We start from the raw sequence: 115,343 nt of genomic DNA on the forward strand, positions 1-115,343 counted from the left end.
TCAAGATGGCATAACTTTTTACCTATGCAAAAGAAAGTTGCTCCTCAATTAAAAAATATTATTTGCGTTAGTCAGCCTTCTAAGGAGGATGTTATTTCTGAATTTAAGGTAGATGAAAAAAAAATAACAGTGATACCGAATGGTATAGATATAGGGATTTTTAAACCTTCCTCAATTAAAAAGTCTTTTAGCTTCAGGATTGTGACTACAGCTAGTGCTGATATACCTCTTAAAGGTTTGAGGCACCTAATATTGGCTTTACCTAGAGTTATGAGACAATTTCCTCTTACCTCTCTAACTGTAATTGGTAAATCTCCTGATAAGAGTAATCTCAACAACTTGATAGACGATCTTGATTTAGAAGATAAAATTACTTTCAGATCTGGTATCTCTGAAAAAGAGATTGTTAAAACTTACCATGATTCGGATATCGCAGTTATACCATCTCTATACGAAGGTTTTGGGTTTGGTGCAGGTGAAGCTATGGCTTGCGGAGTACCATTAATTAGTACAGATTCAGGAGGACTTAAACAAGTTATTGGCGATGCAGCACTCAAGATAAAACCAGGTTCTGTGAGTGAAATTGAAGAGGGTATTTTGAAACTATTCACTGAGGAAAAAATAAGGCAAGAGTTAGCCGAAAAAGGTAGAGAAAGAATGGAAGAGTTTTTCGATTGGAAAATAGCTGCATCAGCTTATATAGAAGTATTCAAGAAGATAATCTAGTTATCAAAATATGCAAACTATAAGATTCAAAAGCTTAAATTTATCTAATGATGATTTTCTTCTTGATATGGGTTGTGGTGAAGGCAGGCATTCAATTGGAGCTTACATAGAAACAAAAGTGAATGTCTTAGGTTTTGATCTCTCGATTAATGATCTGAAAATAGCCAGAGGCAGACTAGATGATTTCGATACTTCTAATATTCAATCCTTATGTCAGTTTGGAAGAGCAGATATCATCTCTTTGCCATTTGCAGATTGTTCCCTTGATTCTGTAATTTGCAGTGAAGTTTTAGAGCATGTTGATTCACCGCAAAAATCTATAGAGGAATTAATTAGAGTTTTAAAGCCAGGGGGAATCTTGGCCCTAAGCGTACCTAGATATTTACCTGAATTAATTTGTTGGAAACTTAGCAAAGAGTATCCAAAAACTCCTGGTGGTCACGTAAGAATATTTAGGCATAATCAACTTAAAACCTTAGGAACTGAAAACGGATTAGAGTATCAAAATTTCCATTGGGCTCATGGACTACATTCTCCGTACTGGTGGTTACAGTGTTTGTTTTGGAAAACAAAAGAAAAGTCTTATATCGTTAAGCAATATCATAAATTATTGGTATGGGATTTAATGCAACAACCCCTTATAACAAGAATTTTGGAGAAATTCCTTCAGCCCTTAATAGGAAAAAGTCTTGTTATGTATTTTAGGAAACCCATTTAAATGGATAGCTCAAAAATCGAATTTTACAAAAGATCAGTAGAATATATCTTAAAAGTCCAAAACCAGGACGGATCTATTCCTTGGGAAGTAAATAAAAAACTTGATCCATGGGATCATATAGAGGCTGCCATGGGGCTCTCAATCGCAGGAAAGAAAGAAGAGGCTGAAAGTGCTTTTTTATGGTTAAAGGCAAATCAGCTGTCCGATGGCTCATGGTATTCTGAATATTTGATGTCTTCTCCTGTCACCAAAAGAAAGGAAACCAACTTTTCGGCCTACATAGCAACAGGTCTGTGGCATTATTATTTAATTTTTGAAGATAAAAATTTCTTAAAATTTATGCTTCCTACAATCACTAAATCTGTAAACTTTGTAACCTCAATGCAAGCAGAACAGGGAGATATTTATTGGGCTTCAGAAGAAGATAAGGAAATATTAGATGATTCACTAATAACAGGCAGTAGCTCAATTTATAAAAGTTTAGAGTGCGCTTCAGCCATATTTAATCTTCTGGGTGAGTCTAGCTTACAGAGCGATATTTCAAAAAAAAATTTAAAAAATTCAATTCTAAATAATCCTGAAAGATATGATAGAAACTGGGATAGTAAGTCTAGATATAGTATGGACTGGTATTACCCCATCTTATGTGGTCTTTATGATGATAAAAAAAGTATAAAAGATATTGAGACAAAGTGGTCAAAATTCATAGTCGATGACATGGGTTGCAAGTGTGTTGAAGAAGAGCCTTGGGTTACTGTTGCAGAAAGTTCGGAACTCGTTGTGGCTCTGGTGAAGATTGGCTTGAGGGAAGAGGCACTTAAAATTTTTAATTCTTTACATCAATGGAGAGATAAGAAAGATGGACTCTATTGGACTGGCTATGTATATAAAGATAAAAAGTTTTGGCCAGTAGAAAAGCCTACTTGGACTGCTGGTGCAGTTTTACTGGCAGCTGATGCTCTTTATGAATTTACTCCTGGCTCTGAGCTGTTTCTGAGATCTTGGTCTTAGAGATATTACTTTATCTTTCTTAATATTCTTAAAGATCCTACAGAATCTATTTCTTCGAAGTTACCACTTTCAAGAGCTTTTATATATATATTATAGGGAGGTCTACCTCCATCTTCTGGGTTAGGAAAAACATCATGAATTGCCAATACTCCCTCATCGTTCAACCTTACTGACCACAGTCTATAATCATTTTGAGCTGCCTCTTCACTATGTCCACCGTCTATAAAAATAAAACTAAACTGTAAGTTAATATTTGCATAAGCTTCTTCGGATGTTGAAACCACAGGTATTACAACACCTTCTAAGTCAGATTTACGAATGGTGTCTAGAAAGAAAGGCAAAGTATCTATTCCCTGTCTTGTTTTATCAATCAGATCAGGGTCATAGTATTCCTCTCCTGGTTGTTGCTCTTCCGACCCTTTGTGATGATCTACGGAATAGAGTTTTTCATCATTCTCTTTTGCAGCTAAACCTATATAGACAGCTGATTTTCCGCAATAACTTCCAATTTCAAGTGCGGGACCTCCCTCAGTTGCTGTTTTTGAGTGAGTGTATAGAGCTTCTCCTTCTAATGGATCAAGAAAGCCTTTCACTTTTTCTATATCAATAGGAAGATTTAATTTCATTAATTTATGAGATCATTTTGAATTCGACATAACTTACTAAAATAGTTAAATCAATAATATAGAACAGCATATTGATCTCAAGGTATATAATTAACTCATATGGTTCTTAAGATGTTAAATAAAGGACACGTCCTTGTTTTTGGAGATATCATTTTAGATAGATATATTTCTGGAAGTGCAGACAGAGTTTCTCCCGAAGCACCTGTGCCTGTTCTCAAACCATCTGCTGAAGAGATCAGATTAGGCGGGGCAGCAAATGTTGCTTTGAATCTATCAAGTCTCGGTTCTAATGCAACATTAATAGGAGTGACTGGAAAAGATTCTCCTTCGACAGAGATTATTGATCTACTTAAGAAGAATAATATTAAAAAAGCTTTAAGCAAATCTGATCATCCTACAATCTCAAAGATAAGAATCCTGGCATCCCAGCAACAATTAATAAGAATAGATAACGAAGAAGAATTTTCTGAAACAGACTGGCAATCAAGTTTATCTCATTATAAGAAGCACATAAGTTTAAAAAAAAATAAGGTTCTTATAATTTCTGACTACGGCAAGGGTACCTTAAAGAATATCCCGCTAATCATTAGAGAAGCAAAAAAAACAAAAAAAATTATCTTAGTTGATCCCAAAGGAGATGATTTTGAGAAATACAAGTCAGCTGACATTATCACCCCAAATCTTTATGAATTTGAAAGGGTAGTTGGAAAGATAAGTAGCGAATCTGAAATTACGAAGAAAGGTAAAGATCTGATAAATTCTCTAAGACTAAATTCACTTTTAATAACTAGAGGTTCAGATGGGATGACACTCTTAGACAAAAGAAATGGAAAAGTAATTAGAGAGGATTTTCCTACAGAAGCAAGAGATGTATTTGATGTTTCTGGAGCTGGCGATACAGTTATTGCTAGCATAGCAGCTGGGCTAGCAGGAGGTTTTAATCTTTCAGATTCAATTCGATTGGCTAACATAGCTGCAGGGATAGTCGTTGGTAAATCTGGCACAGCTACAGTCAACCAGGCTGAGTTAGTTCCTTACTTAGGACTTTCTGAATCTTATGTTACCTCTAGTGAAATAAAGGTTTATTCACAAGACCTTCATAAAAGAGACAAAAAAATAGTCTTTACTAATGGATGTTTTGATATTTTGCATGCTGGTCATGTTGAGTATCTTGCAGCTGCAAAAGAAATGGGAGACAAACTTATAGTTGCTATAAATACCGATAGATCAGTTCGTAAATTAAAAGGTTCCAGAAGACCAATTAATACACTGGCTCATAGAGCTAAAGTTTTAGCTTCTTTACAATGCGTAGATAAGGTAGTTTTTTTTGATGAAGAAACCCCAATCAAGCTAATTAAAACTATTAAACCAGACGTACTTGTTAAAGGAGGGGATTACAAAATTAAAGATATCGTCGGCTATAAAGAGGTTACCAAGTCTGGAGGTTCTGTAGTCACAATTCCTTTATTTGATGGATTATCAACTTCAAAGATAATTGCTAAGACACTTTAATCTTTTTTTCGATTAAGTCTTCTCCTTTCTCTTCTTCTTTCTCTGCTTGTCCACTGAGGATAAAGGGATTCAACTTGTCCAGACTTAAATCGTCTATGCATCCAGAGATAACCACTTGGATCTTTTTTAATGAACTCTTCATAAGTTTTGTTCATTTCAAATAAGAACTCCTCTTCGCTGGAAGAGGAATCAATATTTTTGATTTCAATTTCATATGTATCATCTATTTTAGAAACATTAGCAAAAACTATTTTTATCTCTTTTTTGAGAAATAGAGCAGGAAAAGTAACTGTTGCTGCAGTTTGTCCAAAGAAAGGAACCATTTTGGATACTTTTAGGCCATAATCTTGATCCGCTGCATATAAGAAATTCTTACCAGATCTGATCCATCTAACAGCCTTCAACGCTTCTCTATTTGTTAAGGAGCTCTGAATATAATTGTTTCTTGCTCGCACCATCACATAATTAATGACTTCATTTGTCTGAGATTTATACATGCCAGTAAGGTCAAAATGCTGACTCAATAAACGAAGATCTAATTCAAGATGGGTGGAGTGTTTTATAAGAACTAGTGCGCCAGTTTGTGTATCTTCCAATAACCTTTTGTTTAATACTCTGGTATTAAGTTTTTTAATTCTCTCATCAGAAGACCACCAGGCTATAGCCATCTCAAAAATACCTCTGCCAACGGCTCGGAAGTTTTCTTTAACTAATTTATCTAATTCATTATCTTTAATATCAAGACAAAGTTTTATATTTATTTCACTTATCTCTCTTCGGTGGGGACTGACTGTATATATTAAGTTACCAATTCCAACACCTAAATTCATTAGAATTGAATAAGGCAGATAGGATGTAAGTCTTAGTAAGCCAATACCTAGCCAAGTAAGTAAACTTTTTAAGGATGAGAGAGCTCTTATCAGGTTTGGCTCTGTCTCCTCTGGTAAGGATTTAAGATGGTTCATTTTTTGGCCAACTTTCAAGTCTGTCTAAATATTTCTTTACACCTTCCTGAACGTTCAAGAACTCATCCTTATAGCCAGCTTCTCTCAATTTTGAGATATTAGCTTGAGTGTAGCTTTGATATACACCTTTTAGCTTCTCAGGAAAAGGAACGTAACTTATCTTGCCTCTTTTATTCCAATTTATTACTGAGTGAGCTACTTCATTGAAAGTCTGGCTCTTACCTGTTCCTATATTGAATATACCTGATACTTTTTGATTTTTTAGAAACCATAGATTCACTTTAACTACATCCTCAACATAAATAAAATCTCTTCTTTGTTCTCCATCGTCATAACCTTCAGAACCCTCAAATAATTTAATCTCCTCATTTTCTTTAAGTTGATTATGCAAATGGAAAGCAACGCTTGCCATAGTTCCTTTATGTTGTTCTTGAGGACCATACACATTGAAGTATCTCAAGCCAACTATTTGTGATTCGCTTTTGATTAATTCTTGTCTTACCAACTGATCAAATTTAAATTTAGAGTATGCGTAAAGGTTTATTGGATCTTCGTATTCAACAGATTCTTTAAAAATTTTCCCCGCTCCATAGACAGAAGCAGAAGATGCATAAATCAGAGGCGTTTTAGTTTTTTGTGAAAAATTCAAGAGCTCTTTAGAATATAACAAGTTGTTTTTGTATAAAAAATCAGCATCCCATTCCATTGTATTAGAGCAAGCTCCTTCATGAAAAACAGCCCTAATTTTTGTCCCATCAATCTCATTATTCATAATCAAATTAATAAATTCATCTATATTTAGGAAGTCCTGAACATCACAATGGGCAATATTTTCTTTAAGCTCTGGATCGTCTTGATCATCGACTGCAATAATATCCTTATACCCAATTTCATTGAGACCTTTTATTAAGTTGGATCCAATAAATCCATTACTTCCAGTTACAACTATCACAATTTAAATTTTAATTTAGGACTATCTGCTATGGTAGCATACGCTTATGCCAAGAAACCTTTATACGGCTTTATTTTGCTTATTGTTGCCTGTTTATTTTGCTAGGTTATGCTGGAAGGGCTTGTCCAATAAAGACTATTTTTTAAGATGGCCTGAAAGGCTTGGGTATAGTTCAGCACTTCCTTCTAAAGATAAATCAATCATCTGGATTCATGCTGTGTCCGTAGGAGAAGTAAATGCGTCCATGTCATTATTGAGAAGTTTAATTACTGATTACCCTTATTCTGAAATACTTGTAACAACTACCACACCTACTGGATCAAAACTTTTAATTGAGAGACTTGGAAATAAAATAAAACATCAATATTTACCAGTAGATATACCTTTTTTTATAAATTCCTTTTTGAATAAATGGAATCCCAAAATTTTGATACTTTTAGAAACCGAGATTTGGCCAAATCTAATAAACATATGTAAGAGTAGGGGAATCTATTCAGCTTTAGTGAACGCCAGACTTTCTGAGAAGTCAAAAAAAAATTATCTTAATTACAGTGCTTTAATTAAACCAGTAATTGAAAAAATAGACCTAATACTTGCGCAGTATGAATCTGATAAGAGACGTTTCCAAGAAATAGTAGAAAGAAAAGATATTAATACCTGCGGAAATTTGAAGTTTGATCAAGATGTCCCGCCAGAACTTGAAGATATATCAAAATCAATCAAACAAGATTGGTCGATTGATGGAAAATATAGACCAACATTAATTGCAGCAAGTACTCATGAAACAGAAGAGGAGGAGGTCTTAAAAGCTTTTCAGCAAATCCTCAAGAGCTATCCAAATGCTCTACTTATTATCGTGCCAAGACATCTTGAAAGATTTGATAAAGTAAAAAAATTAATCAATACCTCTGGTTTAACTTTAGCTTCGCGTTCAAAGAAAGACGAAGTGAATAGGAGTACTCAGGTGTTACTTGGAGACACCATTGGAGAATTAAATTTTTTGTATTCCTTATCAGATGTAGCCTTTGTGGGTGGTAGTTTAATCGATCACGGTGGTCAAAATCTTCTAGAACCAGCAGCTCAAAGCTTAGCACTTCTATCTGGTCCGAGTTTGAGAAACTTTTCAGATATTTCAGAACAACTTAAACAAAATGAAGGTCTCAAAATAGTAAATGATTCAAGAGAACTTTCAGATAGATTCATTGAATACATTGCAGACTACAAAGCGAGGGAAAGGGCAGGAAATAACGCATTAGAAGTATTTATTAAAAATAGAGGAGCTCTAAAGAATATTAGCTATCATTTAGATCTTTTATTGAAGGAAAGGATATAATTTGCCCAATTCTAGAACTTTTCTCTCCAATTTAGCACTCTCTTAGAACATCAAAATAGAAATTGCACTAAATTCTGCTTAAATTCACTAGTTTTTTCTGGCATTTGGATTGCATAAAAAGTTATGTATTATTTTTAATATAAAGGAGAATTAGTATGAAATTAATAACTGCGGTTATTAAGCCTTTTAAACTCGATGAAGTTAGAGAGGCCCTCTTAGCAGTGGGTGTATCTGGTCTCACCGTCACGGAGGTAAAAGGTTACGGCAGGCAAAAAGGTCATACAGAACTTTACAGAGGTTCAGAATACGAAGTTGACTTACTTCCTAAAACGAAGATAGAGATAGCTGTTTCTGATAACAATGCTGATGATGTCGTTGAAGCCATAAGTACTTCTGCTAATTCAAACAAAATAGGTGATGGAAAAATTTTTGTTGTTGATCTAAATCAGCTAATACGTATTAGGACTGGAGATCTCAACGAAGACGCGTTGTAAAAATTTAAGGAGAAAAAATGACAGAATTAGAATTCGCGCTCAATACCTTCTACCTTCTAATGAGTGGAGCATTTGTCATGTGGATGGCAGCAGGGTTCACAATGCTAGAAGCTGGATTGGTAAGATCAAAGAATGCTGCTGAGATAGTAACTAAGAACTTAGGATTATTCTCAATAGCTTGTGTTATGTACTTAGTATGTGGTTTCTTTATCATGTACCCTGGCGATTCAGCTGTATCGGCTTGGGTCCCTGGATTTAGCTTGTCCTATTTAGGACTGGGAATGGGTGATCAAGATATGTCCTATGGATCATATTCAGAAGCTTCTGACTTCTTTTTCCAAGTCGTATTCGTAGCTACAGCTATGTCTATTGTCTCGGGAGCAGTTGCAGAAAGAATGAAATTATTACCATTTTTCGCATTTGCTGTAATCTTGACTGGTTTTATATACCCAGTCCAAGGATACTGGAAATGGGGCGGCGGTGGCCTTGATGCTCTTGGCTATACTGACTTTGCAGGTTCAGGGGTAGTTCACCTTTGCGGTGCGGCAGCAGCACTTGCTGCGGTAAGCATTTTAGGAGCTAGGAAAGGAAAATATGGAGCTGACGGTTCTGTATATGCTATTCCTGGTTCAAATATACCCATTGCAGCTTTGGGTGCATTAATTCTATGGCTTGGATGGTTCGGGTTCAACGGTGGCTCTCAACTAGCAGTCAATACTGCGGCTGATGCTATTGCTGTTGGCCAAGTATTCATGAATACAAATATGGCAGCAGCTGGAGGAGTTTTAGGCGGACTTTTTGCTAGTAAAATATTTAGTGGAAAAGCAGACGTTACTATGGCAATAAATGGAGCCATTGCGGGTTTAGTTGCTATTACTGCAGCACCAGACACACCAACAGGCGGTTTAGCAACATTGATAGGTTTAATTGGTGGCGTAATAGTCTATTTCTCTGTAGTCATATTAGACACTAAACTAAAAATCGATGATCCAGTAGGTGCTATATCTGCACACGGAACAGTAGGAATTTGGGGAATCATGGCAACACCATTATCTGGTGCAGGTGCTTTTGGAACTCAATTCATCGGTGTGATAGTTATTTTTGCTTGGGTCTTTATAACAAGCTTTATAGTTCTCAAAGTCATTGACAGTATTGTTGGAATTAGAGCGACTGATAATGATGAAGAGATCGGCTTAGATAAATCTGAAATTGGTGTAGAAGCCTACCCTGATTTCAAATAATGCTGCGTACCTTTATGCCTAAATTGGCATAGTAAAGATGGGCAATCCTTAAGTGGATTGCCCCTTTTTTTTGAGTTTAAAAGGAATTAAATATTAACAAGGATGTTAACTCAGGAATAAAAATGGATATGAATATAAAATTAATTAAACCAAAAGACGCTGCAGAAATTTTAATGTGTAGCGAGAGAACATTGGAAGCTTGGAGAAGAGAGGAGAAAGGTCCTAACTATTACAAGATTGAAGGTAAAATTTTATATGAACTAGAAGAACTTTATCAATTCATTAAGGTTTCAAAGGTTTCTGTTTCTTAGTAATAGAACAACAATTAACAATATTTATTTAGGAGAGGTAATATGTTTAAAAACAAAATTTTAGGGTTCTTTTTAGTACCTTTTTTAGCTTACTCTTGTTCAGAAAGTATAAAAGAAGTTAACTTAAGTGACTCAGCAATTAATACTGGATATGTTGAATACTTGTTTTGCGACTTTGGCCCCGATATGAGCCAAGAGTCTTTTTCTGAGATGCTTGTTGAGTGGAATGAGATACTTGATGGGCTTGAGACTGCTGTACCTATGTCTGTAGGGCTTGTTCCACGAACAGAAACGGATCTATATGATGGTATGTGGACTCTTGTTTGGCAATCTGAAGAACAAGCAAAAGCTGGTTGGGAAGAATGGATAGCAGGACCTGCAGCATCTTGGACTGATAAAACGAGCAGTATCATATCTTGTGGAGCTTCCGATAATGGTGAAGAAGCCAACTATGGTTTTGATGTAAATGTTTATAGAGCTGCCACTGAGCCTGATTCTGAACCAGGTGGAGTCGTAGGTTTCATGTTTTGTAGTTTCACAGATAGCTTTGGAAAGGCTGATTTACTTGCAGGTTTAGATACTTTCAACAGCTGGATTGAAACTGGGCAAGAAAATGCTGGAACAGGATCTCCTTATTTCTACACAATTCATGTGCCAGATTTTGAAACTCCTATCCCGGGATCGTCAATAGGTTCTTACGATTATGCTTTTCATCAATTTTGGGATTCAGAGGAATCAAGAGAATTAGGTGCACAGCTCTTTGAAGAAACTGCTCCAGAAGTAGAAGGGCCTGAACCTGACTGCAGTGAAATGCTTCTATTTGATTCAGTACCATTTAGAACACCACAAGTTTAGTAAATAAAAATATAAGTAAAAAAGGTGCAACCAATGCACCTTTTTTTTTAATTCTTAAAAATTACTTCAAAATACTATAAAACACTATTAAATATGTTTTTGAACTATAATCCACAATTTAATACGTTGGATTCTTATTTTAATAGTAAGTATTTAGTCTATAGTGAAAGGAATAAATAATAGGAGTTTTTAATGAAATTAATAACAGCAGTTATCAAACCTTATAAGCTTGATGAAGTCAGAGAGGCTTTATCTGAAGTAGGTGTCACAGGCCTCACTATTACTGATGTTAAGGGTTTCGGAAGACAAAAGGGTCATACCGAACTTTACAGAGGTTCTGAATACGTCGTAGATTTTTTACCAAAAACTAAGATAGAAGTTGCAGTTAGTGATGATAACACTGAGAAAGTAATAGATGCGATATCGCAAATTGCGAATACTGGAAAGATAGGAGATGGAAAAATATTTGTATCTTCTCTTGAGCAAGTTGTAAGAATTAGAACTGGAGAGCTTAATGAAGATGCCTTATAAACTGCAGGTGGTCTCATGATAAAAAAACTTTTTCTTTTTAGTACTTTAATTTTTTCTTTTAATATTTCAGCAGATGAATTGAATTCAGGAGATACTGCCTGGATACTAACTTCAACTGCATTAGTATTGTTTATGACCCTACCAGGGCTTTCCCTTTTTTATGCGGGGCTTGTAAGAAGTAAAAATGCTATATCAGTTTTGATGCAATGTTTTGCTATAGCTTGTATAGTCTCCGTAGCTTGGGTTGTCTACGGGTATAGTCTTGCCTTTACTGAGGGTAATGCTTTTATTGGAGGTACCAGTGCATTTTTCTTAAGTGGCATTGGTAGAGATACTTTGGCTCCTGGGACAACCATGCCCCATTCTCTGTTTGTTATATTTCAAATGACCTTTGCCATCATTACTCCAGCTTTGGTTGTTGGAGCATTTGCAGAAAGAATGAAATTCGGTGCAATGTGCTTATTTTCTTTACTTTGGTTTACAGCAGTTTATCTGCCTGCTTGTCATATGATTTGGGGAGGAGGTTACTTAGCTGATGTTAAGGATTTTGCTGGCGGTCTTGTTGTGCACTTAACTTGCGGAGTCGGAGCTTTAGTTATAGCTATCGTATTAGGTCCAAGAAAGGGCTTTCCTTCGACAGCTATGCCACCTCATAATAGAACAATGGTAGTAACTGGAGCTGCCATGCTTTGGGTTGGCTGGTTTGGGTTTAATGCTGGAAGTTCTTGGGCTGCTGATGGCCTTGCAGGAATGGCTATGCTTGTAACGCATATAAGTGCAGCTACGGGAGCCTTAACTTGGATGGTTATTGAATGGATTAAAGGAGGTAAGCCTACAATAGTTGGTATAGCAACTGGTATGGTTGCAGGCTTAGCTACTATTACACCTGCATCAGGTAGCGTTGGACCAGAAGGTGCATTACTAATCGGTCTAATGGCAGGTTCAGTTTGCTTCTATGCCACTCAAGCTGTGAAGGGTGTATTTGGAATAGATGATTCCTTAGATGTATTCCCTGTTCATGGTGTAGGAGGAATAATCGGTATTATTATGGTAAGTTTTCTTGGTGTCCAGGGAGGTTTTCTTGGTTCTAGTGCTGGTGAAGAATGGATTCCTATAGAACAGTTTGTTATTCAATTAAAAGGGATTGCTGTTATTGGCTTATGGACAGCTTTTGCCTCGTGGGTCATTCTAAGATTAATCGGTTCTTTTACTTCTCTAAGAGTTAGTGAAGAAGAGGAATATGAAGGTTTAGATGTTACTGAACATGAAGAAAGAAGTTATGACCTAATTTGAGTTTTTACTTATCAAAAAAAACCGGCTAATCAGCCGGTTTTTTTCTCTTAATCAACTATCATATATTAGTGGAAAAGAGATTAATTGTTTCGCTGATGGGACCAACAGGAGTAGGTAAAACCGATTTAGCAATAGAGTTGTACAAGAATTTAGGTATCAATATTATTAGTGTTGATTCTGTTCAGATATATAAACATTTGAATATTGGGAGCGGAAAACCCTCATCAAAAGTTCTTGATAAATATCCTCATGACTTAATTGATATCTTAAGTCCAAATGAAAGTTATTCCACTTCTCAATTTCAAGGTGATGCTATCGACTCTATAAGAAAAGCATTTGAAACTAAGAGAATCCCTTTACTCGTTGGAGGCACAATGATGTATTTTCACCACTTAGTTACTGGTATTTCAAAATTACCTTCGGTAGATAGTCAAATAAGACTTAAAGTTAAAGAGGAGTTTGAGGATAAAGGTGTGCATGCAATGTATAAATACTTAGAAAAAATAGATAAAGATTCCTCAATAAAAATTCATCAAAATGATACTCAACGAATTAAAAGAGCAATCGAAGTTTTTTTAGCAACGGGCAAAGAGCTTTCTAAATGGCAGGCTGAAAATAAAAAAGAAACGAATCAAATAATAAGTGAATCTAATTTGATTCAGATTGCCATTAAGCCTCATGATAAAGATTTACATCGAGAAAATATTGCAAAAAGATTTAAAGGAATGATTGATGCTGGATTGATTGAAGAGGTGGAAGGCATTCTTGAACGCAAAGGAATGAGTTCAAATTCTCAATCAATGAAAAGTGTAGGATATCGCCAAGTATGTGAATATTTAAAAGGAGATTACAGTCTTGATGATATGATTGATAAAGGTATTAACTCAACAAGACAACTTGCAAAAAGGCAAATGACTTGGATGAGAAATTGGAAAAATTTAATTTTTGTAGAGAATAACTCTTCTCTCTTTAGTTCGGTAAAGGATTTAATCTTAAAAAATTCATGAATTTAGAAAAAACATCACCACAATCCATACTTGTACACATCGAAAGGTTTTCTTTAAACAAAGATTTACAATTAGAAGCCAAAGAAGAGTTTAAAGAACTGTGTATCTCTTCGGGTGCCAATGTTTGTGCTGAGGTGTCATGTAAGATTGATAGACCTTCTCCTAATTATTTTGTGAAAATAGGCAAGCTTAATGAAATTAAGGAGCTTATAAAAGTAAGCAAATGCAGTTTAGTTATTTTTAATAATGATCTATCTCCTTCTCAAGAAAGAAATTTAGAAAAATATCTTGGAACTCGAGTTTTGGATCGTACATCATTAATTCTTGATATCTTTGCAACAAGAGCATCAAGCCATGTTGGAAAGCTTCAAGTTGAATTAGCTCAATTAACTCATCTTTCTACAAGACTGGTTAGAGGATGGAGCCACCTTGAAAGGCAAAAGGGCGGCATAGGGTTAAGGGGTCCAGGTGAAACACAATTAGAAACAGATAGAAGACTCATTGGCCATAGAATCAAAAGTTTAAAGAAGAGGTTAAACAAGGCACATAATCAGAAAGAGATAAACCGTTATGCTAGAAGTAAAGGTAAAGAAATGGTTGTTGCACTTGTGGGGTATACAAATGCGGGTAAAACTACTTTATTTAATCATCTTACTCAAAATAATCTGTATGCTGCAGATAAACCTTTTGCAACCCTAGACTCTGTCACCAGAAAGAATAGTAAACAAGAGCTGCAACACATTCTGTTCTCAGATACTGTTGGATTTATTTCAAATCTTCCAACACAACTCATTGAATCGTTTAAAGCAACTTTAGATGATTTAGGTTCAGCAGATCTTCTACTTCATGTTGTTGATATTTCAGATAAGGATCACAGATTTAAAGTGAAAGAAGTAGAGAGAATTTTAAAAGATCTGGGCTTATCGGATAAGCTTTTGATTAGAGTGAATAATAAGACTGACAAACTTGATGTATCCTCTCAGGATGAGATATCACAAGAAACTTCCGATCAGGTTTGGATATCATCTACAGAGCAAAAAGGGTTTGCAAGTCTATACGATGCAATCAACGCCAAGCTTAGAGGTAAGATAACTACCAATTGGGTGAGCTTAACAAGTGACTTAGGTTGGTTGAGATCTGAGCTTTATTCATCTGGAAGTGTCCTTGAAGAGAGAATATCTAGTGAAGGTCTGATAGAATTGCATCTTGAAAATTTTCAAAATGACCTCATTAAGTTATTAGAAGTCGATGGCTTCGACTTAATCAAAGAAAAACAAACACAGGAAGCAATATAAATGTCGTGGAATGGAAATGATAACAAAGATCCTTGGGGAAGGAATGATACTCCTCCGGAGATCGACGAAGTAATTAAAAAAGTAAGACAAAGAATAGAATCTATTTTTGGAGGTGGATCTTCTGGTGACTCCTCAGGAGGTGGATTTAGTCTTAAAAGTTTACCTTTAATACTAGGCGTATTAGTCTTGTTATGGGTTGGGGCTGGAATATATCAGGTCGAGCAGGCTGAAAGATCAGTAGTGCTCAGGCTTGGCAAATTCCAGGAAATTAAAGGGCCCGGCTTAAGATGGAATCCTCCGATTATTGACGCTTGGGAGATTGTCGACGTAGTCAGGGTTAGACCACATAGACATGACGCTTTAATGCTCACTAAAGATGAAAATATAGTTGATGTGACAGTGTCCATTCAGTACCAAATTGCAGATCCACAAAAATACGTTTTAGATATCAGAGATGCTGATGCTAGCTTAGTTCAAGCTACTGAAAGTGCTCTAAGGCATGTCGTAGGTGGCTCAATTATGGATGATGTGCTTACAACGGGTCGTGAGCTGATTGCCCAAGAAGTTAAAACCAGGTTACAACGATACTTGAATAAATATAACACTGGTCTGGAAGTTGTGATTGTAAACATCGAGGATTCTTCTCCTCCAAACCAAGTGCAAGAAGCTTTTGATGATGTTATTAAAGCAAGAGAGGACGAAGTTAGAGCGAGAAATGAAGCTGAAACTTACGCTAATGGCTTGGTACCAGAAGCTAGAGGACAAGCACAGAGAATGTTACAAGATGCTGAGGCTTACAAGGAGCAAGTTATATCCGAGGCCGAAGGTGATGCGACACGTTTTAATCTTCTTCTATCTGAATATCAAAAAGCTCCAGATGTAACTCGTAACCGTCTATATTTGGATTCGATTCAAGGAGTAATGTCAAATAGTTCAAAGGTCATGATAGACGTAGAAGGTGGAAACAATATACTTTACCTGCCTCTAGATAAGATTGCTGAGTCAGCTAGAGGAGTTGAGAGCTTAAATATACCAACCACTTCAGGGAATACATCTATAAGTGACTTAACAAATCAGGTTATTGAAGAAATAAGACGAAGAAATAGACAAGAGGAACGAAGATAATGAAAACATTAAGACTTTTACTTATACCTATATTGGTAGCTTTTATAGCTTTAATCTCGGCCTCAATTTTTGTAGTGAAAGAAACTGAGAGGGCTGTTAAATTAAGATTTGGAGAAGTCGTAGAAGCAGATGTACCTCCAGGGCTACATTTCAAACTTCCAATCATCAATACAGTTAGAAAATTTGATGCAAGAATACTTACACTAGATGCTGCACCTCAAAGCTATCTAACATCTGAAAAGAAAGCTTTGACCGTTGATTCATTTGTAAAATGGAGAGTAAGCGATGTAGAAAAGTATTTTACTACTACAGGTGGTGACGAAGAAAGATTGAGAAGACTTTTAATCCAAAGGGTCGATGCCGGTTTAAGAAATGAATTTGGTACAAGGACAGTTAATGAAGTTGTTTCTGGAGAAAGAGATGAACTCATGGATAAACTTACACTTCAACTAGATGACATTGCTGTTGAAGAGCTAGGTGTCGAGGTAATAGATCTGAGGGTAAAAAAGATAGATCTGCCTCCAGAAGTCAGTGAGTCAGTATATAACCGAATGAGAACTGAGAGAGAAAGGCTTGCTAAAGAACTTAGAGCTCAAGGTAATGAGGTCGCTGAAAAAATTAGAGCAACAGCTGATAAAGAAAAAACTATCATTCTTGCTGATGCATATAGACAAGCAGAAGAAACAAAAGGTAACGGAGATGCAACAGCAGCAGCAACATATGCTAATGCTTATTCAAAAGACCCTGAATTCTATGATTTCACGAGGAGTTTAAAAGCATATCAATCAACTTTTGAAAGCAAGTCAGATATACTTTTAATTAATCCTGACAGTGATTTCTTCAAATATCTAGACAATTCTAAAGCTTCAAATTAGTAGATGAGTTCAAAAATACGCTGGAGCTTACCCGATGGCGTAGATGAACTTCTTCCACCTAAAGCAATTGAAGTGGAGATGTTGAGAAGGAAATTAATTGATGAATATATTTCCTCTGGCTTCGAATTTATTACTCCTCCTTTATTGGAGTTATCTGAATCAATAGGTGGTGAAGCTCATGATGAGATTAAGTCACATGCATTTAGTTTCAAAGATAGCTTAACTGGCAAAAATTTATCTATAAGGCCAGATATTTCAGAACAAGCCTCTAGGATAGATGCTTATCGAATACAATCCAATGATATTGTAAAACTCTGTTATGCAGGAGAGGTTGTGAAGAGTAAGGTATCAAAGTCTTTAAGATCAAGAACGACTATACAAGTAGGCGCCGAAATATTTGGAGATTCTTCTAAAGATGCTGAATTAGATAGTATAAATTTAATGTTAAAGAGCCTCGAAATTGCAGGTATAAAAAATATAACCCTTAGTATTGGTCATGCTGCATTTACTTCTTCAGTCCTCGAACCTTTCAAGAAATTAGGTAGAGAAATTTTTGTAGACTTAGAAATAGCGCTTTCTAAAAAATCTAAATCTGACTTAGATAAAATAATCCCAGATTCTAATCAAAATAAACAATCTTTAATTTCTCTATGTGATATGTATGGTGGTATTGACATAATCCAGTCCGCAAAAGAAAGTTTTTCTTACTTGGAGTTAACTCAAAATTTTATGGATCATCTTGAAGCCTTGGCAGGCAAGCTAATAGAAAATTCGGGAATAACTTTACATGTTGATTTGGGTGAGGTTCAAGGTTTCAAATATCATAATGGAGTTGTGTTTTCCGCATATGCCGACTCAGCGGGTTATGTGCTTGCGAAAGGTGGAAGATATGATGGCCTAAGAAAACAATCAGATACTGATAGACCGGCAGTAGGATTTGATCTAGATTTAGTTTCAGTTTCTAATTTATAGGAATGAAACTATGAATTTAAATATTTCTTTACTTGGTCTTCAGTGGGGTGACGAAGGAAAAGGTAAGGTAGTGGATTATCTTGCAAATGATCTAGATGCTGCTGTTAGGTATCAGGGCGGCCATAATGCAGGTCACACGTTAATAGTGAACGGAAAAAAAATTGTTTTTCATTTATTACCTTCAGCAATATGTCACAAAAATATAAAATGCTTTATCGCAAGAGGAGTTGTTGTAAGCCTAGATGCTTTATTCTCAGAGTTAGCCGAAGCGAATGAAGTTTTAGGAGATATTGAAGACAGACTCATAATAAGTTCAGCTTGCAGTCTTATTCAGCCTTATCATATAAAGTTAGATCAGCTTAGAGAGCAGTCTGCCAATTTAACAAAAATAGGAACAACAGGAAGAGGAATAGGAACAACTTATGAAGACAAAGTCGGAAGAAGATCAGTGCGAATTTCGGACCTATATGATGAAAGTAAATTAAATGATAAGTTGACGCAAGCTTTGGATTTTTACAATTCAATTTTTGAACATTCATTTGGTACCTCTAAAATCGATCTAAATGAATTGGTAGATTTAAATTTGAAACAAGCTGAACAATTGAAGCCTTATATTGGAAATGTGATAGAAGAAATAAGAGAATTGCAAAAATCTAAAAAGAAAATCCTTTATGAAGGTGCTCAAGGTGCTTTATTAGATGTAAGCTTAGGAACTTATCCTTTTGTCACATCAAGTAACCTAATTGGGGGTGTTCCAGCTGGCGCAGGAATTAGTCCATCTGATATTGATTATACGATAGGAATTACCAAGGCTTACACTACAAGAGTTGGCGAAGGACCTTTTCCTACAGAGTTGTTTGATGAGATGGGAACTTACTTAGCTGAAACGGGTGGAGAGGTTGGAGCTACTACTGGAAGACCGAGAAGATGTGGATGGCTAGATGGTTTCCTTCTAAAGAATATGGTTAAAGTCAGTGGAGTAGACGGACTGTGCTTAACTAAGATCGATGTTTTGGATGGAATAGAAAAAATAAAGATTTGTAATGCCTATTCTAGTGATCTTACTGAAGCTGAAATGATAGAAACTATGGATCTAGAGCTTGCTCAGCCTGAATATCTAGAGATGCCAGGCTGGTCTAAACTTACAGCAGGACAAACTTCATATGAAGAACTCGATGATAATGCTAAATCTTTTGTTGAGAAAATAGAAGAAATTTCAGGAGTTCCTGTTATTATGATTTCAACTGGTCCTAAGCGCGAAGATACAATTATTAGAAAAGATATATAAGAAATGCGATACTTTTTTTTAATTATTTTAACCTTTTCACTGTCAATAGAATCTACTGATTTGGAGTTTAAAGAAGGCGACCTATTTCTTGCAAATAAATTCGAAACCATTGCCTTATTTTTCTATAAGTCAGATGCCACTAGAGTAGACATCGCAAGAGATTTATCCTTCTCTATTCACGACTTCATGACTTATGGCGCTGTAGATCAGAGAGATATTTATAAGATCAAACGAGGTGAAACTTTTATTCTCATAGATAGTTATAGAGACGGTGATATCTTTGAGGTTAATCTGAAAAGTTCGCGTACATCCAGAGAAAAATTTTTCGTTCTTTCTGAAGATTTAAAGAATTCATCCATCACTCTGATCACAGAAGAGTCTTAATTTTCATGAAAAGCTATTTCAAAATAGCCGCTAAGGGTATTTTGCTGATAGTTTCACTTATCTTGGCTCTATATTTTGCTGTTTTTTTTGATTTTTTCGGTAAGCCCCAAGATCAGGGCCAAATTGAAGAATTTAATGCCCCATTCTTGAGTCCAATAGATAAAAAATTAAGTGAAAAAACAATCTTATTTGGCGATTTACATGTTCATACGACCTATTCACTCGATGCTTTTATAGGGAATTTACCTATTCTAGAAGGAGAGGGAACTCATCCAGCTGCAGATGCATGCAACTATGCAAGGTTTTGTGCAAATCTAGATTTCTTTTCTATAAATGATCATGCTGAATTTTTAACAAGAAGGGAGTGGACAGACACAATACAGTCTTTAAGAGACTGCTCAAGAATATCTAATGAGTCAGATGAAAGTTCTATCGTTCCCTTTCTTGGTTGGGAATGGACTCAGACAAGCTTAGATATAGAGAAACATTATGGACATAAGAACGTAATATTAAAATCTCTTCAAGACAATATCCCTGAAAGGCCTATTGGAGCACCTGATCATAAGTTTTTTAAGAGCATAGTAGATGCTCCAGCTTATACATTATTCGGAGCCATGCTTTATGACTATAAAAATATTTCTTATTATTTGAACTATAGGCAAAGACAGTTACTTATAAAAAGCCTTGAATATTGTGATAATTCGACTCATGTAAAAGACCTTCCACTTGACTGTCTTGAGAGAGCAGAAACACCATCTGATTTATATAGAAAATTAGATGAGTGGGGGGCAGACTCTTTAGTTATTCCTCATGGGTCTGCTTGGGGAAATACTTCTCCGCCCATGGCAACATGGAAAAATCAATTAAATATCGCAGACCATAATCCTAGATATCAAAAATTGATAGAAGTTTTTTCAGGTCATGGAAATACAGAAGAATATCGATCTTGGGAAGCTTTCAAGATATTAGATGGAGAATATGTTTGTCCAGCCCCCACAGAAAACTATGTTCCAGATTGTTTTCAGGCCGGCGAAATAATCAAAGAAAGATGCAGGATTTCAGCTGGAAGTGAAGAACTATGTAATCAAAGGGCAAAAGAGGCAAGAGATAACTTCACCAAAGCCAATCCTTATGGGCTATTGACCATACCTAATCCAAAGCCAGAAGAGTGGTTAGACAGTGGTCAATGCATAGATTGTTACTTACCAGCTTTTGACTATAGACCAAAATCATCAGTGCAATATGCATTAGCTTTAAGAAATTTCACTGAAGGAAAAACTGAACCTTATAGGTTTGGTTTTATTGGGTCTAGTGACAATCACTCTTCAAGACCTGGAACGGGTTATAAGGAAATTGATAGGATTAGAAATACCGACTCTAAGTATAAGTCCTCGAATCAAGTCATGAGTTTGAATCAACTTTCCCAAGACTATGCCATCCCAAGATCACAAGAAATTAACTTGGAGCAAATGGTTGATAGGATGAAACCAAGTCAAGGAGAAAGAATAGCCTCATTTCTTTACACAGGCGGATTGATAGCAAGTCATGTATCAGAAAAGAGTAGAGAATCTATATGGAATGCTTTAAATAATAGAGAAGTATATGCAACGAGCGGAGAAAGAATTTTATTATGGTTTGATGTGACTAACCACCCATCCGGAAAGTTAATGCCTATGGGCAGTGAGTTTTCTATGCAAGAAAATCCAAAGTTCAAAGTAAGAGTATTAGGTTCTCAAAAACAGGCACCTGGGTGTAGTTCGGAGAATGAGATAACTAAAACTTACCTAGATAAGCTTTGTAATGGAGAATGTTTCAATCCTACTGATGAGAGGAATAATATTTCCAGAATAGAAATTATAAGAATAAGACCCCAAACTTATCCTGACGAACCTATAGAAACTTTAATTGAAGACAGTTGGAGGATTTTTGAATGCAAACCATCTCAGGAAGGTTGCGTAGTAGAGTTTGAAGATCCTAATTTTTTGGATGCTAATAGAGAGGTCATCTACTATGTCAGAGCAATTCAAGAACCCTCGCTAGCAATCGGGGCGGCAAATTTAGCTTGTGAATTTGATGATGACGGTAAGTGTGTAGAAGTTAAGCTTTGTGGAGATGCAAAAGGGCAGGGAGAAGGTGATTGCTTATCCGAAAACGAAGAGAGAGCTTGGTCATCTCCTATATTTATTAACTATTCTCAGAATTAGATTTATACATCTTATCTAATATTGCATTTACATACTTATACCCATCTACAGCGCCATACTTTTTGGTTAATCTTATGCTCTCTTTAATAATGATCGGGGCATCTGTATTTGTGTATAACATCTCATAGGCAGCTAATCTCAAAGTATTCCGTTCTATTGGATCAAGGGAAGAAAGTTTTCTTTCCATAAAGGTTGATAGAGAGGTATCTATCTTCTCTTTAAATTTCATAACACCTTCAAGAAGGTCCTTGTAATGTGGATATTTACTCTGAAGAGATAAATCTGTTAATAGCTCTTTAATATCTGAGCCAGAGAGTTCAATTTCATACAGACTTTGTATTACTTTATCTCTCGATCTAACGGGCGAGGTATCTTTTTTGGATTTCATGAATCAAGATAGGGAATCGACCATATTTAATGCGGTAAGAGCAAATTCTTTTCCCTTATTCATTTTGTTTGGGTTAGACCTTTCTTCAGCTTGCTCAATTGTATTAGTAGTTAGGACTCCGCATATGACAGGAATACGGGTCTTAAGCGAAACTTCTTGAAGACCTTCAAGACATGAACTAGATATAAAATCAAAATGAGGAGTATCACCTCTTATAATTGCACCTAGCGAAATAACTGACAATATACCTTCTTTTTCAGCCATAAATTGGGTCGCTAGTGGCAACTCAAATGCTCCTGGAACTTCTTTAAGGTATATATTAGCTTCATCTACTCCTTGGCTTACAAGTTCTTTTTTAGTTTCTTTTAATAAATCTTGAACTATAGATGGATTCCATGAAGTGAAGACAATCCCGTACTGTCCTTGTTTAGCTTTTACTGATACTTCTTTAATCTTAAGGTCTTTCATTATATTAATTTATAAATTCAGTTATCTCTAAATCAAAGCCTGCGAGAGGATATTTTAAGGAGGCGCCCAATAGTCTAATCTTAGTTATACCAAGATCTTTTAATATCTGAGCTCCTACACCAATAATTCTGGTATCTGGACCGTCATTTTTTGTTTTGGGTTTTCTACCTTTTAGAAATGAAATATTAGATAGAAGTTCATCGGAGCTCTCTGAGTGAGATAGAAGAAGTATTACGCCTTTTCCTTCTTCATCAATCTTTTTCATTGCATGAGAAAAAGACAATCTACTGCCAAATTTATTAATACCCATAATATCCTGAAGCGTATTATTCTGTTGAACTCTGACTAGCACTTCATCAGTACTTTTAATCTTATTTTTCACCAAGGCGAGGTGTATATCTCCATTGATGGTATCTTCGTAAGCACGTAAAGAAAATTTACCGTACTCAGATTCAATATCAGTTTTATCAACTAGCTTGATACTCTTTTCGCTGATATTTCTATAATGAATGAGATCGGCGATTGTTCCAATTTTTAGGCTATGTTTTTTTGCAAACACCTCTAGATCGGCCCTCCTTGCCATGGTCCCATCATCATTCATAATCTCTACAATTACAGCAGATGGATCTAACCCCGCCATTTTAGCGAGATCTGTGCCGGCTTCTGTGTGGCCAGCCCTGTTCAGGACACCACCTTCCTGAGCTTTTATTGGAAAAACATGTCCAGGCTGAACTATATCATCCGCTTTAGCTTTTTTACTTACAGCAGCCTGTATTGTTGTTGCTCTATCTGAAGCTGATATACCAGTTGTTACACCTTCAGCTGCTTCAATAGAAGTAGTAAAGGCCGTCCCTAATTCAGTACCATTATTTTTTACCATTTGTTCTAGACCTAGTCTTTTACATCTGTCCTCATTGATTGCTAGACAGATTAAGCCCCTTGCATGGGTTGCCATGAAGTTGATGGCATCTGCATTAACTTTTTCCGCGGCAAGTATCAGATCGCCTTCATTTTCTCTGTCTTCGTCATCCATAAGGATGACCATCTTCCCCAGAGAGATGTCTTCAATAATTTCTTGTATGCTATTAAGCTTCATTATCTTTAATTTGGGGTAAGAATAACCTTTAGATCTTCGCCTAAATTTTCCGTACCCCTAATTTTGAAGCCTATTGTACTCAGTTTTTGATTCTTCTGACCGAATTTAGAAAAGGTATTTCTGTCTTTCCCTAGTAGTTTTGGTGCTTTATAAAGGATTAATTCATCAATCAATTCTTGAGCCAGAAGTGCATCTAAAAGTATTGATCCCGATTCAACCATAAGAGTGTTGATAGATTTTTCTTCTGCCAAATAACTCATTATATTATTTAAATCCGCCAAATCATTTTTGGACATAATACAAATTTCACTATTTTTGGATTTAATCTTTGAATTTTTGGTCGTAAACAAAAGCGTCTTTGCTTCCGAAGAAAAAATATTCTCCTTTCCATTTAAGTAATTATTTCTATCAATCACCACTCTCAATGGATGTTTTACATCATTGATTTCATATCCCGAGTCTCTGGAAGTAAGAGAAGGGTTATCTTTCAAAATAGTTCCTGTTCCTGTCAAGATGGCTTCATTAGTGGCTCTAAGTTTATGGACATCCTTTCGAGATATCTCAGAAGTAATCCATTTACTATCACCAGAATCTAAAGCTATCCCTCCATCAAGACCTACTGCCATCTTAGCTGTTATAAATGGTCTATTTTTTTCTAACCTAGAAAAGAACCCTCTATTGAGTTCTCGAGCCTCATCCCTTAGAAGACCTTCAATAATTTCTATATCTTTTTCTTTTTTTGCAAAACCATCCTGTGAAATATCTTCAGACGCAATATAAACTTTCTTAATACCATGTCGTTTTATAGATTCAGAGCAGGGCGGAGTTCTTCCTGTTGTAGAGCAAGGCTCTAATGTCACGAACATTTCAGAGTTCCTCAGAGCTGATTCTGCGTTTGAGCCTAGATTTTCAAAAACATTCCGAATAGCATTGACTTCCGCATGTTCTTCTCCAGCTTTTTTATGCCATCCTCTGCCGATAATTTTGTTATCAAGAGTAATTACACAACCTACCATTGGATTAGGTCTCGTAGTTAAAAGACCTTTTTTAGCGAGAGATAGAGCTTCGCGCATGTGCTCTGATGGGGACGTCATAATTAATCGCTAGTTAATTTCTCAACCTCTTCTGAAAATTCGTTGATATCTTCGAATCTTCTGTATACAGAAGCAAACCTTATGAAGGCAACTTCATCTATTTTTCTAAGGTTCTGCATTACAACTTCTCCGATTAGTCTCGAGGGTATTTCTCTTTCACCAGAAGATCGAATATCTTTCTTTATATCTTCTATAAGAGTTTCTATCTCTTCTTCTCCAACAGGCCTTTTCTCTAAAGACCTATAAAGACCTTCCCTCAATTTATGCTCATCAAAGGGCTCTCTTGAATTATTTTTTTGTTTGATCACTCGTGGCATTAAAAGTTCTGCAGTTTCAAATGTTGTGAATCTTTCATTACATGAAGGACACTCTCGTCTTCTTCTGATTTGCTGACCTTCAGCTATCAGTCTAGAGTCGATTACTTTTGTATCAGAGAAGCCACAGTAGGGGCAGTGCATAATTCATCGGAGTAAACTGGATAACTAGAACAAAGTTCGATAACCTTGCCCTTAACATCATTAATTAAAATTTGGTTATTAATATCTTCCAAAATATCACAAATCCAGTTTGCAACTAATGTCACCTCGGGCTCTTTGAAGCCTCTTGTTGTTGCAGCTGGTGTTCCTATTCTTAGACCACTTGTTACAAATGGTGATTGTGGATCATTGGGAACAGCATTTTTATTAACTGTTATATTAGCTTTTCCAAGAGCTGCATCGGCAGCTTTTCCAGTCAAACCCTTTTCAACTAGATCAACAAGGAACATATGATTTTCTGTCCCATTAGAGACAATATTTATACCTCTTTTCATGAACGTAGCGGCCATTTGTTTTGCATTTGCTTTCACTTGCTTCTGATAATCTTTAAAAGTAGGATCTAGTGCTTCCTTAAAACATAATGCTTTGGCAGCAATTACATGCATCAAAGGTCCACCCTGTGTACCAGGGAAAATGGCAGAGTTTAGTTTTTTATGTATTTCTTCATTATCTTTAGCAAGAATTAATCCTCCTCTTGGACCTCTTAATGTCTTATGTGTTGTAGTTGTCACAACGTCTGCGTGAGGTATAGGAGAGGGATATTCTTTTGCCGCTACTAAACCTGAGACATGTGCCATATCAACCAAAAGGTAAGCATTAACTGAATCAGCAATCTCTCTAAATTTTGCCCAATCAACAATTCCAGAATAGGCAGAGAAGCCAGCTATAATTAGCTTCGGATTATGCTCTTTAGCAAGATCTTCCACTTCTTGGTAATTAAGTTCACCAGTTTTTGGATCCAGTCCATATTGAAATGAGTTATATGTCTTCCCAGAAAAATTTACTTTTGCGCCATGAGTAAGGTGTCCACCATGATCTAAGCTCATTCCAAGGATAGTATCTCCAGCATTACATAGAGCTAGAAAGACAGCGGAATTAGCACTCGCACCAGAATGAGGTTGAACATTTGCATAAGCAGCTCCATAAAGTTTCTTAGCTCTCTCTATTGCGAGGGACTCTGCTACATCAACATTTTCGCAGCCACCATAATATCTTTTTCCAGGATATCCCTCTGCATACTTGTTTGTCAGTACAGAGCCTTGGATTTCTAGAATTCCTTTTGAAGTGTAGTTTTCTGATGCAATTAATTCTATGTGCTCTTCTTGACGAACAGACTCTTTAGATATGGATTGCCATAACTCTGGATCAAATTCTTCTAAACCTTTATCTGTAATAAACATATATTGTTAAATAGTTAAGGGCACAGATTGATTATACAGAATAACACTTAACATCTCTTCATTAAGTTCATGCTTTATTAGTCTTTACGGGTGATTTTCTTCCTTTATTGACCTCAGAACAAATTTTGCAAACCCTTCCATCACAACCTCTTGCGGTACAATACTCTCTTCCATAAAAAATAATTTGCAAATGGAGTTTATTCCAATCCTCAACAGGAAATCCTTTTTTAAGATCTTTTTCTGTTTGCTTTACATTTTTGCCTCTTGAAAGCCTCCATCTTTGCGCTAATCTATGGATATGCGTATCCACAGGAAATGCTGGGTGATTGAATCCCTGACTCATAATAACAGAAGCAGTTTTATGACCCACGCCAGGTAAAGCTTCCAAAGCCTCAAAGCTTTCAGGGACTTGCCCCTCGTATTTTTCGCACAAAATTTTACTCAATTCTGCTATTGCTTTAGATTTTTTAGGAGATAAACCGCAAGGTCTAATTATGTTTCTTATTTCATTTGGATCAACCAAGGCCATGTCAAACGGATTATTGGCTAATGCGAAGAGTTCAGGCGTCACTTGGTTAACTCTTACATCAGTACATTGTGCCGATAATAAAACAGCAATTAAGAGTGTATAGATTGAATCGTGATCAAGCGGAATAGGAGTTTCAGGATAAAGCCTTTGAAGCTCCTTACGGATATAAATAAATCTTTCTTCTTTATTCAAAACTTATTTCTTATTTAATTTACTTAGTATACTTGTTTAATGTTTGAAGGAAGAATCAAAAAGATTGTAGATCTTTTAAGAGAAAAGTTCACCGAGGAAACTGAATCTACTAGAACCATGCTCAAAATTTACTCTGATTATGTTAAGGGTGAAGCCAACGATGAAGATGTAGAAAAGGCTAATAAACAACTAAATGAAATACTTAAAGACTTAAGTTTTGGTTTAATGGCAGTCGTTCCTTTTGCACCTATAACAATTCCTATGATTGCTAAATTTGCGAAGAAGCATAATATTGACCTTCTTCCTGAATGGTTCAAGGATTCTATTAAGTAGAATTCGTTTTATCTTTTGTTTGTGCCAAAGAAGAGATAGATACCAGATAAAGCACTTATTAATGCCAGAATTGAAAATATTTTTAAGAAAATATTTCCTACATCATCTCTCTCATTCCAGTCCATGATGTGGACACCCCACATAAAGTCCCAAATTCTCCATTGATTAGACCTTATTGCGACAATTTTTTCTGTGTATGGATCCAAATATACGTTTATTTCTTCTTGTGCATCATTGAGTGCTTCAATTTTATATAGAGGCAATGATCTACCTCTATATTCTGAACCAGGTTTATCTTCGGTTATTTCTGTAACTGAACTAGGTTTTAAATATGTTTTATCTTCGACCAAAGAAAGAGCTTGTTGTGGCTCAATCTTTTGGGTCTTGGGCACCTCTTTTACAGCTATAGTTTTTAAGTATTGACTTCCTCTTACTTCTTCGATTTTGTTAAAAGAAAAATAAATACCTGATATGGTCCATAAAAGAAGTTGAACCGATATAGCTAAGCTCAGATATTTATGTATCTTTCTGGAAGAACCTTTCAAACTAACTTTTATATAGCCTTTTGTAGTTTGGAAGCGACAATTTCTTCAGCCTCAGCCATTATTCTATCTATCAATTCTTCTACTGTTGGTATATCAGAGACCAATCCAGCAACCATGCCACAAGACCAAGCCCCAGCTTCTGGCTCCCCATCCATCATAACTTTTGGATAAACTCCAGCTACTTCATCGATGATATCTTCAAATTTAAGTTCATCTCCATAAGCTTTTTCTTTTGCCATAAGACTTTCTACAGCTGGATTATTTAATACTCTTTCTGTGTTTGTAAGAGATCTCATGATAAGTCTTGTATCTAACTCACTGGCATTAACTATAGCTTCTTTAACATTTTGATGAACAGGAGCATCTTTAGTAGCAATGAAACGTGTCCCCATGTTCATGCCTTCAGCACCCAATGCCATTGCTGCTATGAGACTCCTTGCATCAGCCATTCCACCTGAGGCAACAAAGGGAATATCAAGTTCGTCAGCTGCCCTTGGCAGTAGTATAAAATTCGGAATATCATCTTCGCCAGGATGACCTCCACATTCAAAACCGTCAACCGAAACAGCATCACAGCCTATATCTTGGGCTTTAATAGAATGTCTTACAGATGTGCACTTGTGGATAACCTTAATATCTGCGTCTTTCATAGCTGGCATATATACCGCAGGATTTCTACCTGCTGTTTCAACGACCTTTACACCATTATTAATGATAACTTCAATTAGCCCTGGATAATCTGGAGGAGTCAAAGAAGGTAAGAAAGTTAAATTCACTCCAAAAGGTTTATCTGTAAGTTCTTGGCATTTTTTTATTTCTGCATCAAGTTTTTCTGGTGTACCTTGAGTAAGGCCTGTAATAATTCCGAGGCCACCTGCATTTGATACTGCTGCAGCAAGTTCTGCAAATCCTACATAGTGCATTCCACCTTGGATGATGGGATGTTCTATCCCAAATAGTTCAGTTATTTGTGTTTTCATTTCTCCTCCATAAAATTAGGAAACTTAGTATATAGATTGATTCATTTAATGTGTCATTTGTTTCCAAAGATATCGTAAGGCAATTACTGCTGGGATGTAATATCCACAAAGAAAAATAAAGATGAATGCAACATCACTCACCGGATCTCTAAAAAACCAAAAAGCTGGCCCATCAATTAAGTCGGTAAAAAACCTAACAAAAATTAGTATGAATAGCATAGGAGCACTTTTTAGAAAGTAAGCAATAATAAAAGCAAAACCCACAGCAAGATTTCTGGCGGTATAAATCCAATCACCCAAAATTGTCGATGTTGCATTAATGTCACCTAAAAATGATGGATCAGTTAATGCCCAATATGGCCCCAAAAACATAGGCCATACCTCCATAAAAAGAATGATAGTTAACCACCAAGGTATGGGAGTTTTTTTGGATAGTTGATTCATTCGTAAAAAAAATTGTCAAAAATATATTTAATTATTTTTTGATCAATTTGACCAATAAATAAATTCATCACCTTCTTCATAAATTTGACCATCATACTTGTCGATTAAAATAGGTGCCTCATAAGCAGAAGGGAATAGAGGATCTTTTTGTTCAGAGTTGAATTCACTTAAAAGTTCTTCAATCATACGAGCCTCTTCAGGGTGTTTTTGAATAAGATTTGTTTGTTCTAAGGGGTCTACAGAGGTATCAAACAACCAACGAAAATTTTCTTTTTTACTGATTATGTATTTCCATTTGCCATGTAAGACAGATTGATGATTTCCTGACCGCCAGAAAAGTGTTTTGTGAGGTTCATTAGAATTTTCTTTTTTTATAAATGGCATTAAGTTCACACCATCTATCTTACTTTCCTTTGGTAGCTCGGCTTTTGCTGCTGCAGCAATTGTAGGAAAGATATCAAAGTGATGTATTGCACTATCCGATATTTGATTGGGATTTATTTCGTCAGGCCAACTAGCAATAAAGGGCACTCTTATACCACCTTCAAAAAAACTAATCTTCCAACCTCTGTATGGTTTATTTATATCTTCCAGCTCTATGTAATTAGCTCCTCCGTTATCACTGGTAAATATGATCAAAGTTTTTCCATAAATATCTAGTTCTTTTAATTTTTTGATAATCAATCCAACGCTTCTATCCAGGGCAGCTATCATTCCTGAGTAAACTTGCAAATTATGCCCTGACATATGGCTCATCTTTTCGACATCACTTCTTAAAGCTTGGAGAGGATTATGGATCGCCCAATGACTTAGATACAGGAAAAAAGGCCTATTTTTGTTTTTTTCAATTACTTTCAGAGCTTCTTGTGTGTAATAGTCTGTTACGTATCCTTCTGGTTTAAAACGATCTCCACCATTGAATTTTGCTGCATACTGACCTGAGCTCCAAACCATTTTATCTATAGAAGTATCGAATTTCGCATTTACGACATTAGGATGATCTTGTGGTAAATAATAGCCACCCTGTAGTGACAAAGAATCATGAAATCCTTGGCTTTGAGGATCCATGCCATATGCATGACCTAGATGCCATTTTCCAATATGGGCTGTGTAATATCCTGAATTTTTTAAAATCTCGGCAATTGTTATCTGCTCACTCGGCATACCCTGCTCTAAAAAAGGTGGCAGGTTCGATGCTATTTCTCTATCAATTCTTCCTCGCAAAGTCGCATCATCTTCTTGTACAAGCCAATTTAGTACTGTTCTTCCAGCATCAGGAACAGGTGTAAACTCAAAACCAAATCTTGTTGGATATTTTCCAGTCATTATGGAGGCTCTTGAAGGAGAACATGTTGCATTAGCAGCATAGCCTCTGGAAAACCATATTCCACTCTCGGCTAGTGAATCTATGTGCGGAGTCTGAAGAGTTCCATCAGCTGCTCCACCATTATGAAGCGAAATATCGTTATATCCCATATCATCAGCCAAAATTAAAATAATGTTTGGCCTTGTGTCATCGATATTAAGATTTTGGGAGGGACCCTCTGCCCAATTAGTCGGTATATTTTCTTGTACTGGATTAATCAAGTTCATCACTTTTGGCATCATCCAAACTATTACGTTTACCTTATATTCCCAAAGAATGAGTCCTGAAACTAATATTATCAGTAATGAATAGAAAGGCTTTCTCATGGTTCAGTTCTACTTAGCCTTTTCTCTAGTTGATAGAATTAAAAATATTATCAAGAGAAAAACTACATATGGAGCCCCTGCAGATCCAGGTGTTATGCCAGATGTATAGATACTAACGTCTACAACAGATTTCTCCATAAAAGTATATACAAAAAGTCTAACTGACCATTCAGTTAACCAAAATATAAACATCAAAGGAATTAATGATCTATATCTTAAAATTATTATCCAAGATATCCCACAGAAAATTAATTGAGCCAAGCCCCACAAAGAGAAAAACATGTAAATTAGCGGCATTGGATCCGGATTACCTGATAAAACGATAAAGTTTGCAATATTATGCATTCCATACTCTTCAAAAAACATATGAATTACTGATCTCCAAGTCATAAGGCACACAAATGCCACAAAGAACCACAGAGCAAGTCTGCTACCTCGATATGTATTGTCTGCAGTAGAGGGCAGCAGATTAAGGTTGAACATATTTAGAGTTTCAATGCTCCTAGTTCAGAGCAAGTTTGGTTAAACTCTTTAATCGTATCTTGGATAATTTCCTCAGCTGACTTTATGCCGTCTATTAATCCTACAGATTGCCCTGAAAGTGCTGGTGCTGCATTCATATCACCACCAAAATATAAATCTTGTATTTTACCCATTGCTGACATATCCATTTCTCCAGCCTCCAAAATCTCTTTTGTGAACTCCGTTCTTAGAGCTCTAATTACAGGTTTAGAAGTTTTATTTAATATCCAAGTTCCATTGAGAGAAGAGTCAAAGATATAATTTTTAAAATTATCATGTACTGGACTTTCTTTACTGGAAACAAATCGTGTTCCCATTTGAATTCCTTCAGCTCCTACAGCAAAAGCTGCTGCCATACCAGCACCATCTGCAATTCCACCTGCTGCTATTATTGGTAAATCTATTTTTTTTCTGATGGCTTGTATCAAAACGAAAAGACCAACTTCCTCTGGACTCTTAAATCCTCCTCCTTCAGTTCCCTCCACTACGAGTCCGTCAACACCACAATCTGCTGCTTTTATTGCTCCTTCAACACTAGGCACTGCATGATAGACAGTGATGCCTGCATACTTGAGTATGTCTATATATTTAGAGGGATCGCCAGCTGAAGTCGTTACAAATTTCACTCCGTGCTGAACACAAAACTCTACCATACTCTCATCTCTTAAGAAGAGGAGCGGTAGATTGACTCCAAAGGGTTGATCAGTCAGTTCTGACATTTTTTTTATTTCAGCCTTACAGTTATCTACTTCACCCGAAGAGGTTTCTATAACGCCAAAACCACCAGCATTACAAACTGCAGATGCTAATTGACTTCTTGCAATCCAACCCATTGGCGCTTGAATTATTGGATATTTTGACCCTGTATGTTCCGTTACTCTGTTCATTAGTTTTCCTTAATAAAGTTGATTAATAATTCTGAAAGCTCTTTTGGCCTTGTCCATTGATAAAAATGACCACCTCCAATTTGAGGAGCACTTTTTGCATTTGGGCACATTTCTAATACATCTTTTTCAATTCCATTTGTAACAGGATCATCTCCTGCGAAGACACTAAGAAAGGGTTTATCCCAGGAAGAGAAAAACTCTCTCGCTTTTTTTTGCTCCTCTAATGATTCATCAGGAATTGTCGGTACATGACTTGGCATGGCTCTTGGACCCATTTTATAACTTGGGTCTGGAAAAGGTGCTTCATAGGCCTTGGCAATGTAAGATTTGAAAGGTGATACACTATATTTTCCTAATAAGATAAAAATATAATTTAATGCAAGTGAAACTAAAGATCTTTTATCCATTTGCATCGATTGTATAAATCCTATTGGTAAATCCTCTGTATCCCAACAAAATTTTTGCCAGTACATAAATTTGAGTCCTGGATGAGTTTTTCCACTATCCATTTGGCGTATTTGTTTTGACATAGAGAGGGGGTGGAGTTTTATGTTACTTTCCCTAAAGGCTTTTATTTCTTCAATAACTTCTTCAGATACTTCTGGATTATAAGGAAGCCCTGTATTACCCATTGAGATTCTCAAGAATCTATCAGGTTCACGAGCAACCATCCTTAATCCAATCAAACCACCCCAGTCCTGACCAAAAAAAGTTAGGTTTTGAAAATCATTTGCACTCAGCCAATCCACCATCCAATCAACTTGATTTTGGTAACTGTAGTCTTCTCTGGCAGCAGGTTTATCAGATTTTCCATAACCTGGTAAGTCAGGTGCGATAACTCTTATTCCTGCTTCCGTTAAGAAAGGTATCATCTTCGAGTAAAGGTAGCACCAGACTGGTTGACCATGCATCGCTAACAAAATCGGTCCTTCTCTTGGTCCTTCATCAATATGATGTATTCTCAGATCTGAACCATCGTTAGTTTTTACATTTGTGTAATGCGGTTTGTATGGAAAATCAGTTATCTTTTCAAATCTCTCATCGGGAGTTCTTAATATTTTCATATTTATTTTTCTTTCAATAATAAATTTTCACAGCCTGTTCCCTCAAATAGATCTAGTAATCTTTTTTGATCAATCTCAGTTAAAGAATAAAATTCTTGGTTGATCCATTGGAGACACTTGCCTTGATAATTAAAAGTTTTTTGACTCCAGACAGAACCATCTATTTCTGTTTCCCAAGTCTCGTTACCATCTTTTAAAGCTTCATCATTTGCTAAAAGTGCAGGCACATATACATGTCCTATTTCTTTTAATAAAGACAACATACTTTCTGGAAGTGAGTCAAAAGTCTCCCATGCATTTTTTTCTAGATTGATACCTGATAGATCTTCCATACTATTTATCCACGCTACAGTTCGTAGAGATTCTTCGTGTGCAATTTTTCTAGAAGTTGGATCTAAACCTATTAACTGAGTAAGTTGACCATATATTGCAAAGTCGGCTGAGCTTGGCCTTTGTCCAAATAGAAAAGGTAAACTACTCAAGTGATTCTCCATGATACCTAGAAACCGTTTGTAACTGCTCTCTATAATTGGGGCAGTTATATCATTTGAGCCCACTACCCAAAGCCTTTCTATTTGTCTTGAACCGATTCCTTCCTTAAAGATTTTCCAAAGATCTTCTTTGAGATCTACTTTATGATTCAATGGTAGGATAGATGAAGCATTGTCAGCATCCTCGTCGAAATGCCAACGGTAATGAAACATGTATTTGGTTACCCACTCATCTCCAAAATCCTCTAGTAGATAATTAAGGAAACAAAGAGCGGGATCTTCCGGTATAACACTCCTGCCCTCAAATTCTTTTTCAAGTCTTCTGATTATAGGAGTTGAGTCAGTGACAGTCTGAAGATGACCCTTTTCATCTCTCATGAGGAAAGTGGGAAGAAGAACAGGCTTGGGAGGATCTATGCCAAGTTCCTCGAATGCGCCGCCGCTTTCTAGAAGTTCTCCAGGGTTACCCCAGATCATTTCATAAGGTATGTGTCTATATCTTAATAGGGCAAGCATCTTCCTTGTATAAGGAGATGGTGGAGCACCTATAAGGATAACCTTTTCTTTAGACAACACCTTAAGATTCCTTACATATCTTCTAAAGAAGTTTCGATATTTAACTGTCCTTCCAGGCCTGCCACTCTGTGCTGTGCACTTTGTATGTAATCAGGATCTGAAATCATTTCTAGCATAGCCTTTCTGGATGGGTACATAGCTATGGCTACTTTGTCCCATAAATCTTCAACTTCGCCCAGCATAAGTCTATCAACATTACCTCCAAAAATTGGTTTCCCGCCAACTTTAGCTAAGTGCCCAACAACTTCCTCGCCATAAATTGCATATGCCTCTTCACCTGAGAGGTCTGTTTCTCTTTTATCTGGATATTGCGCCTTTTCTTTAAATTTAAGAAGATTCACCATAAAAATTGGTTTATCTTCTTCTTGATCATTGAACCCTTTAAGTTGTTCTTCATTTGGCATAACTGCATTTTTAACTTCCATAAACTTCTCCAAGTTTTAAAACATATCTTATGTCATTAGTTAGGTTTTAAATATAAACAAAATAAGGTAACTTGAACATATGAAAAATAAACAAGTAATTATCAATAGTCTTCCTGAAGGTAAATTAACTGAGAGTAATTACAGGCTAGTTGAGTCTGAAATACCCGAAATTTCTTCTGATCAGGTTTTAGTTAAAACAATATCTTTTGCGATAACTGCTGGCACTCGTGCAGGTCTCCAAGGTAGCGCTAGTTATGCAGGAGCCCCTACTACAGGAATTGTTATGAACTGCACAGGCATTGGAGAAATTGTAAAGAGTAATTCAGAAGAATATCCAATCGGTAAAAATGTACTTACTCAAACAGGTTGGCAAGAGTATTCGGCCCAAAATATTCAGTCTTTGACTCTTCTTAGAGATACTGTCGCACCTTCTTTATATTTGGGCCCTTTAGGTATTAATGGGTTGACTGCATACTTCGGTCTTCTTGAAATCGGACAGCCACAAGAAGGGGAGACTGTTATGATCTCAGCAGCTGCAGGATCTGTTGGACATATGGTGGGACAAATTGCCAAGATCAAAGGCTGCAGTGTCATTGGAGTTTGTGGAAGTGACGATAAATGTGAAAAACTTATTAATGATTTAGGTTTTGATGCTGCTGTAAATTATAAAGACGCTAATTTCAGACAAAATTTAAAGGAAGCAACTCCTAATGGAGTAGATGTTTATTTTGATAATACTGGTGGCATGATTTTAGGTTCGGCATTATTTAGATTAAATTCGGGTGGCAGAATAGCTTGCTGTGGAGTTGTTTCGCAATATGACACTAGTACACCAGAACCGGGGCCAAGAGGGATACCGGGGTTACTGGTAAATAAAAGTATCAGAATGCAAGGATTTCTCGTATTCGATTTTGCAGATAAATATGAAGAAGCCACGAATGATTTAATTGGATGGATTGATTCGGGTCAACTCAAAGTACTTACTGATGAGCTAGAAGGATTGGAAAAGGCCCCGCAAGGTTTTGTAGATTTATTAGCAGGTGGGAATATCGGCACTAGGATAGTTAATATTTAAAGATTATGAACTCGGCAGATGCTTTATTGAAGACTTTAATTGCTAATGGGCTCGAGGTTGTCTTTGCTAATCCAGGCACTTCTGAGATGCACTTAGTTGCTGCGATAGATCATCATCCAGAAATAAGACCAGTTTTGTGTCTTTTTGAAGGCGTTGTTTCAGGTGCTGCGGATGGCTATGCAAGGATGTCTGGTAAGGCAGCTGCAAATTTACTACATTTAGGCCCCGGATTAGGAAATGCATTTGCAAATATTCACAATGCAAAAAAAGCCAGAACTCCTATGTTAAATATTGTTGGAGATCATGCTACATATCACCTTAAATATGATGCACCTTTGACCTCCGATCTAGATGGTCTTGCTAAAGCAAGTTCAGATTGGGTAGGTAGAAGTAAGTCTCCAGATGACCTATCAGATCTCGGAGCAAAAGCCTGGCAGGTTGCTCATAAATATCCAGGTCAAATCGCAACTATGCTTGTGCCAGCCGATTCAGCTTGGGGCGAGACTGAGAAATTATGTAAAGAACTTGTTAGCGAAGGCCCTTTAGATATAGATAATTCTCTTCTTACCGATGCATATAATGTTTTGTCTTCAGAAAAAAACACCATGTTGTTTATAGGAGGAGACTGTTTAGATGAGGAATCTGTAACTTTAGCTGGAAAAATTGCTACAAAAACTGGATGTCGTTTAGCTACAGATACTTTCGTTATAAGACATAGGAGAGGAACCGGATTGACTAAGGTAGAGCCAATTCCTTATTTTGCTGAAATGGCTGAGGAACATTTAAGAGGTGTTGAATCTATTGTTTTTATAGGAACTAAGCCACCTGTATCTTTTTTTGCTTACCCAGGAAAGAAAAGCTATCTGTCTCCAGAGAATGCTGAACTCATAGAATTAGCTACGCCTTATCAAGATGGAAAATCTGCACTTTATCAATTAAGTGAAATGTTAAAGACTGATAAGATTGATAAATCATTAATTCCTGACGGAATTATAGATGCACCATCAAATGGTGAGCTGAATGCGTCAAACCTTGGCCCTTTATTTGCGAGCTTACTTCCAGAAGATGCCGTTGTTTGTGACGAAGCAGCCACATCTGGATTTTTTGTTACTCCTCATGCCTGGAATTCAAAACCACTAGATTGGTTGGCTTTAACTGGTGGATCAATAGGGCAAGGACTTCCCTTGGCAACGGGTGCAGCAATAGCTGTTCCTGAGAGGCCTGTCATTTGTCTCCATGGCGATGGAGGAGCAATGTATACAGTTCAGTCTCTATGGACGCAAGCAAGAGAAGGACTAAATATTACAAACATTATTTTTTCAAATAAAGCTTATGCAATTCTTCAGGTTGAGCTAGAAAGAGTAGGTGCATTAGAGACAGGTGATAGGGCAAAATCAATGTTCTCTCTTGATAATCCAGAAATCAATTGGGTTTCCTTATCCAAATCTATGGGTGTACCTGCAAATCGCACGACCACTGTGGAACAATTTACAAAAGCCTTTTCAGACGGCTTAAACTCTGAAGGACCAAGCTTAATAGAAGTTATAATTTAATCTAAGGTAAAGAATGAATCTAAATTTTTCAGAAGAAGAACTATCATTTCAAGAGGAAGTAAAAGATTTCCTCCGTAAGGAGCTTAGACCGGAATTAGTTGCTAAGTCCAGAAAGACATCTGCAGTTTTTACCGAAAAGGAGGTTGCTATGGAATGGCAAGCCATACTCGCTAAAAAAGGATGGCTCGTTCCATCTTGGCCGGAAGAATATGGAGGCACAAATTGGACTCAAGCTCAAAAATATATTTTTTCATCGGAATGTGCTAAAGCTGGAGCTCCCAATTTGATACCAATGGGCTTGGCAATGATTGGACCACTGCTATTAGGACGAGGAACTAAAGAGCAAAAAGACTACTATATACCCAGAATTATTAATGGAGATGATTACTGGTGTCAGGGTTATAGCGAGCCTGGTGCAGGTTCAGATCTTGCTAACTTGCAATGTAAAGCTGTCAGACATGGTGACAAGTACATTATTAACGGAACAAAAATCTGGACTACTCATGCTCACCTTGCCAATAAGATATTTTGTCTGGTTAGGACTGACAATTCAGGTAAGAACCAACAAGGAATTACTTTCTTGATGATGGATATGCATCAGCCTGGAGTGAAAGTTGAACCTCTTTTAACAATGGCTAAGGATCATGATTTCAATCAGGTAGTTTTTACAGATGCTGTAGCTCATGTTAAAGACAGGATAGGAGAAGAAAACGAAGGTTGGGCAGTTGCAAAATATTTATTAGAGTTTGAGAGAAGTGGTGGGGTAGGCGGCTCGAAAAGCTTATCTGACATAGAATTTATCAAAAAGTTAGTCCATAAAATATCTTCCCAACATTTAGATGAAAGTTTTTTGGAAATTTACTTAACTAAAATCACTGAGTTAGAAATTAAAGCTAAAGCTATACAATATACTTCCTTAAGAATACTAAGCTCTTTAGGGAAGGGAGATAGTCCGGGACCAGAGTCTTCTATGATGAAAACATTAGTAACAGACCTTGAACAAGAAATTTCTGAGCTTACTTTAGAGGTTATAGGCTATTACGGAATACCTTTTCAAGATACAACTTATGGCAGCAATGAACCACCTATTGGTGACGAAGATTACAGGCCTATAGCTGGCAAATATCAAAATCTAAGAGCGACTACTATTTACGGAGGGAGTAATGAGATACAGAGAAATATAATGGCTAAGGCGGTATTAGGCCTTTAGTTATGAAGCTTTTTATCAGAGTCATCATCGCTTCATTAATTCTTGGAATTACTTCTTTGGTAATCATCCAATTACCCTCGGTACAAGATAGGTTATTGGTAGTGGCCTTCTCAGCTCTTGGCTCAGCATCGAGTAATTTACCTAAAGAAGATGCCTTAAGTGCTGCGGTTTGTGGCTCAAGATCACCAATACCTAGTCCAGGAAGAGCAGAGACATGTATTTTGATTTCTGCTGGAGAGGATCTATTTGTAGTGGATATAGGTGATGGGAGTAACGATAACCTTAGAAGTTGGAATATTAATTTTAGGAATATAGAGGCAGTTTTAATCACGCACTTACATTCAGATCACATTGCTGACCTGCCTGGCCTTCATCAGAATGCGTGGGTTGTAGGTGAACGTAGCTCTAAGTTAAAAGTTTTTGGTCCTGAAGGTGTTGATCAATTCACCCAAGGAATAGAAATGGCTTATGCGCATGATTATGTATTTCGTAATGAGCATCACGGTGATGCAATAGCACCTTTGGAATACGCAGGTTTTGACACTAATGTGATAGATCTCAATAACCCAGTAATATTTGATAATGGTGAATTGAAAATAACAGCATTTAGGGTTGTTCATGAACCAATAGAGCCTGCTTTAGGATTTAAATTTGAATACAAAGGAAGATCTATAGTAATCACGGGAGACACCTCTTACACTCAAAGTGTTATTGACAATTCAATGAATGCTGATGTCTTGTTTCATGAAGCCCAAGCTAATCATATGTTGGCAGTTATGGAAAAGTCGTTAATGAGTCGCGGTGCACACTTATTGGCAACAGTATTGGATGACATAACTACTTATCACACTACGTTAGTAGAAGCAGCGGAGATAGCCAATGAGGCTAATGTTAAAAAATTATTTTTTTACCATTTAACGCCAGCACCAAGAAATTATATTCAAGAAATTATGTTTGTAAGGGGAGTAGATCAGGTACGTAAAGAGTGGACTCTTGTAGAAGACGGAACCCTAGTAATATTACCTGTGGGCTCTGAAGAGATAATCATGACAAATATGTAGGTTGCCCCTTTTAATATAACTTGATTATTGAGTTTCAGTAACCTAACATCAGATTCCCAGTTTTTATAAAAAAGGAGAATATATGCGTAATGCAGTAATTGTTGATAGTGTTAGAACAGGACTAGCGAAGTCGTTTCGTGGTGGTTTTAACAACACTCGTGCAGATAATATGACAGCTCATATTGTTAATGCACTTTTAGAAAGGAATCCTAAGGTTCAAGCTTCTATGGTTGAAGACATCATTTTAGGTTGTGGTAGTCCAGAAGGAGCACAAGGTCATAATATAGCTAGAAACGTTGCTGTGCTTTCAAACCTTCCTATTGAAACTGGCGGAGTAACTATTAATCGTTATTGTTCTTCAGGTTTAAATTCAATAGCTATGGCGGCTACTCAAATCCAAAGCGGTTTCTATGATTGCATAATAGCTGGTGGAGTAGAGTCTATAAGCACTACTCAAGGCAAGGGTAACATGCATATGTACGTAAATGAAAAACTGGCTGAAGAAGTTCCGGGTATTTACCATGCTATGGGAACAACGGCAGAAGCCGTGGCAGACAGATACAGTGTTACTAGAGAAGCACAAGATGAGTATGCTCTGTCAAGTCAACAAAGATGTGCAGCGGCTCAAGACGCTGGACTATACGATGACGAAATTATTCCTATGGACACTAAAATGATCCTCAAGAATAAAGAGACTGGAGCAGAAAAAGAGGTTGATGTAACTGTTGATAGAGATGATTGCAATAGACCAGAAACAACTCTTGAAGGCCTTTCAAGTTTAAATCCTGTTTTTAATCCTGAGAGTGGATCTGTAACTGCAGGAAATTCTTCTCAATTATCTGATGGAGCTTCAGTAACGTTAATAATGAGCGAAGAAAAAGCTAATGAATTGGGTCTTAAGCCTTTAGCTTATTTCAGAGGATTTACTACAGTAGGATGCCAACCAGATGAGATGGGAATAGGGCCAGTATTTTCTATCCCTAAATTACTCGATTCTGCAGGACTAACAATTGATGATATTGACCTTTGGGAACTCAACGAAGCATTTGCTTCCCAGGTTGTTTACATCAGAGACCAACTAAATCTTCCTACCGAAAAACTTAATGTTAATGGCGGGTCTATCGCTATAGGACATCCATTTGGCATGACAGGCTCTAGGCAGGTGGGACACTTGGCAAGAGAACTGAAACGTAGAGGTGGTAAGTATGGAATTGTCACTATGTGCGTTGGCGGTGGAATGGGAGCTACAGGCTTATTTGAGTCTATCCCTGATTAATAAACTATTGTCTAAGGAGTGACCTTGGACGAGCATTTATTAATTCAAAAATATTTTTCTAACATTGGCTCGGCCTATCTGGCCGAGCGCAATGTAGAAATTGCAGTAGGAGACGATGCTTCAGTAATCTCCTCAAATAAGAATACCCAGTATATTAATTCTTTAGATACTTCAATAGAAGGGGTACATTTTTTAAGCTCTATGTCACCAGAAGATATAGCTTTTAGATCATGTGTGATAGCTTTAAGTGATCTGGCTGCTTGCGGGGCTAGTCCAAAATGCTACTCAATAGCTATTACTTTACCTCAAGTAGAGCATAGCTGGCTAAATAGCTTTTCAATAGGATTACAAAAATTTTCTGATGAATATAGGATTCCTCTTATTGGAGGAGACACAACTAAAGGAAAACTTTCGATTACTGTTCAGGTGATGGGCGAAGTTGATTCCAATAAAGCCATTCTTCGCTCTACTGCCAAAAAAAATCAGTTGATATGCGTCAGTGGAATCATTGGAAATGCTTTTTTAGGTTTAAAAGAACTAAGTGACAATTTAGGTACTCATTCTTTCTCCAAAGCTTATCTAGAACCAAAGGCACATATTGATCTTGGCTTGAAACTATCTGATATTGCTAGTGCATGCATAGATATCTCTGATGGTTTATTGCAAGATTTAAATCTAATTTGCCAATCAAGTAATGTAGGCGCTGAAATTTATCTAGAGAAAATACCGACATCGATTTCAGAAAAATCTCTAGAACTTATCAATTCAGGTGATGACTATGAATTATGTTTTACTATTGAAGAAGATAAGTATGAGGAATTAATGAATGTTTCTAAGATTTTAAATATTCCTATCACATTGATTGGAAAAACAAGTCCTTCAAAAGACCTTATTCTTTATGATGTTGATAATAATAGAGTTGAATTGAATTCTGGTTATAGTCATTTTTAGCATGAATCTGAGAAATCCTCTTTCATGGCTATCATTAGGATTCGGTTCAGGGTTATCGCCAATTGCACCAGGGACTATGGGAAGCTTGGTTGCATTGATTGTTTACTATTTTTTCTTCTATAGCTTGGCTGCTTCCTTAATAAATAGCTTCATCTTTCTTATATTCATAATGAGTAGTTTTTTAATAGGTATCTACATATACCCAAAAACTGTTGAAAAAGATGATGACCCCGGTAGTTTCGTATGGGATGAATTTGTAGGTATGTGGGTAGCTTGCTTGCCGCTTTCATATATTGAAAGTTCTTTTCTATGGTTACTGATTTCATTCTTTCTATTTCGTTTATTTGATATTTGGAAACCTCTAGGTATTAGAACCTTTGATAAAGGACATGGAGCTTTTAATGTAATGATCGATGACGTGATTGCAGGTGTTTATTCAGCTGTTTCAATGATTTTTCTATTTACTTTTTTTAATTACATTTAGGAATTCTTAAGTAAAATAACAACTCCAAAAATTATGTCTATCGAAAAAAAGGCTGAAGCCAAACTACCAACTCACTGGGGTGATTTTTCTGTCATTGCTTATGAAGATCCTAAATTAGGAGAAGAGCACTTACTTCTTTATTTAGGAGAGCTTCAAAATGATTCTCTGCTGAGAATTCATTCTCAGTGTTTGACCGGAGATGCTTTATATAGCTTAAAGTGTGATTGTGGCTCTCAACTTGCTCAAGCTATGCAGTCAATCGCAAAAGAAGGAAATGGAATGATAATTTATATGGCACAAGAAGGCAGAGGCATTGGTCTTGTGAATAAAATTAGAGCTTATGAACTACAAGATAAAGGTTTAAATACAATTGAAGCAAATGAAGCCCTAGGATTTGCCGCTGATGAGAGAGATTATTCATATTGCAAAGAGATACTTTCATCCGTTGGAGTTTCTTCTGTAAAACTAATGACAAACAATCCTGCAAAAATAAAGGGATTAGAGGATGTTGGCATTGAGGTGTCAGAGAGAATATCTATTGAAATTGAACCTAATGAATACAATGAAGATTATCTAAAGATTAAAGCAAAATATATGGGCCATATGCTAACTGATTCAGATTAGTTTCAATTTTTCTTTAATAGACTTTTCTATTCCACTTGCATCTAATCCATTAAGAATCTTTTGTTGTTCCTGATCTCCATGCTCTATAAATTCATCTGGAAGGCCTAAATTGAGTATTTTTGAACTGGAATTTAATTTTATGAGATGCTCGTTGACTGCTGAACCAGCTCCCCCAGCCATTACATTGTCTTCGATGGTGACTATAAGTTTATAATTATTATTGATTTCTTCTAAAAGACTCTCATCTAAAGGTTTAATAAATAGCATATCTACTACTCTTGCGTTAATCCTTTTGCCAGCCTCCATGGCAGATTCGAGCAGACTGCCGAAAGAAAGAATAATAACTTCTTTCTCATCAGAATTTATTACTGTAGAACTTTTTCCTATTTCTACAGTTTCTTCGTTCTGAGAATAATCAATTCCTCTACCTGTTCCTCTCGGATATCTAATTGCAACAGGCCCTGAGTGTTCATAACCGGTGTTAAACATTTTCCATGCTAATGACTCATCAGATGGAGCCATTATTACCATATTTGGAATACATCTCATATAGGACAAATCAAAAGCACCGTGATGTGTAGCTCCGTCTAATCCAACTAAGCCTGCTCTATCTATAGCGAATAGAACATCTAAATTTTGTAACGCTACATCGTGTATTAGCTGATCATAAGCTCTTTGTAAGAAAGTGCTATATATTGCAACAACAGGTTTCATTCCTTCGCAAGCTAGCCCTGCAGCAAAACCGACACTATGTTGCTCAGCTATGGCTACATCATAATATCTATCAGGAAACTCTGCAGAGAATTCAATCATTCCTGATCCTTCGCCCATAGCAGGAGTGATTGCAACAAGCTTTTCATCTTTGTTTGCTTTAAAAGATAACCATTCTCCAAATATTTTTGAGTAAGAGGGCTTTTTCGATTGTGCACTTTTATCATTTACAAGGTCTTCCTGCTTTATTTTATTTATTGCATGAAATCCTATGGGATCATCTTCAGCAGGAGCAAAACCTTTACCTTTAGTTGTAATGACATGAAGGAATTTTGGTCCATTTATATGTTTCAAATCATCTAATATATTAATTAATCCATCGGTATCGTGTCCGTCTACTGGTCCAAAGTATTCGAAACCTAATTCTTCAAATAATGAACCAGGAGCGACCATTCCTTTTGCATGTATTTCTGCCTTCCTGGCAAATTCTTTTGCGCGAGGCACATAAGTCAAAACATTTTTTCCACCTTCCCTGATTCTATTGTAAGTTTTACTTGCCCATATACGAGCGAGGTAATTTCTTAATCCGCCTATGTTTTCTGAAATAGACATTTGATTATCATTTAGGATAACTAGCAGATTTTTATCTATAGACCCAGCATGCGCTAAAGCTTCGTAAGCCATACCGGCAGTCATTGCTCCATCTCCAATCACCGCCGTGACATGTCTTTTTTCATTTTTTTTCTCCGCTCCTGTGATCATTCCGAGCGCTGCACTAATTGAAGTACTGGAGTGGCCAACTCCAAAAGTGTCATATTCACTTTCGGCTCTTACAGGGAAGGGTGCTAGTCCATTATTCTGACGCATACTTTCCATTGCATCTTTTCTTCCGGTTAATATTTTGTGAGGATATGTTTGATGTCCAACATCCCAGACAATCCTATCATCAGGCGTTTCAAATTTGTAATGTAGGGCCAATGTTAATTCAATAACTCCAAGTCCTGCACCAAAATGCCCGCCTGTTTTCCCCACTGTGTAAAGCAGAAATTCCCTTAGTTCATCTGCTATTTGAGGTATCTGAGATTGATTAAGCTTTCTAAGATCTTGTGGTGAATTAATATTTTTTAGCAGCTCTGAAATAGGCTCATCAGTTGGTATGGAATCGAAAATTTTCACAATTTAAGTTTTTCTTGAAACAATATAGTCAGCTAATTTGCACAGATTATCAGTATTTCTATCTAATAGTTGAAGTTTTTCTTTTGCTTCTTCAGCCAAGTCAACAGCTCTGACTTTCGAGTTTTCAATACCTACAATAGATGGATAAGTTAGTTTATCTTTTTCAACATCGGAGCCTTGGTCTTTTCCACTTAAAGTCGAAGGAGATTCAATATCAATAATGTCATCTTGAATCTGAAATGCTAGACCAATTTTATCTCCATACTCTATAAGGAACCCTATATCTTCCTTCCTCAAGTTAGATAATATTCCAGCAGTCTCAATTGAGGATTGAATTAACCGTCCTGTCTTTTGGGAATGCATTATGTCTAAAGACTCAACATCTTTTATTTCATGAGAATGAATATCTTTTATCTGCCCACCTACCATGCCTTGATAGCCACAAGCCTCTGCCAAGCTTTGAATTATGCTTAATTTCTTTCTATCCGAAATATTTATTGTTGTCACTAATTCGAAAGCGAAAGGCTGTAAAGCATCTCCTGCAAGTATTGCAGTCGCTTCATCATATTTTTTGTGGGTAGTTGGCTTTCCTCTTCTTAGATCATCATCATCCATAGATGGCAAATCATCGTGAATTAGTGAGTAACAATGGATGATTTCAACCGATCCAGCTAATATATCTAGTGAATCATTCTTGGCATTTCCCAACTCGCCGATTAAGTACACTAATATTGGTCTAAGCCTTTTTCCACCACCTATAACGGAATAACGTATAGCTTCTGATAGAATTGAGCCATCAGAAGGCAATAGACTCTCTAGCTTGGAATTGATTCTATTTTTATAAGAAGTTAAGAGCTTCTCAAATTCAGACATCTTTTAATGGAGTAGTTTTCAGTTCTCCATCTTCTTCAATCAATTTTTGTACTTGTAACTCAGCTTGCGAGAGCTTTTCCTGACATTGCCTAGCCAGCTTTATTCCTTTCTCAAATGACTTGAGAGAGTTTTCTAAACTTAAGTCTCCAGATTCTAAATCTTCCACTATAGCTTCAAGCTCTTCGAGGGCTTTTTCAAAATTTATATCAACTTTCTTATTCATTGTGGTTCTTTAAAATGTATATTCTAAACCAATATAGAATTCTCTTGGCAAACCTGGAAAATATCTATCTCCGCCAAATGCATTAAAGTCAGCTCTCTCAGCATAAGCTTTATCAAATATGTTCTCGGCCCTGATGTAAGTTTTGAAAGTATCATTTATTTTTCTGGTAAATCTAGCATGGTACAGGGTGTGCCCCTCATATTCGTGAAGATTTGCTGCATCAGTATAGTAAGAACTCATATACTCAATTTCAAAAGCAAGCGAAGTATCTTCGTTAAAATTTGAATTTAAGATTAAGTTAGCCATCATCTTTGGAGCTGTATCAATCTCATTACCGATTCTTATTTTTTCTCTCATTGAAGTATCGGTTTCAAAGTCATACTTATGATCTCCATATGTAATGTTTGTACTAATAATGTTGTTTGAACTGATGAGCCAATCTAGACTCAATTCAATACCTTTATGATCAGTTTTTCCATTATCTACGATAAAATTCTGCGAATCTCTGAAGATAGAGTTTTTCTTTTTACTTTGATAGATGCTTAGAGATCCACTCAACGATTGCCAATCATATCTACTGCCTACTTCCAACATAGTTAAAGTTTCCGAGTCGAGATCAGTAACATTCTGCTTTTTTTGTAATCTGTATGCTTCATTAATTTGTGGAGGTCTGAACCCTAAACTAATTTGGGCAAAATAATTGACAGATTCGTAGTTTGTTATGATGCCAATCCTGGCACTTATCTCATTGAAGTCATCTGTTCTATCTGAGGGTCTATTGTAATAACAACCCCCAAATCCACATTTAGTTCCATCTTCTCTGGTATTTCCACTGATCATATTATTTGAGTAGTCATACTCAATAAATTCAGCTCTAGTATCAGCAAATAGGTAAAGATTCTTATTTAGAATGTAGTCTTCTATCCCTGCAAATACTGCAATAACAGTTGAATCCACTTCATAGTCATAATGCTTGCCTTGTGGTCTTGTGGCATTATTAAAAGCAGAGCTGGTAGTTAAAGCATCTTTTTGCGTTTCTGTCAGTTCAACCTTAGCAAAATCTAGCTGTAAGCCTTGTACAAAAGTAAAAGAGTTGTACTCTGAAATTCTTTGCAGATTTATCCCAAGACTTTTATGGTTATTCTCCTCAAGGGGAGTCCCTGGAAGGAAGTGTTGAAAAAACTTCATATCATTACTTCGTATATATGAGGTAATTGAATTAACAGTATTTTTGTCTTCTTTTGTTAATCTTAAAGATACTCTTTGTGAATTGGCATCTCGATATGCATCAGGATTAAAATTTCTCCTGCTAAACTCTTCATTTTTATAAGAATCTAAACCATTTACATATCCAGCAGTTTCTTGATTTAGATTTGTGAGTGTAGCTTTTAAAGCTGCATCCCATGAAGAGAGTGAAAAAATAGATTGGATTTTAATTTTTTGTTGATCGTACCCTGATTTATCCCTAAAGCCATCATTATTGGCAAAGTGACCATCAAAGCTCCAATTTTCTTGATTACTTGTTCTGATCTTAAAGTTTTTGTAGTTATTTGGCCCGACGTTTGTATAGAATTTATTTTCTGAAGTTATAGGTTTTGAGAGTATATTTACAACACCATGCATTGCATTGGCACCATATCTTGCACTAGCTGGTCCAGTTATAGTCTCTAAACCTGAAGCCATTTCAAAAAATGTTTCAAATAATCCATTAACGTTACAAAATCCAGTTGGCCTTACTGGAAGACCATCCTCTAATACAAGGAAAGAGCCACAAGCTCCCGGTCCAGTTAACACAGGAGATCGTATAGCAGTCAAATGTTCTTGACCTGACCCTCTGCTTATCCAGATTCCAGGAGACCTTCTAAATATCTGTTTAGGATGCTGTGCATCTAGATCATCAAGTTCTTTTTCACTTATTGAAGTGATGGATTGATTATTCGACCAGCCATTAAGGCTCGATAGCTTCTTTTCTAGAATGACTATCTCTTGAATTTCTTCAGAAAACGTAATTCCTGAAAATAGCGATAATATAAAAGTTATGAGTGTTAATTTTTTAGCCATTAATATTCCTTATTTCAAGAATGACTTAGTGTAAGTCCATTTAAGGCGACATAATAACCTAGATCTAGAAAAAGTAAGGTTGTTTGTTAGTTATTTCGTTAACCTTTTTGAGAAATTGAGGGTCAAGAATGGTCTTGTAAATAATCTTATCATTCTTGATGGAAATGCTCTGATAGAATCAGAAAAGGCAAGAGCACAAGGAGTAACCACAAGTGTTAGGATAGTTGCTACAGTTAATCCAACTACAAGAGATGCGGCCATTTGTTCCCAAAAACTTGTTATATAGGAACCTGATTTAATTGTTCTGTCTATAAGATCTATGCTGTAACCCAATGCAATGGGCAATAGGCCAGCAATAGTTGTGAATGAAGTTAAAAATACTGGTCTCAATCTCAAAATCGCACTTCTTAAAGCTAAAGACTTTGTAGTCGAACCAGGGTTATTTCTTTTGAGAAGATTAAAAGTATCAATTAAAACAATATTATTGTTAACCACTATGCCTGCCAATGCGACGCAACTTATTCCTGTTTGCAAGGTGCTAAATGATCTATCTAGTATGAGGAGTGAAATGAACACTCCTCCAAAAGACAAGAGGATGGCAGACAAAACGATATTAGCTTGATAAAAACTATTAAACTGGGCAACCAAAACTATCAGCATAACAAAAAGCATAGTGATAAAGCCTAGTACAAGAAAATCAGCAGCTTCTTTGTTATATTTATCGAAACCATCAAAATTTACAGTCACGCCCCTACCCAAATCCTCAGCATCCAGCCAATCTTTAACTTTTTTGATTTGAACCGAAGGTATTGCACCTTCTACCGTATTTGCAGCAATGCTATGAACCCTTTTACCACCTTTCCTGGAAATACTTTTCGTTGCAGGTTGAATATTTGTCTCTACAAAGCTACTTACAGGAACTAAACCTTTCATTGTCTGTACATTTAACTTTTCAAGTTGGTCTATATTTCTTTCAGATTTAGGAAATCTCACTCTAATATCAACTTCTCTATCTAGATTAAGCGGTCTATATTCTCCTACCTTGATGCCATTAGTTACCATTTGCACGGAAGCGCCAACATCACTTAAACCTGCTCCATATTGAGCAGCCTTCGTTCTGTTTATTTCTAATTCCCACTCTATTCCTCTAGTGACTGATGTATCTTCTATATCTTTGAAGCTCCCCATACCTTCAAGTTGACTTCTTATTTTTCGAATTGCTGAAATGAGTGCTTGTTCATTATCACCACTAACATTTATTTGAAGAGGTTTGCCTATAGGTGGACCACCTTTTTCTTCCTCAACTTGAACTATGTAACCAGGAGTATCATTTAATCTTTCACGAAGTAGATCCATAATTTCGAAACCATTTAAATCGGACACAGCTTCATCTTCACCATAAAAGTCAATAAACATACCGCCAACTCTATCTGGAGAATTTGAACCACGACCTAGGCCTCTGCTTCCTCCTGAGTTGGACCAAACAGATAATCTTTCAATTTCTTTCACATCAATTATTTTTTGCTCCGCCTCGATAGCAATATCTCTAATTTCATCTACAGCTAAATTGCCTCTTGCAAGAATATCTACTTCAGCGAATTGAGGAGCAACCTGCGGAAAATAAACTATTCCTTTACCATGATGTGACCACAGTCCAATGCATAGAATAATAGCTCCAAGAATGATTGAAATAGTTTGTCCAGGTGTATCTAAGTATTTGTTGATCTTTCTAGCATAGATGCCCGAAGCTCCTGATAAACTCAAAGGATCAGAAGATTCTAAAAGTCTGACATTATTAATTTCTGCTTCGGATTGCTTAGCCAGGCCCCCGAACATAGCACCCAAAATAGGAGCAAAAATTAATGAGTAAAGCAGTGATCCTACTAGAACACAGAAAACCGTAATTGGCATATCTCTGATGAAAGCACCAAATCCAGGCATGAACATTAGTGGGGTGAATGCAATTAAAGTAGTCGTTGTGGATGAAAGAACAGGCCAGAACATTCTAGTAGCTGCTGCAGTGTAAGCTTCAATTCTATTCATACCCTCAGCTAATTTCCGGTCTGCGTACTCTGTTACTACGATAGAGCCATCAATCGTCATTCCCATTGAAATCAGCATCCCAAACATGACCATGAAATTGAATTCTTTATCCAAAATCAGAAGTACTAGAAGTGCAAATAAATAAGAAAAAGGTATAGCCATTCCAACGAGCATCGAAGTTCTAAAGCCCAAAGCAGCTAATACAACAATCATCACTAAAGCGATTGAAGTCAAAACATTGCCTTGTAGTTCAGATATCATCTGGAGAGCAAACTTGGAGTCATCACGTACGAAATTCACATCTACACCTTCAGGAAAACTCTCTATTTTGTCTTCGACCATCTTTCGGATATCGGTAACTGTATCGATAATATTTGTCCCGATTCTTTTTTTAATATCAATAGCAAGAGATTGCTGGCCATTAATTCTTGAATACCCGCCTCTATCTTTAAAGGTTAGACTTACATCGGCAACATCTTTTAAGGTGACTACAGAAGTTCCTGATACTTTAATTGGTAATGTTTCTATATCTTCTAGACTCGAAAATACACTGGGAACATTTACTGCAAATCTTCCTGTCCCAGTATCTTGGAAGCCTGCTGGTATTACACGATTATTATTTGAAACAGCTTGATAAAGTTGATTCATTGATATGCCGTAAGACTCAAGTTTAGTTTTATCAACTATTGCCTCAATTAAGTCTTCGGGCACTCCATTTAATTCAGCTTCGAGGACATTAGGATGTGTTTCGATTAAATCTTGTAGTTCTTGAGTTAGATTTACTAGAACTCTCTGAGGTAGAACTGAACTTGCGACACTTACAGTTAGAACAGGATTATCAGTTGAGGTAAATTCTCTTATGGTTGGTTCCCTAGCATCAAGCGGCAATTCTGCTCTAGCTTCGTCGACTTTAACTCGAACATCATAAAGTGCCTCATCAATATCAACATCTTGATCAAACTCTACAACAACAGCTGCATAGCCAGTTGCTGAAGTTGACCTTATATCTACAACTCCAGATATTGTTCTTAAAGCGTCCTCTAAGGGTTTTGCAAGCAATCTTTCGGAATCTTCAGGAGATACTCCTTCAAAGCCAACACCTATGTAAGCACCTGGAAAATTTACTTGAGGTTCTGTTGCTTTTGGAAGTACATTGAGAGCAAATAACCCAGAAAGTCCTAATAAAACTAGGATACTAAGTGAAGTTCTGCTTTTTTTTATGGCTCCTGTAATAAAGCTCTTCATACATCAGGAGAAAATGATTCCTTAACATTTACGGTTTGTCCTTGAAAGACATATTCTTGACCTAAAGTAATGATCCTAGCTTCTTCACCTAAACCAGAAATCCACATACCTGTGTTTGTGTCTTCAAGTATTTTAATTTCTTTAAATTCAACTCTATTTTCAGAGGTAACAGTTCTTACTCCAAGTTTTCCTTGGTCATTTAGAGATAATATAGCTGGTGATATTTTATGAGCAGGCTCTTCTTTTCCTTTTATATAGATCTCTGCTGATACACCATCCCTGATGCTTCTATCATTGTTTTCGACACTAATTTCGACTCTGAATGTTCTCGTATTTTTGTCTGCTGACGAAGCTATAAAAGTGACTTGACCCTTAATAAATCTGCCAGAAATTAACTTGGCTGTTGCTTCTGAGCCTAATTGAATCTGTGCGATATCTTTTTCTGCTATATCAGCAACTACTAGCATTGGATCAGGATCAATCAATGAAGCACAAACGGCTCCAGTATTTAGAAAATCACCCTCATCAACTCTTAAGCTTTCAAGGTACCCTGAAAAGGGTGCAACTATTTTAGGATAAGCTTCTCTGCCTGCAATATAAAGTTGGCAGATTAAGTCTCCTTCTTTTACAAAGTCGCCTTGTTGTGCAGGTCGAGCTATTACTCTACCGCTTACTTCGGCCCTGACTTGTACAAATTTATCAGCTTCAGTAAATCCACTTGATTTGAGTATTTGAGACTTGCTAGTAGCTTTGCTATTAAGAATAGTCACAGAAGATAAGGTATCTAAAGAAGAGTCTTTTTTTTCAAAAGTCTCCTCTTGTACTAAGCTACCAGAGATCATCCATATGACTAAAAAGGATGCAAGGATAGAAGCGGTCTTGTAAGTTTGTTTGATTTTCATAAGATTTTTAGGTGTTATACACAACTATAACACTAAAATACCCTATGTAAAACTAGATTTGGTGCTTTTCTTTAAGTTTTTTAAAGTTTTCCTGGAGTGTTTCAGCATCTACCTTTTTTGAAGGTTTTGCGGAGCTGCTATCTTGTATCTCCCAACTAGATTCGATCCTTTTATCGATTTGTTTGGATAATTGAGGTGTTTGACCTTTATTTGCTCTTTCCCACTGAAATTTAACATGCTGAAGAAATTTACTATTCCAAGAGTTTAGAGATTGTCCTGATTCCTTCCAGTACATTATGAACTCTAGCTTTGCATTTTCTGCAAATTCTTTTGGTATATCTGTCATCTCTAGAATATCAAAAAAATCTGAATTAGGATTCCAATCTGAAGTCATGACTGATGGTGAATTGTCATTTTCTTTAATATCTTTAAATCTTCCCCATTGCCTTCGAATATGTGCAATAAATTTGCTGTTCCAAATATCAGATTCTTCCTTACGTTCTGTCCAATACAGTACAAATTCAGCAACTTCATTATCAATGAAATCTTCATTTATCCCTGAATTTATGAGTATTTCCTTAGCATCCATATCCGGAAACCAATTTTTATCGATGGGCTTAGTTTTCATTTTTTTGTTATCTTCGACTTCCTTAAGACGCCACTTTTTGATAACAAATCGTAGAAATTTGATACCCCAGTTTATGTCCTTCTCATTGCGCTCCTGATTAAGTTTTTTGAAATCTTCAATCTGGAGATTTGCAAAATCTTCTGGAATGCCATACTCATTAATTTGATCCATAACATCTTTATCAGGTACCCAGTTATCTCTATTGCTAATTAAAATTTTTTTATTCTGTTTTTTTGGTGAAAAATGAGGCACTCCATCAACGATCGTCTCGTTGATAAGACCGGTTTTAATAAGTCGAGTAAGGACTTCAAAGATTTTTTCATTTGACCAAAATGAAATATCTGAACAAATTTGTTGCATAGAAACTTGACTATGAAGGCTATCTTCTTGTTTTAAATGCTCAAGTAAGACGGCTTCTTCCAAGCCTATTGTGTTGGCAATTTCTTTATAGAAGGTTATCTTTGAAGTCATGAATTACAAAGCACTAGATTAATTTATCATCTAGATCTTAACAAGGACAATAAGTTAGTTATTTCTAATTCTTACTGAGTCGGCTAATTTGTGAAGACAATCTTTAGTATCTTGCCAGTTGATACATGCATCAGTAATACTTTTTCCATATGTGAGGTTATCTAGATCATCGGCCTTTTGATTTCCTTCCTCTAAATTGCTCTCTATCATGACTCCGGTAATTCTCGTCTCACCTGACTTAATTTGAGAGGCAATGTTATCGCATACATCTATCTGCTTTTTGTGTTGTTTACTGCTGTTTCCATGACTCATATCAACCATGATTGAATCTTCAAGAGAGTTTGATTTCAGAATCTCAGAAGTTTGATCTATAAACTCTTTTTCATAGTTCGGGTCTTTTCCACCTCTAAGAATAACGTGACAGTCTTTGTTCCCAGAAGAAGAAAATATTGCTGCTTTCCCTTCTTTTGTAACAGAGAGAAATTTGTGAGGATGTAGGGCAGATCCTATTGCATCAGCAGCTACTTGAATACCTCCGTTTGTCGCGTTTTTAAAGCCAATGGGACATGAAGAACCAGAGGCAAGCTCCCTATGGATTTGACTCTCTGTAGTTCTAGCTCCTATGGCTCCCCAGGAGATTAAATCAGCTATGTATTGTGGCGTTATAACATCTAGAAATTCTGTTCCAGCAGGCATACCTAAATCATTTATATCTCTTAAAAGTTGCCTTGATACCGATAAACCTTTATCAATATTGAAAGAATTATCCAGATCTGGATCATTAATAAGGCCCTTCCATCCAACTGTTGTTCTTGGTTTTTCGAAATATACTCTCATAACAATCAGAAGTTCTTTTTCTAGAGCTTTCTTTTCCTTGAGTAAAAGGTTTGCATATTCTAAAGCCGACTCAGTATCATGGATAGAACATGGCCCAACAACGACTGCCAATCTTTTATCTTTTTTACTGAGTATTTCAGAAAATTCTTTCCTTGAATTAAAAACTGTTTGGGAGGAGATATTTGAAATTGGTTGTTGATCCAATAAGGTGCTGGCAGAAATTACTTCCTGCCTTCCTGAGATTCTTAAATCACTTGTCTTATGCATGCTTAAAATTTAACCGGAGGTGCATTCTACATATATTGTCGTCAGAATAAAGCACGAAAGTGTTAAGATATTGACCAATTAGGTACTACATCTACATAAAAACAACTTGAAAATTAACTAAAAATTTAGAAAAAATGGTATCCAAGAAAATTTCTGTAGGCATCATTCAAGAAAATCCTATAGTCGGAGATATAGTTGGAAACTTAGAGCTGGCAAAAAACTCTATTTCTAAGCTCTCTGAAGAATCTTCTCCAGATATATTCTTGCTAACGGAGATGTTTATAACTGGCTATCCCCCCGAAGATCTTATTCTAAGAGAGGATTTACTTGATCAAGCTTATGAAGCAATTACTGAGCTTAGTAATTTTAGACCTGAAAGTTTCGTTGTAATTGGGTATCCAAAGAAAGAAGGAGATTCAATTTTTAATTGTGCCGGTGTGCTCAGAAATAATTCGATTATTACCGAATATAAAAAACAAGAATTACCAAATTATGAGGTATTTGATGAAAAAAGATATTTTGAACCAGGTGATAGTCCAGCAATCTTTGAGGTAAATGGTTTCAGAGTAGGTCTTTCTGTATGTGAAGATATATGGCATCAAAAGGTAATAACGCAATTACATGAGAAAGGCGCTAACTTAGTCTTAAACATTAATGCTTCTCCATTTCATCTTGATAAAATACAAGAAAGAAAGAATTTAATTTCAGGTCATGCATCCAAATTCTCAATACCCATCGTTTATGCTAACCAAGTAGGAGGACAGGATGAATTGGTATTTGATGGCACTTCGATGGCAATGGACAGCACAGGCAAGCAAGTGTTGCAACTTGCCAAATTTGAAACAGATCAAGCTGTAGTAAGTTTTTTATCCCAACATGATGGGAATATATTGAGTGATAAAAACGAAGTTATACCTGAGGATTCAGAGCTTGAAGAGGTTTATAAAGCTCTGGTTTTAGGGGCGAAGGATTATATTAATAAAAATAAATTTCCTGGAGTATTGATAGGCTCTTCTGGAGGCATAGATTCCGCTTTAACTGCAGTCATAGCAGCAGATGCAATTGGATCTGAAAATGTAAGAAGCTTTATGATGCCTTTCAAGTTTACTTCTGACATGAGTGTTGAAGATGCTAATAAGCTAGCAGAAAACTTAGGCATAAAACATTCTATTATTCCTATAGGAGAAATATATGATTCTTTTCAAAGTAGCCTTGAATACGAATTCAAAGGCCTTGAACCTGATATTACTGAAGAAAATCTTCAATCAAGGTGCAGGGGGGTCATCTTAATGGCCTTATCAAACAAATCCGGGGAAATAGTCCTAACTACAGGCAACAAAAGTGAAACAGCTGTTGGATATTCTACTCTCTACGGGGATACTGCAGGAGGTTTTGGGGTTTTGAAAGATGTGCCCAAAACTTTAGTTTATGAACTCGCGAGATATAGAAATACAATTTCTAATGTTATACCTGAAAGAATTATTGAGAGGCCACCTAGTGCCGAACTTGCAGCAGATCAACAAGATAGTGATAGTCTTCCAGATTATGACACTCTAGATAAAATAATAGAGCTATACGTTGAACAAGATAAAAGTAAAAAAGAAATAGAAGAGACAGGAATTGAAAGTAGTATTTTAAATAGAGTAATAAGATTAATTGATTTTAGTGAATACAAAAGACGGCAGGCACCGCTTGGAGTAAAGATAACTTCAAGAGGTTTTGGAAAGGACAGAAGATATCCCATTACTAATAAGTTTTTAAAATAAGGCTTATTTCCTCAAAGGCAGATAAATGGCTATAATATAGGACCAATACATAAGTATTGGAAAAAATGGTTGATACAAAGGCCTTAAATCCTCAAAAAAAAGAGGAAAAACGTGCTGTCCCTCGTCAAGAGGAGCTCTTCTTAGCGACTGTAAAAGGCAAAGAAACTAGCCTCCCTGATGATTTATATGTCCCCCCCAATGCCCTAGAGATTCTGTTAGACAGTTTTGCAGGTCCTCTAGATTTTCTTTTATACCTCATAAAGAAACAGAACCTGGATATTTTAGATATAAACGTAGCTAAGATAACTGAACAATATACATCTTACATAGAATTGATGGATGCAATGCAGGTTGAATTGGCAGGAGATTACCTGGTAATGGCTGCTTATTTGGCTGAATTAAAATCTAGAATGTTGCTGCCAAGACCTGAAGAGCAAACGGAGGAAGAGGATCCAAGAGCTGAATTAATTAAACGACTTCAAGAGTATCAAAGGTACAAAGAGGCTGCAGAACGAATAGATAAAATTCCTAGAATAGACAGAGAAATTTTTGCAGCTAATGCAAAACTACCAGAATTTACTACTCAAGCACCTCTCATAGACGTACCTCTAGAAGATTTAACGATTGCACTTGCTGAAGTTCTTAGAAGAGCCGAAAAATCTCATGCTCATTTAATTAATTTCGAAGAACTCTCAACTAGAGAAAGAATGACCCAAATATTAGAAAGAATGAGAACTGAATCTTTCATAGAATTTACTTCTTTATTCAAACCTAAAGAAGGCAAGATAGGCGTGGTGGTAACATTCTTAGCAATCTTAGAGCTTCTGAAAGACTCATTAATTGAGATTGTGCAATCAGAGGAGTTTGGTCCTATACATATTAAAGGAATTGAAGGGGTACATTAATGGAGAGGAAATTAAGTAAAATTCTTGAAGCATTGCTTTTATCAGCATCAAGACCAATAAGTATTGACGATATCCTTAAAGTTTTTGAGGATCCTAAGCCTTCTAAAGATGAGATTAGAAAAGCCCTGAATCAAATAGATCAGGACTGCCTATCCCGAGGTATTGAACTGAAGAAGATAGCAAGTGGATATCGTTTGCAGGTAAAACAGTCTTTATCTCAATATATTGCGAAACTTTGGGAAGAAAAACCTCAAAAATTTTCTAAGGCTACTTTGGAAACTCTTTCTCTTATTGCGTATAAGCAACCTATAACTAGGGGGGAAATAGAGGAAATAAGAGGAGTATCTGTTGGAACTCAATTAATTAGAGGGCTTATGGAAAGAGGCTGGGTAAAGATCGTTGGTCAAAGAGATGTGCCCGGCAGACCTTCTTTATACTCTACTACCAAAGAATTTCTAGATTATTTTGGATTACAACATCTTAGAGAGCTTCCAGAACTCCCTGCCTTACCTGACCTAACATCAATTGAGCACGAACTACCGATAGATGAACCTGATGAGTCTATTAGTAGCTCAAAATCTTTGAATTAAATATTGAAGACTAGGATCCATAAGATCCTCGCAGATCATGGTATTGGATCTAGAAGAGGAATAGAATCATTAATAAGGCAAAAAAAGGTTTTAGTTAATGGTCAGTTAGCTGTCATTGGTCAGCTGGTATCTGAAAAAGATAGATTTGAGATCGAGGGAAGATCAATAAAGCTTTTGAAGAAAGATCCTGCTAAAAGAAGGGTTCTAATCTATAACAAGAGGGTAGGAGAAATATCCTCTCGTAATGATCCTGATCACAAGAAAACTATTTTCGATTCTCTTCCTAAATTGAGATCAGGCAGATGGATTTCTGTTGGTAGGTTAGATATCAATACTTCTGGATTAATTTTATTTAGTAATGATGGTTCTTTAGTAAATAATTTAATGCATCCTTCCTCTAACATCGAGAGAGAATATGTCGCTAGAGTACATGGTCATGTGAGTGAAAAAATAGTGAATAATCTAATTAAAGGAGTCAAATTAGAAGATGGTTTTGCAAAATTTTCAGATGTTCAGGGAGGAAGGAAAGGAAAAACAAATCAATGGTTTGCAATGGTTATCATGGAGGGTCGTTCTAGAGAAGTAAGAAGGCTATGGGAGAGTCAAGGTTTAGAAATTTCGCGTCTCAAAAGAGTTCGCTATGGCAACCTGTTTTTACCTGCGACTCTAAAGCCAGGAGCTTTTAAGGAACTTACAAAAAGTGAGATCAGTGCTCTTGAGCGTCAATCGATTGGCCATTAATATCTTTACTCAAATCACTTATTAAATATAAATATGGATTCATAATCTCAATAGCTGAGGGATTGGACTCCGGATTCTCTGCAGGGTATGCCGACTCTCTCATTTTAGTTCTGACTGCACCAGGGTTTACACAGTTAACTCTGATTGATGAAGTGTTCTGGAGTTCATCAAATAGGATTTGCATCATAGCCTCAGTTGCAAATTTACTTATCGAGTAAGCCCCCCAATAAGCTTTTCCTTTTCTACCAACTCCAGATGACGTGAAAATTATCGAGCTACTGCTAGATTCTTTCAAAAGAGGGATCAAATTTTTTGTTAGTAGAAAGCTTGCATCGAGGTTGACTTTAAGAACATCTCTCCATACCGAGTAACTATATTGCTCAAGAGGTTTTTTTTCGCCGAGTATCCCTGCATTATTCACTAGTCCGTCTATTTGAGAACATTCCTCTTTAATTGCTCCAACAATTTCCCGATAGTTTTTTTCATCAGCAGTTTTAAAATTTATAGGCTGGATGATCACACTGCTAGAAGTAATTTGATTTATTTCTTCATAAATTGATTCTAGTTTCTCAATGCTCTTACTTAGTAGAATTAAATCTGCACCAAACTCTGCGTAAGTTCTTGCTATTTGTCTACCTATACCTGAACCTGCTCCAGAGATAACGATTGTCTTACCTTCTAAAAGATTCGAAGAAAAATTAAGTTTTTCGAAACGCATTTTCATTATTAGATTAATGCAATCATTTCGTTCGCTTCTTCGAACACATAATCTGCTTTCCATTTTTCTACATTATCATCTTGAGGAATATATCCATAAGCTGCTGCTCCGGTGAGCATATTGGCTCTTTCACCTGCTTTAATGTCTATTTGATGATCACCAATATAGATACTATTTTCTGGTTTTGAAACTGATAATTTTAGAGCATGAATAAGTCCATCTGGTTCAGGTTTTCGTACACCAACGTCATCTGGACATATTAAAAAAGGAGGTGTGAAATTACCTAATTTAGTTTGCACAATAACTTCGGCAAATCTTCTCGGTTTATTAGTAACAATTCCCCACTTAATTTTTTTTTCATTTAGTTCATTTAGTAATTCCTCCACTCCATCAAATATTTTGGTGTTTGTCAGGCAGCAGTCTTCGTATATATCCAGTAACTCTTGTCTATGAAATTCAATTATCTGATTTGACTTGCCTTTTAGGTTGAGTGCATATTCAACAAGACTTGCAGCTCCTTGAGAAACCCTTGATCGTACTTGCTCATAATCTGCTTCACCAAAGTTATATTTTTTTCTGAGTAAATTTACCGCATAAAGAAAATCAGGTGCAGTATCAAGGAGAGTTCCATCTAAGTCGAATGTGAAGAGTTCAATTTTCAAATGTTTTCCTTTTTAGCATGGACCATATAGTTAACTTGGATATCTTTACCGAGCCAATAGTTATCAGTTATGGGGTTATAACTTAATCCTATTGTTTCTTTGGAATTTAGTCCTGCATCTCTAATCCATTTTGCTAACTCGGAAGGTTTTATAAATTTTTCGTAATCATGTGTGCCTTTCGGGAGAAGGTTTAATATATATTCCGCACCTATAACAGCAAAAAGGTAGGATCTGGGGTTTCTGTTTATTGTTGAAAAAAATATGTTGCCATCTTCTTTCAAGAGATTTGAGCAGCTCTTTATAATTTCATTAGGTGAAGGGACATGTTCAAGCATTTCTAAACAGGTAATTACATCAAATTTCTCGTCTGGATGTGAGGATGTAAACTCTTCAATTGTATTTTGTATGTATTGAACATCGCTTCCTATAGATTTAGAGTGAGTCTTTGCAACACCAATAGTATTTTCTGAAGCGTCTATACCAGTTACGTTAGCGCCCAATTTGTTGAGTGCTTCAGCAAGAATACCACCGCCACAACCTACATCTAGAACTTTCTTGCCTTCCAAAGAAGATCTTTCTTTAATAAAACCGACTCTTAAGGGATTAATTTGATGAAGCGGCCTAAATTCACCATCCTTGTCCCACCATTTTGCAGCAAGTTCATTAAATTTATTTACTTCATCATGATCTAAATTATTTATGTTCATAGTTAACTTTTTTCATTAAACTGTTCTTCGAAAATTCCAATTCAAAAATAATTATGCAAATATTTTTTCCTAAAGAAGAGGATCACGAGATACGTGCCACTATTTTACCTGAAGTGGCCAAGAAGTTTACTGATTTGGGTATTGAAGTTTTGATTGAGTCTGGGCTGGGAGAAAAAGTTTTTGTTTCAGATGAACAATATGTTGATGCAGGTGCAACTGTTTGCAATAAAAAAGAAGGATTTTCATCAGCCGATGTGGTTTGTAAAATAAATAAACCTAATCATGATGAGATTCAATCTCTAAAAAAGAATTCTATATACATTAGTTTTTTAGACCCATTTAACGAAAGAAAAATTGTATCTGATTTGGCTGAAGCTAATGTGAGCTCCATAAGCATGGAACTTGTTCCAAGAATAACAAGAGCACAAAAGATGGATGCACTGAGTTCCCAAGCAAATTTGGCAGGATATGCGGCTGTTATAGAAGCCTCAAGAACACTTTCTAAATCTTTTCCAATGATGATGACCGCAGCGGGAACAATCTCTCCTGCCAGAGTATTTGTAGTCGGTGTGGGAGTGGCTGGATTACAAGCTATAGCTACTGCTAAGAGGCTTGGGGCGAGAGTAGAGGCATTTGATACAAGGCCAGTTGTAGAAGAGCAGGTTAAATCTTTGGGAGGAAAATTTGTAAAAATTGATATTGGTGATACAGAGGAGACAGATCAAGGCTATGCTAAAGAATTAACCCCTGAACAAATTAAGATGCAGCAAGATGGTATGAAAAAAATCTGCTCTCAATCAGATGTAATCATAACTACAGCGCAAGTATTTGGTCGACAAGCCCCTAGGATAATAACTAAAGACATGGTTGAAGCTATGCAACCTGGCAGTGTAATTGTGGATATGGCTGTATCAACAGGAGGTAATGTTGAAGGCTCCAAGAATGATGAATACGTTTTCCATAATGGAGTGACAATTATTGGAATGTCGAACTTACCTGGAGAAGTTGCGAGGGATGCCTCTCAAGTCTTTGGTTCTAATTTATTCAATATGATTGATGAATTTTGGGATAAAGAAAATAACAATATAAATTTTGATTTAGAAGACGAAATACTCAAAGGATGTGTAATTACCCATCAAGGTAGTATTGTTAACGAATCAGTAAAATAATAGTTAAATATGGAAACACAAATCATACTTCTGATATTTGTATTAGTTCTATCAATCTTTTTAGGTGTTGAACTGATTACAAAAGTACCCTCTACTTTACATACACCTTTGATGTCAGGTGCCAATGCTATTTCTGGTATAACTTTAGTCGGAGCAATCTTGTCTTCAGGGTCTTCGGAGATTGTTACTATTATCCTTGGAACTGCTGCAGTTTTTTTTGCATCAATCAATGTTATAGGTGGATATCTTGTAACAAACAGAATGCTTGGAATGTTTAAAAAGAAATAATAATGGATACTGCAATACTAGTTAATTTATTTTACATAGCTTCTTCAATTTTGTTTATTGTTGGACTCAAGATGTTGGGATCGCCCGATACTGCAAGAAGAGGAAATTTACTATCTTCTTCTGGAATGCTTTTGGCAGTGCTCATAACCTTACTTGATCAGAATATAATCGATTATAGATTCATAGCTGGGGCACTAATTGCTGGAAGCATAGTGGGGTATTTCGCAGCTACCAAAGTAAAAATGACCTCAATGCCTGAAATGGTCGCAATTTTTAATGGATTTGGTGGTATTGCTAGTCTTTTAGTTGGTTCAGCTGAATATGTATCTGGGACTTTTGACAATTCTGCCTTTTTAGGAGCCATATTTTTAACAGTTTTAATAGGTGGTCTAACTTTTAGTGGCAGTATTATTGCTTATGGAAAGTTATCTGAAGTAATCTCAGGGAAGCCATATCTCTATAAAGGACAACAATTTGTAAATGGAATTTTATTAATAGCCATTTTGCTTGTTGGAATAAATATGCTTTTCATTCAAGGTTTCATTTCCTCCGAAGAAACACTTATCTTACTAATAGTACTTGCTTTCATACTTGGTATATTGTTTGTAATACCTATTGGCGGGGCTGATATGCCGGTTGTAATTGCCTTGCTCAATAGCTTTTCAGGTTTAGCAGCTTGTGCTGCAGGTTTTGTCATTCTAAATAATGTATTGATTGTGGCAGGTGCCCTGGTTGGTGCAAGCGGACTGATACTTACAAATATAATGTGTAAGGCAATGAATAGATCATTAGCAAATGTTCTATTTAGCGGTTTTGGAGCTGCTCCTGACGCTACTTCTGATTCAAGCCAAGAACAAGGTGAAGTAAAACCTATTTCTGCTGATGATGCTTATTTAATACTAGAAGCTGCTTCATCGGTCTTAATAGTTCCTGGTTACGGAATGGCAGTTGCTCAAGCACAACACGCGGTTAGGGAATTGGGAGAGTTATTAGAGGATAATGGGGCAGAAGTTAAGTATGCAATTCACCCAGTAGCAGGAAGAATGCCCGGACATATGAACGTATTACTTGCTGAGGCAAATGTTTCTTATGATGTTCTAGTTGAACCTGATGATGTTAACCCGGTAATGGAAACTATTGATGTTTGTATTGTTATTGGGGCGAACGACGTAGTAAACCCAGATGCCAAAGATAATGAGGGCAGCCCTATCTACGGCATGCCTATTATTGAGGTGGATAATGCTAAAACGGTCTTTGTATCTAAAAGATCAATGGCATCAGGATTTGCAGGTATTCAGAATCCTTTATTTTTTAAATCTAATACAAGAATGTTGTTTGGAGATGCAAAAGAAACTGTATCCACTTTAGTCTCTGAATTTAAGTCCTAGTCACTATTTTTACGCTTAATTTTAAGCGATTTTTATGGTCAATTATGCTAAAATCAGCTTAAGTTGACACTGCGAAAATCATGCCAAAACATTTCTCATTCTTTTGAAGGATCTTCCTGTCATTTCAACAAATTTTTAAATTTTTGGATCTAAATTATGGGTGAAATTGCTGCTAAGGAAATCGTTCCTGTAGACATAGGACAAGAGCTCAAACAATCTTATCTTGATTACGCCATGAGCGTAATTGTAGGCAGAGCCTTGCCTGATGCAAGAGATGGATTAAAACCTGTCCATCGCAGAGTCCTCTATGCAATGCATGTCTTGAATAATGATTTCGGTAGACCCCACAAGAAGTCAGCCAGAATAGTTGGAGATGTCATCGGTAAATATCATCCTCACGGAGACAGTGCAGCTTACGAAACTATTGTAAGAATGGCCCAATGGTGGTCTCTGAGATATCCCTTAGTAGACGGACAAGGAAATTTCGGATCTATGGATGGAGACGGACCAGCCGCACAAAGATATACAGAAGTAAGAATGGCCAGAATATCTCAGGAGTTATTGGCAGATCTTGAAAAGGAAACAGTAAACTATGTAGAGAATTATGATGGCACTGAAATGATGCCAGAAGTTTTACCCACAAAGATTCCAAATATGCTAGTGAATGGTTCTGCAGGGATCGCTGTCGGGATGGCAACAAATATGGCACCTCATAATTTGAATGAGTCTCTGTCTGCCTGTTTAGCCTATATAGACAACCCAGAAATTTCAGTTCAAGAGCTAATGGAATTCTTACCTGGACCAGATTTTCCTACAGGAGCTATCATTAATGGTAAGGCTGGAATCCTAAGTGCTTACGAAACAGGTAGAGGGCGAGTAAAAATAAGAGCTAAAACTGAATTTGAAGATGAAGAAAAGGACAAGGCGAAAATTATTATTACCGAGATGCCCTATCAAGTAATAAAAGCTAGATTGATTGAAAAAATAGCTGAGCTTTCGAGGGATAAAAAGTTGGAAGGCATAAGAGATATAAGAGATGAATCTGATAAGGATGGAATTAGGGTGGTCATTGAACTGAAATCAGGTCAAATTCCAGATGTTGTGCTCAACAATCTATATTCTCAAACACAAATGCAAACTGTTTTTGGCATTAATAATGTTGCTTTGATTGATGGAGAGCCAAAGTTACTAAACCTTAAATCAATACTTTCAGTTTTCTTCAACCATAGAAAAGAAGTTGTTTCTCGAAGAACATTTTTCGATTTAAGAAAAGCAAAAGAGAGAGGACACATCTTAGAAGGTCTCACCATAGCATTGGCTAATATTGATGAGATGATAGACCTTATTAAGAAATCAAAGGAGGGATCCGAAGCAAAGAAGAAATTACTCTCAAAAAAATGGAAACCAGGAAAAATAACTGCAATGCTTGAAAAGGCTGGGCCAGATGCTTGTAAAATTGATGTGACTGATAGTTCTGTTGGTCTAATCGGAAAGACTTATCAATTATCTGAACAGCAAGCTCAAGCTATATTGGACATGAGATTGCAGAGGCTTACTGGCCTCGAGCAAGATAAGTTAATTAAAGAATACGAAGAAATAATAGATCACATAACATATTTGCTAGAAATACTTGGAGACTCCGAAAGATTAATCGAGGTTGTTAAAGAAGAACTTTTGGAAGTTCAAGAGAAATACAAGGATGATAGACGAACTGAAATACAAGATTCAGTTGCAGATCTAACTGAAGCAGATTTGATTACTCCCGAAGATAGAGTGGTAACTATTTCTCATGAAGGTTATGCCAAGACTCAGCCACTAGAAGAATATAGAGCACAGAGAAGAGGAGGAACCGGAAAGACTGCCGCATCAGTTAAAGATGAAGATTTTGTTGAACAGCTATTAGTAGCAAATACACATACAACACTTCTATGCTTTTCTAACTTAGGACAAGTTTACTGGTTAAAAGTATATGAGATTCCTTCTGCTGGACGAGCAGCGAAAGGTCGACCTCTGGTCAATCTGATACAACTCAGTGAGGGTGAGAGAATAACAAGCATGGTGCCCGTGGAGGAATATGATGATCAACATTTTATTCTAATGGCCACTCGCGCTGGGACAGTCAAAAAGACTGTATTAACAGAATTTCAAAATCAAAGAAAAGGAGGTAAAAGAGCAATTACACTAGAAGGTGATGATGAGTTAGTTGGGACCACCGTTACAGATGGTAGCAAATTTGTTATGTTGGTTACTAATGCCGGTAAAGCAGCCCATTTTTCTGAAACAGAAGTAAGATCTATGGGAAGAACTGCTAAAGGAGTTAGAGGGATCAAGCTTGATAAAGAACAGCATGTAATTTCCTTAATAATTCCAGAGGAAGAGGCTAGTATCTTTACAGTAAGCGAGAACGGATATGGAAAACGCTCAAAATCTATTGATTTTAGAAAAACTAGACGAGGAGCCAAGGGAGTTATTGCAATGCAAATTTCTGAAAGAAATGGTCAGTTAATTGGAGCTGTGCAAGTCACTGAAGATGATGAATTAATGCTCATATCTGATAAAGGTATGTTGGTCAGAACCAGAGTGTCGGAGGTGAATATTATTGGAAGAAACACCCAAGGCGTTACCGTGATTAGATTAAAAGATTCAGAAAAGTTAATTAGCATTGCTCCTATAAGTGAAGAGTTCATAGGAGATGAATGATGCCAAGAAAATTTAATTTTGGTGCTGGTCCAGCAACAATGCCGGAATCTGTTTTAACAGAGGTTCAAGAAGAGTTATTAGATTGGAATGGTCTGGGATTGTCCGTAATGGAAATAAGTCACAGAAGTCCAGAGTTCATAGAAATCGCTAAACAAGCCGAATGTGACTTTCGAGATTTACTATCTATCTCTGACGAGTTTGCTGTGTTATTCACTCATGGTGGAGCCACTATGCAAAATGCAATGGTGCCTTTAAATTTAGCATCTCCGGAGGGTAATGTTGATTATGTAAATAGTGGACACTGGGCCAAACGTTCCATCAAAGAGGCCGAAAGATATACAAACGTTAATATCGCTGCCACCTCTGAAGATGATGATTTTAAATATTTTCCTGCTCAAGATTCTTGGAAATTTTCTGATAATTCATCTTATGTGCATTACACCCCCAATGAAACTATTGGTGGTTTGTGTTTAAGAACATTACATAACTGCGAGATACCTGTTGTTGCTGATTATTCTTCAGGTATTCTTTCTGAACCAATTGATGTGAGTAAATTCTCCTTAATTTATGGAGGAGCTCAAAAAAATATTGGTCCTTCTGGTCTCGGTTTTGTGATTGTGAAGAAAGATTTATTGGGAAAGGCGCAATCTATTACTCCCAATCTTCTAAATTACACTCTAATTAATGAAGGCGAGTCTATGTCTAATACTCCTCCAACTTTTGCTTGGTATGTTGCTGGTAAAGTATTTAAATGGCTTAAATCTATAGGAGGAGTAGAAGCTATTTCTATAATAAATAATAGAAAAGCCAACAAGTTATATGACTATATTGATTCTTCAGATTTCTATTCAAATAATATAAATATAGAAAATAGATCGATTATGAATGTTCCTTTTTTACTAGGGAATGAAGATTTAAATGATAAGTTCCTTGAGGCATCTAAAGAAGCTGGTTTGTTGGCTTTGAAGGGTCACAGATCTGTTGGAGGTATGAGAGCTAGTATATACAACGGTCTTCCTGAAGAAGCAGTAGATGCCTTGATTGAATTTATGGATGTCTTTAAAAAAGAATATAGTTAGTTTGGGATGTCTAAAAATAGCGATCTATCTAAAATCAGAGACAAAATTGATTCTCTTGATAACAAAATACTATCATTACTAAATGATCGTGCAGAACTGGCTATTCAAGCTGGGCAGGCTAAAGAAGATTCAATTAAATATAAACCCGCTAGAGAATCTTCAATTTTAAAGAGGGTAATGGATTTAAATGAAGGACCTTTAGAGTCAGCGCAAGTCAAAAACGTTTTTAATGAGATAATTTCGAGTTGCAGATCAACTGAATCAACTTTCACTATCTCTTATTTAGGTCCAGAAGGAACATTTTCAGAATCAGCGCTTCACGGCCAATTTGGTAAATCAGTGGACAAGATTCCTGAAGAGACCATACGCTCGATTTTTGAATCTGTTGATCGTGGAGAATCTGATTTTGGTATTGTACCAATAGAAAACTCCACTGAAGGATCTGTTAACTCCACTTTGGATTGTCTAAGCGAGTTCAATCTTAAAATTTGTGGCGAGATAGAAATGGAAATCCATCACAATATACTGGGACATAACAAACCATTGCCTAAAAATGGATTTGAGATTCACGCTCATGAACAAACCTTCGGACAATGTAGAGAATGGTTAGAGTCTTATTGTCCAGGAGTGAAATTAGTCAGTGTAAGTAGTAATGCGCAAGCAGCATCAAATGTCACAGAAGATAATACAGTCATTGCAATTGCAGGAGAACTCGCTGCAAAGAAATATGGTTTAGATATCCTTAGTAAAAATATTGAAGACTATTCGAGCAATACAACACGTTTTTTAACTATAGGTAATATAGAATCGGGAAAAACTGATTCTGATAAAACATCTATTATGGCTACCACCAAGAATGAAGAGGGTGCTCTTTATTCTTTACTGGAACCTTTTAATAAATTTAATGTTAACTTGTCTCACTTGACTTATAGACCTTCAAAAGTAAACAAGTGGCAGTATTCATTCTTTATAGATTTTGATGGACATAAAGACGAGGATCTCTTAAAAGACTTATTATCAAGCCTAGCCAACAAGGAAATCGAAGTAAAGATTCTTGGTTCTTACCCAAAATCATTAGGTTAATTTATGGATTTAAAAAAATTAGTTAACAAAGGGGTAGATAGTCTCAGTCCTTATGAACCTGGCAAGCCAATTGAAGATCTAGAAAGGGAAATTGGAATCAAGAATGCAATTAAACTAGCCAGTAATGAGAATCCCATTGGCCCCAGTCCAAAGGTTTTACAGTCAATTGATGCAATATTGAAAGAAACCCACAGATATCCCGATGGGAATGCAACTAGGCTGAAAGATAGTATTGCTAAAAAATTTAATACTTCACCAAATCAAGTGACAATCGGTAATGGATCTAATGACATAATCGAGTTCATTGCCCGCAGTTTTTTAGGGTCTGATGATAGTGCTATTTATTCTGAACATGCATTCGCTGTTTATCCATTAGTAGTAAAAGCTGTTGGAGCAAAAGGCATAGAAGTTCCTGCTAAGGACTTTTCTCATGATTTGGAAGCGATGCTCAGGGCAATAGAAAAAAATACAAAATTAATCTTTATAGCTAATCCCAATAATCCTACTGGTTCTTTTGTTGAGTTTGATGAGTTACTGGATTTTTTAGAAAAAGTGCCCGAAGACATAATAGTATTATTAGACCAAGCTTATTTTGACTACTCTTCGTTCGAAACTAGAGATGCCAATTTTGATATCTTAAAAAAATTTCCTAATCTTGTAATGAGTAGAAGTTTTTCTAAAGCCTATGGGCTTGCTGGATTTAGAGTTGGCTTCTCTGTTTCATCAGAAGATATAGCTAATTACCTTAATAGAGTTAGACAACCATTTAATGCTAATTCCCTTGCTCTGTATGCTGCAGAGAAAGCTTTGGAAGATGACGAATATATGAATCAATGCCTTCAACTCAACTCTGAGCAAAAGAAAGTGCTTTATGAGGGCCTTAATTCGCAAGGATATGAATATCTTCCTAGTAGAGCAAATTTTATATCCTTTGACTGCAAGAAAGATTCAAATGACGCCTTTAATAAATTACTTCATGAAGGAGTAATAGTTAGATCCTTGGGCGTCTATAAGATGCCTAATTTCTTAAGAGTCTCCATTGGCTTGCCGGAAGAAAATCTTCTTTTTCTAGAGAAATTAAAACTAACTTAGAGTTAGATGAGCAACATAAAAGAATTTGATAATATCTTAATTGTTGGTTTAGGACTAATTGGTGGATCGATTGCGAAGAAAATCAAAGAGATTGATTATTCAGCAAATGTATATGGGTTTGAAAAAAATCTAGAAATACTCAAAGCAGCAAATAAAAAAGGTCTCGTGATCAATGACAAGGAAATTGATCTTAAAAACTCCAAAAACCTATTAGTAATATTTTGTGTTCCGGTTATGTCCTTCAAACAGGCTTTGAACTCTGTCAAAAAACACTTACCTTCACAAAATATAATATTCACAGACACTCTGAGTACAAAAACTGAAATTTTCAACACCCTTTCAGATGAGTTTAGCGATATCTTAGGTAGCTTTGTTTTATCCCACCCAATCGCTGGTTCTGAAAAAAGCAGTTTATACAATTCTAAGAAAGCTTTATTCGAAAAGAAAGTGGTCGTAATTTCACCTCACGAAAATAATAATCAGAATGATATCGATAAAGTCGTTAATTTTTGGAGATTGCTAGGATCATCTTCAAAGATTCTTTCCTACAAAGATCATGACTTTTTGTTCTCTAAAACAAGTCATTTACCACATGTAATATCTTACTCTCTAACCGAAAGCTTATTTAAAAATTTAGGTGATAAAACCTTTGATTTCTCTGGTGGGAGTCTGGAGGATTACACTCGTATTGCATCTAGCGATCCACTTATGTGGAAAGATATTATGATTTCTAATCATCAAAATATTTTAGATTCCATAGAAGATTTTGAAGAAAGTCTTGCAAATTTAAAGGGTCTAATTAAGAGAAAAGATGAAAATGCGCTAGTTGATTATTTTAATAGAGTTAAGGTATTGAGAGATAATTCAGTTAAATCCGATGAACTTTAAAGTTAAGAAAGGAAAGGGTGTGAGGGGTGAAATAACAATTCCTGGAGATAAGTCCATATCCCATAGATCAATAATGTGCGCATCCCTTGCAGAAGGAAAATCAAGAATTTATGGATTTTTAGAAGGAGAAGACTGTTTAGCAACCAAACTTGCCTTCAAAGATATGGGGATTAAATTTGAGACAAATATAGATGAAATAATAGTTCATGGTTCAGGTTTATATGGATTAAAAGACCCTCAAAAAGAGATTAATTTAGGCAACTCTGGAACATCTATTAGGTTGCTAAGTGGAATATTATCCGCGCAGAAGTTTTCTTCTACTCTGATAGGAGACGAGTCTTTATCATCTAGACCAATGAAAAGAATCATAGAACCTCTTTCTATGATGGGTGCAAATATCAAGTCTCAAAACTCTGGTAGACCTCCTTTAAAAATTGGAATGTCAGAGAAGCTCAATTCAATAAACTATGAACTTCCTATTGCGAGCGCTCAAGTGAAATCATGTATTTTGTTTGCAAGTCTTTATTCTGAGGGAAAAACAACTGTTAGAGAGAGACAAACAACACGTAACCATACAGAAATAATGTTTAAGCAATTTGGAGTGCCTTTGAGTATTCGAGACACGGTCGATGGAAGGAATATAGAAATGTATTCTCCATCAAAATTAAAAAGCGCAGAAATTGATATTCCAGGAGACTTTTCTTCTGCAGCTTTCTTTATTTTAGCTGCATTGATAATCCCTAACTCAAATCTAACAATTAAAAATGTAGGTATGAATGAAACTCGCATAGCATTATTAAATGCCTTTCAAGAAATGGGTGCTGAAATAGACATTTTCAATAAAACTGGAGAATTTGAACCTCGTGCTGATTTAAAAGTTAAATTCTCGAAATTAAAAGGTATAAATCTAGACACTAAGTTAGTGCCTAATTTGATAGATGAATTGCCGGCCTTCTTTGTCGCTGCGGCAATGTCATCTGGATCAACTGCTGTAAGAGATGCAGAAGAATTACGCAATAAAGAATCAGATAGATTAGAGGCAATGGGAGAAGTTCTAAGATCACTTGGTGTTGATTTTAAAATGTATCAAGATGGCATTGATATAAATGGTCTTGATGAAAATAATACTCTTAGTCCATACAAAGGAGGGATAATAGAATCTTTTGGCGATCACAGAATAGCAATGTCTTCAGCAATTGCTTGCAGTTTTTTTGACCAGGAATCTCTTATTCTAAATACTGATAATGTAAATACCTCATTTCCAGCATTTTTAAAAATTGCAGATCAAGTAGGCTTAGATATTAGTTTAGAGGAACATTCATGATACCCGTTATAACAATTGATGGTCCAAGTGGTGCAGGTAAAGGAACAATTGCGCAGATGCTAGCACTTGAACTGGATTGGAATATTTTAGACAGCGGAGCTTTATACCGAACATTGGCTTACTTTATGAGGGAAAATACTATCAATTTAGATAATTTCGAAGAAAATCAACATTTATTAAAAGAGAGATTTAAAGTTTCATTTGATCCAGGAATACCAGGCGAGCCCGTCAGAGTTTTGTTTGAAGATGAGGATATAACATCGAAAGTAAGAACAGAAGAGATGGCAAAATTAACTTCTACATTAGCTGCAGAACCCTTAATAAGAGAGTTCATTAAGCCCTGTCAAAGAGATTTTATGAAGTTACCTGGTTTGATTGCAGATGGACGAGATATGGGTACTGTAATTTTTTCCGATGCAAAACATAAAATCTTTCTGACAGCCTCTTTGGAAGAAAGAGCTAAAAGACGACAAACACAGTTGAAAAGACAAGGTTTGGAGGTTAACATGCGCTCCCTTTTACAAGAGTTAATGGATAGGGACAATAAAGATATGGAGAGAGAACATTCTCCATTAATTCCCGCTAAAGACTCTGTGTTAATTGATACAAGTAATTTAAACCCTGAAGGAGTGGTAAAGGAAATAAAAACTTACCTTTAAATAAGATTATGTCAACAAGCTTTGAACAACTATTAGACGAGAATTTAAGTACAGTAATTATGAAACAAGGCAGTCTGGTGACTGGTATTGTTATAGATATCTTAGAAAATCATGTAGTGGTTCATGTGGGATTAAAGTCTGAAGCGGTAGTTCAAGTGTCTGAATTCTATAATGAATCAGGAGAATTGGAACTAGAAATAGGTGATGAGGTTCAATTAACTCTTGAGGCTATTGAAGATGGTCATGGTAATACTCGTGTTTCAAGAGAAAAAGCTATCAAGCAAGAAGTTTGGAAGAGAATAGAAGATTGCTTGGCTAAAGATTCCATCCTTAAGGGCTTAATTACAGGTTCTGTCAAAGGAGGTATGACTGTAGATGTTCAGGGTATTAAGGCTTTTTTACCTGGTTCACTTGCGGATGTTATACCAACTAAAGATTTAGAACATTTAGTTGGAAACTATGAGGAATTTAAAGTCATCAAGTTAGATAAAGATAAAAATAATGTAGTCCTTTCAAGAAAAGCAGTTCTTCAAGAAGTAAACTCTGAAGAAAGAGAAAAGCTTCTCTCAACATTGGCAGAAGGACAGATAATGCAGGGTGTCGTAAAGAATTTAACAGATTACGGAGCATTTGTTGATCTAGGCGGGATAGACGGTCTTCTTCACATAACCGATATATCATGGAGTAGAATTAATCATCCTTCCGAAGCAATTAACATCGGTCAAAAATTAGATGTCAAGATTATTAAGTATGATGCTGAAGGAAAGAAAGTTTCTCTCGGTGTGAAGCAATTAGTTGATGACCCTTGGGTGGGAATTCAGTCGAGGTTTCCTTTGAATACATCTGTCATGGCGACCGTGACAAATCTTACTGATTATGGATTTTTCGCTGAGATCGACAAAGGCGTGGAGGGACTAGTTCATGTATCCGAAATTGATTGGACAAACAAGAATATTCATCCTTCCAAAGTAGTACAGTTGAAAGATAAGATCGAAGTCATGATTTTAGAAGTTGATGAGGAAAAAAGGAGAATATCCCTTGGTCTGAAACAACTTTCAGAAAATCCTTGGCAAGTTTTTGAGCATACGCATAACGAGGGAGACAGAGTTTCAGGTGCCATTAAATCCATAACAGATTTTGGTGTTTTCATTGAACTTGAAGGCGGTATAGACGGTCTTGTTCACCTTTCTGATATATCCTGGGACGAGAGTGAGGAATCAGTTAGATCTTTAAACAAGGGAGATGTTGTAGATGCACTAGTCTTGTCAATAGAATCTGAAAGAGAAAGAATATCTCTCGGCATGAAGCAGCTTGAATCTGATTCCTTTGGAGATTATGTTGAAACAAATAGCAAAGGTTCAAGAGTAAATGGCACAATTATTGACTTTTCAGACGAAAGAATAACTTTGAACCTTTCCGAAGGAGTTAAGGGCTATCTTCCAATGAAAGATTATAACAATTCAATGTCTGGCATATCTTTGGAAGAGGGTATTGAAATTGAGGTAGTCATAGCTAATATCAATAGAAAAGATAGAGAAATAATCCTTTCATTAAGAGCTCTAGAGAAACAGGAAGAGAAAAGTGCCTTAAAAGATAATGCAATCAAAAATAAAGAGATTGAAGAAGCTACAAAGTCAAATATTGGAGATCTTATCAAAGCAGAAATGCAAGATTCAGATACTAAAGATGACTAGATCAGATTTGGTAAAACGATTATCGAATAAAATTACTTCATTGAGTGATGAAGATGTAAAAATCTCTATCGATTCTATTGCAGATTTGATTACTGAAACTCTTCAAAATAATGATAGATTGGAGATTAGGAATTTTGGCACCTTTTCTGTCAGGAAAAGAGATCAACGTATATCAAGAAATCCAAAGACTGGTACATCTATTTTAGTTCAGCCTAAGAATCACCCTTATTTTAGAGCATCAAAGTTCTTGAAAGAATCTTTAAACAAATAAAATATAAGAAGTTGTATAGTACCCTTGTCAGTAAGTAAGAGGTATATATGTCTAAAGATATAGAAAAAAAAATAAGGCAAACATTTCTCGATTCCATATCCGTTAAAAAGGAGATAGTTGATAATGATCTAGATTTGGTCTTACTGGAGGCTGGAAAAGTCATTGCCGATTCAATAGCTAATGGAGGTAAGCTCCTTATTTGTGGCAATGGTGGATCTGCTGCAGATGCTCAACACTTAGCTGCTGAATTCTTAATAAGATTAACTTCAGATGTTAATCGAGGAAGTATTCCTGCACTCTCTTTAGCACAAGACACATCTACTCTTACCGCATGTATCAATGACTATGGCGCAGAAGATATTTTCAAAAGAGTCTTTTCAGGACTATCTTCAGATGGCGACGTGCTGCTTGCAATTACTACTTCCGGTGAATCAAAAAATATTATTGAAACTCTTAAATTAGCAAAGAAAAAAGGAATATATACTTTGGGTTTTTTAGGAAAAGGAGGTGGGAAAGCCTTGGAGTATTGTGATGCTGCATTTATAGTTCCTAATTCAATTACAGCAAGAATACAGGAAAGTCACATTACTGCTGGACATGCCTTACTTCAATATGTGGAGGATAGTCTCTTAGAGAGCAGTTGGTTAACTTTAAATAATTAACTATGAGTATCTCGCTTATTTTTCTAATATTGATTGTTATTCTAATTGGAATTTCATCATTTATTTTTTTAAATTTAAATGAAGCTATAGTAAGTTTGGATCTATTATTCTTTCAATTTGACTTCCCGATAGGAGTAATTATCTTGACCGTCTTTTGCTTAGGTATACTCACAACGATTATCTTGGAAGTTTTGTATTTTTCTTCAAGAAATAAAAGAAGTGATTAATAGAAGAAAAAAAATTCACAAAGAGCTATTAAAACTCGCTGATTATATTTCAGGTCAAAATATTTCTTCAATTAATGCGCATGAAGAACCGGGTGCAAGTAATATTAAAACAAGCTTATTAAACTATGATTACTCAAAACAAAGGATTACTCCAGATGTTATTAACACTCTTCTCGAGATACCAGATCAGTTAAATATAAAGGATTCTCTTTCAAAATTAATAGATGGTTCTTTCGAGAATGTTTCTGAAAATAGAAATGTTTCGCACACAATTTATAGGTCACCGTCTAATGTCGAAGGTTTTGAATCAATATTTAAAGAAAGGAAGAAAATTGAGAATTTCCTTAGAGAACTCAGAAGCAAAGCTAATATAAATAATATAATCTGCTTAAGTATTGGAGGTTCTAGACTAGGACCAGAGTTCCTTTGTGAGTTTCAATCTTCTTTTGCAGAAAAGAATGTTTATTTTTGCAGCAGCTTGGATCTAATTGAATTGAAGGAAGCTTTGAATCTATGTAAACAGGAAGATACTATAGTTCTAGTGTCTTCAAAATCATTTAAGACTTCTGAAATACTTAAAAATTTTGATTATGTCAGATTGTGGTTTGAGGAGAATCCTGAAATAAAGTTTTCTCAGCAAGTTTATGGAATTTCTTCTGATTATGAAGAAATGACTAGACAAGGTATTCCAAAGACTAATCAATTTAGGATTCTAGATTCTCTTGGTGGCAGATTTTCGGTGTGGTCCTCTATAAGTTTACCTGCTTTTGTTAATGCCAGTTTTGATGATTATATGTCTTTTCTAGATGGTGCTTACTTAGCAGATCAACATACTTTGAACAGCCCATGGAGTGAAAATATCTCGGTAATGATGGCTTTATTTGCAGTATGGAATTGCACCTCTTTGAAAATCAATAATCATGGAATATTTACTTATAACTATCGACTTAGGTCTCTTCCTAAGTATATCTCTCAACTTAGTATGGAGAGTAACGGGAAAACAGTAAATTTTTTAAATGAAAAAAGTTTTTTCCCTACTTCACCTTTGATTTGGGGGGGTTATGGTATTGATGCACAACATTCAACTTTTCAATGGCTAATGCAAGGAAAAACAGAGACTTCATGCGATTTTATAGGAGTCAATCAAGAGCTTAGAGATAATTTAGATTCTCATAACATGTTACTTGCTCAAGTACTGGCAATGAGCTACGGAGAGGTTGACGACCTAAGTCATTTCAAGACAGTAAAAGGAAATAATCCATGTTCTATAATCTTACTGAATTCTTTGGATTATCGGAGCTTGGGTTTTCTTATCGCTCTTTATGAGCATAAAACATTTATAGAATCATTAATACTAGGCATAGATCCCTTTGATCAATGGGGAGTAGAATTAGGAAAGAAATTAGCATCTAGAAGCGAAGATAATCAAAATTTTTTTTCAAAATTCTTTGCAAGAGATATTCTTCCAAAAAATTAGATAGAAAATTTTGGTTTAAAAGTTATTTTTAATGGAAATAAGTCAGGAAAATATATATACAGAAAAACCGATTCTCATTCCCTCTGGTAGAGAAAATATTTCCAAATTCATTAGAAGGTTGCCACAAAAGCCCGGAGTTTATAAGTTTTTGGATGGTGCTAATCATCCGATATATATCGGCAAAGCTAAATTACTTGATAAAAGGTTGTCTTCATACTTCCGATTATCATCTAGAACAAAAAAATTAGATAAATTGATGCAAGATGCAAGGAGGATAGAGTTTGCCATAACAAATACTGAATTAGAATCTCTTTTATTAGAGCAGTTCTTGATAAAGAAGCTAAAACCTAAATTTAATGTTCAATTTAAGGATGATAAAGGGTATCCGTGGATAAAAATTGACACAGAGCAAAAATTTCCTTCAGCAAAATCTTACCTTGGAAAGAAGCAAGAGAATGGAAGATTTCTGGGTCCATTTCCAAATAACTATGCCGTGAGAGATGCTCTCAAATTAATTCAAAAAACTTTCAAATTAAGAAATTGTTCTGATTCTTATTTTATGAATAGATCAAGACCATGCTTGCAATACGAGATTGGAAGATGTTCTGCTCCTTGCGTGGGCTTGATAAACAATGACGAATATGAAAAAGAAGTAAAAGGTGCAGAGCTATTATTGACGGGAAGATCTGAAGAACTTATTGAAGAGTTTTACGCCTTCATGGATAAATTCTCTTTAATGAAGGATTATGAAAAGGCTGCTATTTACAGAGATAGAATCTCAGCTCTAAGAGATATACAAAGATCACAAAGCATTACTGGCTTTAAGAAAAATAGAGATGCTATTTTTTTATCCTCTATCAAAGGTGTTATGAAAATTGGTGTAACACACGTAAAACAAGGCTGGGTAGTTGGCCATAAAAACTTTATCCTCCAAGATGAGATTATGGATGAAGATATTTTAGAAAGATTCATACTTCAAAAGTATTTATCCGCTGAAATTTGTCCCTCTGTATTAGTATTTGGGAATGAAGTACAAAATAAAAGCTTACTTGAAAAGGCTTTAAGCGACTTTCATTCAAAGAAGATTTCTATTATCACTAAGCCAGGAAAAAAAGATAAAGGATTGTTAGATCTTTGTCGGGCGAATACAGAGTACGTATTTAGAAATGACAGAATTGATACGGACATTAAGGTTAAGATTAAATCTTTAAATGAGACCTTGAAGATTAAGGATCCAATCAAGATTATTGAGTCTTATGATATAAGTCATCAATCAGGTACTGATGCAGTCGCGGGTTGTGTTGTTTATTCAATAGAAGGTAAAGATAAGAGTCTTTATCGTACTTATAAAATAAGCGAGGAAAATTCTGGAAATGATATAGGTTCGATGGATGAATTAATAAAAAGACGATTTTCCAAAGATAATGAAAGAACTCTTCCAAATTTAGTCATAATCGATGGAGGAAAAGCCCATCTGAATTCTGCTATGAAAACATTTGTAGATTTGGGTTTAGATGATCTCAATTTAATATCAATATCTAAGGGAGCCAGAAGAAAACTATCCTTTGACTCTATTCATCTTGCAGATGGCCAGACAATTCAAATGAATTCAAGCTCAGTTTTTTGTCGTTTTATTCAAGAAATAAGAGATGAAACTCATCGGTTTGCGATAACATCCTTAAAAAAAAGGAGATCAAAATCTTCCATCAAGTCTTCTCTTGATAATCTATCGGGAATTGGTTCAAGCAGAAAAAAAATTCTGCTGAGATATTTTGGCTCATTAGAGCAAATAAAAAGGGCTAGTATTGAAGATTTATCTGAAGTGAGTGGCATTGGAAGAACTACAGCTGAATCGATTTTTAAACAATTGCACAGTTAATTTATATGGCAAACTATATTACAGCCTCCAGGATATTATTAATCTTTCCAGTCTTATATCTAATTTCTGATCAGAATGATAATAGAAACTGGATAGCTTTAGCTTTATTTATTACAGCGGGTCTCACAGATCATTTAGATGGGTATGTTGCTCGTAAAACTAAAACTGAGAGTTCTTTAGGGGGTTTGCTTGACTTAATAGCCGATAAACTTCTAATTTGTATTCCTTTATTTTATCTAATTACTTTTTCGGGAAATAAAGAACTTTTGATACCAGCTTTGATTATTATCTCTAGAGAGTTGATTATTTCCTCCTTTAGACAATTTTTAGTAGAAAATTTAGGAAGTAATCCAATAAAAGTTAGTTTCCTAGCAAAGAGTAAGACAACCGTACAGATTACTGCCCTGTCTTTTTTGATAGTATCTCCAAATTTCGAGGAAACATTCTTTAAATTTACAGTCTTCTTTTTTTGGCTTGCCGCATATATCTCGTTACATAGTTTATATACCTATTTTAAGGCCTATAAAAACTTGATTAAATAACTGGTCTATTTCTCTTAGATACATAGAATAGCGCACAAGGCTGAGTAGCAAAGTGGTTATGCAGCGGATTGCAAATCCGTCTACGCCGGTTCGATTCCGACCTCAGCCTCATTAAAATGAGAGGTAAAAACAAGATACTTATAACAGGAGCTGCAGGTTTCATCGGCTCTTTTGCATCGAAATACTACTCAAATCTAGGTTATGAAGTGATGGGAATAGATAGCTTAAATAGTTATTACAACGTGGATTTAAAAAATTCCAGATTAAATGAAATCCTAGAATTAACAAATTTTACTTTTAATCAACTCGATATGATTCAGCTTGATAAGTTAGGAGAAGTATTCAATAGTTTTAAGCCTAATTTAGTGTTACATCTAGCAGCCCAAGCCGGTGTAAGACATTCCTTAGTAGATCCAAATTCATATTTAGAATCAAATATCATTTCATTTTATAATCTTCTAGAGTGTCTAAAGAACTCGTCTGTTGAAAAGTTTGTTTTTGCTTCTAGTAGTTCTGTATATGGTAATTCAATGGACGTACCATATGCTGAATCAGACAAGACAAATAGCCCTGTGTCCCTTTATGCTGCCTCAAAAAAAAGCAATGAAGTGTTAGCTCATTCATTTGCCTTCAATAATAATATACCTACAATTGGCCTTAGGTTTTTCACAGTCTATGGACCAAAAGGACGCCCAGATATGGCTTACTTTAAGTTTGCTGACTTAATAAGTAGTCGGAAAAAAATAATAGTGTATAACAAGGGAGAAATGTCCAGAGATATGACATATATCGATGACATAATCCATGGACTAAGTAAGGCGGTAAGCTTTGAAAATTTTACCAATGATATTCCTTTCGAAATTTTTAATTTAGGAAATAATTCTCCAGTAAGCACATGGGAGTTAGTAAGGTATATTGAGAAATATTTCAATACCAAAGCAGACTATTCTTTTGAGGATTCTTCTATTGAAGTAAAAGAAACTTGGGCTAATATTAATAAATCTAAAAAATTGCTTGAATTCAACCCTATTACTACTTTCTCAGATGGTATGGATAATTTTTTGGATTGGTTTACCGAATATAAAAACATTAACTAGTTACATAATCATGACCCTTAAACTAATCATAATCATATAATGCAAATTGCCAATCATTGCCCGGGTGGTGGAATTGGTAGACACAAGGGACTTAAAATCCCTCGAAGGAAACTTCGTGCCGGTTCGAGTCCGGCCCCGGGCACCAATTTTCAGAGTCCAAGCTAATATGCGTAGCCGATGAAAAGAATATTAGTCATACCAGATTCAATTTGGGGAAATGATTCGGGGCATAGATCCACCCAATTCCTTGCTAAAACATTAAAAAAACAAGGACATCAAGTAGGAGTATTTGCAGAAGATGTTCCAGGTTTTTCTTCTCAGAAAGAAAGATTTTTACAGTCAGAAGGCATAGATTATTTTATTAAAGAGCCGTATAGATTCTTTGATCAGTTCTTCCCTAAGAAAAAAAAAGTTATCGAAGAATTTAAGAAGCTAATAGAGCTTTTTAAGCCTGACTTAGTATTTTATTTCGGCACAATAAGTAATAAAGTTTCAATTGATTATTTAAATTCCGAGAGGTCGGATTTACCTTATATTTATTTACCTCTCACTAATGAGTTTTGGTGTCTTAAAAATTTTGCTGGCTTAAAAAATGGAGAATGTTTCAAGTGTATGGATCAAAATTTTACTCATGCATTTATTAATAGATGCTTAGACACAAATAATCCAGTGCCTTACATGAAGGGAATAATAGAGAAGGTTCTATCAAGAAAGCGATTTTTAAAGGCTAATGCTTTGTTAGGATACTCTAAATCCCAACGTGAGACTTTCAAGATGTTCGGGCTAGACGATACTAAAGCAAAATCGTCAAATATTTTTTTTGAACCTGCAGGTCTAGATGGAATTGCTTCGAGTAAGGGCAATTACTTCCTCATCTCAGGTCAAATTAGTGAAGCAAAAGGCTCGCATTTTGTTCCTCAACTTATTCATTCTAATGCAACGACTAACCTTAAATTTAAGATGATTATTTATAAAGAGACTGTCGCAAAAAGATTTATAGAGACCAATAGTCTTAGTGATTACATTAATTCTGGAAAGCTTGAAGTCATTTCAGGGCTGGACTCTCACAAAGATTTTTTATCTTATGTCGCAAATTCCTTTGCAGTGATTATAACTTCAAACTATCCTTCGACCGGTGAATTTGCTTTACTTGAAGCTATGGGGTTGCAAAAACCTGTTTTGGCATTTGATGTTGGAGCACACAAAGATTTTCTAATGGATGGAGAAAATGCTCTCATTTCGCCAATGTCTGATTTAGATAAAATGATTAAAGATATGCAAATGCTCATAGAGGATCCAAGCTTATGGGACAAATTATCATCAAATGCAAGGGTAACTTTCGAAAGAGTCACTCATTTTGACCAAAATGATTCAGTAATTCAAAGCTTAAATCTCTAACGTGAGAATAAACTCCGCTGAAATAAACAAAACCAAGGCTACGTTCGTAAATGTGTTATTCAATTATGGTACTAGCATTGTCCTGATTATAAATTCCATCGTTTTGGTTCCACTTTATTTGAAATACATGAGTTTATCCGATTATGGCGCATGGCTCACTGCTATAGCAACAATAAATATAATTATGCTAATCGACCCTGGCATATCTTCAGTTTGTTCTCAACGCCTATCCAAACACTTTAATAATGACTCTGATAAAGAATTTCAGGGTACATTTCTTTCATCTTTTCTGATAGCAGGCCTTTTCATGATTATTACACTCTGTTTTGGCTTTATTCTTGCTTCATTTGTTCCGTACCTAATCAATTATGAAAATAATGGGCAATTAGAAAGACTTGAGAGCGCTATGCAGCTTTACATACTTGCTATATGTCTCGTTCCTATTTACAGTATTTTGAGTTCATTTCTTCAGTCCTTGCTGCAAACTTTTAAAGATAATGTCATAAATTTTCTTTCCATAATTACCTCGCCTTTTGTGATAGTTGTGGGCCTGATAAATGATCTTGGAATCATTGCTTTGGCATTGGGTATCTTATTTCCTAATTTTCTTAGAGTATTCTTATATTTGCTAACAGTGATAGTTCTTTGGGGGAGGTATCTCAAAGAGAGTTTAATAACCTTTTCAAACTTAGGATTTTTATCATTGTTTAGAGACATAAAATTTCTGTATTTAAGAAAGTTTTCAGCTATTACGTCTGAGAATATAGAGACTGCCGTAGCGGGCATTCTCTTTTCTACTGAGATTGCTGCATTCATATCAATTCTGAAGAGAATCTTTGTTGCTATACAAATGTTTTCAACGGGAATAGCAACTTCTACCTACACCTCTCTTTCACATATTTTTTCAGGGTTAGAAAGAGATAGGCTTCGTGAAGTTGTTAAGAATACTATTTATAGTTTTCAACTAATTCACTTACTTGGTACATCTATAATTATCGCAAGTCTAGGCCCTCTTATATTTTTGTGGCTTGAAGAGGAGCTGATTTTCGATTATTCGTTCGTGCTTTTAATGGCATTTAATGTTTATTTGGTAGCCAAACTACACTTATTTAACTCTATACTTTATACGTCCGGTAACTTTAAATCTGTAGCTTATATAAGTATAGGCGAGTCTATCGTTAGATTGTCTCTTACATATCTTTTGGTTAGCAACTTTGACATCTTTGGTCTCCCTTTAGCTGGAATTATATCTTCCCTCATAGCTTTATTTTATGTAGCTAAATTGATTCAAGAAAAAACAGGAGACTATATTTATAAAATTTTTTATCCCGGCTCTAGATACGAGCTAAGTGTGTATCTGCTTGCTTTGTTCATAGGATTTTTTAATGTTGTAAAGGATAGCGTATTTAATAATGTTTTAAGTTTCCTACTTATTACCTTTTTACTATTTCTGTTAATCATTTTTAGTAAGAGAGTAAGAGACTTAGGCTGGTTACTATTCAAAGCTATAAAATAGAATTGCATTCATGCAACTGACCTAGCAAGCATTCTTTTGGAATTTTGAAGCATTAGAGATCTTATTCTCTTACAATGACATCATGCTGAGTGCTAATCAATTATTAAGAAATACTGGGAATTTATTCCCTATTCAAGTCTCTTTTTTCATAGCGGCGTCTTTCGGACTATATCTAGCAGTTTTGTCCCTATCAAATGAAGAAATGAATAACGGCACGAGCATTTTGATTGCTACCTCCGGTGGACTAATAGCAATTTTCTTTTTTTATTTCATGCTTCAAAAGTATTTTGTAGTGTCTATTCTAAAGTATGCTCTTTTATTTTATCTCATACGACTGAGCATAGGGATCGTCCATTACTTGATATTTTTGGAACCCGACTATTTCAGACATAGTTCTTCAGACTTTTCCTATCTTGATGAGTATATGTGGCTTTTCGATTCGATGGATATGTTTGCTGCCGGAACAGCAGGGACAGCTGATGCAGATACAGTAGCTGGTTATGCCGCCGAAAATAAAAACTATGAAATGATATACCTCATGTCTTTTCTCTTTTATTTTGGTGGTGTAAAGGCTCTAAGCGTTGCAACCTTTAACTCATTAGTGACGGTTTATGCAGCTTTTTTAATTTATTTTATTTCTTTGAAAATTAACGAAAACAGCAGGAATGCTATTTTCTGCTTTTTGATTGTGCTTTTACAGCCTTTCGAAATGATAACCTCAATTCTATCAAGAGACACTTTTGGACAAATGTTGGTCCTATATAGCGTTTTTCTCCTTGTGTTTTTCTTCTCGAGTAATGGTTTATTCAAAATTGTGATTATTGGTTTTGCTAGCTGGGTCTCCAGCCTGGTTAGAGAAGTTTATTTCCTGATACCACTGATTGTCGGTATTGGAACCAACATAGTTTATTCCGTAATTTATAATTTTAGAAACTTCAAAAAATCAAACCTTATTGCCTTCATTTTTGCCTTGATTGGTTTAGTTGCTCTTACACCAATTCTAATAGAAATATTTCTTGGAAGGTTTTTAAATGTAGATTTCCTTAGTAAAATCATCGCATTACCAGTTTCTTTTATATACTCTGTTGTAGGCCCCTTTCCTTGGACACAAGTTTTATATCAGGTGACAGGTTATGAGTATCATATCCCAGGTTATCTTACATCAGTTTTCAATTTAACATTATTTCTAAGCTTATTGATATTTCTTGTGAACATTAGACCGAGCAGGTCGCAGTTTATGATCCTTCTTATATTCTCCCTATTTTATTTATCAGGTATCTTAGTTTATGGAGGTAAGCATACTGTCTACTACTCTATAGCCGTACCTCTCTTGGCGCTTTTTGATAGTAATTCAAGAATTTTCATATTTTTTAGTAGGTTTATAATGGTTTTTATATTCTTTTTGATTCTTAACTTTATTTATCTATCTCGATGAAAGATAAAAGCCTTAAAATTTTGCTAGTTATGGGATCAGCTGCTGCTCCTGTTCCTAACAGCGCAATATTCAAAGATAATATTTATGAATCACTTATTACTCTGGGCCATCAAGTCACAATCATACAATTTGATGAATTTCTAAAACAGCATCAGACAGAAACTCTGGAGAATCAAAAAAATATACTTGAAGAACACATAATCTCTGTCTTCAAGCAAGAAGCCCCTTTCGATTATTTGTTAGGTTTTTTATCAGATGAGCAAGTAACACCTAATTTATACAAAGAACTTAAAGATGAGGTTTATACTGTGAATTGGACTTGCAATAGCCATCAATTTGACATTCTGCACAAAAGAAACTCTCCTTACATAGGGCTTAATACCTACATATCAAAAAATCATAAAGCCTTATACGACTCTGTTGGAGCAAATAATTATTGGTTACCCATGGCCGCGAACGAAAATCTTTATGAAATTTCAGGTAATCAGGATATAGGGATATCTTTTGTTGGTTCAGCATATGGGAAAAGGCCATACTATATTTGGAGGCTCCTACAATCAGGTATAGACTTAAAGTTGTTTGGTCCTGGTTGGTATCTCAATAATAATATTACCAATTTCCTAAGATTGTATGTCGCTCCAATTGTATATAACTTAAATACAAATGAAAAAAGACTAAAAAATTTAAATAAAAGTGAAAGAATTTTAATTCAAAAACAAATTATGAAATTGACTGAAGTGGGAGGAGTTCCAGATGACAAGAATTATAGAAAGATATTATCTAGATCATTAGTATCTTTGAATTTCCCTGAATCAAGAAAAGATAACGATTTTTTCAATTATGAGGTTACGTTTGGGTGTAACTTTAGAGATTTTGAAATCCCACTTTCTGGATCAATGCTATTAACTCAAGATTCTGAGGAATTTGACTTTTTTTACGAGAGAGGAAAGGAGGCAATTCCTTTCGGTAATGAAACTGACTTAATTGAAAAAGCAAAATATTATTCCAATAATGTTACGGAAGCTAAGAAAATTTCAGAGGCAGGTCATCGAAGAGCTTTAAATGACCATACTTGGAGTAAACGATTTAATCAGCTTTTTAATTATTTAAAATAGAAATCCAAATGAATAATAAAACTAGGAAAAATCTATGGGCTGTAATTCTCGCGGGTGGATCGGGAAAGAGGCTGTGGCCATTATCAAGAGGATCTTATCCCAAACAATTCATTGATATAGATAATTCAGGTTCTCTGCTATCAAAATCAATCAGAAGAGCTTCTAATCTTTCTAATTTAAGAGGTATTTTGATTGTAACAGGACAAAATCATCTAAAACTGATCGAAAACACCCTGAAAGAATTTAAAGATTTAAATTGTTTAGTTTTAATTGAACCTGAAGGAAGAAACACTGCCCCAGCTATTTTTGCTGCAGCAAAATATATCCAAAAACAAGATGTAGAATCAGAGATACTAGTTATGCCATCTGATCATCATTACGATCGAGATGCTCTTGCAAGAACAGTTAATAACGCCATGAAGGTAAAGCAAAAAGGTCAACTTATCACTTTTGGTATAAAACCCACCTCTCCAGAGGTAGGATATGGTTACATACATCATACAAATAATGAAGATGTACTTAAGAAAATAATCCTTTTCAAAGAGAAGCCAAATCTAAAGACTGCAAAAAAATATTTATCAACAAATGAATTTTATTGGAATAGCGGCATAAATATATTCAATTCAAACTTTATAATCCAAGAATTTAGCAGTCTTTGGAAGGAATCAAATAAAGTTAACCTTGAATTCATTCAAAGAGATAAATTCATAGAGATTAATAAAAAAGAATTTCAGAAATTGCCAAATATCTCCATCGACTACGCAATTCTAGAAAAATCTAGCAATACCTACACCTCAGAATTTCTAGGCAAATGGTCAGATGTTGGTTCTTGGCACAGCCTCAAAGAATTAAACTTAGAATCTACCGAAAACGATAATGCTATTCTTGGGGAAAAAATATTTATAGATGATTCAAGAAGCAATCTCATATATTCTCAAACAAGGACAGTCGGTGTTTCAGGGGTTGATAACCTTGCAATTATTGACACTCCAGATGCATTGTTAATTACAAACTTAAACAAAAGAGAAAATGCTAATAAGATTCTTGATAAGATAAATGATGAAGAAAAAGGCATTTTTGATTCTAGTGAGAAAGTTTTCCGACCATGGGGCTGGTATGAAACAATTGATGGAGGTAATAACTATCAGGTAAAGAGAATCCATGTCTACCCTAAAGAACAATTATCAGTTCAAAAGCATTTTCACAGATCAGAAAGATGGGTCGTAATAAAGGGTGAAGCAGAAATTCAAGTAGGAGATAATATAGAGCGATATCCGGTAGGTAGCATGATATCTATAGGCAAAGAAGTCATACATTCTTTAGCCAATACAACTGATTCGGATGTTGAAATAATTGAAGTACAATTGGGCAGTTATCTTGGTGAAGACGATATTGTAAGATACTCAGATAAATATGGTAGAGATTAGTTTTAAGAGATTTATGTGCATAGCCTTTACGATTAGAGTTAAAATATAAATATGGAAGAATCCCTCGAAAATAACAACTCAGATTCGGTAGACCTCTACGAGATGACAACATGGATTTGGTCACAAAGAAATTTTTTAACTCTTTTTAGCTCTATTGCCGCGGTAATTTCAGTTACCGTTGCACTTATTTTACCTAATAATTATATTTCTAATGTTACTTTGATGCCTAAAGATACTCAGTTAGACGTTTCTTTGTCGGGAGGAGGTGTTGGAGGGTTTGACTTCGGAGGATTGTCATCTCTTGTCACTTTTGGTGATAGTGTTGATACCGATCCAAACGTAATATTGGCAAAAGAGCTACTGGTATCAAAGGCTTTTGTAGTTGATTTTATAAAGAAATATGATTACTTACCTGAACTACTTCACGCTAAGAGATGGGAGGATGGTTCAATTGTTTACAAAGCGAGTGGATATAACGTCGATGAGGATAAGCTGGATTATATGCCTTCTGACTACGATATTTACAAAGCTTTTTTATTGAGATTTTCCATTGAAACTGATAGGAAGACAAAATATGCAAAACTTGGTTTCGAGCATGTTTCACCTCACTTTTCTCAAGAACTCTTGACGAACTTGGTAAGAGAAGTAAATGATAAAGTTAAAGATATTGAAGTAGGTAGAGCTCAGCGTTCCATAGTTTATCTTGACAATATTATTGCAGAAACTTCAATGCGTGATTTAAATTTACTTCTAAATAAACTCAAAGAAAAAAATCTCAAGATTTTAATGCTTGCTGAAATAGATGAATTTTTTATTTTAGATATTGTTGACCCTGCTTTCTTGCCAACGGAAAAGTCAAAACCTTATAGAGCTCTCATAAGCGTTTTTGGTACTTTTTTCGGTTTTTTAATTGGTCTTTTTATACTGGGTTTGTTTAGGTTAATGCGTTACGAAGTAATTCTCTCTCTTTCTCCATTTAGATTAGGAAAAAACAAATTATCAACATAATCATTTGACTAAAAAGGCTATAATTACAGGCATAACTGGGCAGGATGGTTCTTATCTTGCCGAATTTCTATTAGAAAAGGGGTACGAAGTACATGGACTCAAAAGAAGAAGCTCTCTCTATAATACAGACAGAATAGACCATCTGATTAATTCAGATTTAATTGATAAGAAATTTTTCTACCATCACGCAGATATGACAGATTCGAGTAGTCTATTTCATCTAGTAAATAATGTTCGTCCTGATGAGGTTTACAACTTAGCTGCTCAAAGCCATGTAGGTGTGTCCTTTGAAGAACCGGAATATACAGCTAATGCAGACGGAATAGGTGTATTGAGATTACTCGAAGCAATAAGAAGCTCAAATTTAGTTGAAAAAACAAGGTTCTATCAAGCTTCAACCTCAGAATTGTTTGGTAAAGTTACCGAAATACCTCAGAGAGAAACAACTCCTTTTTACCCCAGAAGTCCTTATGCTGTCGCAAAGCTCTATGCTTATTGGATAACTATAAATTACAGGGAAGCATATGATATGTTCGCCTGTAATGGCATTTTATTCAATCACGAGTCTCCTTATAGAGGGGAGACTTTTGTTACAAGAAAAATAACTAAAGCCCTAGCCAAAATTTCTCTTGGGTCAGATGAAATACTTTCCTTAGGAAATATGGATGCAAAGAGAGACTGGGGACATGCTAAGGACTATGTGGAAATGCAATGGTTGATTCTACAGAATGACTTGCCAAAGGATTATGTAATTGCTACCGGAGTGCAATATAGCGTTAGAGAGTTTGTATCTATGGCATCTGAGAGACTAGATATGAAGATAACGTGGGAAGGCAAGGGAATGGAAGAAAAGGGCTATGATCAGAACGGGAGGCTTGTTGTTAAAGTTAGTCCTGAGTACTTTAGACCAACAGAAGTTGAAACTTTATTGGGAGATAGTAGTTTGGCCAAAAAAGACCTCAAATGGGAACCCAAGATATCTATAGACCAAATGATTGATGAAATGGTCGAACATGATCTGGAAATATCTAGATATGAATTAGAATTAGGTATCAACTCTACTAAAGTTTACAGAAAGAAGTCCTAATTTTCCAGTCAAAATTTATGAAAGATAAAGAACCCATACTGCCTCTAGCAGTTTCTTCTTGGGACGAGCAAGAAAGAGAAGCTATTTATAAAGTTATCGAAAGTGATAATTTTACTATGGGTAAGAATGTTAAAGCTTTTGAAGAAGATTTCGCTGCTTATCATGGATCAAAATATTGTGTAATGGTAAATTCAGGCTCTTCGGCTAATCACTTGGGTTTATCTTCACTTTTTTTTAGACAACAAGGTCCAAAATTAAATCAAGGTGATGAGGTTTTGGTAACCGCCGTTTCTTGGTCAACTACTTATTCTCCTCTTTATTTTCATGGCCTTAAATTAAGGTTTGTAGACATTGATATCGATACTCTCAATGTTGATACAAAAAAATTGATGGAGGCAATAACACCAAATACCAAGGCAATTTTCGCAGTAAATTTACTCGGCAATCCGAATGCATATGATGAGATTGAAAGAATAGCTGATGAAAATGGGCTAATCTTAATAGAAGACAATTGTGAATCGTTAGGAGCTGAATATTTAGGAAAGAAGACAGGAAGTTTTGGTTTATTTGGTACATGTAGCGGTTTTTTTAGTCATCATATGTCTACAATGGAAGGAGGTATGATAACAACTGATGATGAAGAGATTTATCATATACTTTTATCTATAAGGGCACATGGGTGGACAAGAAATTTACCCAAAGTTAACAAACTTATAAAGAAATCTGATGATGCTTTTATGGAATCCTTTAGATTTATTCTGCCAGGTTATAACTTCAGACCGCTTGAATTTTCTGGAAGTCTAGGAAGAGTGCAATTAAAAAAATTAGATAAGTTTATTGCACAAAGAAGAATAAATGCCCAATTGTTTCAAGATATTTTCAATAAATATTCTTTTCTAAAAACTCAAAAGGAAATCGGTCAAAGTTCTTGGTTTGGATTCTCAATTACACTCAAGGAAGAATCGGAAATTTCTAGAGAGTCATTTGTCAAACTACTAACCGTTAATGGTATTGAAACTAGACCAATAGTAGCGGGTAACATAATACATAATCCTATGGTTGACTATTTTGATTGCTCTCAAGCAGATACTCTTATTAATTCAGATCTAGTTCACAAGAATGGCCTGTTTATAGGTAATCATCATTATTCTCTTGAAGAGCCATTCAAAATACTAGATAAGCTTATCAAAAATAATTACGGGGCTTAGTTTTTTGAGACAGATACTTATCATTGGTGGACAAGGTTTTATAGGTAAACATTTAGCTAATTTTTATATGGCAGAAGATTACAAAGTTGTTACTACCACCAGATTTCATCAGATCGTAGATAATAATTGCTTGCAATTAGATTACTCAAAAGAATCTTTTCAAAAACTTTTTAAAGAACAAGTCTTTGAAAAGATTTTTTTTCTGACAGGAAACCCATATCCAGGCCTGTCCATTGATGATTGTAATATAGATATAGAGCAAACTTTTGTTCCTTTGGTAAATGCCGTTGAGACTTTGAAGGAATTGTCTTACGAAGGAGATTTTTGGTTTGCATCTTCTGTAGCAGTGTATGGTTCTACAGAATTGGATATACAAAGTGAAGATGATATATGTAAACCATTATCAAACTACGCAGTTATCAAACTGGCCGGAGAAAATTACTTAAGCATGATGTCTTTGACATCTGAACTATATCTAGGATCTTTGAGAATCTTCTCTACCTTTGGCGAGAATCTCAAAAGACAGTTAATCTATGATATTTATCAGAAGATAAAAGATGATCCTCAAAACATTTATTTATTTGGTAGTGGAGAAGAAGTGAGAGATTTATCATATGTTGGTGATCAAGTTCAGAGAATTAAAATAGTTGCAGACTCAATTCGACCTAAAGGCGATGTTTATAACATAGGTTCAGGAGAAGCAACTTCAATCAATTCAATAGCAGAAGAAGTTGTAAAAATTATGGGTCATGGAACAAAAATTAACTATACATCAGAGAGTCGTATCTTTGATGGAAGTTCCTGGGTAGCAAATATGAATAAAATGCAAAAACTTGCACCTAACCCAAAATCACCTTTGCTTATTTCTCTAGAGAGAACGATTAATTCATTAGAAGATTAAAATGATACTTGTATTAGGAGCCACTGGTTTTTTAGGCAAAAGAGTCATAAATAAACTTCAGCAATATAATTTGCCTCATCATGCAAGTTCATTAAGTTTAGGTTGTGATTTAATGGACGCCTATCAAACGAATAGTTTATTTGATTCTATAAAACCTAAATATGTAATCAACTGCTCGGCTTTTGTCGGCGGCATAGATTTTGGATATTCATATCCAGCAGATCTTTTTTTTAGAAATACTATGATGATCGTGAATATTTTGGAAGCATCTAAGAATTATGGAGTTAAGAGGTTAATTAATCCTATATCAAATTGTGCTTATCCAGGAGAGGCATCTTTATTTAAAGAATCTGAATTTTGGAATGGACCTTTACATGAATCTGTCCAGGTTTATGGGTCTGTTAGAAAGTTATCGACTATTGGCTCTTGGGCTTATGCTAAGCAACATAATCTTGATGTTGTGAACCTCATTCTTTCTAATATGTACGGTCCAGGAGATCATTTTGAAGAGAAAAGATCGCATGCTTTAGGCGCTCTGATAATGAAGATGGTTAAAGCCAGAATAGAAGGAAAGGAAGAGGTGATTGTATGGGGCACAGGTGCTCCTGTAAGAGAATGGATGTTTGTGGATGATGGAGCTGAATCTCTTATAAGAGGTATTAAAATACCTAGGAGCATTGATCCAATTAATGTTGGCATAGGAAAAGGCATAAGCATCATTGATCTTGCAGACTTGATCAAATCAGAAACATGTTACGAAGGTAAATTGGTTTTTGATAAGACTAAACCAGACGGAGCTCCATTTAAGACAGTTGATGGATCTAAAGGTAAGAGGATATTTGGTTGGTCTCCAGAGAAAGATCTTATAGAGGGTATAAAAGAAACAGTAAAATGGTATGAAAACACAATTAAAGGAGTTCAGCATGAGTCATGATATAAAAAAAGATGGGAAAATCCTGGCTAGATATATAAAAGCTAGCGAGGCTTGGGGACATGATAATTTATCCTTCTTTTCACAGGATGAAGAATACATACAAGCCGGTTCTTGGAATTACAATAAAGGTAAAAAATTACTTGCCCACACGCATAATGAAGTCGAGAGATCAGTTTTATTTACTCAAGAAGTAATTTATGTAAAATCGGGTAGTCTACAAGCATATATCTATGATGATAATTCTATTTTGGTAGAAGAAATAACAGCCTATGCAGATGATGTCCTTATTATGCTTTCTGGTGGGCACGGATACGAGATTCTGGAAGATAACACAAAAGTTTTAGAGATAAAAAATGGACCTTACTTAGGTCCAGAAATAGACAGAGATAGGCTAAATCTAGATGGATAATATTTTCTTTGATACAAATCTTCTCAAGAGATGTGGAGAAAATGTAATTATAGGTAAAACCGTTCGAATTCGATATCCTGAACTAGTAGAGATTGATGATAATGTGATTATTGACGACTTTTGCTACATCTCCACTTCATTGAAGCTTTCTTCTTATGTTCATATATCTTCTGGATGTAAAATTATTGGCGGAAAAGAGAGCTCTGTATTTTTTGGTAAGTTTTCAACCCTATCACCAAATGTTGTAATTGCTGCTGGTTCTGACGATTATCATAGCGGAATTGCAACACCTTTGGTGCCTGAGGAGTTTAAGGGCAATGCAGAAAGAGGAAGTATTAAGATTAATGAACATTGTATAGTTGGTTCCAATTCAACAATACTACCTAATGTAAACCTCAAGACAGGCTCAGTAGTTGGAGCTCAGTCCTTACTCAATAGAAACACGGAAGAATGGTCAGTTTATGCTGGCTCACCAGCTAAAAAAATCACTGAGCGAGATAAGGAAAAAATTCTCTCGCTTCAATGTAAATTCGAGGAGAGCAGTGATGAGTGAAAGGGAATTTATTATGCAAATGCGTCCTTGGATTGGGGACGAAGAGAGACAAGCTATAGATAGTTATATGCAAGAAGATGGCTTCCTCACTGAATTTAAAAATACTAAGAAATTCGAAGATGCAATTGCAAAATTCACTGGAAGTAAGCATTGTATAGTAGTAAATAATGGCACTATCAGTCTAACACTTGCTGCTCTTGCCTTGGATATCAAGCCCGGTGATGAAGTCTTAGTACCTAATTTCACTATGGTTGCAACTCCAAATTCAATAAAAATGATTGGAGCAAAACCAGTCTTTGTTGATGTTGAGGCAGAGACTTTGTGCCTTGACATAGAGCAGCTTAATAAAAAATTGACCCCTAAAACTAAAGCTATGATGCTGGTAAGCGCCAATGGCAGAAAGCCAAAAACTAAAATTACAAGATATTTGAATTTTGCTGAAGAAAATAACATTAAAATTATTGAGGATGCTGCCCAATCATTAGGTTCTTATTATGATAAAGAAACACATATTGGCCTCAAAGGCGATATAGGAAGTTTCTCCTTCTCCATGCCAAAAATAATTACAACTGGACAAGGCGGAGCATTGGTTACAAATAATGATGGATTAGCAAATAAACTAAAGAAATTGAAGGATTTTGGGCGAACTGCAGGTGGCTCAGACATTCATGATTCTATAGGCTTTAACTCTAAATTTACAGAAATGCAGGCAGTTATAGGGTTAGAGCAAATGAAAAAATTAGATTTTAGAATAAAACGAAAGAAAGAGATTTGGAAAAAATATAGAGATAATCTATCGGATATAGATCAAATAAGTTTCTTCGATCATGATTTAGATTTAACTGCGCCTTGGTTTATAGATGTACTTTGTGAAGACCGGGAAAACCTAATGCTTCACCTGCAAGAGGCTTCTATCGGTTCAAGGGTTATGTATCCTCCGCTGAATGAACAAGATTGCTATAAGGTTGATGGTAACTTTCCGGTCTCTGAGGACATAGGAAAGAGAGGTTTGTGGCTTCCATCCTTTTCTCAGCTCAGTAATGAAGAGATAGATTATATATCGGAAAGTATAATTAAATTTTATTCATAGAATGAATCTGAATAAATTTTTATCAGAGAATATAGATGCAAATATTTCTATAAAAAAAATATTTATTAGATCGAGCAATTTATCTTTAAATAATATATGGTACTCGCTTCCGAATAGTTACATAATTTCGAATGAAAGTAGAAGCCCTAATTAAATTGCTGATCAAATCTAGACTTAATTATTTTGCATATTTCCTCCTTTCTCTAATTTCGATATTTCTTGGTAGGTTTTCGACATTCCGACTACTGGAAAATAATCTCTGGTTACAGAAGCAGGGTAAAGTTTTTTTTTGTGACTATAGTCCAAACTATAGGTTGAATGCTGAAAAGGAAGAATCTTTTTCAGATGAGATTTTTTTTCATGGATATAGGCCTGGTGTAGGAGATATTTGTATTGATATAGGTGCAGGTTTAGGACTTGATACAAGATTAATGTCTAAGCATGTTGGAAATGAAGGAAAAGTTTTTTCCATAGAGGCCACTGAAAGAACCTTTAAGGCTTTAGAAATTTGTATTAATCAAAATAAATTAGAAAATGTAACTTCTTCAAATTGTGCAATTACCAATAGGGATGGACCTGTCAAGATTGCAGAGAATATAGGCCATCACACTGAAAACAAAATAACATATGAAGATAGTGGGAGCTTCAGTGAAGTTGAGGGTTTGACTATCGATAGTTATTTAGAGATTAACAACATTCAACTTGTGGACTACATGAAGATTAACATTGAAGGAGCAGAAAAGTTAGTCATTGAGAAATTTGATAGAATTAAAGACGTAAAAAACCTTGCAATTTCATCACATGATTTTTTAGGCAATAGAACTGGCGACCGGTCTTATTTTACTAAAGACTTAATAATTGAATTTCTAAAAAAAAATAATTTTAAATACTATAACCGAAACACTGGGGTAGATTATATAGATGGTTGGATATATGCAGTAAACAAAAAACTTATTGATTAATCTTTACAAATAAAGCTCTTAGAGCTTTCTTGTATTTTCTGCATCAGATAGCAAAACCATATAAAATTTATTTTACCTTTAAACTATATTATATGAAGTCAGTTTTTTTAGTTCATTCTTTAAGGAAAGGAGGAGCAGAAAGGCTTTTACTTGAATTAGCTTCTAATCTTAGTTGCACCTCAGTGACAGTAATTTCTTGGCTTGATAATAATGAGTTTCTAGAAGAAAAATATCAGAGAGTAGACGTTGTATCGTTGATTAAGGAAAAAGATTATAAATGGCCATTTAGTCTTTTTACATCTTCAAAAAAGCTAAGACATCACCTAGAAATATTATCTCCAGATAACGTCATTGTCTTTTCACATAGTGTCTTTTGGTTGGCTTATCTTTCAAAGTATAAGACAAAATATATCTATTCAATCCAAGGTTTTAGTCAATTATCTATCAGCAGAGGCTATAAAAAATACTTGTATAGGATGATTGATATTCTCGCTCTAAGGAATTTAAAAAGTTCCATTTTAGTTCCTACCAAAGAACTATATAAAGAATCAAAGAAATATTTTGGTCTAAACGGGAAAGATATAAAAACTATACCAAATGGTGTAGAAGTTGGATCTTTAGGCTCAAAGGATCTTGAGAGAGAAGAAATAGTCATAACAATGCTTGGTACAATCAGCGAACATAAAGGACAGCATTTAGCAGTGGATGTAATTAAAAGATTACAAGAAAAAACTCCAAATATCATACTCAATATAATTGGCGAAGGCTCCATGAAGGACGATCTCATAGCCTTAATAGAATTGAATAACTTAAGTAACAATATCAATCTGTTGGGAAGACGAGAAGATGCATTTGAGTTAATGAATCAATCAGATATATTTTTGCATTTGAGTCTATCAGAAGGAATGCCTCTGTCAGTTATTGAGGCTATGATGTGCTCTCTTCCTGTAGTAGCCTTCAATGTGAGTGGCGTTAGAGATGTAGTTAAAAATAATGGATTTTTGAGTGATTATGGAGATACTGAAGATATAGCCGCTAACATCTATGAATTGATCAAAGATGGCGAGTTGAGGAAAGATATGTCTAAACTCTCAAAGGATATTGCCTCGAGAAACTTTGATAAGAGGAAAATGCTTTCAACTTATGAAGTCTATTTGCAAAGATTGATTGAATCGAATAATTAATGTCTTAAAATGAATCTAATACATGAAAAAAGTCTTACTTACAGGAGCTGATGGTTTCATTGGATCTCATTTAGCTGAAAACTTAGTAGCTGAAGGATATGATGTCAGAGCCCTAGTGCAGTATAATTCTTTCGGTACCTGGGGATGGCTTGACTCTATTGATCCACAAACACTCGGCCAAATAGAAATAATACCTGGTGATATAAGGGATCCTTATTTTTGCACTAGTCTGATGAAGGGCTGTAATAGAGTTCTACATTTAGCTGCTCTAATTGCAATCCCTTATTCTTATACAGCACCACAAAACTATATAGATACGAATATTTCCGGAACTTGCAACTTAATGAATTCGGCTTTAAACAATGGAATAGAGAAATTTATTCAAACCTCAACAAGTGAAGTTTATGGAACCGCTCAATATGTGCCAATTGACGAAATTCATCCGCTTGCAGGACAGTCTCCCTATGCAGCATCAAAAATAGGATCTGATCAACTTGCACTTTCTTTCCATAACTCATTTGATTTACCTTTGACAGTTATTAGACCTTTTAACACTTATGGGCCGAGACAATCTGCTAGGGCAGTTATACCTTCTATTATTATTCAGTTAGCTAAGAGAAATGAGGTTTCTATTGGAGGACTGACCCCGACAAGAGACTTTAATTTTGTTTCCGATATTACTCGCGGTTTCATAGCTGGACTGGAAGCAGAAGAAGCCTTGGGTGAAGTTATTAACTTAGGCAGTAACTATGAAATATCTATTGAGGATACCGCCAAGCTCATTGCTGAACTTATGAATAAAGAATTAGAGTTTAATCAATCAGATGAAAGAATCAGGCCGAAGAATAGTGAAGTTGAAAGACTATTCTCATCTAACGAGAAAGCTAAAACTCTATTAAAGTGGGAACCAGAGTATCAAGGTGTTGAGGGATTAAAAAAAGGCCTAATTGAAACTATAAATTGGTTCTTGATTGAAGAAAATCTCAAGCTCTATAAAAGTAATATCTACAATAAATAAAGATGAAAAATCAAAAGAAAATATCTGTTATAGGAACAGGGTATGTTGGACTAGTAACTGCAGTCTGTTTTGCGAAAGCAGGGCATGAAGTTTTATGTTTTGATGTAGATAAGAAGAAAATAGCAAAATTATCAAGAGGCGAGTGTACAATTTTTGAACCTTCTTTAGAAGATTTACTCAAAGAAGCCATTAAGAAGAAAAAAATCAAATTCACTTCAGATAAAAATAAATCTGCCAATCATGGTCTTTTTCAATTTTTATGTGTTGGAACTCCGCAGTCATCTGACGGGTCACCAAATTTAAAATTTATTCGTGATGCAATTAAAGGCATAGCGGCCAATGCAAAGTCAAGAAAGATAATTATTAACAAGAGCACCGTTCCTGTAGGCATGACAGACATAGTTAGAGAGATAGTTCGCAATCAGATAAATAGTAAAGATAGTAATTTAGAGTTTGATGTAGTATCAAATCCCGAATTTCTTAGGGAAGGATCTGCTGTGAATGATTTTCTCTTTCCTGACAGAGTAGTAATAGGCACAAGTAGCAAAAATGTTGGAAAGGAAATGTCGGAACTTTATATTCAGGCCGGTATACCAAAGAAGAAGATTATCTTTATGAGTGAGAAAAGTGCAGAATTGACCAAATATGCAGCAAATGCTTTCCTCGCAACTAAAATAAGCTTTATCAATGAGATGGCTAATTTATCCGAGGCTTTAGGCGCTGATATAAAGGAAGTCTCCTCTGGAATAGGTTCAGATTCAAGAATAGGAAACAGTTTTTTAAACGCAGGATGTGGTTACGGAGGTTCTTGTTTCCCAAAAGATATAGATGCTTTAATCACCATAGCAAAACAGCAAGCAAAAAAAGAACTTAGGATACTCGAGGAAGTAAAATCCATTAATAATAATCAAAAGAAGCTACTTTTTAAAAAACTAAATAAATCTTACAAAGGAAAATTAAAAGGTTTAAAGATTGCAGTTTGGGGATTGGCTTTTAAACCAAATACTGATGATGTGCGGGAATCTCCAAGCATTGACTTAATTAAAAACCTTTTATCTTCTGGAGCTAAAGTATTTGTTCATGATCCGGAGGCAATGGATCAATTTAAAAAAATAATAAAATCACCCAACTTAAAGTACTGTAAAAAGATATCTACAACTATTCGTTCTGCAGATGCTTTACTATTAGTTACTGATTGGGAGGATTACCTTAGTTATGATTTTTCTAAAGACAATATGAAAATGAACAATATGAAGATATTTGATGGTAGATTGTGTTTAAATAAGAAAGACTTAGTAGAAATGGGATATGAATATATCTCTATAGGTATTTAAGACATGTCTAAAAGGGCTATAGTGCTTGCTGGAGGGAAAGGGACTAGATTAAAGCCCTATACAATAACTTTGCCTAAACCGTTGGTCCCTGTTGGTGACGATATGCCGGTTTTGGAGATCATCATAAGACAATTAAAATCCAATGGTTTTGATCATATAACTTTGGCTGTAAATCATATGTCTGAGATTATAAAAGCTTTCTTCGGAAACGGATCCAAATGGAACATAAAAATTGATTATTCTGAAGAAACTAAGCCGCTTGGAACTATGGGCCCACTAAAAAATATCGAAGACCTTCCCGAAAATTTCTTAGTAATGAATGGAGATATTATTACTGACCTCAATTATGCTTCTTTTTTTGATGAACATGTTCAAAACTCATCAGTTTTCACTATATCTTCTTTTGAGAGGGATGAGCAAGTTGATTATGGTGTTTTATCTACAAAAAATGGCATTCTGAATAGTTTAAGTGAAAAACCACTTGTAAAATACGAAGTTAGTATGGGCATTTATATGCTCTCAAGAGAAATTTTACGATTTATTCCAAAAGATAAAGAGTTTGGTTTTGACCAATTAATGCACTCTTTAATAGAAGACAAGAAACAAGTTCTTGTTAAACAGCATGCCGATTATTGGCTTGATATAGGCAGGCCCAGCGACTACGAGATAGCTATAAACGACTATGAATCAAAAATAAAGAAGCATCTTTTTTAGTCTTTACTTACATGACATCAATTATCACAGGCTCAAATGGGTTTATAGCTAAGAAACTTATAGAGAAGTTACACTCGACAGGTGAGGAATTTTTACCCTTGAATAGAGAAGATGGTGACCTTTCTATATGCCCTTTAGAAGATTTAATTAATAGAGAAAATGATATAAATAATTTCTACCATCTGGCAGCAAGAACGTTTGTTCCCTCTGCATGGAATAACCCTGAAGATTTTATAAAAGAAAATGTTGCCTCAACACTGAATGTTTTGAATTATTGTAGATTGAATAAACTTCCCTTAATTTATATGAGCGCTTACATTTACGGTAAGCAGGAAGTTCTGCCCATTAAAGAGAATGCAATAATCAATCCCAGCAATCCATACGCTCAATCTAAGCTCTTATGTGAAAAAATATGTAAATATTATGCTGATGTGTTCTCTTTAGATGTAACTATCTTGAGGCCTTTTAATGTATATGGTCCAGATCAAGAGAAACATTTTTTAATTCCGGAGATAGTGGGACAAATCAAATCCAGTAACAAAATAGTTGTAAACTCTTTTTATCCAAAAAGGGACTTTGTGTATATTGAGGATGTAGTTGATGCAATGACAATCGCTTCAAAGCAATTAAAAGGATTCCAAATATATAATATTGGAAGCGGACATTCTGTAAGTGTTAAAGAAATAATTGAACTTTTGGATGATCTTGTTGAAGAATCACTTGAATATGAAGAAAGAGGCCTTGAAAGAAAAGACGAAATGATGGATGTGGTGGCGGATATTTCTGCTGCCAATAAATTTCTTTCTTGGAATCCTCAGGTAAGTTTAAGAGAAGGATTAAAGAAGGTTTTATTAAAAGAAGGTATATGTACTCAAGGTTGAAAATATTTTTGAGACAAGAGTTAGATGTTTTATTTGCAGTTAACTTCTTTGATCTCATTTCCTTCCATTTAAATTTATTTAGATGCAATAGAAAGATAAGAACTAGACTAAAGACAAGATCAAAACCCTATAACTCAGATTTGATTGCTCAAGAAAAATACTTAAATTATAAATTTTGGTTGAAAGAATCACTTATCAGGTTTTATAAACTAGGTCTGCATCGCGATGAGAAAAAAACTATCCTAGATATAGGTACAGGAACTGGATATTTTCCATTTATATGTAATGAATTTTCACACGTAGGATTTTGTCTTGATGTTCCTGATAATGAACTTTATGACCGAATAACAGACTCTCTAGGATTGATTAAATTTAAAAGATACATCAACAGCTTTGAGCTCCTAAAGCTAAATACAAATGAGAGGTTTGATTTAGTTACAGCCTACATGATCTGTTTCAATAATCACAAACAAGAAAATCTTTGGAGTAATAAAGAGTGGGAATTTTTCATTTCAGATTTACAAGATAACTACTTAAAAAAAGATGGAAAAATATTATTAAACTTTAATGAGGAATCTCCTGGGATCTATTTCTCTAGCGAGTTACTTGGCTACTTCAATGGGATGAATTATGTTGTAGAAGGTAATAATATTTTGATAGAGAATCAAACCACTTAAATTAGTAATGACTAAGAAAATCATCTTGGCAGGATTTTGGAGCCATACGCACTGCGAAGAGTCCTTTAGTAAACAAATTACTGACTATGGTATGGATGTAATTCCTTTTAAGGTTTCCAACTATTTTGATACGAAATGGAACAATTTTCTAAATGCAATCCCTTTACCTATAGGAGTCGTTTTAAAGATAAACAGAGAGTTTTTGGCTTTAGTGAAAAGCAACAAAATAGATTGTGTTTTTCTTTGGAATTGTAATCATTTTTTACCTTCTACCTTAAAAGAGATTAAAGCAAGAAACATTAAGATAGTTGTTTATAACAATGATGACCCATATGGATCTGTCCTAGCGAATAAAAAGCCATGGATACATTTTTTTCAATTCTTCTGGTTTCTAAAGAGCTTATATTTTGCCGATTTAATTTTTGTATACAGACCAGTCAACATCGAAGAAGCGGCTCACTACACTAAAACCTCTTCAGAAATTAAACTATTTAAACCTTACTTTATACCGTCTGAAGATAAAATTCATACGAAAGAAAAACATTACAAACAAGATGTAATTTTTATTGGACATTATGAAGATGATAATAGATTTACTGATCTAGAATACTTATTTATTAATAATATAGACCTTAAGGTATATGGTACCGGCTGGGGGAATAGGTTTACAACTTATCAAAAATCAATCTATCCTGTTTACGGAGAAGACTATATTAATGAATTGAGAGATACAAAGATTTGTCTTAGCTTTCTATCAAAGATGAATAGAGATGTTTACACAAGAAGGTGTTTTGAAATTCCAAGCCTTGGAAAGCTCTTGCTGTGTGAAAGAACTTCAGAAATGCAAGAAATCTTCAAGGAAGATGAAGAGGCAGTTTTCTTTAGTAACAAATATGAATTACTCAAGAAAGTAGAATGGCTTCTATCTAATCCTAGTAGAATAGACCAAATTTCTGAAGCAGGATATAAAAGAGCTTACACAGATGGACATGACATAAGATCAAGATCTATCGAGATTTTAAATAACTTATAATTATGACAGCAAATACGAATCAAACTATATTAGTAACTGGCGCAGCTGGATTTTTAGGTAGCCACCTATCAGAAGAGCTTTTAAAGAAAGGCCATAAGGTCATAGGGCTAGATAATTTATCCTCTGGATCTTCAAAAAACTTAGAAAATATAATAACCCTAGAAAATTTTCAATTTATTGAACATGACATTACCGATTACATTGATATTGAATGTGGTCAAATATATAACTTGGCTTGCCCCGCTTCGCCTGTTCAATATCAAAATAATCCAATTAGCACTCTCACAACAAATGTAATAGGAACTTACAATTTACTTGAACTTGCTGTGAAGAATGAAGCAAAAATATTTCAAGCTTCAACTAGCGAAGTATATGGAGATCCTTTAGAACACCCCCAAAAAGAATCGTATTGGGGCAATGTAAATCCTATTGGCATTAGATCCTGTTATGACGAGGGAAAACGATGCGCCGAAACGCTTTTTTTTGACTACCAAAGGGAGCATAAAATTCAGATAAGAGTTGGAAGAATATTCAATACTTATGGACCAAAAATGCAATCAGAGGACGGTAGGGTTATTTCAAACTTTATTGTTCAAGCTCTAACTGGAAAGCCATTGACAGTTTATGGTGCTGGAAACCAAACAAGATCATTCTGTTTTGTAGATGATTTAATTAGAGGCTTTGTTCTCTTGATGGAAAATGACCAGTTATCTGGACCGGTAAACCTCGGAAATCCGATTGAATTTACAATGATAGAATTGGCTAAAAAAGTTATTAAATTAACTTCAAGTAATTCTGAAATAATTTTTGAAGAGTTGCCCCAAGATGATCCAAAGATGAGAAGACCGGATATTCATTTAGCATTTCAAGAATTAGGTTGGTCTCCCTCTATTTCTTTAGATGAAGGGCTTAAACAGACAATTGAATATTTTAAGGATGCAGTCTAGTTGAAAATTCTCAACATTATTCAAGGAACTCACATCGGGGGAATGGAACAGTCTTCTCTTTTGTTAATGAGAGAATTAATTTCACTAGGACATGATATATCGCTTTTATCATTAACCAAGATGGGTCTATTAAAGAAGGATTTGGAAGAGGCTAATATCAAGAGCATGGGTTTTCCTTATAAAGGGCCAGGAGGTCTTTTAGACCTTTTGAATTACAGAAGCTACATATCTTCAGAGAAGGCGGACGCTATAATGCAAACTGGCCACAGTCTTGTGGGAATGCTCTCCCTATTAGGAAGGAAGAACATACCAAAGATCTTATTTATTCACTTTCACCACCAAGGTGTTAAACCTAAATGGATATGGAAACTAATTTATTTAGTGGCAAATAGAATATTTCATCATATCTATTTTGCATCTAATTTTATAATGGACGAGGCCTTATTAATCCATCCTGAATTAGAAAAAAAATCATCTTTCTTACCAAATCCTCTTCCCACTCGTTCTATAAGGACTGAAAAGAATATATCTCATTCTCGCTCTCTATATAATATCCAACCCAATGAGTTTGTAATCGGTAATGCGGGCTGGTTAATAAAGCGAAAAAGATTCGATATCTTGCTCAGAGTGTCAGCTAAAATTAAAGAATCTTTACCTAATCTAAAAATCTTAATCGCCGGTGATGGTGAAGAGAAAGGAAATCTTGAAGAACTTGCAGATGAACTTAATATTTCAACAGATATAATCTGGCTAGGATGGCAAGAAGAATTAGAAAATTTTTATAACACAATAGACGTTATGCTATTCAATTCAGACTGGGACGCAGTAGGTCTATCTCCTTTAGAGTCGATTCAAAGAGGAATCCCAACTTATACTTCCGTTATAAATGGAGGATTGAAAGAAATCTTAACAGGAGAGTTCAGCATATTTATAGAAAACAAGCATGATATAAACTTACTGGCAAATAAAATATTAGAATCAGTATATGATAAAGAAAATCTAACGGATATAACTATGAAATGCAGAGACCATATAAATTCTATTTCTAAACCTAAAAATATAGCTGAGCAGGTATTATCAAAGTTTAAAAATCGAGGTTAAAATTTGAAAAAACTCAAGGTTGTTGCTTTAAATGATACGATGGGAGCTTATCACCATTTTCGATTAACTTGTGCTAATGATTCTTTAAATTGTAGTGCAATTCAATTTTCTTCTATAGACCATACAAATCTTTGGAGCGCTTCATCGGAAAATAATAAAAATATAACTACTCTTTTTGAAGATAAGCCAATAACTGAAGTCTCAAAAACTGAAATTAAGAATAGGTTATTCGCAGTCTTAGAACAAATAGAACCTCAGGTAATAATTTTAAGTGGATGGGATGCAACACCTTCTTTGCTTGCTCTGTCATGGGCAATGAAGAATAACACACCTACTGTAATAATTTCAGAAAGCCAAGAACATGATTTTAAAAGAAACAAAATAAAAGAATATTTTAAAAGTTTCTTATTAAGTCTGGTTGACTCAGCCTTTGTAGGTGGCGTTAATCAAAAACGTTACCTTGTAAACCTGGGATTCGATAAAGAGATTATTTTTGAAGGTTGCGATATTGTTGATAATGAATTTTTCATGCAACCTTCAGGTGAGACTGATGTAGAAAATTTAAAGCTTCCTCAAAAATATTTCTTAACTTCTTGTAGATTTGTTAAGAAAAAAAATTTAAATATTCTTATAGATGCATTTGCCGCACTAGACCGTCACTATCCTGAGTGGTCTTTAGTTCTAGCTGGTGATGGGCCCTTAAGAGAGGAACTTGAATCTTTAGTTATGAAATATAACTTAGCAAGTAAGGTTTATTTTCTTGGTTATTTAGATTACCTTGAAATGAAACATGTTTATTCAACTGCATCATGTTTTGTACTTCCCAGCACAACAGAACAATGGGGTTTAGTGATAAATGAAGCCTTGGCATCAGGAATACCTGTAATATGTTCAGAAAATGTAGGATCAGCCCCAAACTTATTATCTGGAGAGCATGTGGGTTATACCTTTAATCCTAAATCATCCGAAGATCTTTTAGATAAAATGAAAAAAATTATTATTGATTTGAAGGATACAGATTTCAATTCCACAACTAGAGAAGTTATTTCTAGGTGGGATAGAGATAAGTATGCCAAGAGTTTATCTAATGCATCTCATATGGCAATTGAAAGATATAAAAAAAGAAGTTTTTATAAAAATCTTCTACTTAAGTTATTCATACTTATAAAGCAATAACTGCATGATTCAAAAAAAAGCTATTTATATTAATGCTCCAAATATAAGACATGGAGGAGGGTTAATGCTTTTAGAGACAATCTTAGAATCGATAAATTCTCTTAACTTTTCTGCAAAAGGAAATCTAAATCACACCTTAGAAAGCAATCCTAATATTGATCATATTCATCGTAAGGGTTTTGAATTCTCAGAATCAGGATTTTCTAATTATATTTTTCCTTATCTTCGAAACAATGATCTATTAAAGGATCCAGAACAAATAGTATTATTTTTCGGAAATTTACCACCCGTAATTAAAGTAAAAGGGATTTCTTTTCTATATATTCATAGTAAGCTTATACTTGAACCCACTTTTAAATACAAACTCACTCTCGCTACAAGATTAAGGCTTATATTCGAAAAATTTTTTATTTTTATTTTTTATAAGAATGTAGATTATATAGTTGTGCAAACTCCTTCCATGCAACAATTATCTAGTCAAATATTAAAAAAAAGACCGACAATTGAAATTCCCTTCTTTGATTTTAATTATCAAAATGAACAAAGTAATTACAAAATAAAATATGATTTCTTTTATCCGTCTTACGGTTATACCTATAAAAATCATAAGAATCTAATAAAAGGTCTTGTATTATTGTCACAAAAAGGAATATTTCCAAATTTTGTTATGGCTTTAGATTCAAAGATTGATACGGAACTCATTCAATATATTAATGATAAGATAAATCTTCATAAGTTAAATGTTCATTTAATCTTGGATGAAAGTTCTGAGAAGATGAATGAGTATTATCTATCTTGTAAAGCTCTTGTTTGGCCTTCATTGACTGAATCATTTGGCATACCTTTAATAGAAGCTTCTAGACATCGAAAGGATATACTGGCCTCTGATTTAGATTATATTCATGATATTTTAGAAATTAAAAAAGAGTATTGTTTTGATCCTAATAGTTCTTTATCTATAGCTGAATGCTTAAATAACTATCTTTCTCAATATGAAAATAAAGAAACAAATCATAAGATTAAGATTAAAATTTTTTCTGGGAAAGAATTTATTCAAAAGCTATTTTTAATTGTCTCGAGGAGGACAATATAAACTACACTTATGAAAAGTTTCATTATTAAGAAAGATTTTATTGATCCCTCAATTCTCAATAAAATTAATGATGATGTGTTAAGTCAATTAGATATCTTTTTAGCGAGTGGGGTAAAACTAGGTGGACAGAATTATGGGCACTTAAACGCAACCATTGGTAGTTATGCTAAGACTCTTTTAGAAACGATACAAGAAAAAGGCTTACTCGAATTAATAGCTAAAGAATATGATTTGGACTTGAAAGACTACTTTATAAGTTGTGGATGTAACATAAATCTTCCAGGGTCAAAAAAACAACACATTCACAGAGATACAAATTTTAATGACTCCAAAATAATCATAAATATACCTCTTGTACCTGTTAATGAAAAAAATGGATCTATCGAGATCTTTCCAGGAACGAATAAATATCCTTTATCCTTTCTTGATTTTCTTCTTAAGAAAAGTAAATTTTCTCCTGAAAGAATTAACACTAATCTGGGAGATATCTTTATAAGAGACTCAAATCTATTTCATAGAGGAATGGAAAATCTCACTTTAGAACCAAGGCCTATGGTGGCCCTAACTCTATCCAAAAAAGATATTGCTACAACTGAGGAAATGGATGCTACTTTTGGTGGAGGAGAAATAGAGTTTTTAAACAATTGGTTTGAAAGTGATACCAAAGGTAGGTTTTTAGAGCATATCTATATGCATTTTCCAATTTTGAGAAGCTTAAAAAGGATAATAGCCTCTATCGTAAAAGATAAGAATCTAAGCACATGATGAATAAATTAAAATTGTTTGTATTCTATATCTTTGATTCTTTTCCGTTTATTAAGAATGCTTTAAGAATTTTTCTTGATAAACGTTATCTTTATCACTACCTGCAAGGATTGTTTACTTCCAATACTTCAAGGCATGTGCTGAAGAAACTGGAGCTCTTTTTTTATAGAGAAAGGGTAGATATTTATAAAAAGAGTACATTTCCAGAACCAAAATACAAAAATGAATTAAGCAATGATGGAGTTGTTGAGAACCCTATATATATTTCAAGAGACAAAGCACAAGAGATTAAAAATTATTTGTCACACAAGTTATGTCATGACCCTGAAGATAGAGATTCACAATATTTTAAAATTTCTGATGCTAGTTCTAATATTAAAAGAGCATATTATATGTGTGAGGATGTCGTTAAAGCACCACATGTTTTAGAAATAGCAAATGACATTACATTATTAAATTATGTAACTGAATTCTTCGGTGCCTTGCCTAGTGTAGACTATATAGGTGCCTGGTGGTCACTTCCTAATGAAAATCTATCTCTTACACAATCATATCATCGAGATATTGACACTCTTCACTCATTAAAATTTTTTGTTTATCTGACAGATGTTAATGAGAATAATGGGCCACACATATATGTTGAAGGATCTTCAAATTCTAACTTTGTCTCTTCTAAGGATAAAATGCATAGTGATAGGGAAGTCTTGGAATCCTTCTCAGCTGAAACTATGAGGAACTTAATTGGGCCAATGGGTCACTGTTTTTTAGCAGATACATTTGGTTTACATAAAGGATTGTTGCCAAAAAATTCTCCAAGACTGGTGTTACAAATTATATATTCCATTAAAAGAACACCTTTTGGCCCTAAGAAACCTTTCTTAAGTTCTGCTGAAGTTAAAAATATAAACCTCAATACACCTAGTTCAGTTATAGTTAATAAAAACATTGTAAATTGGAAGAGATAAAGCATTAAAAATGAAAATCAAAAATATTCTGATAACAGGATCTCAAGGCTTTGTTGGAAAAAATCTAATGCAACTTTTAGAGAGTCGTCAAGATATAGTAGTGCTTGAATATAATCGAGGTAACACCGAAGAAGAACTTCTTGAGAAAATAAAAATTGCAGATTATTTAATTCATTTGGCTGGGGTAAATAGGCCAATTGACCATACTGAGTTTGAGAGAGTAAATTTCGGATTAACTAAAAAGATCTTATCAATGCTTGAAGATGAAGAAAAAGATATACCAATAATATTTTCTTCATCGACTCAAGTTCTTGAAGATAATCCATATGGAAAAAGTAAGCTTAAGGCTGAAGAAGCTCTGCTCATTCAGCAAAAAAAGCAAAAAAATAAGGTTTATCTATTAAGGTTACCAGGAATCTTTGGGCAGGGGTGTAAACCAAACTACAACTCAGTTGTTGCTACCTTTTGTAATAATATTCAAAGAGACATACCAATTGAAATTCATGACCCTGGCAAAGTTCTGCAACTTCTGTATGTACAAGATTTAGTTGAATACATGGTTGAAATAATCAACAAGTTACCTGAAAAAGAAAATCCAGTTACTTTAGGACCCTTGCATGAGATATCGCTTGAAAATCTTGCTTTAATCTTAAAAGAATTTAAAAAAGGAAATTTAACTGACTTACCAATCAGTTTAGATCTACCTTTGGGAAAAGCCCTTGGCGAAACTTATAATTCTTACGTAGAACAATAGCAACAAGATTATTCAATAAGTTTGTAAAGAATTTTTTCCACAGCTATTTTTACAGTGAACCTTCTTTCAAAGAGTTCAAAGGCGTTAGCCCCTTGCTTTTTCAGTCTTTCTTTGTTTTGAATCATTGATATTAGATTCTTGTTAAATTTCTTTTTATCTCCAGAAATAGAAACTTTTCCGATATCATTCTTCTTAATGATCTCAATGATCTCATTATCTGGGTTAACGGATGCCAAGATCGGCTTAGATTGTTGTATGTAACCCATCATCTTTAAAGGAAAGTTATTACTTTTTAGTTTCTTATTGAGCGAGACTAATCCAATATCTGCATCCTTAAGAATACTTAAATAGCTCTTTTGATCAACTTCTTCTAACAATCTAACATTCCTAAACTTTCTTTTTTTTATTAAAGACTTGATATTACTTAATTGATGGCCACTTCCTATAAGTGTTAGGAAAGCTTTTCCCTCCAGAGCAGAATCATCAAGGTCATCTAGAAGGGAATACAAGTCTTGAGCATCAGCCATATTCCCGCCATAGATTATATTAATAAGTCCCTTTGGTAGCGGAGAGGAGTCATGACTTGCTATTTTATCAATGTCTAAAGAAGAGCCCCAGTTGTCTAAGACTTCAAGATGAGTATTGGCATCAAGATAATTCTTAAAGTAATCCAGATCCTTAATAGATTCTATGCCTATAAAGTCTACAGATTTATAAAGTTTGATCTCTTCTTTTCTAAAGAACCTGAATAAAAGACCTTCTTTTAAGATTCCTGCATCTAAAAGCCATTTAGGGAAAATATCCCTTACTATTAAGTAGGCCTTTATTCGATATTCATTTTTTAACCAAATTATAGCTTTGTGGTAAAAAATAGAAGGAGAAAAGCATATCATTCCATCAATATTATCAGTATCAATAATTTTTAAGCCCTTAATTATTGAAGAAGAATACCTTAGCTCAGAAAGAAGTCTGCCAATCATTCCAAATTTTCTCAATTTAGACCTTAATCTTATAATCGTTATCGACCCATTTTTTTCCTTGGTCAAGAAGTCATTTTGATTTTCATTAAATGTAATGACAATTGCTTCATGCCCTAGTCTTGTAAGTTCATTAGCTAAATCTTTTATAACTATGGAACCTGATTTAATAGTCGGATAGTAGTAATCACTAAATAGTACAATTTTCATCTTTTATTATTCAAAGCCACTTTTAAAGTATTATCTTAAGATTAAACAAACCTCATTCTTGGTTGTACAAGAGAATTAAGAACAATAAGTTTATAATATATAAGATGATTATATTGGTAATAATTGAATCTATTATTTATGTTGAATTTGAGTGAACCAGATTGGTTTGATGAAACAGCCTTACCGCAAGATTACAGTGAAATTCCTGCAAAAATAAAGCAAGAGGGTTTTTATTGCTTAGACGGAGTTGTAAAAGACTCTTTTTTAACTTATCTGCAAGAAAATGTTAATAATCTAATTGATATCTATGGAAGAAGGTATTTTTCAATAGTTAACCCTCATAAAAGGCTAGAGAGTCAAGATGGACTAGGGCTTCCTTATTCACACATTATAGAAAATGATGAATTTAATTCTCTGTTGAAAAAGCTATCAACTGATTTTTCCATAAGTAACAAAACTAATTCCGAAAGATTTAATATTTTGAGAGTTGTAACTGGAGAAAAGACAGATGATCAATCTTTAAAATTCCACTACGATTCAACTCTTATTACGGCCCTAATACCTATTCAAATACCTGATGGAATGGATTATGAATCGGGCCACCTAGTCGTGCTTCCAAATGCGAGGAAGATTCGAAGTTCTGTACTTTTTAATATATTAGAGAAATTTCTTATTCAAAATAAATTTAGTCAAAAGGTCTTGCCTCATCTTTTCTTGAAAAGTAAAAAAAAGAAGGTACTTAATCTTAAACCGGGAAATATTTACCTTTTTTCTGGTCTTCAGACTTTACACAGTAATTTTGCGGTAAATAAGAATTATGTCAGAGCAACACTTCTATGCTTTTTTGGTAACCCTTACCCCGATTCAAAAATTTTAAACTGGGTAAAGGCAAGGAGACATAACCAAGAAGATAAAAATATAGGTGCAGATAAATCCTAAAGCTTACTAGCAAAGTTTCTAATCGACTGTCTTTGTCATAAAAGATTTCATATCTTTGATGAGTTCATTATCAAATAATCTCATGAAGATTATTGTACTGGCCAGACATGAGATTAGTGAAATAAATAAATGGATGGAATTATTGAAATGAAGTAATTGTATTAATTCCTTAATTATCCAAATTTGAATAGATAACCCAATACAAAGAAAAGAAAATTTGATCGTATAGTTAATTATTTCATTTGAAAAGAGAAAGAAATCCTCTTTTTTATGACTATAAATATACATCGCCAGAGTAATATAAGCAGTCAGGCTTATTGATAAAGGGATACTTAAGTAACCTATAAACTGAAAAAGTATCAAAGTTAAGATTATATTTATTATCACTGAAAACGTAGTTATTTTGAACGGCGTCTGAGGATCATTTTTTGCAAAATAATATGGGCTAAGGATTTTAGTTATGCACAAGGCTGGTAAACCTAATGAAAATAACTGAAGAACAGAAGCAGTACTTCGAGTTGATTCAGAGTTGAATTCCCCTCTTTCATAAATAAACTGGATAATTTCATGACTCATCATGAACAATATAATCGATGAAGGAAAAATAGTTGCTATCGCAAGTTTGTATGCCTTATTTTGAATATTCAATGCAGAACTAATATCATTTAAAAATATACTGCGACTTAATACAGGTATAAGCACAGTTGCAATTGATATACCAGTAAGTGTCAGTGGAAGCATGTAAACTCTATCGGCAAAATAAATATAAGATATAGCACCTTCATAGAAGGAAGCAAAAATAATTCCCACCAAAACATTAATCTGAATAAATGTTTGAGAAAAGAAAGTGGGAGCTATTAGTCTAAAGAATTTCTTTACATCCAAGAAACCATCTTTTAAGTTTATTGATGAAAGCCAAAAATCTTTATCAGTAGAAAATAGTAAAAATAAAATTTGCAAAACTCCTCCGATAAGAAGGGTCCAGCACAAATAAATCACTTTGCTTTCCCCAAAGTTGGCAGAAAAAGTAATATATGAAATAACTGTGAGATTTAAAATTATTGGAAGGGAGGCAGTTAATGAAAATTTATTTCTATAATTTAATAAACCTGAAAATACAGAGCTCATTACAATGAAGGTTAAATATGGAAATGCAATTCTTGAACATAAAACCATTAATGAAAATTTAGGATGGTCTACAAATCCTGGAGCAACTAATCGCAATATGTAAGACATGTATATTTCTGTTAATAAAATAAGAGGTATCAGCAGAAGAAAAGATATCCAAAGTATTTTTTTTGCAAATTCATGTCTTTTTCGGATTGAATTCTCGCCATCAATTGAACTTAAGGTAGGAATAAATGCTGAATGGAATGTTTCACCTGATAGAGATTGCTGGAAAGAAAATGGTAACCTAAGAGCTACAATAAATATATTTGATAATAGTCCAGATCCAAGAAAGGCAGCTATAAATATATCTCTGATAAAACCTGAAATTTGTGAGAAAAATATAAATAATGAGTTTATGAAAGAGTTCTTCGCTAAATCCATCTTATAGTTTCAATGATAAATTCTTACTGGCTATCAAAATCTTTCAATTTGTAATGTGGGTATAAGTCCAAATTTTTCTTTATGAAGTCTACCATCTCTAAAATCATTATTTCATAAGTCGGTATCTCATAATTTATAAGTTTTCTAGAGTCCGTGAAACTTTTGTCGATGTTTATTCCGTTGATAGGCCTAATTAATATTTCTTTGTTCGTATATTTTTTGAAAAGTTGCAAGATTTCATTTTTACTAATAGGAGATCCATTTGTCAGCTGATAAACCCCAAAAATATTATGGTCTATTGCCCACTTAACTCCTTTTGCTAGCTCTAATGACGTTACACCTGACCAAATTGCATCCGAAAATCCCTCAATTTCGCCTTCCTCAGACATAAACCAATTGAATAGTTGCTCTCCATCCTTTTTGAGTTCAGGTCCTATTACAGATGTTCTTATTGTTAAATGTTTATCATCTATCACTTCACCTAAAGCTTTTGTTTTTGCATAGACATCTAAACCATCTTTTATATCATTCTCCACATAAGGTGTTCTTTTTTCCCCTGAAAAAACACAATCTGTGGACATATGAATAAGCTTTATAGACATAGTGTTGCAAATATTTTTAAGTCTATGGGGCAGGATCGCATTGGTGTAAATAGCAAGTTCAGGATCTGACTCGGATTCTTTAATTAGAGTGCCTACGCAGTTTATCAAATAATTAGGTTTGATCTTCTGTATTGCAGAATTGAGTAAGGCCTCATCCAAAATATCTAAGAGCAGCGTGTCCTCATGTAATTTATTTCTGTAAGAAATGTTGGCAATCTCATACTCGGGATTGCTTGATAATAAAAAGTGTATTTGGTGTCCAATCAGACCTGTAGAACCAAGAATGAGAATTTTCTTTTTCAAAGGGATTAAATATCTTTAGACCATACTGTCCTATTAACATAATCTGTATAGGAGAGTATTATCCTCAAAACTTTTTTTGAAACATTATCAATTGAATAATCATTCACTATTCTCATTGGTCCATCAATTTTATTTTGGTTCACTACTACTTCTATTGATTCTAAGATCCTATCTTTATTTAACCCTGTCATAATAAGTGTTCCTTCATCCATGCCTTCTGGTCTCTCGTGTGCTTGACGGACTGTAATCGCTGGAATCTTTAGAATAGAAGATTCTTCAGTGATAGTACCACTATCGGAAATTACACAATAAGCATTGATTTGAAGCTGATTATATTCATGGAAACCATAAGGTTTTGAAAATCTGAGATATTGATTATTTTCTTCATAACCTATCTCCTCCAATTTCTTTTTTGTTCTTGGATGGGTGGAAATTATAACTGGTAGTTTATATTTTTTTGTTATCGCATCTATGGCATTGAGGAGATTCTCAAAGTTTTTAGGTGAGTCTACATTTTCTTCTCTGTGGATGCTCATTAAAAAATATTTGCCTTTGGTCAGACCTTCTCGTTCAAGGATATCGCTTTCTAATATACTTTGCATATTCTCATTCAAAACTTCTAACATTGGCGATCCAGTTTTTATTACTGTTTGAGGCTTTAGTCCTTCGGCTACCAAATAATCTCGAGCTTGTTCAGTCAAGGGCATATTTATATCACTTAAGTGATCTACGATCTTTCTATTAATTTCCTCCGGCACCCTCTGGTCAAAAGATCTATTTCCAGCCTCCATATGAAAAATTGGTATTTTTCTTTTCTTAGCCGGTATGACACACAAACAGCTGTTAGTATCACCATATATGAGCAATGCATCGGGCTTTATGTCTACGAATACTTTGTCTATCTTGCTTATTATGTCTCCAATTGTCTCTGATGGGCTTCCTTTAATAGCCTCCAAAAAAAAATCAGGCTTTCTAATTCCAAGCTGTTCAAAAAAAAGTTCATTTAATTCGTAATCATAATTTTGCCCAGTATGAACAATCACATGTTCCACAAATTTATCAAGTTCTTTCATGACTTGACTCAATTTTATGATTTCGGGCCTTGTTCCAACCACCGTCATAACTTTTAATTTTTTATTCATACTTTTAACGCTTCTTTAATTATATCTAGTTCTAGTAAGGTTGATTTCATTTCTTCTATATTATATCTATAGGTGTTGTGTGAATTGTAATCCTCTTTATTAGAGATATCCTCTTCGCCTTCAGTATAGTAACTTGCATAATTGAGATCTCTATTATCCGAGGGTATCCTATAGTAATCACCCAAGTCTTCTGCTTTAGCCATTTCCTCTCTTGTTAAGAGTGTTTCATATAGCTTCTCACCATGGCGCGTTCCCATTAGCTTGATTTCATTATTGACCTCAAATATTTCTAATAAGGCTTCTGCTAATATCATTAGACTAGAAGCGGGTGATTTTTTAACAAAAGTATCCCCGGAAAACCCATTTAAAAAGGCATACTCAACTAGTTCTACTGATTCTTCAAGACTCATCATAAATCTTGTCATCGAAGGATCCGTGAGTGTAAGGGGTTTATTAGATTTGATTTGATTAATAAACAGAGGTATCACAGAGCC

General features: G+C 35.0%; 113 protein-coding genes and 2 tRNA genes (2 of these 115 only partly in view). 80 read left to right on the top strand and 35 right to left on the bottom strand.

Going from position 1 to position 115,343, the window contains the following annotated elements:
* The 3 genes in view from M9C83_00845 to M9C83_00855 are tightly spaced (at most 10 nt apart) and all read left to right on the top strand, a layout consistent with a single transcriptional unit that may run on beyond the window.
* Positions 1-726 carry the 3' portion of a glycosyltransferase family 4 protein gene (locus tag M9C83_00845; protein ID URQ66775.1) on the top strand. The gene continues 489 nt to the left of window position 1, outside the view, so the window shows 726 of its 1,215 coding nt (coding positions 490-1,215); its start codon lies off the left edge, out of view; it ends in the stop codon at positions 724-726.
* 10 nt (positions 727-736) lie between these two features.
* A complete protein-coding gene (locus M9C83_00850) occupies positions 737-1,444 on the top strand; it encodes a class I SAM-dependent methyltransferase (protein URQ66776.1) in 708 nt (235 codons plus the stop codon).
* Entirely contained in the window at positions 1,445-2,455 is a 1,011-nt protein-coding gene (locus tag M9C83_00855) for a prenyltransferase (GenBank protein ID URQ66777.1), read from the top strand.
* A gap of 5 nt (positions 2,456-2,460) precedes the next feature.
* Here M9C83_00855 and M9C83_00860 read toward each other — a convergent pair whose 3' ends face one another.
* Complete coding sequence (locus M9C83_00860; GenBank protein URQ66778.1) at positions 2,461-3,081, bottom strand: class I SAM-dependent methyltransferase; 621 nt, start codon at positions 3,079-3,081, stop codon at positions 2,461-2,463.
* A gap of 111 nt (positions 3,082-3,192) precedes the next feature.
* On the opposite strand from M9C83_00860, the gene hldE reads away from it, so the two are divergent.
* Positions 3,193-4,593 (top strand): bifunctional D-glycero-beta-D-manno-heptose-7-phosphate kinase/D-glycero-beta-D-manno-heptose 1-phosphate adenylyltransferase HldE, encoded by a 1,401-nt coding sequence (gene hldE, locus M9C83_00865; GenBank protein URQ66779.1) that lies wholly within the window; start codon positions 3,193-3,195, stop codon positions 4,591-4,593.
* Here the strand turns inward: hldE and M9C83_00870 are convergent.
* Positions 4,590-5,558, bottom strand: a complete 969-nt coding sequence (locus M9C83_00870; protein ID URQ66780.1) for a hypothetical protein — start codon at positions 5,556-5,558, stop codon at positions 4,590-4,592. The genes hldE and M9C83_00870 overlap by 4 nt on opposite strands.
* Positions 5,545-6,510: an ADP-glyceromanno-heptose 6-epimerase gene (gene rfaD / locus M9C83_00875; protein ID URQ66781.1), complete on the bottom strand. Its 966-nt coding sequence runs from the start codon at positions 6,508-6,510 to the stop codon at positions 5,545-5,547. The genes M9C83_00870 and rfaD overlap by 14 nt, the downstream gene beginning before the upstream one ends.
* 46 nt (positions 6,511-6,556) lie before the next feature.
* Here rfaD and waaA point away from each other — a divergent pair, with 46 nt between their 5' ends.
* The 15 genes from waaA to M9C83_00950 all read left to right on the top strand — a co-directional run bounded on the left by waaA (position 6,557) and on the right by M9C83_00950 (position 21,718).
* Complete coding sequence (gene waaA / locus M9C83_00880) at positions 6,557-7,843, top strand: lipid IV(A) 3-deoxy-D-manno-octulosonic acid transferase (GenBank protein ID URQ66782.1); 1,287 nt, start codon at positions 6,557-6,559, stop codon at positions 7,841-7,843.
* Between the two features lie 155 nt (positions 7,844-7,998).
* Positions 7,999-8,337 (top strand): P-II family nitrogen regulator, encoded by a 339-nt coding sequence (locus M9C83_00885; protein ID URQ66783.1) that lies wholly within the window; start codon positions 7,999-8,001, stop codon positions 8,335-8,337.
* Between the two features lie 17 nt (positions 8,338-8,354).
* Positions 8,355-9,578 carry an ammonium transporter gene (gene amt / locus M9C83_00890; GenBank protein URQ66784.1) on the top strand — a complete coding sequence of 408 codons (1,224 nt, stop codon included), beginning with the start codon at positions 8,355-8,357 and terminating at the stop codon, positions 9,576-9,578.
* Positions 9,579-9,700: 122 nt separating this feature from the next.
* A complete protein-coding gene (locus tag M9C83_00895; GenBank protein ID URQ66785.1) occupies positions 9,701-9,889 on the top strand; it encodes a helix-turn-helix domain-containing protein in 189 nt (62 codons plus the stop codon).
* A 42-nt stretch (positions 9,890-9,931) separates the two neighbouring features.
* Positions 9,932-10,744, top strand: a complete 813-nt coding sequence (locus M9C83_00900) for a hypothetical protein (protein URQ66786.1) — start codon at positions 9,932-9,934, stop codon at positions 10,742-10,744.
* 192 nt (positions 10,745-10,936) lie between these two features.
* Positions 10,937-11,275, top strand: a complete 339-nt coding sequence (locus M9C83_00905) for a P-II family nitrogen regulator (GenBank protein ID URQ66787.1) — start codon at positions 10,937-10,939, stop codon at positions 11,273-11,275.
* A 15-nt stretch (positions 11,276-11,290) separates the two neighbouring features.
* Positions 11,291-12,568 (top strand): ammonium transporter, encoded by a 1,278-nt coding sequence (locus M9C83_00910; protein URQ66788.1) that lies wholly within the window; start codon positions 11,291-11,293, stop codon positions 12,566-12,568.
* Positions 12,569-12,636: 68 nt separating this feature from the next.
* Entirely contained in the window at positions 12,637-13,575 is a 939-nt protein-coding gene (gene miaA / locus M9C83_00915) for a tRNA (adenosine(37)-N6)-dimethylallyltransferase MiaA (GenBank protein ID URQ66789.1), read from the top strand.
* Positions 13,572-14,870: a GTPase HflX gene (gene hflX / locus M9C83_00920; protein ID URQ66790.1), complete on the top strand. Its 1,299-nt coding sequence runs from the start codon at positions 13,572-13,574 to the stop codon at positions 14,868-14,870. Before miaA ends, hflX begins: the two co-directional genes overlap by 4 nt.
* Positions 14,871-15,995 (top strand): FtsH protease activity modulator HflK, encoded by a 1,125-nt coding sequence (gene hflK, locus M9C83_00925; protein URQ66791.1) that lies wholly within the window; start codon positions 14,871-14,873, stop codon positions 15,993-15,995.
* Positions 15,995-16,870, top strand: a complete 876-nt coding sequence (hflC, locus tag M9C83_00930; protein ID URQ66792.1) for a protease modulator HflC — start codon at positions 15,995-15,997, stop codon at positions 16,868-16,870. The genes hflK and hflC overlap by 1 nt, the downstream gene beginning before the upstream one ends.
* Positions 16,871-16,873: 3 nt before the next feature.
* The gene (locus M9C83_00935; protein ID URQ66793.1) at positions 16,874-17,842 is read left to right on the top strand and encodes an ATP phosphoribosyltransferase regulatory subunit; all 969 of its coding nucleotides are present in this window, start codon (positions 16,874-16,876) and stop codon (positions 17,840-17,842) included.
* Positions 17,843-17,852: 10 nt separating this feature from the next.
* The gene (locus M9C83_00940; GenBank protein ID URQ66794.1) at positions 17,853-19,130 is read left to right on the top strand and encodes an adenylosuccinate synthase; all 1,278 of its coding nucleotides are present in this window, start codon (positions 17,853-17,855) and stop codon (positions 19,128-19,130) included.
* 3 nt (positions 19,131-19,133) lie between these two features.
* Positions 19,134-19,514 carry a hypothetical protein gene (locus M9C83_00945; protein URQ66795.1) on the top strand — a complete coding sequence of 127 codons (381 nt, stop codon included), beginning with the start codon at positions 19,134-19,136 and terminating at the stop codon, positions 19,512-19,514.
* Positions 19,515-19,519: 5 nt separating this feature from the next.
* Entirely contained in the window at positions 19,520-21,718 is a 2,199-nt protein-coding gene (locus tag M9C83_00950; GenBank protein URQ66796.1) for a DUF3604 domain-containing protein, read from the top strand.
* Here the strand turns inward: M9C83_00950 and nusB are convergent.
* From nusB to nth, 7 genes are all read right to left on the bottom strand, one after another.
* On the bottom strand, positions 21,699-22,106 hold the full coding sequence (gene nusB / locus M9C83_00955; protein URQ66797.1) for a transcription antitermination factor NusB: 408 nt from the start codon (positions 22,104-22,106) through the stop codon (positions 21,699-21,701). The genes M9C83_00950 and nusB overlap by 20 nt on opposite strands.
* Positions 22,107-22,109: 3 nt before the next feature.
* Positions 22,110-22,574 (bottom strand): 6,7-dimethyl-8-ribityllumazine synthase, encoded by a 465-nt coding sequence (gene ribH, locus M9C83_00960; GenBank protein ID URQ66798.1) that lies wholly within the window; start codon positions 22,572-22,574, stop codon positions 22,110-22,112.
* Between the two features lie 4 nt (positions 22,575-22,578).
* Positions 22,579-23,670, bottom strand: a complete 1,092-nt coding sequence (gene ribBA, locus M9C83_00965) for a bifunctional 3,4-dihydroxy-2-butanone-4-phosphate synthase/GTP cyclohydrolase II (GenBank protein ID URQ66799.1) — start codon at positions 23,668-23,670, stop codon at positions 22,579-22,581.
* A gap of 5 nt (positions 23,671-23,675) precedes the next feature.
* Positions 23,676-24,764: a bifunctional diaminohydroxyphosphoribosylaminopyrimidine deaminase/5-amino-6-(5-phosphoribosylamino)uracil reductase RibD gene (gene ribD / locus M9C83_00970; protein URQ66800.1), complete on the bottom strand. Its 1,089-nt coding sequence runs from the start codon at positions 24,762-24,764 to the stop codon at positions 23,676-23,678.
* A 2-nt stretch (positions 24,765-24,766) separates the two neighbouring features.
* Positions 24,767-25,222, bottom strand: coding sequence for a transcriptional regulator NrdR (gene nrdR, locus M9C83_00975; GenBank protein URQ66801.1), 456 nt, complete (start codon positions 25,220-25,222; stop codon positions 24,767-24,769).
* Positions 25,183-26,481, bottom strand: coding sequence for a serine hydroxymethyltransferase (locus M9C83_00980; protein ID URQ66802.1), 1,299 nt, complete (start codon positions 26,479-26,481; stop codon positions 25,183-25,185). Before M9C83_00980 ends, nrdR begins: the two co-directional genes overlap by 40 nt.
* 67 nt (positions 26,482-26,548) lie before the next feature.
* Positions 26,549-27,202: an endonuclease III gene (gene nth, locus M9C83_00985; GenBank protein ID URQ66803.1), complete on the bottom strand. Its 654-nt coding sequence runs from the start codon at positions 27,200-27,202 to the stop codon at positions 26,549-26,551.
* Positions 27,203-27,241: 39 nt separating this feature from the next.
* On the opposite strand from nth, the gene M9C83_00990 reads away from it, so the two are divergent.
* Positions 27,242-27,535 carry a hypothetical protein gene (locus tag M9C83_00990; protein ID URQ66804.1) on the top strand — a complete coding sequence of 98 codons (294 nt, stop codon included), beginning with the start codon at positions 27,242-27,244 and terminating at the stop codon, positions 27,533-27,535.
* A gap of 8 nt (positions 27,536-27,543) precedes the next feature.
* Here the strand turns inward: M9C83_00990 and M9C83_00995 are convergent, their stop codons facing one another.
* The 9 genes from M9C83_00995 to M9C83_01035 are packed head-to-tail and all read right to left on the bottom strand — an operon-like array spanning position 27,544 to position 35,161.
* The gene (locus tag M9C83_00995) at positions 27,544-28,080 is read right to left on the bottom strand and encodes a PepSY domain-containing protein (GenBank protein ID URQ66805.1); all 537 of its coding nucleotides are present in this window, start codon (positions 28,078-28,080) and stop codon (positions 27,544-27,546) included.
* A gap of 8 nt (positions 28,081-28,088) precedes the next feature.
* Entirely contained in the window at positions 28,089-29,060 is a 972-nt protein-coding gene (locus tag M9C83_01000) for a nitronate monooxygenase family protein (GenBank protein URQ66806.1), read from the bottom strand.
* Positions 29,061-29,105: 45 nt separating this feature from the next.
* Positions 29,106-29,504 carry a hypothetical protein gene (locus tag M9C83_01005; GenBank protein ID URQ66807.1) on the bottom strand — a complete coding sequence of 133 codons (399 nt, stop codon included), beginning with the start codon at positions 29,502-29,504 and terminating at the stop codon, positions 29,106-29,108.
* Positions 29,505-29,546: 42 nt separating this feature from the next.
* On the bottom strand, positions 29,547-31,196 hold the full coding sequence (locus tag M9C83_01010) for a sulfatase-like hydrolase/transferase (GenBank protein ID URQ66808.1): 1,650 nt from the start codon (positions 31,194-31,196) through the stop codon (positions 29,547-29,549).
* A 9-nt stretch (positions 31,197-31,205) separates the two neighbouring features.
* Positions 31,206-31,679 carry a hypothetical protein gene (locus M9C83_01015; GenBank protein URQ66809.1) on the bottom strand — a complete coding sequence of 158 codons (474 nt, stop codon included), beginning with the start codon at positions 31,677-31,679 and terminating at the stop codon, positions 31,206-31,208.
* Between the two features lie 2 nt (positions 31,680-31,681).
* Entirely contained in the window at positions 31,682-32,605 is a 924-nt protein-coding gene (locus tag M9C83_01020; GenBank protein URQ66810.1) for a nitronate monooxygenase, read from the bottom strand.
* Positions 32,605-33,669, bottom strand: a complete 1,065-nt coding sequence (locus M9C83_01025) for a haloalkane dehalogenase (GenBank protein URQ66811.1) — start codon at positions 33,667-33,669, stop codon at positions 32,605-32,607. Before M9C83_01025 ends, M9C83_01020 begins: the two co-directional genes overlap by 1 nt.
* A gap of 2 nt (positions 33,670-33,671) precedes the next feature.
* The gene (locus M9C83_01030; GenBank protein URQ66812.1) at positions 33,672-34,736 is read right to left on the bottom strand and encodes a glutathione S-transferase; all 1,065 of its coding nucleotides are present in this window, start codon (positions 34,734-34,736) and stop codon (positions 33,672-33,674) included.
* A gap of 11 nt (positions 34,737-34,747) precedes the next feature.
* Positions 34,748-35,161 carry a DUF1330 domain-containing protein gene (locus tag M9C83_01035; GenBank protein ID URQ66813.1) on the bottom strand — a complete coding sequence of 138 codons (414 nt, stop codon included), beginning with the start codon at positions 35,159-35,161 and terminating at the stop codon, positions 34,748-34,750.
* Between the two features lie 79 nt (positions 35,162-35,240).
* Between M9C83_01035 and M9C83_01040 the strand changes: the two genes are divergently transcribed.
* The 8 genes from M9C83_01040 (at position 35,241) to ribA (ending at position 43,395) form a co-directional block, all read left to right on the top strand.
* Entirely contained in the window at positions 35,241-36,236 is a 996-nt protein-coding gene (locus tag M9C83_01040; protein ID URQ66814.1) for an NADP-dependent oxidoreductase, read from the top strand.
* A 5-nt stretch (positions 36,237-36,241) separates the two neighbouring features.
* Positions 36,242-37,789, top strand: a complete 1,548-nt coding sequence (locus tag M9C83_01045) for an acetolactate synthase large subunit (GenBank protein URQ66815.1) — start codon at positions 36,242-36,244, stop codon at positions 37,787-37,789.
* A gap of 13 nt (positions 37,790-37,802) precedes the next feature.
* A complete protein-coding gene (locus M9C83_01050) occupies positions 37,803-38,999 on the top strand; it encodes an acyl-CoA dehydrogenase family protein (GenBank protein ID URQ66816.1) in 1,197 nt (398 codons plus the stop codon).
* Between the two features lie 2 nt (positions 39,000-39,001).
* Positions 39,002-40,060, top strand: a complete 1,059-nt coding sequence (locus M9C83_01055; GenBank protein URQ66817.1) for an MBL fold metallo-hydrolase — start codon at positions 39,002-39,004, stop codon at positions 40,058-40,060.
* Between the two features lie 82 nt (positions 40,061-40,142).
* On the top strand, positions 40,143-41,336 hold the full coding sequence (locus M9C83_01060) for a thiolase family protein (GenBank protein URQ66818.1): 1,194 nt from the start codon (positions 40,143-40,145) through the stop codon (positions 41,334-41,336).
* Between the two features lie 24 nt (positions 41,337-41,360).
* A complete protein-coding gene (gene thiL / locus M9C83_01065) occupies positions 41,361-42,287 on the top strand; it encodes a thiamine-phosphate kinase (GenBank protein URQ66819.1) in 927 nt (308 codons plus the stop codon).
* Between the two features lies 1 nt (position 42,288).
* Positions 42,289-42,771, top strand: coding sequence for a phosphatidylglycerophosphatase A (locus M9C83_01070; GenBank protein URQ66820.1), 483 nt, complete (start codon positions 42,289-42,291; stop codon positions 42,769-42,771).
* A 33-nt stretch (positions 42,772-42,804) separates the two neighbouring features.
* Positions 42,805-43,395 carry a GTP cyclohydrolase II gene (gene ribA / locus M9C83_01075; protein ID URQ66821.1) on the top strand — a complete coding sequence of 197 codons (591 nt, stop codon included), beginning with the start codon at positions 42,805-42,807 and terminating at the stop codon, positions 43,393-43,395.
* Here ribA and dxs read toward each other — a convergent pair.
* The 8 genes from dxs to M9C83_01115 form a co-directional block, all read right to left on the bottom strand.
* Positions 43,387-45,276 (bottom strand): 1-deoxy-D-xylulose-5-phosphate synthase, encoded by a 1,890-nt coding sequence (dxs, locus tag M9C83_01080; GenBank protein URQ67378.1) that lies wholly within the window; start codon positions 45,274-45,276, stop codon positions 43,387-43,389. The genes ribA and dxs overlap by 9 nt on opposite strands.
* Before the next feature lie 9 nt (positions 45,277-45,285).
* Positions 45,286-46,155 (bottom strand): polyprenyl synthetase family protein, encoded by an 870-nt coding sequence (locus M9C83_01085; protein ID URQ66822.1) that lies wholly within the window; start codon positions 46,153-46,155, stop codon positions 45,286-45,288.
* Positions 46,148-46,378 (bottom strand): exodeoxyribonuclease VII small subunit, encoded by a 231-nt coding sequence (locus tag M9C83_01090; GenBank protein ID URQ66823.1) that lies wholly within the window; start codon positions 46,376-46,378, stop codon positions 46,148-46,150. The genes M9C83_01085 and M9C83_01090 overlap by 8 nt, the downstream gene beginning before the upstream one ends.
* A 9-nt stretch (positions 46,379-46,387) precedes the next feature.
* Positions 46,388-48,439: a TonB-dependent receptor gene (locus M9C83_01095; GenBank protein ID URQ66824.1), complete on the bottom strand. Its 2,052-nt coding sequence runs from the start codon at positions 48,437-48,439 to the stop codon at positions 46,388-46,390.
* Between the two features lie 90 nt (positions 48,440-48,529).
* Positions 48,530-51,727 carry an efflux RND transporter permease subunit gene (locus tag M9C83_01100; protein ID URQ66825.1) on the bottom strand — a complete coding sequence of 1,066 codons (3,198 nt, stop codon included), beginning with the start codon at positions 51,725-51,727 and terminating at the stop codon, positions 48,530-48,532.
* The gene (locus M9C83_01105) at positions 51,724-52,629 is read right to left on the bottom strand and encodes an efflux RND transporter periplasmic adaptor subunit (protein URQ66826.1); all 906 of its coding nucleotides are present in this window, start codon (positions 52,627-52,629) and stop codon (positions 51,724-51,726) included. Before M9C83_01105 ends, M9C83_01100 begins: the two co-directional genes overlap by 4 nt.
* A 52-nt stretch (positions 52,630-52,681) precedes the next feature.
* On the bottom strand, positions 52,682-53,728 hold the full coding sequence (locus tag M9C83_01110) for a DnaT-like ssDNA-binding domain-containing protein (protein URQ66827.1): 1,047 nt from the start codon (positions 53,726-53,728) through the stop codon (positions 52,682-52,684).
* 54 nt (positions 53,729-53,782) lie between these two features.
* Complete coding sequence (locus tag M9C83_01115) at positions 53,783-54,832, bottom strand: 3-deoxy-7-phosphoheptulonate synthase (GenBank protein URQ66828.1); 1,050 nt, start codon at positions 54,830-54,832, stop codon at positions 53,783-53,785.
* Positions 54,833-54,966: 134 nt separating this feature from the next.
* Between M9C83_01115 and M9C83_01120 the strand changes: the two genes are divergently transcribed.
* From M9C83_01120 to M9C83_01135, 4 genes are all read left to right on the top strand, one after another.
* Positions 54,967-56,598, top strand: a complete 1,632-nt coding sequence (locus M9C83_01120) for an NAD+ synthase (protein ID URQ66829.1) — start codon at positions 54,967-54,969, stop codon at positions 56,596-56,598.
* 65 nt (positions 56,599-56,663) lie between these two features.
* Positions 56,664-57,503, top strand: a complete 840-nt coding sequence (locus M9C83_01125) for a segregation/condensation protein A (GenBank protein ID URQ66830.1) — start codon at positions 56,664-56,666, stop codon at positions 57,501-57,503.
* Entirely contained in the window at positions 57,503-58,093 is a 591-nt protein-coding gene (gene scpB / locus M9C83_01130; GenBank protein ID URQ66831.1) for an SMC-Scp complex subunit ScpB, read from the top strand. The genes M9C83_01125 and scpB overlap by 1 nt, the downstream gene beginning before the upstream one ends.
* A gap of 3 nt (positions 58,094-58,096) precedes the next feature.
* Entirely contained in the window at positions 58,097-58,834 is a 738-nt protein-coding gene (locus M9C83_01135; GenBank protein ID URQ66832.1) for an rRNA pseudouridine synthase, read from the top strand.
* Here the strand turns inward: M9C83_01135 and M9C83_01140 are convergent.
* From M9C83_01140 to ubiG, 3 genes are read right to left on the bottom strand one after another with little or no spacing between them, the layout of a single operon-like run.
* Positions 58,800-59,558 carry a YciK family oxidoreductase gene (locus M9C83_01140; GenBank protein URQ66833.1) on the bottom strand — a complete coding sequence of 253 codons (759 nt, stop codon included), beginning with the start codon at positions 59,556-59,558 and terminating at the stop codon, positions 58,800-58,802. The genes M9C83_01135 and M9C83_01140 overlap by 35 nt on opposite strands.
* Positions 59,559-59,560: 2 nt before the next feature.
* On the bottom strand, positions 59,561-60,214 hold the full coding sequence (locus M9C83_01145) for an HAD-IA family hydrolase (GenBank protein ID URQ66834.1): 654 nt from the start codon (positions 60,212-60,214) through the stop codon (positions 59,561-59,563).
* Positions 60,211-60,915, bottom strand: coding sequence for a bifunctional 2-polyprenyl-6-hydroxyphenol methylase/3-demethylubiquinol 3-O-methyltransferase UbiG (ubiG, locus tag M9C83_01150; protein URQ67379.1), 705 nt, complete (start codon positions 60,913-60,915; stop codon positions 60,211-60,213). Before ubiG ends, M9C83_01145 begins: the two co-directional genes overlap by 4 nt.
* Before the next feature lie 59 nt (positions 60,916-60,974).
* Here ubiG and M9C83_01155 point away from each other — a divergent pair, with 59 nt between their 5' ends.
* From M9C83_01155 to M9C83_01385, 47 genes are all read left to right on the top strand, one after another.
* Positions 60,975-62,090: a Re/Si-specific NAD(P)(+) transhydrogenase subunit alpha gene (locus M9C83_01155; GenBank protein URQ66835.1), complete on the top strand. Its 1,116-nt coding sequence runs from the start codon at positions 60,975-60,977 to the stop codon at positions 62,088-62,090.
* 9 nt (positions 62,091-62,099) lie between these two features.
* Positions 62,100-62,378 (top strand): NAD(P) transhydrogenase subunit alpha, encoded by a 279-nt coding sequence (locus M9C83_01160; GenBank protein ID URQ66836.1) that lies wholly within the window; start codon positions 62,100-62,102, stop codon positions 62,376-62,378.
* Positions 62,379-62,380: 2 nt separating this feature from the next.
* On the top strand, positions 62,381-63,766 hold the full coding sequence (locus M9C83_01165; protein ID URQ66837.1) for an NAD(P)(+) transhydrogenase (Re/Si-specific) subunit beta: 1,386 nt from the start codon (positions 62,381-62,383) through the stop codon (positions 63,764-63,766).
* Positions 63,767-63,922: 156 nt separating this feature from the next.
* Entirely contained in the window at positions 63,923-66,466 is a 2,544-nt protein-coding gene (gene gyrA / locus M9C83_01170) for a DNA gyrase subunit A (GenBank protein URQ66838.1), read from the top strand.
* On the top strand, positions 66,466-67,545 hold the full coding sequence (gene serC / locus M9C83_01175; protein URQ67380.1) for a 3-phosphoserine/phosphohydroxythreonine transaminase: 1,080 nt from the start codon (positions 66,466-66,468) through the stop codon (positions 67,543-67,545). The genes gyrA and serC overlap by 1 nt, the downstream gene beginning before the upstream one ends.
* Before the next feature lie 6 nt (positions 67,546-67,551).
* Positions 67,552-68,628 carry a prephenate dehydratase gene (gene pheA, locus M9C83_01180; GenBank protein URQ66839.1) on the top strand — a complete coding sequence of 359 codons (1,077 nt, stop codon included), beginning with the start codon at positions 67,552-67,554 and terminating at the stop codon, positions 68,626-68,628.
* A 3-nt stretch (positions 68,629-68,631) separates the two neighbouring features.
* Positions 68,632-69,720, top strand: a complete 1,089-nt coding sequence (gene hisC, locus M9C83_01185; protein ID URQ66840.1) for a histidinol-phosphate transaminase — start codon at positions 68,632-68,634, stop codon at positions 69,718-69,720.
* Between the two features lie 6 nt (positions 69,721-69,726).
* Positions 69,727-70,608 carry a prephenate dehydrogenase gene (locus tag M9C83_01190; GenBank protein ID URQ66841.1) on the top strand — a complete coding sequence of 294 codons (882 nt, stop codon included), beginning with the start codon at positions 69,727-69,729 and terminating at the stop codon, positions 70,606-70,608.
* Positions 70,598-71,932: a 3-phosphoshikimate 1-carboxyvinyltransferase gene (gene aroA / locus M9C83_01195; GenBank protein ID URQ66842.1), complete on the top strand. Its 1,335-nt coding sequence runs from the start codon at positions 70,598-70,600 to the stop codon at positions 71,930-71,932. The genes M9C83_01190 and aroA overlap by 11 nt, the downstream gene beginning before the upstream one ends.
* Complete coding sequence (gene cmk / locus M9C83_01200) at positions 71,929-72,591, top strand: (d)CMP kinase (GenBank protein ID URQ66843.1); 663 nt, start codon at positions 71,929-71,931, stop codon at positions 72,589-72,591. The genes aroA and cmk overlap by 4 nt, the downstream gene beginning before the upstream one ends.
* An 8-nt stretch (positions 72,592-72,599) precedes the next feature.
* Complete coding sequence (gene rpsA / locus M9C83_01205; GenBank protein ID URQ66844.1) at positions 72,600-74,285, top strand: 30S ribosomal protein S1; 1,686 nt, start codon at positions 72,600-72,602, stop codon at positions 74,283-74,285.
* Positions 74,278-74,556, top strand: a complete 279-nt coding sequence (locus tag M9C83_01210; GenBank protein URQ66845.1) for an integration host factor subunit beta — start codon at positions 74,278-74,280, stop codon at positions 74,554-74,556. The genes rpsA and M9C83_01210 overlap by 8 nt, the downstream gene beginning before the upstream one ends.
* 47 nt (positions 74,557-74,603) lie before the next feature.
* Positions 74,604-75,218, top strand: a complete 615-nt coding sequence (locus M9C83_01215; GenBank protein ID URQ66846.1) for an SIS domain-containing protein — start codon at positions 74,604-74,606, stop codon at positions 75,216-75,218.
* A 219-nt stretch (positions 75,219-75,437) separates the two neighbouring features.
* Positions 75,438-76,922, top strand: coding sequence for a hypothetical protein (locus tag M9C83_01220; GenBank protein URQ66847.1), 1,485 nt, complete (start codon positions 75,438-75,440; stop codon positions 76,920-76,922).
* Between the two features lie 31 nt (positions 76,923-76,953).
* Positions 76,954-78,801 (top strand): excinuclease ABC subunit UvrC, encoded by a 1,848-nt coding sequence (gene uvrC, locus M9C83_01225; GenBank protein URQ66848.1) that lies wholly within the window; start codon positions 76,954-76,956, stop codon positions 78,799-78,801.
* Between the two features lie 5 nt (positions 78,802-78,806).
* Positions 78,807-79,343 carry a CDP-diacylglycerol--glycerol-3-phosphate 3-phosphatidyltransferase gene (pgsA, locus tag M9C83_01230; protein ID URQ66849.1) on the top strand — a complete coding sequence of 179 codons (537 nt, stop codon included), beginning with the start codon at positions 78,807-78,809 and terminating at the stop codon, positions 79,341-79,343.
* 38 nt (positions 79,344-79,381) lie between these two features.
* Positions 79,382-79,452 (top strand) — tRNA-Cys (locus M9C83_01235).
* Positions 79,453-79,459: 7 nt separating this feature from the next.
* Positions 79,460-80,440: an NAD-dependent epimerase/dehydratase family protein gene (locus tag M9C83_01240; protein ID URQ66850.1), complete on the top strand. Its 981-nt coding sequence runs from the start codon at positions 79,460-79,462 to the stop codon at positions 80,438-80,440.
* Between the two features lie 58 nt (positions 80,441-80,498).
* Positions 80,499-80,585, top strand: a tRNA-Leu gene (locus tag M9C83_01245).
* A gap of 32 nt (positions 80,586-80,617) precedes the next feature.
* The gene (locus M9C83_01250; GenBank protein URQ66851.1) at positions 80,618-81,838 is read left to right on the top strand and encodes a glycosyltransferase; all 1,221 of its coding nucleotides are present in this window, start codon (positions 80,618-80,620) and stop codon (positions 81,836-81,838) included.
* Positions 81,839-81,965: 127 nt separating this feature from the next.
* On the top strand, positions 81,966-83,354 hold the full coding sequence (locus M9C83_01255) for a hypothetical protein (GenBank protein ID URQ66852.1): 1,389 nt from the start codon (positions 81,966-81,968) through the stop codon (positions 83,352-83,354).
* An 82-nt stretch (positions 83,355-83,436) separates the two neighbouring features.
* The gene (locus tag M9C83_01260) at positions 83,437-84,789 is read left to right on the top strand and encodes a hypothetical protein (GenBank protein URQ66853.1); all 1,353 of its coding nucleotides are present in this window, start codon (positions 83,437-83,439) and stop codon (positions 84,787-84,789) included.
* Positions 84,786-85,904 carry a glycosyltransferase gene (locus M9C83_01265; protein ID URQ66854.1) on the top strand — a complete coding sequence of 373 codons (1,119 nt, stop codon included), beginning with the start codon at positions 84,786-84,788 and terminating at the stop codon, positions 85,902-85,904. The genes M9C83_01260 and M9C83_01265 overlap by 4 nt, the downstream gene beginning before the upstream one ends.
* Before the next feature lie 8 nt (positions 85,905-85,912).
* Entirely contained in the window at positions 85,913-87,331 is a 1,419-nt protein-coding gene (locus M9C83_01270; protein URQ66855.1) for a mannose-1-phosphate guanylyltransferase/mannose-6-phosphate isomerase, read from the top strand.
* 51 nt (positions 87,332-87,382) lie between these two features.
* The gene (locus tag M9C83_01275; GenBank protein URQ66856.1) at positions 87,383-88,339 is read left to right on the top strand and encodes a hypothetical protein; all 957 of its coding nucleotides are present in this window, start codon (positions 87,383-87,385) and stop codon (positions 88,337-88,339) included.
* Positions 88,340-88,343: 4 nt separating this feature from the next.
* Complete coding sequence (gmd, locus tag M9C83_01280; GenBank protein ID URQ66857.1) at positions 88,344-89,426, top strand: GDP-mannose 4,6-dehydratase; 1,083 nt, start codon at positions 88,344-88,346, stop codon at positions 89,424-89,426.
* A 17-nt stretch (positions 89,427-89,443) separates the two neighbouring features.
* Positions 89,444-90,634 (top strand): DegT/DnrJ/EryC1/StrS family aminotransferase, encoded by a 1,191-nt coding sequence (locus M9C83_01285; GenBank protein ID URQ66858.1) that lies wholly within the window; start codon positions 89,444-89,446, stop codon positions 90,632-90,634.
* A 4-nt stretch (positions 90,635-90,638) separates the two neighbouring features.
* Positions 90,639-91,535 (top strand): NAD-dependent epimerase/dehydratase family protein, encoded by an 897-nt coding sequence (locus M9C83_01290; GenBank protein URQ66859.1) that lies wholly within the window; start codon positions 90,639-90,641, stop codon positions 91,533-91,535.
* Position 91,536: 1 nt separating this feature from the next.
* Positions 91,537-92,469: an NAD-dependent epimerase/dehydratase family protein gene (locus M9C83_01295; protein ID URQ66860.1), complete on the top strand. Its 933-nt coding sequence runs from the start codon at positions 91,537-91,539 to the stop codon at positions 92,467-92,469.
* Positions 92,459-92,878, top strand: coding sequence for a hypothetical protein (locus M9C83_01300; protein URQ66861.1), 420 nt, complete (start codon positions 92,459-92,461; stop codon positions 92,876-92,878). Before M9C83_01295 ends, M9C83_01300 begins: the two co-directional genes overlap by 11 nt.
* Positions 92,871-93,431 carry an acyltransferase gene (locus M9C83_01305; GenBank protein URQ66862.1) on the top strand — a complete coding sequence of 187 codons (561 nt, stop codon included), beginning with the start codon at positions 92,871-92,873 and terminating at the stop codon, positions 93,429-93,431. The genes M9C83_01300 and M9C83_01305 overlap by 8 nt, the downstream gene beginning before the upstream one ends.
* Complete coding sequence (locus M9C83_01310; protein ID URQ66863.1) at positions 93,424-94,521, top strand: DegT/DnrJ/EryC1/StrS family aminotransferase; 1,098 nt, start codon at positions 93,424-93,426, stop codon at positions 94,519-94,521. Before M9C83_01305 ends, M9C83_01310 begins: the two co-directional genes overlap by 8 nt.
* 314 nt (positions 94,522-94,835) lie before the next feature.
* Positions 94,836-95,483 carry an FkbM family methyltransferase gene (locus M9C83_01315; protein URQ66864.1) on the top strand — a complete coding sequence of 216 codons (648 nt, stop codon included), beginning with the start codon at positions 94,836-94,838 and terminating at the stop codon, positions 95,481-95,483.
* 92 nt (positions 95,484-95,575) lie between these two features.
* Positions 95,576-96,667 carry a glycosyltransferase gene (locus M9C83_01320; protein URQ66865.1) on the top strand — a complete coding sequence of 364 codons (1,092 nt, stop codon included), beginning with the start codon at positions 95,576-95,578 and terminating at the stop codon, positions 96,665-96,667.
* Positions 96,668-96,689: 22 nt separating this feature from the next.
* The gene (locus tag M9C83_01325) at positions 96,690-97,685 is read left to right on the top strand and encodes an NAD-dependent 4,6-dehydratase LegB (GenBank protein ID URQ66866.1); all 996 of its coding nucleotides are present in this window, start codon (positions 96,690-96,692) and stop codon (positions 97,683-97,685) included.
* A 2-nt stretch (positions 97,686-97,687) separates the two neighbouring features.
* Positions 97,688-99,019 (top strand): UDP-glucose/GDP-mannose dehydrogenase family protein, encoded by a 1,332-nt coding sequence (locus M9C83_01330; GenBank protein ID URQ66867.1) that lies wholly within the window; start codon positions 97,688-97,690, stop codon positions 99,017-99,019.
* A gap of 3 nt (positions 99,020-99,022) precedes the next feature.
* Positions 99,023-99,733 (top strand): sugar phosphate nucleotidyltransferase, encoded by a 711-nt coding sequence (locus M9C83_01335; protein URQ66868.1) that lies wholly within the window; start codon positions 99,023-99,025, stop codon positions 99,731-99,733.
* An 11-nt stretch (positions 99,734-99,744) separates the two neighbouring features.
* Complete coding sequence (locus M9C83_01340) at positions 99,745-100,614, top strand: NAD(P)-dependent oxidoreductase (GenBank protein ID URQ66869.1); 870 nt, start codon at positions 99,745-99,747, stop codon at positions 100,612-100,614.
* A complete protein-coding gene (locus M9C83_01345) occupies positions 100,599-101,291 on the top strand; it encodes a class I SAM-dependent methyltransferase (protein URQ66870.1) in 693 nt (230 codons plus the stop codon). The genes M9C83_01340 and M9C83_01345 overlap by 16 nt, the downstream gene beginning before the upstream one ends.
* A gap of 7 nt (positions 101,292-101,298) precedes the next feature.
* Positions 101,299-102,324 (top strand): glycosyltransferase, encoded by a 1,026-nt coding sequence (locus tag M9C83_01350; GenBank protein URQ66871.1) that lies wholly within the window; start codon positions 101,299-101,301, stop codon positions 102,322-102,324.
* A 2-nt stretch (positions 102,325-102,326) separates the two neighbouring features.
* A complete protein-coding gene (locus tag M9C83_01355) occupies positions 102,327-103,271 on the top strand; it encodes an SDR family oxidoreductase (GenBank protein URQ66872.1) in 945 nt (314 codons plus the stop codon).
* Entirely contained in the window at positions 103,272-104,372 is a 1,101-nt protein-coding gene (locus M9C83_01360; protein ID URQ66873.1) for a glycosyltransferase, read from the top strand.
* A 3-nt stretch (positions 104,373-104,375) separates the two neighbouring features.
* Positions 104,376-105,548, top strand: coding sequence for a glycosyltransferase (locus M9C83_01365; protein ID URQ66874.1), 1,173 nt, complete (start codon positions 104,376-104,378; stop codon positions 105,546-105,548).
* Between the two features lie 4 nt (positions 105,549-105,552).
* Entirely contained in the window at positions 105,553-106,641 is a 1,089-nt protein-coding gene (locus tag M9C83_01370; protein ID URQ66875.1) for a glycosyltransferase, read from the top strand.
* Positions 106,642-106,650: 9 nt separating this feature from the next.
* A complete protein-coding gene (locus tag M9C83_01375; GenBank protein URQ66876.1) occupies positions 106,651-107,406 on the top strand; it encodes a phytanoyl-CoA dioxygenase family protein in 756 nt (251 codons plus the stop codon).
* Positions 107,406-108,371: a hypothetical protein gene (locus tag M9C83_01380; GenBank protein URQ66877.1), complete on the top strand. Its 966-nt coding sequence runs from the start codon at positions 107,406-107,408 to the stop codon at positions 108,369-108,371. Before M9C83_01375 ends, M9C83_01380 begins: the two co-directional genes overlap by 1 nt.
* A 10-nt stretch (positions 108,372-108,381) precedes the next feature.
* Complete coding sequence (locus M9C83_01385) at positions 108,382-109,125, top strand: NAD-dependent epimerase/dehydratase family protein (GenBank protein ID URQ66878.1); 744 nt, start codon at positions 108,382-108,384, stop codon at positions 109,123-109,125.
* An 8-nt stretch (positions 109,126-109,133) separates the two neighbouring features.
* Here the strand turns inward: M9C83_01385 and M9C83_01390 are convergent, their stop codons facing one another.
* A complete protein-coding gene (locus tag M9C83_01390) occupies positions 109,134-110,312 on the bottom strand; it encodes a glycosyltransferase family 4 protein (protein ID URQ66879.1) in 1,179 nt (392 codons plus the stop codon).
* 123 nt (positions 110,313-110,435) lie between these two features.
* On the opposite strand from M9C83_01390, the gene M9C83_01395 reads away from it, so the two are divergent.
* Positions 110,436-111,251 (top strand): hypothetical protein, encoded by an 816-nt coding sequence (locus M9C83_01395; GenBank protein URQ66880.1) that lies wholly within the window; start codon positions 110,436-110,438, stop codon positions 111,249-111,251.
* A gap of 18 nt (positions 111,252-111,269) precedes the next feature.
* Here M9C83_01395 and murJ read toward each other — a convergent pair whose 3' ends face one another.
* The 4 genes in view from murJ to M9C83_01415 are tightly spaced (at most 23 nt apart) and all read right to left on the bottom strand, a layout consistent with a single transcriptional unit that may run on beyond the window.
* Positions 111,270-112,802 (bottom strand): murein biosynthesis integral membrane protein MurJ, encoded by a 1,533-nt coding sequence (gene murJ / locus M9C83_01400; GenBank protein URQ66881.1) that lies wholly within the window; start codon positions 112,800-112,802, stop codon positions 111,270-111,272.
* Positions 112,803-112,825: 23 nt separating this feature from the next.
* The gene (locus M9C83_01405) at positions 112,826-113,707 is read right to left on the bottom strand and encodes an SDR family oxidoreductase (protein ID URQ66882.1); all 882 of its coding nucleotides are present in this window, start codon (positions 113,705-113,707) and stop codon (positions 112,826-112,828) included.
* 5 nt (positions 113,708-113,712) lie between these two features.
* Positions 113,713-114,849, bottom strand: coding sequence for a UDP-N-acetylglucosamine 2-epimerase (non-hydrolyzing) (gene wecB, locus M9C83_01410; GenBank protein ID URQ66883.1), 1,137 nt, complete (start codon positions 114,847-114,849; stop codon positions 113,713-113,715).
* Positions 114,846-115,343 carry the 3' end of a polysaccharide biosynthesis protein gene (locus M9C83_01415; GenBank protein ID URQ66884.1) on the bottom strand. Its footprint extends 510 nt past the window's final position, so the window shows 498 of its 1,008 coding nt (coding positions 511-1,008); its start codon lies off the right edge, out of view; it ends in the stop codon at positions 114,846-114,848. The genes wecB and M9C83_01415 overlap by 4 nt, the downstream gene beginning before the upstream one ends.

This window comes from SAR86 cluster bacterium (genome assembly GCA_023703575.1).
Lineage (GTDB): Bacteria > Pseudomonadota > Gammaproteobacteria > Magnimaribacterales > Magnimaribacteraceae > Magnimaribacter.

Excerpts from the sequence above, each read along its gene's own strand:
- M9C83_00850 (URQ66776.1), top strand. The coding sequence starts at position 737 with ATGCAAACTATAAGATTCAAAAGCTTAAATTTATCTAATGATGATTTT.
- M9C83_00855 (URQ66777.1), top strand. The coding sequence starts at position 1,445 with ATGGATAGCTCAAAAATCGAATTTTACAAAAGATCAGTAGAATATATC.
- M9C83_00860 (URQ66778.1), bottom strand. The coding sequence starts at position 3,081 with ATGAAATTAAATCTTCCTATTGATATAGAAAAAGTGAAAGGCTTTCTT.
- hldE (URQ66779.1), top strand. The coding sequence starts at position 3,193 with ATGTTAAATAAAGGACACGTCCTTGTTTTTGGAGATATCATTTTAGAT.
- M9C83_00870 (URQ66780.1), bottom strand. The coding sequence starts at position 5,558 with ATGAACCATCTTAAATCCTTACCAGAGGAGACAGAGCCAAACCTGATA.
- waaA (URQ66782.1), top strand. The coding sequence starts at position 6,557 with ATGCCAAGAAACCTTTATACGGCTTTATTTTGCTTATTGTTGCCTGTT.
- M9C83_00885 (URQ66783.1), top strand. The coding sequence starts at position 7,999 with ATGAAATTAATAACTGCGGTTATTAAGCCTTTTAAACTCGATGAAGTT.
- amt (URQ66784.1), top strand. The coding sequence starts at position 8,355 with ATGACAGAATTAGAATTCGCGCTCAATACCTTCTACCTTCTAATGAGT.
- M9C83_00895 (URQ66785.1), top strand. The coding sequence starts at position 9,701 with ATGGATATGAATATAAAATTAATTAAACCAAAAGACGCTGCAGAAATT.
- M9C83_00900 (URQ66786.1), top strand. The coding sequence starts at position 9,932 with ATGTTTAAAAACAAAATTTTAGGGTTCTTTTTAGTACCTTTTTTAGCT.
- M9C83_00905 (URQ66787.1), top strand. The coding sequence starts at position 10,937 with ATGAAATTAATAACAGCAGTTATCAAACCTTATAAGCTTGATGAAGTC.
- M9C83_00910 (URQ66788.1), top strand. The coding sequence starts at position 11,291 with ATGATAAAAAAACTTTTTCTTTTTAGTACTTTAATTTTTTCTTTTAAT.
- hflX (URQ66790.1), top strand. The coding sequence starts at position 13,572 with ATGAATTTAGAAAAAACATCACCACAATCCATACTTGTACACATCGAA.
- hflK (URQ66791.1), top strand. The coding sequence starts at position 14,871 with ATGTCGTGGAATGGAAATGATAACAAAGATCCTTGGGGAAGGAATGAT.
- hflC (URQ66792.1), top strand. The coding sequence starts at position 15,995 with ATGAAAACATTAAGACTTTTACTTATACCTATATTGGTAGCTTTTATA.
- M9C83_00935 (URQ66793.1), top strand. The coding sequence starts at position 16,874 with ATGAGTTCAAAAATACGCTGGAGCTTACCCGATGGCGTAGATGAACTT.
- M9C83_00940 (URQ66794.1), top strand. The coding sequence starts at position 17,853 with ATGAATTTAAATATTTCTTTACTTGGTCTTCAGTGGGGTGACGAAGGA.
- M9C83_00945 (URQ66795.1), top strand. The coding sequence starts at position 19,134 with ATGCGATACTTTTTTTTAATTATTTTAACCTTTTCACTGTCAATAGAA.
- M9C83_00950 (URQ66796.1), top strand. The coding sequence starts at position 19,520 with ATGAAAAGCTATTTCAAAATAGCCGCTAAGGGTATTTTGCTGATAGTT.
- nusB (URQ66797.1), bottom strand. The coding sequence starts at position 22,106 with ATGAAATCCAAAAAAGATACCTCGCCCGTTAGATCGAGAGATAAAGTA.
- ribH (URQ66798.1), bottom strand. The coding sequence starts at position 22,574 with ATGAAAGACCTTAAGATTAAAGAAGTATCAGTAAAAGCTAAACAAGGA.
- ribBA (URQ66799.1), bottom strand. The coding sequence starts at position 23,670 with ATGAAGCTTAATAGCATACAAGAAATTATTGAAGACATCTCTCTGGGG.
- ribD (URQ66800.1), bottom strand. The coding sequence starts at position 24,764 with ATGACGTCCCCATCAGAGCACATGCGCGAAGCTCTATCTCTCGCTAAA.
- nrdR (URQ66801.1), bottom strand. The coding sequence starts at position 25,222 with ATGCACTGCCCCTACTGTGGCTTCTCTGATACAAAAGTAATCGACTCT.
- M9C83_00980 (URQ66802.1), bottom strand. The coding sequence starts at position 26,481 with ATGTTTATTACAGATAAAGGTTTAGAAGAATTTGATCCAGAGTTATGG.
- M9C83_00990 (URQ66804.1), top strand. The coding sequence starts at position 27,242 with ATGTTTGAAGGAAGAATCAAAAAGATTGTAGATCTTTTAAGAGAAAAG.
- M9C83_01000 (URQ66806.1), bottom strand. The coding sequence starts at position 29,060 with ATGAAAACACAAATAACTGAACTATTTGGGATAGAACATCCCATCATC.
- M9C83_01005 (URQ66807.1), bottom strand. The coding sequence starts at position 29,504 with ATGAATCAACTATCCAAAAAAACTCCCATACCTTGGTGGTTAACTATC.
- M9C83_01010 (URQ66808.1), bottom strand. The coding sequence starts at position 31,196 with ATGAGAAAGCCTTTCTATTCATTACTGATAATATTAGTTTCAGGACTC.
- M9C83_01015 (URQ66809.1), bottom strand. The coding sequence starts at position 31,679 with ATGTTCAACCTTAATCTGCTGCCCTCTACTGCAGACAATACATATCGA.
- M9C83_01020 (URQ66810.1), bottom strand. The coding sequence starts at position 32,605 with ATGAACAGAGTAACGGAACATACAGGGTCAAAATATCCAATAATTCAA.
- M9C83_01025 (URQ66811.1), bottom strand. The coding sequence starts at position 33,669 with ATGAAAATATTAAGAACTCCCGATGAGAGATTTGAAAAGATAACTGAT.
- M9C83_01035 (URQ66813.1), bottom strand. The coding sequence starts at position 35,161 with ATGGAAGTTAAAAATGCAGTTATGCCAAATGAAGAACAACTTAAAGGG.
- M9C83_01040 (URQ66814.1), top strand. The coding sequence starts at position 35,241 with ATGAAAAATAAACAAGTAATTATCAATAGTCTTCCTGAAGGTAAATTA.
- M9C83_01045 (URQ66815.1), top strand. The coding sequence starts at position 36,242 with ATGAACTCGGCAGATGCTTTATTGAAGACTTTAATTGCTAATGGGCTC.
- M9C83_01050 (URQ66816.1), top strand. The coding sequence starts at position 37,803 with ATGAATCTAAATTTTTCAGAAGAAGAACTATCATTTCAAGAGGAAGTA.
- M9C83_01055 (URQ66817.1), top strand. The coding sequence starts at position 39,002 with ATGAAGCTTTTTATCAGAGTCATCATCGCTTCATTAATTCTTGGAATT.
- M9C83_01060 (URQ66818.1), top strand. The coding sequence starts at position 40,143 with ATGCGTAATGCAGTAATTGTTGATAGTGTTAGAACAGGACTAGCGAAG.
- M9C83_01070 (URQ66820.1), top strand. The coding sequence starts at position 42,289 with ATGAATCTGAGAAATCCTCTTTCATGGCTATCATTAGGATTCGGTTCA.
- ribA (URQ66821.1), top strand. The coding sequence starts at position 42,805 with ATGTCTATCGAAAAAAAGGCTGAAGCCAAACTACCAACTCACTGGGGT.
- M9C83_01085 (URQ66822.1), bottom strand. The coding sequence starts at position 46,155 with ATGTCTGAATTTGAGAAGCTCTTAACTTCTTATAAAAATAGAATCAAT.
- M9C83_01090 (URQ66823.1), bottom strand. The coding sequence starts at position 46,378 with ATGAATAAGAAAGTTGATATAAATTTTGAAAAAGCCCTCGAAGAGCTT.
- M9C83_01095 (URQ66824.1), bottom strand. The coding sequence starts at position 48,439 with ATGGCTAAAAAATTAACACTCATAACTTTTATATTATCGCTATTTTCA.
- M9C83_01100 (URQ66825.1), bottom strand. The coding sequence starts at position 51,727 with ATGAAGAGCTTTATTACAGGAGCCATAAAAAAAAGCAGAACTTCACTT.
- M9C83_01105 (URQ66826.1), bottom strand. The coding sequence starts at position 52,629 with ATGAAAATCAAACAAACTTACAAGACCGCTTCTATCCTTGCATCCTTT.
- M9C83_01110 (URQ66827.1), bottom strand. The coding sequence starts at position 53,728 with ATGACTTCAAAGATAACCTTCTATAAAGAAATTGCCAACACAATAGGC.
- M9C83_01115 (URQ66828.1), bottom strand. The coding sequence starts at position 54,832 with ATGCATAAGACAAGTGATTTAAGAATCTCAGGAAGGCAGGAAGTAATT.
- M9C83_01120 (URQ66829.1), top strand. The coding sequence starts at position 54,967 with ATGGTATCCAAGAAAATTTCTGTAGGCATCATTCAAGAAAATCCTATA.
- M9C83_01125 (URQ66830.1), top strand. The coding sequence starts at position 56,664 with ATGGTTGATACAAAGGCCTTAAATCCTCAAAAAAAAGAGGAAAAACGT.
- scpB (URQ66831.1), top strand. The coding sequence starts at position 57,503 with ATGGAGAGGAAATTAAGTAAAATTCTTGAAGCATTGCTTTTATCAGCA.
- M9C83_01140 (URQ66833.1), bottom strand. The coding sequence starts at position 59,558 with ATGAAAATGCGTTTCGAAAAACTTAATTTTTCTTCGAATCTTTTAGAA.
- M9C83_01155 (URQ66835.1), top strand. The coding sequence starts at position 60,975 with ATGCAAATATTTTTTCCTAAAGAAGAGGATCACGAGATACGTGCCACT.
- M9C83_01160 (URQ66836.1), top strand. The coding sequence starts at position 62,100 with ATGGAAACACAAATCATACTTCTGATATTTGTATTAGTTCTATCAATC.
- M9C83_01165 (URQ66837.1), top strand. The coding sequence starts at position 62,381 with ATGGATACTGCAATACTAGTTAATTTATTTTACATAGCTTCTTCAATT.
- gyrA (URQ66838.1), top strand. The coding sequence starts at position 63,923 with ATGGGTGAAATTGCTGCTAAGGAAATCGTTCCTGTAGACATAGGACAA.
- serC (URQ67380.1), top strand. The coding sequence starts at position 66,466 with ATGCCAAGAAAATTTAATTTTGGTGCTGGTCCAGCAACAATGCCGGAA.
- pheA (URQ66839.1), top strand. The coding sequence starts at position 67,552 with ATGTCTAAAAATAGCGATCTATCTAAAATCAGAGACAAAATTGATTCT.
- hisC (URQ66840.1), top strand. The coding sequence starts at position 68,632 with ATGGATTTAAAAAAATTAGTTAACAAAGGGGTAGATAGTCTCAGTCCT.
- M9C83_01190 (URQ66841.1), top strand. The coding sequence starts at position 69,727 with ATGAGCAACATAAAAGAATTTGATAATATCTTAATTGTTGGTTTAGGA.
- aroA (URQ66842.1), top strand. The coding sequence starts at position 70,598 with ATGAACTTTAAAGTTAAGAAAGGAAAGGGTGTGAGGGGTGAAATAACA.
- cmk (URQ66843.1), top strand. The coding sequence starts at position 71,929 with ATGATACCCGTTATAACAATTGATGGTCCAAGTGGTGCAGGTAAAGGA.
- rpsA (URQ66844.1), top strand. The coding sequence starts at position 72,600 with ATGTCAACAAGCTTTGAACAACTATTAGACGAGAATTTAAGTACAGTA.
- M9C83_01210 (URQ66845.1), top strand. The coding sequence starts at position 74,278 with ATGACTAGATCAGATTTGGTAAAACGATTATCGAATAAAATTACTTCA.
- M9C83_01215 (URQ66846.1), top strand. The coding sequence starts at position 74,604 with ATGTCTAAAGATATAGAAAAAAAAATAAGGCAAACATTTCTCGATTCC.
- uvrC (URQ66848.1), top strand. The coding sequence starts at position 76,954 with ATGGAAATAAGTCAGGAAAATATATATACAGAAAAACCGATTCTCATT.
- pgsA (URQ66849.1), top strand. The coding sequence starts at position 78,807 with ATGGCAAACTATATTACAGCCTCCAGGATATTATTAATCTTTCCAGTC.
- M9C83_01240 (URQ66850.1), top strand. The coding sequence starts at position 79,460 with ATGAGAGGTAAAAACAAGATACTTATAACAGGAGCTGCAGGTTTCATC.
- M9C83_01250 (URQ66851.1), top strand. The coding sequence starts at position 80,618 with ATGAAAAGAATATTAGTCATACCAGATTCAATTTGGGGAAATGATTCG.
- M9C83_01255 (URQ66852.1), top strand. The coding sequence starts at position 81,966 with ATGAGTTTATCCGATTATGGCGCATGGCTCACTGCTATAGCAACAATA.
- M9C83_01260 (URQ66853.1), top strand. The coding sequence starts at position 83,437 with ATGCTGAGTGCTAATCAATTATTAAGAAATACTGGGAATTTATTCCCT.
- M9C83_01265 (URQ66854.1), top strand. The coding sequence starts at position 84,786 with ATGAAAGATAAAAGCCTTAAAATTTTGCTAGTTATGGGATCAGCTGCT.
- M9C83_01270 (URQ66855.1), top strand. The coding sequence starts at position 85,913 with ATGAATAATAAAACTAGGAAAAATCTATGGGCTGTAATTCTCGCGGGT.
- M9C83_01275 (URQ66856.1), top strand. The coding sequence starts at position 87,383 with ATGGAAGAATCCCTCGAAAATAACAACTCAGATTCGGTAGACCTCTAC.
- M9C83_01285 (URQ66858.1), top strand. The coding sequence starts at position 89,444 with ATGAAAGATAAAGAACCCATACTGCCTCTAGCAGTTTCTTCTTGGGAC.
- M9C83_01295 (URQ66860.1), top strand. The coding sequence starts at position 91,537 with ATGATACTTGTATTAGGAGCCACTGGTTTTTTAGGCAAAAGAGTCATA.
- M9C83_01300 (URQ66861.1), top strand. The coding sequence starts at position 92,459 with ATGAGTCATGATATAAAAAAAGATGGGAAAATCCTGGCTAGATATATA.
- M9C83_01305 (URQ66862.1), top strand. The coding sequence starts at position 92,871 with ATGGATAATATTTTCTTTGATACAAATCTTCTCAAGAGATGTGGAGAA.
- M9C83_01310 (URQ66863.1), top strand. The coding sequence starts at position 93,424 with ATGAGTGAAAGGGAATTTATTATGCAAATGCGTCCTTGGATTGGGGAC.
- M9C83_01320 (URQ66865.1), top strand. The coding sequence starts at position 95,576 with ATGAAGTCAGTTTTTTTAGTTCATTCTTTAAGGAAAGGAGGAGCAGAA.
- M9C83_01325 (URQ66866.1), top strand. The coding sequence starts at position 96,690 with ATGAAAAAAGTCTTACTTACAGGAGCTGATGGTTTCATTGGATCTCAT.
- M9C83_01330 (URQ66867.1), top strand. The coding sequence starts at position 97,688 with ATGAAAAATCAAAAGAAAATATCTGTTATAGGAACAGGGTATGTTGGA.
- M9C83_01335 (URQ66868.1), top strand. The coding sequence starts at position 99,023 with ATGTCTAAAAGGGCTATAGTGCTTGCTGGAGGGAAAGGGACTAGATTA.
- M9C83_01340 (URQ66869.1), top strand. The coding sequence starts at position 99,745 with ATGACATCAATTATCACAGGCTCAAATGGGTTTATAGCTAAGAAACTT.
- M9C83_01345 (URQ66870.1), top strand. The coding sequence starts at position 100,599 with ATGTACTCAAGGTTGAAAATATTTTTGAGACAAGAGTTAGATGTTTTA.
- M9C83_01350 (URQ66871.1), top strand. The coding sequence starts at position 101,299 with ATGACTAAGAAAATCATCTTGGCAGGATTTTGGAGCCATACGCACTGC.
- M9C83_01355 (URQ66872.1), top strand. The coding sequence starts at position 102,327 with ATGACAGCAAATACGAATCAAACTATATTAGTAACTGGCGCAGCTGGA.
- M9C83_01370 (URQ66875.1), top strand. The coding sequence starts at position 105,553 with ATGATTCAAAAAAAAGCTATTTATATTAATGCTCCAAATATAAGACAT.
- M9C83_01375 (URQ66876.1), top strand. The coding sequence starts at position 106,651 with ATGAAAAGTTTCATTATTAAGAAAGATTTTATTGATCCCTCAATTCTC.
- M9C83_01380 (URQ66877.1), top strand. The coding sequence starts at position 107,406 with ATGAATAAATTAAAATTGTTTGTATTCTATATCTTTGATTCTTTTCCG.
- M9C83_01385 (URQ66878.1), top strand. The coding sequence starts at position 108,382 with ATGAAAATCAAAAATATTCTGATAACAGGATCTCAAGGCTTTGTTGGA.
- M9C83_01390 (URQ66879.1), bottom strand. The coding sequence starts at position 110,312 with ATGAAAATTGTACTATTTAGTGATTACTACTATCCGACTATTAAATCA.
- murJ (URQ66881.1), bottom strand. The coding sequence starts at position 112,802 with ATGGATTTAGCGAAGAACTCTTTCATAAACTCATTATTTATATTTTTC.
- wecB (URQ66883.1), bottom strand. The coding sequence starts at position 114,849 with ATGAATAAAAAATTAAAAGTTATGACGGTGGTTGGAACAAGGCCCGAA.